This is a genomic window from Thalassospira lucentensis (assembly GCF_050516545.1).
Taxonomy (GTDB): domain Bacteria; phylum Pseudomonadota; class Alphaproteobacteria; order Rhodospirillales; family Thalassospiraceae; genus Thalassospira; species Thalassospira lucentensis_C.
The window spans coordinates 4,058,117-4,173,459 of record NZ_CP191544.1 but is presented as its reverse complement, the minus strand read 5'-3'; the positions used below and the strand labels follow the sequence as shown (position 1 = coordinate 4,173,459).

General features: G+C 53.4%; 101 protein-coding genes and 3 tRNA genes (2 of these 104 running past the window's edge). 40 read left to right on the top strand and 64 right to left on the bottom strand.

Translation table 11 applies throughout. The features are described 5' to 3' along the window. Nucleotides 1-371, bottom strand: partial view of a DMT family transporter gene (locus tag ACQ0MK_RS19165; RefSeq protein ID WP_430473968.1) — the 5' portion only. It extends 565 nt beyond the left edge of the window; 371 of the gene's 936 nt are visible here — the first part of the coding sequence; its start codon is at nt 369-371; its stop codon lies off the left edge, out of view. Nucleotides 372-495: 124 nt separating this feature from the next. Continuing rightward, the gene (locus tag ACQ0MK_RS19160; RefSeq protein WP_430473967.1) at nt 496-1,200 is read right to left on the bottom strand and encodes an SDR family oxidoreductase; all 705 of its coding nucleotides are present in this window, start codon (nt 1,198-1,200) and stop codon (nt 496-498) included. Between the two features lie 151 nt (nt 1,201-1,351). Here ACQ0MK_RS19160 and ACQ0MK_RS19155 point away from each other — a divergent pair, with 151 nt between their 5' ends. Beyond that, entirely contained in the window at nt 1,352-2,263 is a 912-nt protein-coding gene (locus tag ACQ0MK_RS19155; protein WP_430473966.1) for a LysR substrate-binding domain-containing protein, read from the top strand. Nucleotides 2,264-2,278: 15 nt separating this feature from the next. Here the strand turns inward: ACQ0MK_RS19155 and ACQ0MK_RS19150 are convergent, their stop codons facing one another. Both ACQ0MK_RS19150 and ACQ0MK_RS19145 read right to left on the bottom strand, forming a co-directional pair. After that, a complete protein-coding gene (locus tag ACQ0MK_RS19150; protein ID WP_350046662.1) occupies nt 2,279-3,139 on the bottom strand; it encodes a prephenate dehydratase in 861 nt (286 codons plus the stop codon). A 70-nt stretch (nt 3,140-3,209) separates the two neighbouring features. Continuing rightward, nucleotides 3,210-3,950 carry a 3-deoxy-manno-octulosonate cytidylyltransferase gene (locus tag ACQ0MK_RS19145; RefSeq protein ID WP_430473965.1) on the bottom strand — a complete coding sequence of 247 codons (741 nt, stop codon included), beginning with the start codon at nt 3,948-3,950 and terminating at the stop codon, nt 3,210-3,212. A gap of 401 nt (nt 3,951-4,351) precedes the next feature. Here ACQ0MK_RS19145 and ACQ0MK_RS19140 point away from each other — a divergent pair, with 401 nt between their 5' ends. From ACQ0MK_RS19140 to ACQ0MK_RS19125, 4 genes are all read left to right on the top strand, one after another. Further along, nucleotides 4,352-4,996 carry a c-type cytochrome gene (locus tag ACQ0MK_RS19140; RefSeq protein WP_430473964.1) on the top strand — a complete coding sequence of 215 codons (645 nt, stop codon included), beginning with the start codon at nt 4,352-4,354 and terminating at the stop codon, nt 4,994-4,996. A gap of 164 nt (nt 4,997-5,160) precedes the next feature. Beyond that, nucleotides 5,161-5,943 (top strand): histidinol-phosphatase, encoded by a 783-nt coding sequence (hisN, locus tag ACQ0MK_RS19135; protein WP_430473963.1) that lies wholly within the window; start codon nt 5,161-5,163, stop codon nt 5,941-5,943. A gap of 58 nt (nt 5,944-6,001) precedes the next feature. Then, a complete protein-coding gene (locus tag ACQ0MK_RS19130) occupies nt 6,002-6,787 on the top strand; it encodes an inositol monophosphatase family protein (protein WP_430473962.1) in 786 nt (261 codons plus the stop codon). A 122-nt stretch (nt 6,788-6,909) separates the two neighbouring features. Next, nucleotides 6,910-8,139, top strand: a complete 1,230-nt coding sequence (locus tag ACQ0MK_RS19125; protein ID WP_430473961.1) for a cation:proton antiporter — start codon at nt 6,910-6,912, stop codon at nt 8,137-8,139. 5 nt (nt 8,140-8,144) lie between these two features. On the opposite strand, the gene ACQ0MK_RS19120 is transcribed toward ACQ0MK_RS19125, so the two are convergent. The 5 genes from ACQ0MK_RS19120 to ACQ0MK_RS19100 form a co-directional block, all read right to left on the bottom strand. Next, the gene (locus tag ACQ0MK_RS19120; protein ID WP_430473960.1) at nt 8,145-8,810 is read right to left on the bottom strand and encodes a LysE family translocator; all 666 of its coding nucleotides are present in this window, start codon (nt 8,808-8,810) and stop codon (nt 8,145-8,147) included. After that, nucleotides 8,810-9,307, bottom strand: coding sequence for a DinB family protein (locus tag ACQ0MK_RS19115; RefSeq protein WP_430473959.1), 498 nt, complete (start codon nt 9,305-9,307; stop codon nt 8,810-8,812). The genes ACQ0MK_RS19120 and ACQ0MK_RS19115 overlap by 1 nt, the downstream gene beginning before the upstream one ends. A 30-nt stretch (nt 9,308-9,337) precedes the next feature. Then, nucleotides 9,338-10,261: a DMT family transporter gene (locus ACQ0MK_RS19110; RefSeq protein ID WP_430473958.1), complete on the bottom strand. Its 924-nt coding sequence runs from the start codon at nt 10,259-10,261 to the stop codon at nt 9,338-9,340. A 161-nt stretch (nt 10,262-10,422) separates the two neighbouring features. Then, complete coding sequence (locus ACQ0MK_RS19105; protein ID WP_430473957.1) at nt 10,423-12,372, bottom strand: potassium/proton antiporter; 1,950 nt, start codon at nt 12,370-12,372, stop codon at nt 10,423-10,425. Between the two features lie 157 nt (nt 12,373-12,529). After that, nucleotides 12,530-12,991, bottom strand: coding sequence for an Lrp/AsnC family transcriptional regulator (locus ACQ0MK_RS19100; RefSeq protein WP_430473956.1), 462 nt, complete (start codon nt 12,989-12,991; stop codon nt 12,530-12,532). A gap of 366 nt (nt 12,992-13,357) precedes the next feature. Here ACQ0MK_RS19100 and ACQ0MK_RS19095 point away from each other — a divergent pair, with 366 nt between their 5' ends. The 4 genes from ACQ0MK_RS19095 (at nt 13,358) to ACQ0MK_RS19080 (ending at nt 17,482) form a co-directional block, all read left to right on the top strand. Continuing rightward, nucleotides 13,358-14,410: a DMT family transporter gene (locus ACQ0MK_RS19095; RefSeq protein ID WP_430473955.1), complete on the top strand. Its 1,053-nt coding sequence runs from the start codon at nt 13,358-13,360 to the stop codon at nt 14,408-14,410. Then, nucleotides 14,403-15,347, top strand: coding sequence for a DMT family transporter (locus ACQ0MK_RS19090; RefSeq protein WP_430473954.1), 945 nt, complete (start codon nt 14,403-14,405; stop codon nt 15,345-15,347). The genes ACQ0MK_RS19095 and ACQ0MK_RS19090 overlap by 8 nt, the downstream gene beginning before the upstream one ends. Before the next feature lie 236 nt (nt 15,348-15,583). After that, nucleotides 15,584-16,501, top strand: coding sequence for a DMT family transporter (locus ACQ0MK_RS19085; RefSeq protein WP_430473953.1), 918 nt, complete (start codon nt 15,584-15,586; stop codon nt 16,499-16,501). 219 nt (nt 16,502-16,720) lie between these two features. Further along, nucleotides 16,721-17,482 carry an SDR family NAD(P)-dependent oxidoreductase gene (locus tag ACQ0MK_RS19080; RefSeq protein ID WP_430473952.1) on the top strand — a complete coding sequence of 254 codons (762 nt, stop codon included), beginning with the start codon at nt 16,721-16,723 and terminating at the stop codon, nt 17,480-17,482. 92 nt (nt 17,483-17,574) lie between these two features. Here ACQ0MK_RS19080 and ACQ0MK_RS19075 read toward each other — a convergent pair whose 3' ends face one another. Genes ACQ0MK_RS19075 through ACQ0MK_RS19065 form a run of 3 tightly spaced genes read right to left on the bottom strand, consistent with a single transcriptional unit; the run spans nt 17,575 to nt 19,233 of the window. Continuing rightward, nucleotides 17,575-17,865 (bottom strand): 4a-hydroxytetrahydrobiopterin dehydratase, encoded by a 291-nt coding sequence (locus ACQ0MK_RS19075; RefSeq protein ID WP_430473951.1) that lies wholly within the window; start codon nt 17,863-17,865, stop codon nt 17,575-17,577. A 57-nt stretch (nt 17,866-17,922) separates the two neighbouring features. Further along, complete coding sequence (locus ACQ0MK_RS19070; protein ID WP_430473950.1) at nt 17,923-18,570, bottom strand: uracil-DNA glycosylase family protein; 648 nt, start codon at nt 18,568-18,570, stop codon at nt 17,923-17,925. Nucleotides 18,571-18,573: 3 nt separating this feature from the next. Further along, on the bottom strand, nt 18,574-19,233 hold the full coding sequence (locus ACQ0MK_RS19065) for a glutathione S-transferase family protein (RefSeq protein ID WP_430473949.1): 660 nt from the start codon (nt 19,231-19,233) through the stop codon (nt 18,574-18,576). A 256-nt stretch (nt 19,234-19,489) separates the two neighbouring features. Between ACQ0MK_RS19065 and ACQ0MK_RS19060 the strand changes: the two genes are divergently transcribed. Then, entirely contained in the window at nt 19,490-20,890 is a 1,401-nt protein-coding gene (locus ACQ0MK_RS19060) for a leucyl aminopeptidase family protein (RefSeq protein ID WP_430473948.1), read from the top strand. Between the two features lie 104 nt (nt 20,891-20,994). Continuing rightward, a complete protein-coding gene (locus tag ACQ0MK_RS19055) occupies nt 20,995-21,342 on the top strand; it encodes a MarR family transcriptional regulator (RefSeq protein ID WP_350040869.1) in 348 nt (115 codons plus the stop codon). Between the two features lie 309 nt (nt 21,343-21,651). Here ACQ0MK_RS19055 and ACQ0MK_RS19050 read toward each other — a convergent pair whose 3' ends face one another. The 7 genes from ACQ0MK_RS19050 to ACQ0MK_RS19020 form a co-directional block, all read right to left on the bottom strand. Continuing rightward, the gene (locus ACQ0MK_RS19050; RefSeq protein ID WP_430473947.1) at nt 21,652-22,323 is read right to left on the bottom strand and encodes a LysE family translocator; all 672 of its coding nucleotides are present in this window, start codon (nt 22,321-22,323) and stop codon (nt 21,652-21,654) included. 140 nt (nt 22,324-22,463) lie between these two features. Beyond that, complete coding sequence (locus ACQ0MK_RS19045) at nt 22,464-23,150, bottom strand: hypothetical protein (protein ID WP_430476049.1); 687 nt, start codon at nt 23,148-23,150, stop codon at nt 22,464-22,466. Between the two features lie 72 nt (nt 23,151-23,222). Continuing rightward, entirely contained in the window at nt 23,223-24,857 is a 1,635-nt protein-coding gene (locus ACQ0MK_RS19040; protein WP_430473946.1) for an ABC transporter ATP-binding protein, read from the bottom strand. 9 nt (nt 24,858-24,866) lie between these two features. Continuing rightward, nucleotides 24,867-25,898, bottom strand: coding sequence for an ABC transporter permease (locus tag ACQ0MK_RS19035; protein ID WP_430473945.1), 1,032 nt, complete (start codon nt 25,896-25,898; stop codon nt 24,867-24,869). A gap of 2 nt (nt 25,899-25,900) precedes the next feature. Beyond that, complete coding sequence (locus tag ACQ0MK_RS19030; protein ID WP_430473944.1) at nt 25,901-27,016, bottom strand: microcin C ABC transporter permease YejB; 1,116 nt, start codon at nt 27,014-27,016, stop codon at nt 25,901-25,903. A 3-nt stretch (nt 27,017-27,019) separates the two neighbouring features. Continuing rightward, nucleotides 27,020-29,011: an extracellular solute-binding protein gene (locus ACQ0MK_RS19025; protein ID WP_430473943.1), complete on the bottom strand. Its 1,992-nt coding sequence runs from the start codon at nt 29,009-29,011 to the stop codon at nt 27,020-27,022. 202 nt (nt 29,012-29,213) lie between these two features. After that, nucleotides 29,214-30,134, bottom strand: a complete 921-nt coding sequence (locus tag ACQ0MK_RS19020) for a LysR substrate-binding domain-containing protein (RefSeq protein ID WP_430473942.1) — start codon at nt 30,132-30,134, stop codon at nt 29,214-29,216. Nucleotides 30,135-30,300: 166 nt separating this feature from the next. Between ACQ0MK_RS19020 and ACQ0MK_RS19015 the strand changes: the two genes are divergently transcribed. Further along, complete coding sequence (locus tag ACQ0MK_RS19015) at nt 30,301-30,510, top strand: DUF1127 domain-containing protein (protein ID WP_350040877.1); 210 nt, start codon at nt 30,301-30,303, stop codon at nt 30,508-30,510. 357 nt (nt 30,511-30,867) lie between these two features. On the opposite strand, the gene ACQ0MK_RS19010 is transcribed toward ACQ0MK_RS19015, so the two are convergent. The 3 genes from ACQ0MK_RS19010 to ACQ0MK_RS19000 all read right to left on the bottom strand — a co-directional run bounded on the left by ACQ0MK_RS19010 (nt 30,868) and on the right by ACQ0MK_RS19000 (nt 33,641). After that, complete coding sequence (locus ACQ0MK_RS19010) at nt 30,868-32,145, bottom strand: class I SAM-dependent methyltransferase (RefSeq protein ID WP_430473941.1); 1,278 nt, start codon at nt 32,143-32,145, stop codon at nt 30,868-30,870. A 77-nt stretch (nt 32,146-32,222) separates the two neighbouring features. Next, a complete protein-coding gene (locus ACQ0MK_RS19005) occupies nt 32,223-33,215 on the bottom strand; it encodes an NADPH:quinone oxidoreductase family protein (protein ID WP_430473940.1) in 993 nt (330 codons plus the stop codon). Nucleotides 33,216-33,368: 153 nt separating this feature from the next. Continuing rightward, a complete protein-coding gene (locus tag ACQ0MK_RS19000) occupies nt 33,369-33,641 on the bottom strand; it encodes a hypothetical protein (protein WP_430473939.1) in 273 nt (90 codons plus the stop codon). Nucleotides 33,642-34,024: 383 nt separating this feature from the next. On the opposite strand from ACQ0MK_RS19000, the gene ACQ0MK_RS18995 reads away from it, so the two are divergent. Continuing rightward, a tRNA-Ser gene (locus ACQ0MK_RS18995) sits at nt 34,025-34,114 on the top strand. Between the two features lie 158 nt (nt 34,115-34,272). On the opposite strand, the gene ACQ0MK_RS18990 is transcribed toward ACQ0MK_RS18995, so the two are convergent. Both ACQ0MK_RS18990 and ACQ0MK_RS18985 read right to left on the bottom strand, forming a co-directional pair. Next, entirely contained in the window at nt 34,273-34,806 is a 534-nt protein-coding gene (locus ACQ0MK_RS18990; protein WP_430473938.1) for a hypothetical protein, read from the bottom strand. 482 nt (nt 34,807-35,288) lie between these two features. Next, entirely contained in the window at nt 35,289-36,500 is a 1,212-nt protein-coding gene (locus tag ACQ0MK_RS18985; RefSeq protein WP_430473937.1) for a multidrug effflux MFS transporter, read from the bottom strand. 100 nt (nt 36,501-36,600) lie between these two features. Here ACQ0MK_RS18985 and ACQ0MK_RS18980 point away from each other — a divergent pair, with 100 nt between their 5' ends. Beyond that, a complete protein-coding gene (locus ACQ0MK_RS18980) occupies nt 36,601-37,179 on the top strand; it encodes a TetR/AcrR family transcriptional regulator (protein WP_430473936.1) in 579 nt (192 codons plus the stop codon). Between the two features lie 55 nt (nt 37,180-37,234). Here the strand turns inward: ACQ0MK_RS18980 and ACQ0MK_RS18975 are convergent, their stop codons facing one another. After that, nucleotides 37,235-37,729 (bottom strand): MarR family winged helix-turn-helix transcriptional regulator, encoded by a 495-nt coding sequence (locus ACQ0MK_RS18975; RefSeq protein WP_430473935.1) that lies wholly within the window; start codon nt 37,727-37,729, stop codon nt 37,235-37,237. 80 nt (nt 37,730-37,809) lie between these two features. Between ACQ0MK_RS18975 and ACQ0MK_RS18970 the strand changes: the two genes are divergently transcribed. Next, the gene (locus ACQ0MK_RS18970; protein ID WP_430473934.1) at nt 37,810-38,742 is read left to right on the top strand and encodes a DMT family transporter; all 933 of its coding nucleotides are present in this window, start codon (nt 37,810-37,812) and stop codon (nt 38,740-38,742) included. A gap of 12 nt (nt 38,743-38,754) precedes the next feature. After that, nucleotides 38,755-39,450, top strand: a complete 696-nt coding sequence (locus tag ACQ0MK_RS18965; RefSeq protein WP_430473933.1) for an NAD(P)-dependent oxidoreductase — start codon at nt 38,755-38,757, stop codon at nt 39,448-39,450. 85 nt (nt 39,451-39,535) lie between these two features. Here ACQ0MK_RS18965 and ACQ0MK_RS18960 read toward each other — a convergent pair whose 3' ends face one another. The 7 genes from ACQ0MK_RS18960 to ACQ0MK_RS18930 form a co-directional block, all read right to left on the bottom strand. Continuing rightward, nucleotides 39,536-40,315: a pyrroline-5-carboxylate reductase gene (locus ACQ0MK_RS18960; RefSeq protein WP_430473932.1), complete on the bottom strand. Its 780-nt coding sequence runs from the start codon at nt 40,313-40,315 to the stop codon at nt 39,536-39,538. Continuing rightward, nucleotides 40,312-40,764 carry an RNA 2',3'-cyclic phosphodiesterase gene (thpR, locus tag ACQ0MK_RS18955; RefSeq protein WP_430473931.1) on the bottom strand — a complete coding sequence of 151 codons (453 nt, stop codon included), beginning with the start codon at nt 40,762-40,764 and terminating at the stop codon, nt 40,312-40,314. The genes ACQ0MK_RS18960 and thpR overlap by 4 nt, the downstream gene beginning before the upstream one ends. Nucleotides 40,765-40,943: 179 nt before the next feature. Then, entirely contained in the window at nt 40,944-41,810 is an 867-nt protein-coding gene (locus ACQ0MK_RS18950) for a pirin family protein (protein ID WP_430473930.1), read from the bottom strand. Between the two features lie 103 nt (nt 41,811-41,913). Continuing rightward, the gene (locus ACQ0MK_RS18945; RefSeq protein WP_430473929.1) at nt 41,914-42,954 is read right to left on the bottom strand and encodes an NADP(H)-dependent aldo-keto reductase; all 1,041 of its coding nucleotides are present in this window, start codon (nt 42,952-42,954) and stop codon (nt 41,914-41,916) included. A gap of 171 nt (nt 42,955-43,125) precedes the next feature. Continuing rightward, nucleotides 43,126-44,244: an FIST signal transduction protein gene (locus ACQ0MK_RS18940; RefSeq protein WP_430473928.1), complete on the bottom strand. Its 1,119-nt coding sequence runs from the start codon at nt 44,242-44,244 to the stop codon at nt 43,126-43,128. Nucleotides 44,245-44,414: 170 nt separating this feature from the next. Continuing rightward, entirely contained in the window at nt 44,415-45,119 is a 705-nt protein-coding gene (locus tag ACQ0MK_RS18935) for a J domain-containing protein (RefSeq protein WP_430473927.1), read from the bottom strand. A 968-nt stretch (nt 45,120-46,087) separates the two neighbouring features. Continuing rightward, nucleotides 46,088-46,795 carry an arylesterase gene (locus tag ACQ0MK_RS18930; protein WP_430473926.1) on the bottom strand — a complete coding sequence of 236 codons (708 nt, stop codon included), beginning with the start codon at nt 46,793-46,795 and terminating at the stop codon, nt 46,088-46,090. A gap of 168 nt (nt 46,796-46,963) precedes the next feature. Between ACQ0MK_RS18930 and ACQ0MK_RS18925 the strand changes: the two genes are divergently transcribed. Together ACQ0MK_RS18925 and ACQ0MK_RS18920 are read left to right on the top strand one after the other, a co-directional pair. Beyond that, entirely contained in the window at nt 46,964-47,710 is a 747-nt protein-coding gene (locus tag ACQ0MK_RS18925; protein WP_430473925.1) for an ABC transporter ATP-binding protein, read from the top strand. Further along, entirely contained in the window at nt 47,707-50,265 is a 2,559-nt protein-coding gene (locus tag ACQ0MK_RS18920) for an ABC transporter permease (RefSeq protein WP_430473924.1), read from the top strand. Before ACQ0MK_RS18925 ends, ACQ0MK_RS18920 begins: the two co-directional genes overlap by 4 nt. Before the next feature lie 135 nt (nt 50,266-50,400). On the opposite strand, the gene ACQ0MK_RS18915 is transcribed toward ACQ0MK_RS18920, so the two are convergent. The 3 genes from ACQ0MK_RS18915 to ACQ0MK_RS18905 all read right to left on the bottom strand — a co-directional run bounded on the left by ACQ0MK_RS18915 (nt 50,401) and on the right by ACQ0MK_RS18905 (nt 53,708). Further along, nucleotides 50,401-52,017: an acyl-CoA synthetase gene (locus ACQ0MK_RS18915; RefSeq protein ID WP_430473923.1), complete on the bottom strand. Its 1,617-nt coding sequence runs from the start codon at nt 52,015-52,017 to the stop codon at nt 50,401-50,403. A 139-nt stretch (nt 52,018-52,156) separates the two neighbouring features. Continuing rightward, nucleotides 52,157-52,432: a hypothetical protein gene (locus ACQ0MK_RS18910; RefSeq protein WP_430473922.1), complete on the bottom strand. Its 276-nt coding sequence runs from the start codon at nt 52,430-52,432 to the stop codon at nt 52,157-52,159. 85 nt (nt 52,433-52,517) lie between these two features. Then, the gene (locus tag ACQ0MK_RS18905; protein WP_430473921.1) at nt 52,518-53,708 is read right to left on the bottom strand and encodes a hypothetical protein; all 1,191 of its coding nucleotides are present in this window, start codon (nt 53,706-53,708) and stop codon (nt 52,518-52,520) included. 261 nt (nt 53,709-53,969) lie between these two features. Here ACQ0MK_RS18905 and ACQ0MK_RS18900 point away from each other — a divergent pair, with 261 nt between their 5' ends. Next, the gene (locus tag ACQ0MK_RS18900) at nt 53,970-54,689 is read left to right on the top strand and encodes a Bax inhibitor-1/YccA family protein (protein ID WP_430473920.1); all 720 of its coding nucleotides are present in this window, start codon (nt 53,970-53,972) and stop codon (nt 54,687-54,689) included. Between the two features lie 87 nt (nt 54,690-54,776). On the opposite strand, the gene ACQ0MK_RS18895 is transcribed toward ACQ0MK_RS18900, so the two are convergent. Both ACQ0MK_RS18895 and htpX read right to left on the bottom strand, forming a co-directional pair. Further along, nucleotides 54,777-56,381 (bottom strand): hypothetical protein, encoded by a 1,605-nt coding sequence (locus ACQ0MK_RS18895; protein WP_430473919.1) that lies wholly within the window; start codon nt 56,379-56,381, stop codon nt 54,777-54,779. Nucleotides 56,382-56,589: 208 nt separating this feature from the next. Continuing rightward, nucleotides 56,590-57,543 carry a zinc metalloprotease HtpX gene (htpX, locus tag ACQ0MK_RS18890; RefSeq protein ID WP_430473918.1) on the bottom strand — a complete coding sequence of 318 codons (954 nt, stop codon included), beginning with the start codon at nt 57,541-57,543 and terminating at the stop codon, nt 56,590-56,592. Between the two features lie 295 nt (nt 57,544-57,838). Between htpX and ACQ0MK_RS18885 the strand changes: the two genes are divergently transcribed. Further along, complete coding sequence (locus ACQ0MK_RS18885; RefSeq protein WP_430473917.1) at nt 57,839-58,477, top strand: hypothetical protein; 639 nt, start codon at nt 57,839-57,841, stop codon at nt 58,475-58,477. A 77-nt stretch (nt 58,478-58,554) separates the two neighbouring features. Here the strand turns inward: ACQ0MK_RS18885 and ACQ0MK_RS18880 are convergent, their stop codons facing one another. From ACQ0MK_RS18880 to ACQ0MK_RS18865, 4 genes are all read right to left on the bottom strand, one after another. Next, nucleotides 58,555-61,734, bottom strand: a complete 3,180-nt coding sequence (locus ACQ0MK_RS18880; RefSeq protein ID WP_430473916.1) for an efflux RND transporter permease subunit — start codon at nt 61,732-61,734, stop codon at nt 58,555-58,557. A gap of 38 nt (nt 61,735-61,772) precedes the next feature. Continuing rightward, nucleotides 61,773-62,936, bottom strand: coding sequence for an efflux RND transporter periplasmic adaptor subunit (locus ACQ0MK_RS18875; RefSeq protein ID WP_430473915.1), 1,164 nt, complete (start codon nt 62,934-62,936; stop codon nt 61,773-61,775). A 139-nt stretch (nt 62,937-63,075) separates the two neighbouring features. After that, the gene (locus ACQ0MK_RS18870; RefSeq protein ID WP_430473914.1) at nt 63,076-63,714 is read right to left on the bottom strand and encodes a TetR/AcrR family transcriptional regulator; all 639 of its coding nucleotides are present in this window, start codon (nt 63,712-63,714) and stop codon (nt 63,076-63,078) included. Nucleotides 63,715-64,043: 329 nt separating this feature from the next. Continuing rightward, entirely contained in the window at nt 64,044-68,882 is a 4,839-nt protein-coding gene (locus ACQ0MK_RS18865; protein WP_430473913.1) for an NAD-glutamate dehydrogenase, read from the bottom strand. 371 nt (nt 68,883-69,253) lie between these two features. Here ACQ0MK_RS18865 and fabI point away from each other — a divergent pair, with 371 nt between their 5' ends. After that, nucleotides 69,254-70,021, top strand: a complete 768-nt coding sequence (gene fabI / locus ACQ0MK_RS18860; protein ID WP_430473912.1) for an enoyl-ACP reductase FabI — start codon at nt 69,254-69,256, stop codon at nt 70,019-70,021. Nucleotides 70,022-70,028: 7 nt separating this feature from the next. Here the strand turns inward: fabI and ACQ0MK_RS18855 are convergent, their stop codons facing one another. The 3 genes from ACQ0MK_RS18855 to ACQ0MK_RS18845 form a co-directional block, all read right to left on the bottom strand. Continuing rightward, nucleotides 70,029-70,550 (bottom strand): DUF488 family protein, encoded by a 522-nt coding sequence (locus tag ACQ0MK_RS18855; protein WP_430473911.1) that lies wholly within the window; start codon nt 70,548-70,550, stop codon nt 70,029-70,031. A gap of 248 nt (nt 70,551-70,798) precedes the next feature. Then, a tRNA-Gly gene (locus tag ACQ0MK_RS18850) sits at nt 70,799-70,873 on the bottom strand. A gap of 38 nt (nt 70,874-70,911) precedes the next feature. After that, nucleotides 70,912-70,986, bottom strand: a tRNA-Gly gene (locus ACQ0MK_RS18845). A gap of 217 nt (nt 70,987-71,203) precedes the next feature. On the opposite strand from ACQ0MK_RS18845, the gene ACQ0MK_RS18840 reads away from it, so the two are divergent. From ACQ0MK_RS18840 to ACQ0MK_RS18820, 5 genes are all read left to right on the top strand, one after another. Beyond that, complete coding sequence (locus ACQ0MK_RS18840; protein ID WP_350162330.1) at nt 71,204-71,722, top strand: prolyl-tRNA synthetase associated domain-containing protein; 519 nt, start codon at nt 71,204-71,206, stop codon at nt 71,720-71,722. Nucleotides 71,723-71,857: 135 nt separating this feature from the next. Continuing rightward, nucleotides 71,858-72,781, top strand: a complete 924-nt coding sequence (trxA, locus tag ACQ0MK_RS18835; protein ID WP_430473910.1) for a thioredoxin — start codon at nt 71,858-71,860, stop codon at nt 72,779-72,781. Next, nucleotides 72,778-73,467 carry an LON peptidase substrate-binding domain-containing protein gene (locus ACQ0MK_RS18830; protein ID WP_350043669.1) on the top strand — a complete coding sequence of 230 codons (690 nt, stop codon included), beginning with the start codon at nt 72,778-72,780 and terminating at the stop codon, nt 73,465-73,467. The genes trxA (ACQ0MK_RS18835) and ACQ0MK_RS18830 overlap by 4 nt, the downstream gene beginning before the upstream one ends. 63 nt (nt 73,468-73,530) lie before the next feature. Then, complete coding sequence (locus ACQ0MK_RS18825; protein ID WP_350043668.1) at nt 73,531-73,719, top strand: Trm112 family protein; 189 nt, start codon at nt 73,531-73,533, stop codon at nt 73,717-73,719. Nucleotides 73,720-73,734: 15 nt separating this feature from the next. After that, on the top strand, nt 73,735-74,115 hold the full coding sequence (locus tag ACQ0MK_RS18820; RefSeq protein ID WP_350043667.1) for a DUF971 domain-containing protein: 381 nt from the start codon (nt 73,735-73,737) through the stop codon (nt 74,113-74,115). A gap of 109 nt (nt 74,116-74,224) precedes the next feature. Here ACQ0MK_RS18820 and ACQ0MK_RS18815 read toward each other — a convergent pair whose 3' ends face one another. Together ACQ0MK_RS18815 and ubiH are read right to left on the bottom strand one after the other, a co-directional pair. Next, nucleotides 74,225-74,875 (bottom strand): OmpW/AlkL family protein, encoded by a 651-nt coding sequence (locus tag ACQ0MK_RS18815; protein ID WP_430473909.1) that lies wholly within the window; start codon nt 74,873-74,875, stop codon nt 74,225-74,227. A 226-nt stretch (nt 74,876-75,101) separates the two neighbouring features. Continuing rightward, nucleotides 75,102-76,325 carry a 2-octaprenyl-6-methoxyphenyl hydroxylase gene (ubiH, locus tag ACQ0MK_RS18810; protein ID WP_430473908.1) on the bottom strand — a complete coding sequence of 408 codons (1,224 nt, stop codon included), beginning with the start codon at nt 76,323-76,325 and terminating at the stop codon, nt 75,102-75,104. Between the two features lie 593 nt (nt 76,326-76,918). Here ubiH and ACQ0MK_RS18805 point away from each other — a divergent pair. The 5 genes from ACQ0MK_RS18805 to ACQ0MK_RS18785 all read left to right on the top strand — a co-directional run bounded on the left by ACQ0MK_RS18805 (nt 76,919) and on the right by ACQ0MK_RS18785 (nt 84,121). Then, complete coding sequence (locus ACQ0MK_RS18805; protein ID WP_007088725.1) at nt 76,919-77,257, top strand: P-II family nitrogen regulator; 339 nt, start codon at nt 76,919-76,921, stop codon at nt 77,255-77,257. Between the two features lie 23 nt (nt 77,258-77,280). Further along, nucleotides 77,281-78,609: an ammonium transporter gene (locus ACQ0MK_RS18800; protein WP_350044886.1), complete on the top strand. Its 1,329-nt coding sequence runs from the start codon at nt 77,281-77,283 to the stop codon at nt 78,607-78,609. A gap of 347 nt (nt 78,610-78,956) precedes the next feature. Then, nucleotides 78,957-80,195, top strand: a complete 1,239-nt coding sequence (locus ACQ0MK_RS18795) for an ammonium transporter (RefSeq protein WP_430473907.1) — start codon at nt 78,957-78,959, stop codon at nt 80,193-80,195. A 210-nt stretch (nt 80,196-80,405) separates the two neighbouring features. After that, a complete protein-coding gene (locus tag ACQ0MK_RS18790) occupies nt 80,406-81,596 on the top strand; it encodes an aminotransferase class I/II-fold pyridoxal phosphate-dependent enzyme (protein ID WP_430473906.1) in 1,191 nt (396 codons plus the stop codon). 59 nt (nt 81,597-81,655) lie between these two features. Continuing rightward, nucleotides 81,656-84,121 carry a DNA translocase FtsK gene (locus tag ACQ0MK_RS18785; protein ID WP_430473905.1) on the top strand — a complete coding sequence of 822 codons (2,466 nt, stop codon included), beginning with the start codon at nt 81,656-81,658 and terminating at the stop codon, nt 84,119-84,121. A 132-nt stretch (nt 84,122-84,253) separates the two neighbouring features. Here the strand turns inward: ACQ0MK_RS18785 and ACQ0MK_RS18780 are convergent, their stop codons facing one another. Continuing rightward, nucleotides 84,254-84,526, bottom strand: coding sequence for a hypothetical protein (locus ACQ0MK_RS18780; protein ID WP_430473904.1), 273 nt, complete (start codon nt 84,524-84,526; stop codon nt 84,254-84,256). 395 nt (nt 84,527-84,921) lie between these two features. Then, nucleotides 84,922-85,146 carry a hypothetical protein gene (locus ACQ0MK_RS18775; protein ID WP_430473903.1) on the bottom strand — a complete coding sequence of 75 codons (225 nt, stop codon included), beginning with the start codon at nt 85,144-85,146 and terminating at the stop codon, nt 84,922-84,924. Nucleotides 85,147-85,338: 192 nt separating this feature from the next. On the opposite strand from ACQ0MK_RS18775, the gene ACQ0MK_RS18770 reads away from it, so the two are divergent. Further along, nucleotides 85,339-86,280 (top strand): GNAT family N-acetyltransferase, encoded by a 942-nt coding sequence (locus ACQ0MK_RS18770; protein ID WP_430473902.1) that lies wholly within the window; start codon nt 85,339-85,341, stop codon nt 86,278-86,280. Between the two features lie 551 nt (nt 86,281-86,831). Here ACQ0MK_RS18770 and lanM read toward each other — a convergent pair. After that, nucleotides 86,832-89,996 (bottom strand): type 2 lanthipeptide synthetase LanM, encoded by a 3,165-nt coding sequence (lanM, locus tag ACQ0MK_RS18765; protein WP_430473901.1) that lies wholly within the window; start codon nt 89,994-89,996, stop codon nt 86,832-86,834. Nucleotides 89,997-90,058: 62 nt separating this feature from the next. On the opposite strand from lanM, the gene ACQ0MK_RS18760 reads away from it, so the two are divergent. Continuing rightward, entirely contained in the window at nt 90,059-91,009 is a 951-nt protein-coding gene (locus ACQ0MK_RS18760; protein ID WP_430473900.1) for a hypothetical protein, read from the top strand. A 114-nt stretch (nt 91,010-91,123) separates the two neighbouring features. Here ACQ0MK_RS18760 and ACQ0MK_RS18755 read toward each other — a convergent pair whose 3' ends face one another. Both ACQ0MK_RS18755 and ACQ0MK_RS18750 read right to left on the bottom strand, forming a co-directional pair. Next, on the bottom strand, nt 91,124-91,540 hold the full coding sequence (locus tag ACQ0MK_RS18755; RefSeq protein ID WP_430473899.1) for a hypothetical protein: 417 nt from the start codon (nt 91,538-91,540) through the stop codon (nt 91,124-91,126). 149 nt (nt 91,541-91,689) lie between these two features. Then, nucleotides 91,690-91,914, bottom strand: a complete 225-nt coding sequence (locus ACQ0MK_RS18750; protein ID WP_430473898.1) for a hypothetical protein — start codon at nt 91,912-91,914, stop codon at nt 91,690-91,692. A gap of 293 nt (nt 91,915-92,207) precedes the next feature. Between ACQ0MK_RS18750 and ACQ0MK_RS18745 the strand changes: the two genes are divergently transcribed. After that, nucleotides 92,208-93,149: a GNAT family N-acetyltransferase gene (locus ACQ0MK_RS18745; protein ID WP_430473897.1), complete on the top strand. Its 942-nt coding sequence runs from the start codon at nt 92,208-92,210 to the stop codon at nt 93,147-93,149. A 58-nt stretch (nt 93,150-93,207) separates the two neighbouring features. Here ACQ0MK_RS18745 and trxA (ACQ0MK_RS18740) read toward each other — a convergent pair whose 3' ends face one another. The 6 genes from trxA (ACQ0MK_RS18740) to tsaE all read right to left on the bottom strand — a co-directional run bounded on the left by trxA (ACQ0MK_RS18740) (nt 93,208) and on the right by tsaE (nt 102,709). Then, nucleotides 93,208-93,528 carry a thioredoxin TrxA gene (gene trxA / locus ACQ0MK_RS18740; RefSeq protein ID WP_008888557.1) on the bottom strand — a complete coding sequence of 107 codons (321 nt, stop codon included), beginning with the start codon at nt 93,526-93,528 and terminating at the stop codon, nt 93,208-93,210. Nucleotides 93,529-93,689: 161 nt separating this feature from the next. After that, on the bottom strand, nt 93,690-97,154 hold the full coding sequence (gene addA / locus ACQ0MK_RS18735; protein ID WP_430473896.1) for a double-strand break repair helicase AddA: 3,465 nt from the start codon (nt 97,152-97,154) through the stop codon (nt 93,690-93,692). Further along, entirely contained in the window at nt 97,151-100,321 is a 3,171-nt protein-coding gene (addB, locus tag ACQ0MK_RS18730) for a double-strand break repair protein AddB (RefSeq protein ID WP_430473895.1), read from the bottom strand. The genes addA and addB overlap by 4 nt, the downstream gene beginning before the upstream one ends. After that, nucleotides 100,321-101,082, bottom strand: coding sequence for a nucleotidyltransferase family protein (locus ACQ0MK_RS18725; protein WP_430473894.1), 762 nt, complete (start codon nt 101,080-101,082; stop codon nt 100,321-100,323). Before ACQ0MK_RS18725 ends, addB begins: the two co-directional genes overlap by 1 nt. Beyond that, nucleotides 101,079-102,236: an aminoglycoside phosphotransferase family protein gene (locus tag ACQ0MK_RS18720; protein WP_430473893.1), complete on the bottom strand. Its 1,158-nt coding sequence runs from the start codon at nt 102,234-102,236 to the stop codon at nt 101,079-101,081. The genes ACQ0MK_RS18725 and ACQ0MK_RS18720 overlap by 4 nt, the downstream gene beginning before the upstream one ends. Further along, nucleotides 102,233-102,709 (bottom strand): tRNA (adenosine(37)-N6)-threonylcarbamoyltransferase complex ATPase subunit type 1 TsaE, encoded by a 477-nt coding sequence (tsaE, locus tag ACQ0MK_RS18715; RefSeq protein WP_430473892.1) that lies wholly within the window; start codon nt 102,707-102,709, stop codon nt 102,233-102,235. Before tsaE ends, ACQ0MK_RS18720 begins: the two co-directional genes overlap by 4 nt. A gap of 268 nt (nt 102,710-102,977) precedes the next feature. On the opposite strand from tsaE, the gene ACQ0MK_RS18710 reads away from it, so the two are divergent. The 3 genes from ACQ0MK_RS18710 (at nt 102,978) to ACQ0MK_RS18700 (ending at nt 104,854) form a co-directional block, all read left to right on the top strand. Beyond that, on the top strand, nt 102,978-104,000 hold the full coding sequence (locus ACQ0MK_RS18710) for an NAD(P)/FAD-dependent oxidoreductase (protein ID WP_430473891.1): 1,023 nt from the start codon (nt 102,978-102,980) through the stop codon (nt 103,998-104,000). A gap of 30 nt (nt 104,001-104,030) precedes the next feature. Further along, the gene (locus tag ACQ0MK_RS18705; protein ID WP_430473890.1) at nt 104,031-104,438 is read left to right on the top strand and encodes a GFA family protein; all 408 of its coding nucleotides are present in this window, start codon (nt 104,031-104,033) and stop codon (nt 104,436-104,438) included. Nucleotides 104,439-104,581: 143 nt separating this feature from the next. Further along, nucleotides 104,582-104,854 (top strand): hypothetical protein, encoded by a 273-nt coding sequence (locus tag ACQ0MK_RS18700; RefSeq protein WP_430473889.1) that lies wholly within the window; start codon nt 104,582-104,584, stop codon nt 104,852-104,854. Between the two features lie 33 nt (nt 104,855-104,887). Here ACQ0MK_RS18700 and ACQ0MK_RS18695 read toward each other — a convergent pair whose 3' ends face one another. The 3 genes from ACQ0MK_RS18695 to ACQ0MK_RS18685 form a co-directional block, all read right to left on the bottom strand. Then, the gene (locus tag ACQ0MK_RS18695) at nt 104,888-105,349 is read right to left on the bottom strand and encodes a heme-degrading domain-containing protein (RefSeq protein ID WP_430473888.1); all 462 of its coding nucleotides are present in this window, start codon (nt 105,347-105,349) and stop codon (nt 104,888-104,890) included. A gap of 133 nt (nt 105,350-105,482) precedes the next feature. After that, nucleotides 105,483-107,288, bottom strand: a complete 1,806-nt coding sequence (gene lepA / locus ACQ0MK_RS18690) for a translation elongation factor 4 (protein ID WP_430473887.1) — start codon at nt 107,286-107,288, stop codon at nt 105,483-105,485. 262 nt (nt 107,289-107,550) lie between these two features. Further along, nucleotides 107,551-107,808, bottom strand: coding sequence for a hypothetical protein (locus ACQ0MK_RS18685; protein ID WP_430473886.1), 258 nt, complete (start codon nt 107,806-107,808; stop codon nt 107,551-107,553). 23 nt (nt 107,809-107,831) lie between these two features. On the opposite strand from ACQ0MK_RS18685, the gene ACQ0MK_RS18680 reads away from it, so the two are divergent. After that, nucleotides 107,832-109,892 carry a sensor histidine kinase gene (locus tag ACQ0MK_RS18680; RefSeq protein ID WP_430473885.1) on the top strand — a complete coding sequence of 687 codons (2,061 nt, stop codon included), beginning with the start codon at nt 107,832-107,834 and terminating at the stop codon, nt 109,890-109,892. 129 nt (nt 109,893-110,021) lie between these two features. Next, the gene (locus ACQ0MK_RS18675) at nt 110,022-110,495 is read left to right on the top strand and encodes a hypothetical protein (protein WP_430473884.1); all 474 of its coding nucleotides are present in this window, start codon (nt 110,022-110,024) and stop codon (nt 110,493-110,495) included. 121 nt (nt 110,496-110,616) lie between these two features. On the opposite strand, the gene pheT is transcribed toward ACQ0MK_RS18675, so the two are convergent. From pheT to rpmI, 4 genes are all read right to left on the bottom strand, one after another. Continuing rightward, entirely contained in the window at nt 110,617-113,025 is a 2,409-nt protein-coding gene (gene pheT / locus ACQ0MK_RS18670; protein WP_430473883.1) for a phenylalanine--tRNA ligase subunit beta, read from the bottom strand. Nucleotides 113,026-113,029: 4 nt separating this feature from the next. Next, complete coding sequence (gene pheS, locus ACQ0MK_RS18665; protein WP_430473882.1) at nt 113,030-114,100, bottom strand: phenylalanine--tRNA ligase subunit alpha; 1,071 nt, start codon at nt 114,098-114,100, stop codon at nt 113,030-113,032. Between the two features lie 128 nt (nt 114,101-114,228). Beyond that, nucleotides 114,229-114,585 carry a 50S ribosomal protein L20 gene (rplT, locus tag ACQ0MK_RS18660; RefSeq protein WP_430473881.1) on the bottom strand — a complete coding sequence of 119 codons (357 nt, stop codon included), beginning with the start codon at nt 114,583-114,585 and terminating at the stop codon, nt 114,229-114,231. A 16-nt stretch (nt 114,586-114,601) separates the two neighbouring features. Beyond that, nucleotides 114,602-114,799, bottom strand: a complete 198-nt coding sequence (rpmI, locus tag ACQ0MK_RS18655) for a 50S ribosomal protein L35 (RefSeq protein ID WP_350043637.1) — start codon at nt 114,797-114,799, stop codon at nt 114,602-114,604. A 253-nt stretch (nt 114,800-115,052) separates the two neighbouring features. Here rpmI and ACQ0MK_RS18650 point away from each other — a divergent pair, with 253 nt between their 5' ends. Next, nucleotides 115,053-115,343, top strand: partial view of an AEC family transporter gene (locus ACQ0MK_RS18650; protein WP_430473880.1) — the start only. Its footprint extends 669 nt past the window's final position; only the first 291 of its 960 coding nucleotides appear in the window; the start codon lies at nt 115,053-115,055; its stop codon lies beyond the right edge, outside the window.

Genomic DNA, 115,343 nt, shown 5'->3' with positions numbered 1-115,343 from the left:
AGCGATTTGGGTGTCGGTCGTTCTTCGCGCAGAAACAGCAGGGCAGTTACAAAGGTGAAAAGCGGAATCGCCCCACTGAGCATTCCGGCAACACTCGACAGTAAAAGAGCAGCCCCCTTGGCAAAGGCAAAATAGTAAATTGCGGTCGCCAAAAATGCCATCACCACAAAATGATGGATATAACGCATATCGCGGATGCGAATTTCGCCACGTATCACAGCAAAAATAAGCAAGGGCACAAAGCCAAAAACCACGCGCAAAAAGGCGACCTGTTGCGGCGTAATATAATCCGCCGCCCATTTCATGAAGATGAAGTTGCTTCCCCAAATGACACCGAGCAAGACAAAGGCAAAATAGGCAATCGTTTTCATTTTAAGGGCACTGCTCGTTAAACTGGCCAGATAGGAGAAGACATATAAGAGAAGACATCACATCAAAACAGACAATGCCAAATGGACGGCATTGCCTGTAACTATTCGCGATCAAACCTGCCGATCACACCGAGCGGGTAATGCCACCATCGACCCGGATATTTTGCCCGGTGATGTAGCCTGCCCCGTCAGAAGCAAGAAACGCGATGGTCGCAGCAATTTCTTCGCTTTTGCCATAGCGCCCCATCGGCACCCGATCACGTCGTTCATCGGTTTCGGGCAAACTGTCGATAAAGCCCGGCAAAACATTGTTCATGCGAATGTTTTCAGGCGCATATTTATCGGCAAACAATTTGGTAAAGGCCGCAAGCCCGGCGCGGAAAACGCCCGAAGTCGGGAAAACCGGATCAGGTTCAAACGCGGCAAAGGTCGAGATATTGATAATGACGCCCCCACCTTGCTTTTGCATGATCGGGGTGACCATCCGGGTTGGACGCACCGCATTGAGGAAATAAACATCCATGCCGGCATGCCAATCGTCATCGGTCAGTTCCAAAACCGGTTTGCGCGGCCCATGCCCGGCGGAATTCACCAACACATCGACACGGCCCCATTTTTCCATCGCAAGATCGACCAGACGCTGAAGGTCATCGTTTGACTGGTTTGAGCCCGTCACACCAATACCGCCAAGCTCTGCGGCCAGCGCTTCGCCCTTGCCCGAAGATGACAGGATGGCAATTTTATAGCCATCCGCGGCCAGTTTGCGGGCTGCATCAGCGCCCATGCCGCTGCCACCTGCTGTAATCAGTGCTACTTTTTCTATTGTCATAACGGCTCCTTACGAGATCTTACGAATCATTACGACTCTTTGCATTTGCTTTATTGTCGTATTGATGAACTTTGATACTGTAGAATTTATGCGCTTCAGGCCAGCGACACCAACCAGATTTGCAGCGATGAGAGTGTAGAAAAACTATTCGATGAAGAAAACAGACAGCCAAATTCCGCCGTTAAACAGCCTGCGCGCATTCGATGCGGCCGGTCGGCATCTTAATTTCAGGATTGCGGCCGAAGAACTTGGCGTCACACAAGGGGCGGTCGCCCAGCATGTGCGTGGTCTGGAAGCTTATTTGGGGTTGACCCTTCTGGATCGTTTGCCGCGCGGTGTGGCCCTAACAGAGAACGGCCAGCGCTTTCATGCGGAAATCAGCCGTGCCTTTGAGATTATCCGCAACGCCACCCAAACGCTGCAGCCCCAATCAACCCATCTGACCATCAGCGTCACGCCAACATTCGCTGCAAAATGGCTGATCCCGCGCCTGCCGGATTTCACGGCTGAAAACCCGCAAATTGAACTGCGGATTGTTGCGACAGAAAAGGCATCAAACTTTCATTCTGACGGGGTGGATCTGGTGGTGCGCCAAACCGGTACGTCTTTTGCCGCCGGGCTTCTAGCCGATCTGCTGTTCAAACAGGATATTGTGGCGATTTGCAGTCCGGGGCTTCTGGCCGATTTCCCCGACCGGCTAGAAATTGGCGATCTTGATCGGCTGGTTCTTATTCACGACTCGCACAATCTGTGGCCGGAATATCTGAAAACCGTGTTTGGACATGAAATCCCCGACCCGGCAAAGAATGTGCGGTTGAACCAGACAGCACTTGCGATTGATGCGGCCCTGTCGGGGCAAGGCATTGCCTTGGCCAGCCGTTTTCTTGTTGAACAGGATTTGGCCGCCGGACGGCTGGTGCAACCGTTTGACCATGTTCTGCGCGGCACACGCGACTTTTATCTGGTCAGTCCCCGGGACGGCAAAAACCCTGCGGCCTGCCATCAGGTGCGCCAATGGATGTTAAAATGGCGCATCCACAATCAATCACCTTCGAAAGAGTAACTCGTTCTGGTTGACCTATTCCGCCGGAAGATCGTTTTCCCGGCGGAAGGAATGTGCTGGATAAACCCCGAGAATGCGGACTTCGTGGGAGAAGAATTGCAATTCTTCGAGCGCGTGGCGCAGGCCAAGCTGTTCGGGGTGGGCTTCGACCTCGGCAAAGAACTGGGTCGCGGTGAAATGGCCTTCGACCATATAGCTTTCAAGCTTGGTCATATTGATGCCATTGGTGGCAAACCCGCCCAGCGCCTTATAAAGGGCGGCTGCGACGTTGCGCACACGGAAGACAAAGCTTGTCACAACCGGCGTTCCGTCATTGGCAATATTCAGCGGATCGCGGGCCAGAATGATAAAGCGCGTCGTGTTATGCGCGGCGTCTTCGACTTCGGTGCGCAAGATATCAAGACCATAAATCTCGGCGGCCAGGACCGGTGCGATGGCGGCAATTGATTTATCACCGCGATCAGCGACTTCTTTAGCACAGCCAGCCGTATCGGGACCGACAACCGTATGGACACCCAGTTCCTTGCGCAATTTGCGGCATTGGCCAAGGGCGTGAACGTGGCTGTGGATTTCTTTGATGTCTTCGATCTTGGTACCGGGCACAGCGACCAGTGCGTGGTTAATCCGCAGGAAGGTTTCACCAATGATATGCACACCCGATTCGGGCAGAATATGGTGAACATCGGCCACACGTCCGGCAAGGGTGTTGTCAATCGGGATCACGGCCAGATCAACATCGCCTTCTTCCAATGCACTAAAGGCGCCTTCAAAGGTCCGACACGGTACTGTTATGGCACCTGGAAACGCACGACGGGCTGCTTGATCTGAATAGGCACCGTGCATTCCCTGAAAAGCGATCCTTTGTTGCGCAGTCATATGTCTGTTTCCTGATAAGTCAAAAGTGTTTTAGCGACAGTCTTTTAGGATTTGGCATAGAAAACCCTAATTACGCGCCCAAGACAAGCCGGGCGCGTTCAAGGTCTTCGACGGTATCAACCCCCAGCGGCACACCATCGACCAGTGCGACCGCAATGACCATGCCGTTTTCAAGGGCACGCAACTGTTCAAGCTTTTCACGCTGTTCCAGTTCGGCGGGCGGCAAGGCAACAAAGCGATCAAGGGCAGCACGCCGATAGGTATAAAGACCGATGTGATGATATAGCGGCCCGTCGCCATGCGGGGCGGTTGCGCGGGTGAAATAAAGCGCGCGTGCCACACGGCCCGTACCAAAGGCGGCAACGACCTTGACCACATTGGGATTGTCGCGTTCTTCGGCGCGTGTGATTTCGGCAGCCAGTGTCGCGATATCGACCAACGGGTCACTAAGCGGGTCAAACACCGCACGGATGTCGGCGGCATCAATGGTGGGTAGATCACCCTGCACATTGACCACCGCATCATATTTGCCTTCGGGGTCAAAGGTTTGCAGGGCCTGATGCACCCGATCCGATCCGCTGGGCAGATCAGGATCGGTCAGAACCGCAATGCCCCCCGCCGCGGTCACGACATCGGCAATTTCCTGTTCGGCACAGGCCACCAGAACCGGGCCAATCTTGGCTTCAAGCGCACGACGCCAGACCTGAACGATCATTGGCATGCCGCAAATATCGGCCAATGGCTTGTTCGGCAGGCGGGTTGAGGCCATACGAGCGGGAATTACAACAACAGGATTGCGCGGCGTCGACATTTTAAAACTCCGGTCAGGCTCAAATTACCTGTGTTTGACCTTGCGCAAAGCGTGACCCAAACGGTCAATGGCAAAACAACAGGCATGATTTGGCGCGACATTAGCCGGTTTTTGGCGAATGGCGAAAGGCGGAATCGCTTTTAGAACCTGACAAAGGGTAGGATTTATATACCTAGACTAAAGTTCAAGAGCATCCGCTTTCGCCTTGGTGTTTAAGAAAGGTTGATGCAAATCGCTGAAACGTATAGTTTCCGACCGAACAGTTTTGCCTGCGGTTACAAGTGTGTTTCTCATTTACGAGGATTGCCAGGGGGGCCTAGGGGTAAGCTGAGTGAAAATTTAGGGTTCAGGCCCTAAAAATGAGAAACCTGAGAGTGATTAGGCTGTAACGGGGTCCCGTCATGAACACGATGGAAATCAACAAGATCGTAGCCGGAGTGATTTGCGCCGTGCTTCTGGTAGTGGTTGTCGGCAAGATCGGCAGCGCACTGGTTCATCCCGATGAACTTGAAGCACCGGTTTATCCTTTCTCCGAGGAACTGATGGCGGGTGCAAATGCGGATGCTGCGGCACCAAGCGCACCGGCAGGTCCAGAACCGATTCTTGCCATGTTGGCATCTGCCGATCTTGGCCAAGGCGAGAAAGCCTTTAAGAAATGCGCATCCTGCCACGATGTGGAAAAAGGTGGTCCGAATAAAACCGGCCCGAACCTGTATGGCATCGTCGGGGCTGATTTCGCGCATAAGGGCGATTTCTCCTATTCTGATGGCATGGCAAATCATGGCAGTGCCTGGGGCTTTGAGGAGCTGAACGAGTTCCTTTACAACCCGCGCGGCTATATCGATGGCACGAAAATGAGCTTCGGTGGCCTGAAAAAGGCATCGGAACGTGCGGCTGTCATTGCATGGCTTAACACCAAATCCGACAACCCGGTTCCATTGCCGGATCCGGCAGCAATTGAAGCAGCAGAACCTGCTGAAGATGCGGCTGCACCGGTTGAAGGCGAAGAAGCCGCACCGGCTGAAGGCGAAGCTGTCGCACAGTAAGCCAAAGTTAGCTGAGCAGATTTTTCTGATCAGACATTGATTTTTAACAGGGGACAGGTAACTGTCCCCTGTTTGCTTTTGATGGTCGTTTTTGCGGCCGAAAGTAATTGTCAAAGCGGTATGCACCGCGCCCCACCATCAGATTCTTGCAGGGATGCGCTTTCATGGAAAATCTCGACCACTTTTTGGAAATCGCCCACAAACTGGCCGATGCCGCCCGCCCGGTGGTCCGTAAATATTACCGCACCCCGGTCGCGGTTGACGTGAAAGCAGATGACAGCCCGGTCACCATTGCGGACCGGGAAGTTGAACGCACCATGCGCGAAATCCTGAATGCCGAATTGCCCGACCACGGGATTCTGGGCGAAGAATATGGCCGTGAAAATACCGATGCCGAATTTGTCTGGGTGCTTGATCCGATTGATGGCACCAAATCGTTCATTTCCGGCAAGCCAAGCTTTGCCACCCTGATTGCGCTTTGCCATAACGGAAAACCGATCATTGGCATTATCGATCAGGCGATTACCGATGAACGCTGGGTCGGCATGATGGGGCAGGCCAGCACGATGAATGGCACTGAGATCAGCGCACGTGACTGCGAAGACCTTAAAAGTGCGACCTTCTTTACCACTGCGCCGGAACTGTTTCGCGGCGATTCGGCCAAGGCCTATCAAGCGATTTCGAAAAATTGCCGGGTGCCGATGTATGGGGTGGATGCCTATGCATACGGCCTGACCGCGCTTGGCCTTGCCGACACAGTGGTTGAGATCGGACTTCAGGCCTATGATTTCTGCGCGCTTGTGCCGGTGGTCGAAGGGGCCGGAGGTGTCATGACCGACTGGTCCGGCACAGCCTTAAGCATTGAAAGTGCCGGGGATGTAATCGCCAGCGGGGATGCACGGTGCCATCAGGATGTTCTGGTCACCATCAAAGCCGCGATGGCCTGATATCGGCCACCTCTAAGACCACGCATATATACCCCTGCCCTAAACCGGAGTCGCCCCGATGCGCAACAGCCACCCGTTTCTTGCCATGGCCCACAAGCTTGCCGATGCGGCCCGCCCTGTTTTGCAAAGCTATTACCGCAAGCCGGTGGAAATTGACGTCAAGGGGGATTCAAGCCTTGTGACCGATGCCGACCGGGCGATCGAGCGCACCATGCGCGATCTGATCAATACCGAACTGCCCGGTCATGGCATTCTGGGCGAAGAATACGGACCGGAAAACCTTGATGCCGAATTTGTCTGGGTGCTTGACCCGATTGATGGCACCAAGTCGTTCATTACCGGCAAACCCAGCTTTAACACCCTGATTGCGCTGTGTCAGAACGGCAAGCCGGTTCTGGGCGTGATCGATCAGGCGATTTTGGATGAACGCTGGATCGGGGTCAGCGGGCAGGCAACAACCTTAAACGACAAACCGATTTCAGCACGTGAATGCCCGCATCTGAAAGATGCCACCATTTTCACGACGGGGCCGGATCTTTTCGTTGAGAGAAAGGCAATTGCCGGATACGAGGCGGCGTTTCAGGCCGCCCGTCAGCCGGTTTACGGCATTGATTCTTATGGCTATGGCCTGATCGCGTTGGGGTTTGGTGATGTTTTGATCGAATCGAACTTACAGCCCTATGATTTCTGTGCCGCCGTGCCGGTGATTGAAGGGGCCGGGGGTGTGATTACTGATTGGGATGGCAAGGACCTTACGATCCATAGTGGTGATCTGGTGATTGCCAGTGGCGATAAGCGGTGCCATCAGGAAGGGCTTGATGTCCTTCAACGCGCGACCGCCTGAACACACCACCTGAGGACACGAGCTGATCACGCCTGCTTGGCAAACAAGTTTGGTGTTTTGCGCAAAATCAGGCAAGATTACCAGATGAACCAATAAGTTAGGCAGCTAAGTCAGGCAGTACCATGTTCGAGTGGGTGATCATTCTGTTTCTGGGGTCCGGGCTTGTTTACGGGTTGCAGTCCCAGCGGTTGCAACGGCGCAGCATTTCATCCCCCATGATCATGGTTATGGCCGGTGGCGTGATTGCCGTGCCACTTGGCATCTGGCATGAAGCGCCGATGGCGCCACTTTCAGGGAAGCTGGAATTCGCCACCGGCTTTGCCGAAATGACCCTGGCGATCATTCTGTTTCTGGATGCTGCGGTTCTTGATTACCGCAAAGAAGGCCCCGCACGGCGCCTTGCCAATCGGCTTCTTTTGGTCGGCTTGCCGCTGACCATCGGGGTGACATGGGCCTTTATCATGGGGCTTGATGCAACAATCGGGATGTTGCCCGCGCTTATACTGGCCCTGATTGTCAGCCCGACCGATGCCGCCCTTGGCCGTCCGGTGCTTGAAAACAAACAGGTCCCTACCCCGGTACGTCAGGGCATTAATATCGAAAGCGGCCTGAATGACGGGTTGGTCCTGCCGGTCTTTACCACCGCCATCTTGCTTGAAGCCGAACTGGTCGGTGAAGGGCCCAATAACTGGGTCACCGAAGCCATTCTTGAAATTTCCGTCGGTGCCGGGGTGGGTATTGCCGCCGGGTTGGGCATTGGGTTGCTGGTCAATCATGCCGTGACGCGCAAGACCATTCTGGACCGGTTCGAACGGCTTTTGGGCATTTTCGCCGCCCTTTTGATTTTCTTCCTGTCGGAAAAGCTGGGCGGCAATGGCTTTGTCGCGGCCTTTGCCGGGGGCATGGCCCTCAACATTTCTAGTACGAAGGTCCGGGACGCGATTGAAAGTTTTGGCGAAGCCGAGGCCGAGCTTTTAACCATGCTGACCTTCTTTGCGTTTGGCTTGCTTGTCGTGCCGGCGGTTTATGGCCTTTGGACGACAGAGATGCTTGTCTTCTCGATCGCCAGCCTTGTGGTTTTGCGCCCGGTTTGCGTCTGGATCTGCATGATTGGCAGTCCTTATTCCCTTGCCGAAAAGCTTTATATCGGCTGGTTCGGGCCGCGCGGGATCGCATCGATCATTTATCTTCTGATCATGGCGACCATGATTGATCCGACCGGGCATGAAGCGATTTATGCCGCGGTTGTCATGATTGTCTGTATCAGTGTTGTGGCGCACGGATTAAGTGCTGCACCGCTGTCGCAAGCGCTTGTTGCGCATCTGGCACGGAAATCAAAAGCCGCGAAATAAGGTGCCTATTGCTGGCTTATGGCCAGACGGGCACCAAGGGCAACAAACATTGCGCCCAAGGCACGTTGCAGCCATGCGCCAAGCTTGTTGTGGCCTTTGATCCGCACGGCGGCGGCAGCGACCAGAAGGACAATGGTGCTTTCCACCACCAACCCGATCAGATTGACCATCGATCCCAAAATCAGGAATTGCACCGCCCCGTGCCCTTGTGCGGGATCAACGAATTGCGGCAGAAAGGCCATGAAAAAGATCGCGACCTTGGGATTAAGGACATCAATCATCACCCCTTGTCGCCATGCCTGAAAGGCCGTGGCGTTTCTGGGCGAAAGGGCTGTGTTATGCGGTAGATCTTTGGTGTCGGAACCTGTGTGCTTTTTGGCAAAGCTGGCGCGGATTGCGCCAATGCCCAGCCAGACCAGATAGACAACCCCGACCCATTTGACAATGGCAAAGGCCAGTGCCGAAGTTGCCAGAATTGCCGACAGGCCAAGGGCAGCCGCCACCACATGGACAAACGCGCCGGAAACCACACCAATGGTTGAAAACAGCCCGATTTTGCGGCCATGAACGGCGGTTTGCCCGACGATATAAGCCATATCAGGCCCCGGCGAGATATTGAGCAAAAAGGCCGCAATCAAAAACGGCGTGTAATGCACAAGAAGATCAAACATCACAGATGATCGCGCCCGTAATAGATCAGATCGATTTCAAGCGGTTTGGCCCCGGCTTCGAGGATCATGTTGGACAGTTGCCCGCGATGATGGGTTTGATGGTTGAACATATGCCCCAGCACCAGATCACGCGGCATGGTATAGGCCCCCGCCGTGACCGACTGATAGGTCAAATCCGATGCGATGACATCCGGGGTTAAGGTAGATGTGAAATCAATGATGGCCTGATCCTGCGTCATCCGGGCGGCGCGCAAGTCATCAAATTTCGCAAACAGAACCGTATCAAGCGGCATCGAGATCGGTGCGCCGAGCAAACGCGACATCCAAATGCTATCTGCGACCAGAAGATGGTTCAAGGTTGCGGTGATGGACGGGAAAAAGGCCGTGCGCGGCGCATCAAGATCGCGTTGGGAAAGTGTCGCACACGCATCATAGACATGCCCGTTTGCCCAACGGTTATAGCGGGCCAAGCGTTCGAAATAGGCGACGCTGTTCATCTGCGATCTCCCTTGTGACGTTATCTGGAGCTAGGGTTTGATAGTCGGCGGTATCGCGGCAACCTGTTCCAACACCTTGGCAGCAGGTTTTGGCACGCGCTTGGTCAGGATAACCACATTGCCAATCAATGTCAGGCCAACACCCCAGATGATGTTGCTGGTCCAATGGAAATCTTCAAACCATGTCGAGAGCAACAAGGCAACAACCGGAAACATCACCGAACTATAGGCCGCGCGGTCCGGGCCGATTTTACCAAGCAAGGTCAGGTAAAAGCCGAACGCCAGTACCGAGCCAAACAGCGACAGATAGACCAAGGCCATCAGGAAGGGCGGACTTGTATCAAAGGTCAGCGGAATACCGGCCAGACCGATATAGGCAAACAGCAAAACCGATCCATAAAGCATGCCATAAGCATTGGCCTGCATGACCGGAATGCCGCGCCCCTGATTGCGGGCCGATGCCATATTGCCAAGGGATGCGATGTAACTGCCTGCCAAGGACACCAGAAGCCCGATGCTGCCCCCGGTGGTCAGATCAAAGGCGGCAAGATCATTGGCAAAGACCATGGCAATGCCCGACAAACCGATCGTCGCACCGATCAAAGTCCGTGTTTCGGGCCGACGGTGGAAAAAGATCGCGCCATTAATCATGTTCATGATGACGATGGTTGAAAACACCACCGCCAACAGGCCGGATGTCAGATGGGTGCTGGCGACATAAATCAGAACATAGTTCAGCGAGAAAAGGCAGATCCCAAGGACGGCCATAAAGAAATGATCACGCAGGGAGAACCGCATCGGCAACCGCCGGGCAAAGCACCATGCCAGCAAAATGAGCGTGGCAAGGGCGAAACGGTAGGCAACAGCGACTTCGGGGGCGACCGAAAGCTGATACTGAATGGCAATCCAGGTCGATCCCCAGATTACAACAACTGCTGTATATAAACCCAACATGCCCAAGGCACTCCGTCAAAAACTGAAGCGGCAATTTAAGGCAATTCGGGAACGTTACCAAACCAGCATTTTTGATCCCGGCATTAGCTGGGCTAATCCAAAGGCGTCAATTTAATGTATGAAAACTGTCCTTGGTCGCGGCAATAAGCCAGCCCTAAGGATTATCTGGTTTTGTCCGGTGTATTATCCGTATCCGGCAGGCTTTTTTCTGATGATTCTGCTTCAATATCGGAACCCGAATCAGTGCCTGTTTCATCGGTCAGTTCTTCAACCGGTGCGGAGCGTTCGACGCGCAAAGCAGCATTTTTCTCGTCGCGTTTGCGCTTTTGCCAGTCTTTCCAGATTTCAAGCAATTCGGAACGGGACTGGAAGATCGGGATACGGCGTTTGGGTTTGGCTTTTTGTTGTTCAACCGCAAGCCCGACTTCAATCACGCCATGTTCATCATCAGTCCGACGGACAATCAGTTCGACCATGCCATAGGCCATGCGATCGCCAAGTTCGACATCGCCAGGAAGGTCACGTTCAAGGATATCGGCAACGGTCAGGTCTTCATCCCCATCCCGGACCGAAAATCCGTAAAGTCGCGCAATATCAACAACCCGCGTATCTGGCGGGAAGCTGAAATCCCCGAACAGATCAACGTCATTGGCACCTTCGGCCGGACCGGCGAACAACTGATCAAGCAGTTCGACATGGCGCGGCGGGGTGATGATATAAACCTGATCGCCACCTTGAACAGGGCCGGCACTATGCGGGCGGAGCGATTTGCCGCCGCGCAGGATCAGGCTGGGCCGTGCCCATCGTGGAATACGCTGACCGGTGGCAACGGCACTGGCTTCATGAACGCGATAGACAACAATTTCCTGATTGGCATTGCCCGGCAATTCAAGATCAATACGGTCCACCGGCCCATGCCGGGACGGCACGATAATACCCAACCATTTCGCCACCCGCCGGATGGTCCAACCCTGCAATAAAAGGGACGTAATCACGACGATAAAGGCCGTGTTAAACAATAACTGCCCTTCGGGAATGCCTTCAACCATCGGAACGATTGCAAGCAGGATCGAGACAGCCCCGCGCAAACCAACCCATGAAATAAACGCCGTATCATTGCGCGAGAAATTAAAGAACATCAGACACAGCCAAACCGCGACCGGGCGGGCGACAAACACCAACACCAGTGCCAGAATGACGCCAGGAAGCATGACCGCGCCAAATTCCGACGGGGTTGCCAGAAGGCCAAGGGTGACAAACATCGCAATCTGGGCAAGCCATGTGGTGACATGCTGGAAGCGCCGGACACCGACGCTCATTTTCATTTTACTGTTACCGGCAAACAGACCGGCGACATAGACCGCCAAAAAGCCACTACCGCCCAGAATACTGGTCGCGCCAAACAAACTGAGCGCGCAGGCCATGGTAATGATCGGCACCAAACCCGGTTCAAGCTTAACCCGATTGATCATCCAAACCAGCGCATAACCACCGGCCAGACCAAAAACCGCACCCAGACCGATTTGCAGGATAAAGCGTTGAAGCAGCTCGAACGCGATATTTTCCCCACCGCCCAGAACAATCAGTTCGACCAGCGAAATCGTCAGGAAAACAGCCATCGGGTCGTTCGACCCAGATTCGACTTCAAGCGTGCTGCGCGTACGATCACGCAGATTGATCCCGCCCACCCGTAACAGGAAAAACACCGCCGCCGCATCGGTCGAACTGACAATCGCGCCAAATAAAAGGGCAATCAGCCAGGGCACATCCAACACAAGCCATGTCACAGCCCCGATCACCCCCGTAGTGATCAGAACCCCGAAAGTGGCAAGGATAAGCGATGGTCCGGCGGCGATTTTTAACGTTCGAATCTGGGTTTCAAAGCCGCTGTCAAACAGGATCAGGGCAAGGGCGATGGAACCGATAAAGTAGGCCAGCGGCGCGTTATCAAACATGATACCGCCAACGCCATCTTCACCGGCAGCCAGCCCGACAAACAGAAACACCAACAACAAAGGCGCCCCGACACGGAAACTGACGAGGCTTGTGAAAACCGCGACAACAACCAGAACCGATGCAATCAGGATCACCAGATTCATCGATTCAATCATAGTACGGTTCTTCCTTCTGGATGGTGGCTGGGTACAGATGGTGTGAGAAACACACACCACTTCATCAATATGTCAGCAGATAATTATGAAATGATGACTATGAAATCCCTTTGAGCAAAAAAAGCGGTAATTTTTTTTAAGGCTCCCTGAAAAAGACCTAGTCCGTTTCCGATTGTGCCGGAACAAAGGACGTTTCTTTTGCTGTGGACAAGGCAATTTCCGGCAAAATTTCGACAACGCCGGGAATTTCCTTGATCGTATCGGAAACAAAGCTTTCGAGATGGGCGGTATCACGCAAGCGCAGCTTGATCAGAAAATCAAACCGGCCGGTCATGTGATGACATTCCAAAACTTCGTCCGCCTTGATCAGCGATTTGACCATTTTTTTGTTGCCCTTGGCCGGGTCGGTGCGCAGCCACACCATCGCGGTTAGTGCCCGTCCAATCGCCTTTGGGTCAACCGCGATACGATAAGACTGGATAATTCCCTGATCTCGCAGCTTTCGGACACGATCATTTACCGCAGAAACCGACAACCCAACCTTGGTTCCCAGAACCGAATAGGATAGCGATGCGTCTTCCTGCAGGATGTCGATCAATTTGCGATCTATAGCATCCATTATAATTTCCCCCTGATGGATTTCCGTCGATAGCCTTGATCTTACACGAAAAACCGCCGTCAGAGAACATTTCACCCGAAAGCGTTCTTTCAGACTGCGAAATTCATCTGACGGCTATCCCGGTTGCTGTGTGTTTTTTGGCTTTCCGACGTTGTAAGACCACAAAATCGCATGCCCCGGACCAATCCATCGCCAGGAAAGCCTTGCCGATTCGGAGCCCCTGGGGTCACCGATTGCGACAAGACAGCCGCGTCAATTTGTCATACGGTATTGAAAGATATATAGTTTCAATATCAAGATTATCCCTGCCACCTGATTGCCACTCGATTATTCTCGCGTTTTACCCCTTTAAGGGTTCTGCCCCTGATGCAGCCTTCACCCCCGACTGAACATAATGCCCTGCGCGGTACCCTTTTGATGATTGGGTCGGCCTTTTGCATGGCCGCCATGGCGGTGCTGATCCGCTACATCACCCATGACGTTCATCCGTTTGAAGTCGCCTTTTTTAGAAACCTGTTCGGTCTGATCCCAATGCTGCCATGGATATTGACCCATGGGCGCACCGGGCTAAAAACCGAGCGGTTCAAGCTTCATTTCATGCGTGCAGCCCTTGGGCTTGGCGCGATGCTGTGCCTGTTTACCGCCCTTTCCATCAGCCCGGCGGCACAGGTGATTGCGATCAACTTTACCCTGCCGATCCTGACCACCGTACTGGCCGCGCTTATTGTACGTGAAACCGTGCGGGCGCGTCGCTGGAGTGCGATTGCCATCGGCTTTGTCGGCGCGATGATCATTATACGCCCGTTTGGGCAGTCGCTTGAAACCGGGATGGTTCTTGCACTGGTGGCGACCCTGTTTATGGCGGCGGCCATGACGACGGTCAAAATGCTGTCGCGGACCGAAAGTGCCAATGCCATTGTTACATGGATGGGGCTTATCATGGCGCCGCTGTCCTTGATCCCAGCCCTTATGTATTGGCAAATGCCGACCCTGTGGCAATTTGCCGTCTTGCTTTTGCTTGGTGCCTTCGCCACCGCCGGACAGCAGCTTTTGGTGCGGGCATACCGCGCGGCTGATCAGTCCTATGTGATGATTTTTGATTTTCTGCGCCTGCCGTTTGTGGCGGCAATGGCCTTTGTGATGTTTGGCGAAGTCGTCGATATCTGGACATGGGCCGGGGCGGCATTGATCATTGGATCGGCACTTTATATCGCACGGCGCGAAGCGGTTCTGGCCAGGCAGGCCCGGATTGAGCCGCGCCTGCCGACATCCGCCCCCGCCGATGCACAGGCCATCCCGGTCACAAAGATCGACCGCCCGGTTTTAACCAAAAACCCGGATGCGCCCGACACCGGCGATAGAACCGATACAACCGACACAACTGCGGCGCACGCACCGGAAAGGAAACCCGATGCGTGAGAAGTTCAATGCCCTGCCGCCTTATTTACAGGCCTCTATTTTCGGCCTGATGGCATCGATCAGTGCGGCGATCTTTTCGGTGTTTGTGCGCTTGGCGACTGAACATATTGATCCGCTGCAGGCGGTGTTTTTCCGCAATTTATTCGGGCTTATCCTGATTGCGCCACTGGCGTTTCGAAGTGGTTTAGCCCCGCTTAAAACCACGCGTCTGCCGATGTTTTTACTGCGCGCGGTTCTGTCGATGGGGGCGATGAGTTTCTGGTTTTCATCGCTGGCCTATTTGCCACTTGCCGAAGCCACCACGCTGAACTTTACCGTCCCGTTGTTTGGAACCGTGCTGGCGGCCATTTTTCTCGGTGAAAAGGTCCGTCAATATCGGGTTGCCGCATTGCTTGTCGGGTTTGGCGGGGTGTTGATCATTATCCGTCCGGGGGCGGAAACCATGCAAATGGCAAGCCTTCTTCCGATTGCAGCAGCCGTGTGCATGGCCAGTGCCGGGCTTACCATCAAGTCGTTGTCACGCACCGAAAATCCGACAACCATCATTTTGTATATGATGGCGTTGACGACGCCGCTGACGCTGATCCCGGCCCTTTTCGTTTGGGAAACGCCCAGTGTCGATGCGTTGCTTTTGATGGCAGCGGGGGCGTTCATGGCCAATATCACCCAGCTTTGTAACACCAATGCGTTTCGAGTTTACGATTATGGCTTTGTCATCGGGTTTAACTATTTACGCCTGCCATTCGTTTTGATCATTGCCTTGGTGATGTTTGGCGAAGTGCCGGAAATCTGGCTTCTGCCCGGGGCGGGATTGATTATTGGATCCGCCCTTTTCATTGCGCGGCGTGAAGCCAAACTGAACCGTGAAGCCAACCGCATCAAGCGCGGCCCGTCATCGGCGGCAAGTGATCTTGATCCGCCACCATCGCGGAGATAGAGCGTGTCGCATTTAATCTGCGCCATTTTGTTTATTTTTGGCGTGTCGCTTTGCAAGGCACAGCGTGCAGAGCGATGCGACGCATCGATCAAACGGTGTAACGTCGCAAAACGCCGCCAAAATCAAACCCTTCGGGCCGGGACAGCCTTCCGCCCCGCAGCGTCAAGGCCCTTGAACGTAGCCCCGCTACGCCCTGCAGCCCTTTCCTTGCGCGACAGAAGGCTGCCTCCGGCAAAATGGTGCAGATTAAATACGACGCGCTCTCGTTCAATTTGATGAAGGCATGGTTTGAACGCCAACCGGCATCCATACGCGCCAGCTTTTATGCCCTGTCCGCAGCCGTTCTGGCCGCGTGCTTTACGCTCACCATCCGATATGCCACGGCGGAAATTCATCCCTATCAGGCGGTGTTTTTACGGTTTGCCTTTGGCCTGATCCTGATGGCGCCGTTTGTGGTACGGCGCGGGATCGGGACGCTTAGAACCACCCGCCTGCCGTTGCTTGGCCTGCGCGGTGTTTTATCGGCAGCCGAGATGTGTTTGTGGTTTATGGCGGTGCTGTATTTGCCGCTGGCCGAGGCAACGACGCTTAACTTCACCGTGCCGCTGTTTGGCACCATTCTGGCCGCCGTTATCTTGCGCGAAACAGTGCGTATTCACCGATGGCTTGCAGTTCTGATCGGGTTTATTGGCGTGGGTCTGATCATTCAGCCCGGAACAGCCGCCATGCAGCCCGCCAGCCTGTTGCCGAATGCCGCAGCCATGTGCATGGCCTGTGCCGGTATGATCACGAAGCAACTTGTCAGTTCTGAAAACACCACATCGCTTTTGTTTTACCTGATGATCATTACCACCCCGGTATCGTTGATCCCGGCCCTGTTTGTCTGGCAAACGCCAAGCCTAAGCGCGCTTGGTTTGATGGCGGTTGCCGCGCTTATGATGAATGTCATGCAAATCTGCAACATCAAAGCCCTGCAACTGGCCGATTACAGTTTCTTTGTCGGGTTTTCCTATTTGCGCCTGCCGATCATTGCCATTCTGGCCCTGATCGCGTTTGGCGAAGTGCCCGACATCTGGATATTGCCGGGCGGGGCGATGATTATCGGGGCTGCGATCTATGTCGCACTGCGCGAGCGGAAACTTGCAAAAGTCTGATCAGGTTCTTCAAAAAAAGGGGACCAAAAAAGGGGACTGTCCCCTTTTTAGTCCTTTTCTCCGTCCCCTTTTTAGAGTTTTTACTTTTTAGATTCCCCTGCCCGTCCCCGCAAATGTCGTGATCTGGAATGGCATCAATTGGGGTTGCTCGATAAAGATATAATTTGGTATATAAATACCAATTAATCACGTTTTCGCCGAAAAGGGAGGCTTCACGCCATGCAGATCAAGGGTTCGATTGCCATTGTTACCGGGGCCGCATCCGGGCTTGGTGCCGCGACGGCAGAAGTTTTGGCCAATGCGGGCGCGAAAATCGTGGCCTTTGATTTGAATGAAGATGGGGCGAAAGCAACGGCGGAAAAACTTGGCGGCGTCGGGTTTGGCGTTGATGTTTCAAATGCTGCCAGTGTTGAAAGCGCGGTTGCAGAGGTTGTTAAAACCATTGGCAGTCCAACAATCGCGGTGAATTGTGCCGGCATTGTCCATGGCGAGCGCATTGTCGGGCGCGAAGGCCCCGCAGACCTTGAAGCCTTTTCCCGCGTGATCAATGTCAATCTGATTGGCACCTTTAACATGATGCGGGTCGTCGCCACCGCCATGAGCAAGAATGACCCAAGTGCGAGTGGCGAACGCGGAGTGATTATTAACACCGCCTCCATCGCAGCATTCGAAGGCCAGATCGGACAAGCAGCCTATGCTGCGTCCAAGGGGGGTGTGGCATCCCTTACGCTTCCGGCTGCGCGAGAGCTTTCACGCCACGGGGTGCGGGTTGTTGCCATTGCACCGGGCCTGTTTGGCACCCCGATGTTGATGGGCCTGCCCGACGAGGTTCAGGAAAATCTTGCAGCCAATACACCATTCCCCAAACGTCTGGGTGATCCGGCGGAATATGGCCGGTTGGCGATGCATATCTGTGAAAATGAAATGATCAATGGCGAGACCATCCGGATCGATGGCGCGGTTCGGCTGGAACCGAAATAGTCCCACATTTCGACCAGCATAATAACCGCTGCCACGAATGACGCCCTGCCAATCCCACATTGGCAGGGCGTTTTTATGAGGCTCAGGACCGATTAACTGGCAACAACCGTTTCGCAATAGGTTGCAAGGTCGATATCCTTTTGCGTCACGCCACCGGCATCATGGGTGGTAAGCGTCACGCCGACCTTGTTGTAAACATTGAACCATTCGGGATGGTGATCCATTTTTTCCGCCTTCATGGCGATGCGGGTCATAAACCCGAATGCGGAATTGAAATCGCCAAACATATAGACCTGCCCGATTGATTTACCATCTTCGGCAAGTTCCCAATTGGGAAGGTTTTTAAGCGCGCTTAGGATTGCGGTTTTTTCGAGTTTGCTCATGTTTGCCTCCTGTTTTTTTAGCTTAGGGGTCATCCATATTGGACCACAAAACGCCCCCTAACCCAACAGGCGATGCACCCGTTCGCGCAGGACCGGCAAAAGGTCGGCTTCAAACCACGGATTCTTTTTCAGCCAGCCGGTGCTGCGCCAGCTTGGATGGGGCATGGGCAACAGGTTATCGGGCAGGAAATCGGCAAATTGATGGACGGTTTGGGTCATGGTTTTGGCCCGGCGCGCACCAAGATAGCGGTGTTGCGCATATTGCCCGATCAAAAGGGTCAGCCCGATATCGGGCAAATGGCCAAGCAAGGCATCATGCCATGCGTCAGCGCATTCCGGGCGGGGTGGTAAATCACCGCCACCTTCCATCCGGCCGGGATAACAAAAGCCCATCGGCATGATTGCCAGTTTGGCCGGGTCGTAAAAATCATCCACCGACAGATCAAGCCAGTCGCGCAACCGATCCCCCGATGCGTCATTCCACGGAAGGCCGGTTTCATGGACCCGCGTTCCCGGCGCCTGGCCAATGACCAGAATGCGGGCGGATTTTGCCATGCGGACAACAGGGCGCGGGCCGAGCGGCAGGCTCTTCTGACAAATCGTGCAGGACCGGACCTTGGTTAAAAGGGCATCAAGGTCCGGATCATCACCGGGCGGGTCAATTTCAGGAAGATTTCCGGCCGGGCCGGGGGTCAGACCGGGCATGGGTTATTTTACCTCGGAATCTTCGATGATCCATTCTTCAGCCGCGGCATCAGCGTACCATGCCTTCATGTCGGGAAGGCCAAGGATGGTTTCCATATAGGCATTGCCGACCGGATCAAGGGTGACGCCATAGGTTTTAAACCGGTTGACCACCGGGGCATACATCGCATCGGCAATCGAAAAATGACCAAACAGGAAGTCACCCCCCTGCCCGTATTGAGTGCGGCAGGTTTTAAAAATCTCGCCAATGCGGGCGATGTCTTTATCGACCCCCGGCCCACGGCCAAGTCCGGGCAAAGATTTGCGGCAATTCATCGGCATATGACTGCGCAAGGGTCCAAAGCCGCCATGCATTTCAAGCGAGACGGCGCGCGCAATTGCGCGCACATCGATATCAAGCGGCCACAGCAGGGTATCGGGTTGGCTATCGGCGATATATTCAAGGATTGCCAAGGCTTCCCAGATGGTTTTCTTGCCATCGAAAAAGGCCGGGACCTTGGCCGTCGGGGAGAAGACCGGAGCCTTGGCCGCGAAGACATCGCTGCGCAACGCAATGAGGTTTTCATCAAAATCAACACCGGTGACTTTCAACCCCAACCAAGCGCGGAGCGACCAGGACGAATAGTTTTTATTGCCGATATAAAGGATGGGGCGCGTTTCCATGGGGGGACCTTTGATAAGCAGTTGCGTTCATGCCCACTATAGGTTCAAGGGCGGCAACATCAAAATTGCTTTATCGTTCGGGCTTTGAAATGTTGTCTTGATCGGGGTTTTCTTTTCGGCAATTGCTCTTGGCAATGGGCCGCCGTAAGATCAGCGACAAGATCATCTGCCCGGCCATGATCGCACCAGCGCATTCTGGCCTGACAGGCAGCCGCCCACCGTTAAAATCCCCACGTCACCAGCAGGGAATGCGAAATTGTTCGACCACATTATCAAACGCGATCATGCCACCAACCCGATCACCATCACCCCGATTGCCGAAAGCGGGTTTGAAAGCTGGCTTGCCGATCAGTCTGCCCCGACCAAGGCATGGATTGCGGCAAACGGGTATGAGGCAAAGCGCGGAACGCAGCTTATCCTTCCGGGAACGGATGGTGCGCTTGGATCGGTTTTGATCGGCTATGTCGACGATGCCAAAGCACTTTGGGATTTTGCCGGTCTGCCGGCGAGCCTTCCGGAAGGGACATATGGTTTTGTCGGGGACATTGCCGATGATGCCACCCTTTATGAAAAGGTCGCCCTTGGTTTGTATCTTGGCGGATATCGTTTTGATCGCTATCGCAAGGATGATGGCAAAAAAGCCAAGCGCGCCAAGTTTGCCCTGCAGGATATTGATGCGGTCCGGCGGGCAGAGAATGTTGCCAAGGGGATCGGGCTTGCCCGTGATCTGGTCAATATTCCGGCCAATGATATGGGTCCGGCCGAACTTGAAGACGCCGCACGCAACCTTGGTACCGAATTTGGCGCGAAAGTATCTTCGATCATTGGCGATGATCTTTTGAAACAGAACTTCCCGGCGATTTACACGGTGGGTCACGGAAGCGATCGCGAACCGCGCCTGATTGATATGGTCTGGGGCAAGGACGATGCCCCGAAAATCACGCTGGTCGGCAAGGGTGTTTGTTTTGATACCGGCGGCTATGACCTTAAGCCGTCAAGCAACATGCTTTTGATGAAAAAGGATATGGGTGGCTCGGCACAGGTTCTTGGCCTTGCGCGGATGATTATGGCCGCCAACCTTCCGGTGCGGTTGCGCGTTCTGATCCCGGCTGTGGAAAACATGGTATCGGGTCGGGCCTATCGCCCAAGTGATATTCTTCAGACCCGCAAGGGGATCACGGTTGAAGTTGGCAATACCGATGCCGAAGGACGCCTTGTTCTGTCTGATGCCCTGACCGAAGCCGCATCGGAAGACCCGGAAATGATTCTGGATTTCGCCACCCTGACCGGGGCGGCACGGGTTGCGCTTGGCCTTGGATTGCCAGCCCTGTTTTCCAATGATGATGATCTTGCCAATGGCCTGATGGAAAATGGATTGGCGCTCAATGATCCGATGTGGCGTTTGCCGCTTTGGGAGGAGTATCGCCCGATGCTTGAGAGCAAGGCTGCGGACATGAACAACATTTCCGGTAGCCCGTATGGCGGTGCGATCATTGCCGCCTTGTTCCTGGATCGTTTCGCAGAAGGTGCAAAAAGCTGGGCCCATATTGATTTGATGGCCTGGAACCCGACCGACCGCCCCGGTCGTCCGACCGGCGGGGAAGCACAGGGAATCCGGGCGGCCTTCAAGCTGATCGAGGATCGTTTCGGTAAGTGAACGAAACCGTAACGTGAATATTATCCAATAAGACCTTTGACATATGCGCAGGGGTCAGGTAGACAGATTACGTATTCGTAACAAATTAATTGTTGGGCACAAGCATGTCGATCGAGATCAAACCGTCTCAGGCGCTCGACCTTTGGCGTATCGCGATTGTTGAAAGTGTGCGTCGGGATTCTCCCGATCTTTCGGCCCGGCAAATGGCCTTGTTGCTAAACGTTTACCTGACCCCCGCCCCGCATACGGTGCGCGGCCTGTCAGAGGCGCTTAACATCTCCAAACCGGCAATTACCCGTGCGCTGGATCGCCTGAGTTCACTTGGCATGGTCAAACGCAAGGTGGATGAAGACGACCGTCGTTCGGTCCTGATTCAAAGGACCGTCAAAGGGTCGGTGTTCCTGCGTGAATTTGGCGATATTATCGTTGCCGCCGGTCTGAAGACCGCGTAGTTCGAGCTGAAATGCGCCGGATACAGCCCGGGATTTTCAGCTCATCCACCCGAATGAAGCGCCCTTTTTCAGAAAAGCTGTAAAAAGGGGTGATTTAGGGCAGCAAAGCTTTCCTTTCTTAAATTTCAAAGGTCTTATATGGCAAAATATCGCTATATACAGACCAGTTGGTATGTAAACGGTCCTAATTGACCGCCCTGCCAACCCCTATATTTTTGTTTGTTTTCAAATGATTAAACGAGAACGGCCAAAGGGATATCTCCTTTGACCGTCTAAATCGGGTGCTCTGCGCGAAAAACAGGCTTTTGACTAATACCGGGTGCCCGCAACGCTTTCGGGCATCTCAATCAGCGATAAAAGCCCCGCAGCGACGATCAAAACCCCGCCAGATACCCGTGCAATCATGTTATCGCCGCCGCGCCTGACCAGCCAGGGCATGATCCGGGCAGCGCCCATCGCGTAAATCATTACGAATGTGTAATCAAGCACTACAAAGGTCGCACCAAGTATCAGCAACTGGGGCGCCAGCGGTGCAGTCGGATCGACGAATTGCGGGAACAGCGCACCAAAGAAGGCGATTGCTTTCGGGTTACCAGCGGCAACCAAAAAACCTTCGCGGAACAGTTTGCGGCGGCTGGCGATTTCATAGCCGGTCGATTTTTTCGTTTCGATTCCGGTTTTATCCTTAATCGCCTTTGATTTTCGGAAAACCGACATCAACCCGATGACCAGCAGAAACGCAACCCCGCACCATTTCACCACAGCAAAGGCTTCGGCCGAGGTTGCCAAAAGAGCGCCCAGACCGACTGCGGCAATCACCATCTGGATCATGTTTGCGGTAACATCGCCCAAGGCGGTCATCAATGTCGGGCGCGCGCCATAGCGCAGTGCGTGTGACATGCCGATCAAAACGCTGGGGCCCGGGGTGAGCACCAACAAAAAGACGAGGAAACTAAAACTCAGCCAGATTTCGAACGACATGGGGCTTCTCCGGTACTTTGATCTGACCGGGATATCACACGTCCGCAATTGCACAAGTGCGTCTTGTGCAAGGCGCTATGCATGCATCTCAGTTCACGGGAAAGGGATTTTTCAGATCAGCGGATTTAGAGCGGGCTGCTCTAAGTGTCGCCCGGCCAGCGATCATAAAATTTACGCACCTGTACCGAGCGGATGGTATCGGGTGGCAGGAAGGTTTCGGCCGTGTTTAGAAGCTTGTTCTGAAGGGCTGCGAAATAGCGGTTGGAAACCGGGGAAAATGGTGTGAAGGGCGGTTCCTTGACAAGCATCTCGCCGCTTTCTTCGGCTTTTTCGGCAGCCTCGGCCTCGGCGGCCAGTTCTTCTTCGGTTTTGGCAGGGGGCGGCGGCAATAAGGCCGGGCCATCATAGCGGAAGGACCGTTTTCCCGGTTCGCGGTTTTCAAACCGCTGCTGGGTATCACGATACATCAGCCGTTGCAGATCAACCAGAAAGGCATTGATGATTTTTGGCAAGACTTGCTCGATCGCGCCAACCGCCTGCTTGTTCTGGGCTTCGAGCCAGATGTTCAGAACGATCTGGCGAATGGTCCCCGTTTTGGGCAGAACGATTGTCAAAGACACCGAATCAGGCACAATCACGGTATCGGGAATTTCCGGGACTTTGGGTCCGTCGGCTTCGTTGGACTTTTCCGTTTCTCCGGATTTGGTATTGGCATTAGCAGAAACAGGCAGTGTCGCGACCATAAAGAATGCAAGTGCCATGGCAATGAACATCCGCATGGACACTGATCGGTTATCGGTTGATATTTTGGCGACGCGCGACAGCATACTCACCTTACTACCTTGTTATTCCAATACTTCTTATCTTGTTGTAGCAGAAGTTCCAGCCAAGTTCCCCCATTAGTTGCTGACAAAATCTGTCCCTGCAGCCTTCAGATCAAGGGCCGCAGCCAAAAGGGCCTTGGTATAGGGTTGCTGCGGGTTATCAAAGATATCCGCAGCCGCACCGCTTTCGACCAGTTTCCCGCCCTGCATCACCATCACCCGGTGCGATACCGCACGAACAACACGCAAATCGTGACTGATAAACAGATAGGCCATCTTATGACGGGCCTGTAAATCCCGGAGCAATTCAACAATCTGGGCCTGAACCGACATATCAAGTGCCGATGTTGGTTCATCCAGTACGATGAAACGTGGCTTTAGGACCAATGCGCGGGCAATTGAAATACGCTGACGCTGGCCACCGGAAAATTCATGGGGATAGCGGTCCATGGCATTTTGCGGCAAATCGACTTCGTGAAGCGCCTCGGCAATGCGGGCTTCGCGTTGTTCCACCGTTAAATCCGGTTCGTGAATTTCAAGTCCTTCGCCGACGATCTGGGCAATCGACATGCGCGGGCTGAGCGATCCAAACGGGTCCTGAAACACCACCTGCATGTCCCGGCGCAATTTGCGCAAATCCGCCCCGGCATATTTACGGATATCCTGCCCATCAAATGTGATGTCGCCGTCTGATTTCAGCAGGCGCAGGATCGCCATGGCAAGGGTTGTCTTTCCCGATCCACTTTCCCCGACAATGCCAAGGGTCTCGCCCTGTTTCAAGGATAGTGAAATACGATCAACCGCATCAATGTAGCGTTCCGGGCGACCAAGAAGACCTTTGCGGCCAATCGGGAAACGCACTTGAATGTTGCTGGTTTCCAAAAGTTCGGCCGCATCTTCAGGCAAATCCGGGACATTCCCGGCAGGCACCGCCGAAAGCAGCTTTTTGGTATATGGATGCTTTGGATTTTCAAACAACCCATGCCCGTCGCCGCGTTCAACAATTTCACCATCCTTCATGACGCAAACGCGTTTGGCCATTTTCTGCACAATCTGCAAATCATGGGTAATCAGCAAAAGCGCCATGCCAAGCTTGTTTTGCAAATCTTGCAGCAATTCAAGAATTTGCGCCTGAATGGTGACATCAAGAGCCGTGGTTGGTTCATCGGCAATCAGGAGTTCCGGTTCGTTGGCAAGCGCCATGGCGATCATCACGCGCTGACGTTGCCCACCGGATAGTTCATGCGGCAAGGCTTTAAGGCGGGAGGCCGGATCGGGAATGCCGACCAGATCAAGTAATTCCAGAATGCGTTCGCGGGCCTTACCTGCCCGCAACCCTTTGTGCAGCAACAATACTTCGCCAATCTGCTTTTCAATATTATGCAGCGGATTAAGCGATGTCATCGGTTCCTGAAAAATCATGGAAATGCGGTTGCCGCGAATTTTGCGCAATTTCCGTTCATCCGCCCCGACCATTTCCTGACCATCAAAAATGATGGAGCCGGTCGGATGGGTTGCGCGCGGATAGGGTAACAATTGCAAAAGCGAAAGAGCGGTTACCGATTTACCCGATCCGCTTTCACCGACCAGCGCCATGGTTTCCCCGCGCGCCATGGCAAAGGATACCCCCTTGACCGCGGGCACACCGGCAAAGGACACAGCAAGGTTTCTGACATTCAGAAGCGGCTGATTTTCAGTTTGTTGTGTCATGACCGTTTCCTAAAATGTCTTACGCGGATCAAACGCATCGCGCACCGCCTCGCCAATAAAGATCAGAAGGCTGAGCATGACGGCAATCGCAAAGAACGCAGTCAGGCCAAGCCAGGGTGCCTGCAGGTTGTTTTTCCCCTGAGAGAGCAATTCACCCAAGGATGGTGATCCCGGTGGCATGCCCAAGGAGAGAAAATCAAGCGAGGTCAACGCAACGATTGATCCGTTCAGAACGAATGGCAGGAAGGTGATGGTCGCCACCATCGCATTGGGCAAAACATGGCGATACATGATGCGGTAATCGGTCATGCCAAGGGCGCGGGCCGCCCGGACATATTCGAAATTACGTGCGCGCAGGAATTCGGCACGCACCAGCCCGGTCAAACTCATCCAGCTAAACAGCACCAGAATGAATAAAAGCGTCCAGAAGCCCGGTGCAAACAGGCTGGCGAGAATGATCAGAATGAAAAGCTGTGGCAACCCGCCCCAGATTTCAATCACGCGCTGGAAGCTGAGATCCACCCAGCCCCCGAAATAGCCCTGCACCGCACCGGCAGCAATCCCGATCACGGAACTCAGCGCGGTTAGAGCCAAGCCAAACAGGATCGATATGCGGAAACCATAGATCAGGCGCGCCATCACATCGCGGCCCAATTCATCCGTGCCCAGTAAATGGCCCATCGAAGGGGGCGATGGCTGGGGCGCGCGCATTTCGAAATCAATCGTTTCATAGGAGAACGGAATGATCGGCCAGATGGCAAATCCGTTTTCGTCGATCTTGCCCTGAATATAGGGGTCATAGAAATCCGTCTCGACATCGAAATCCCCGCCATAGGTGGTTTCCGGATGATCAGAGAAGATCGGCATGTACCAATTGTCGTCATATTTAACAAAAATCGGTTTGTCATTGGCGACCAGTTCGGCAAACAGGCAAATGACAAACAGAACGGTAAAGATCACAAGTGACCATGAACCGCGTTTGTTGGCCTTAAAGTTTGCAAACCGTCGTTTGTTGAGCGGGGAAAGGGTCATTATTGCCATGATCAATTCTCCCGCGCGTCAAAGTTGATCCGGGGATCAACGAAATGATAACTCAGGTCACTGATCAGATTTAAGACCAGCCCGAACAGCGTAAAGAAATAAAGGGTGGCAAACATCACCGGATAATCGCGCGTCATCACCGCGTTAAAGCCAAGCAGGCCAAGCCCGTCGAGTGAGAAAATCACTTCGATCAGAACCGATCCGGTAAACAGCAAGCCGACCAAGGCACTCGGGAAACCGGCAATCACCAGCAACATGGCATTGCGAAACACATGGCCATACAAAACGCGCTTTTCGGTCAGGCCCTTGGCCCGGGCAGTGACAACATACTGTTTGTTGATTTCATCCAGGAACGAGTTTTTCGTCAACATGGTGAGTGTTGTAAAACCACCGATGGTCAGGGCAATAATCGGCAAGGTCAGATGCCAGAAATAATCGCCGATTTTACCCAGAAGCGATAATTCATCATAGTTTGACGAGGTTAAACCGCGTAGCGGGAACAAGTCAAAATAGGTTCCCCCGGCAAAGACGACGATCAGCATCACGGCAAACAAAAAGCCGGGAATGGCATAGCCGACAATGATGGCCGCCGAGGTCCAGATATCGAAACTTGACCCGTCGCGCACCGCCTTGGCGACCCCAAGCGGGACAGAGATGATATAAATGATCAAGGTTGACCAAAGCCCGAGCGAGATCGAAACCGGCATCTTATCAAGGACAATTTCGACGACATCGCGGTCTTGAAAATAACTCTGCCCAAAATCAAAGGTCAGATAGTTTTTCATCATCATCCAGAACCGTTCATGGGCAGGTTTATCAAACCCGAACTGCTTTTCCAGTTGGCTGATGATTTCAGGGTCAAGGCCCTGTGCGCCGCGATAGGTTGAAGTCGATGAGAAGTTATTGCCCGATGCGCCACCGGAACCGCCACCGCCGCCACTGTCAGGGCCCTGATTGGTGATTCGGGCAGTTGATGAAACATCCGTTCCCTGCAATTGCGCAATGACCTGTTCAACCGGGCCCCCCGGGGCGAACTGGATGATCACGAAATTCAACACCATGATACCAAACAGGGTGACCGGGATCAGAAGCAAGCGCCGAAGAATATAATTCAGCATGGCCTAGTTCCCCCCCATCTTGAGTTTTGCCGATTTGTCCGGATCAATCCACCAACGCATGATCGACATCCCCTTAAGCGGAACAGTGTCCGGTCGGCCAAAGATATTCCACCACACCATGCGATCCCCGCCCAGATACCATTGCGGGATGACATAATCGCCCCACAACAACACACGGTCCATCGCACGGGTGGCATTAACCAGTTCGTCCCAGCTATCCGCACTCGCGACATTTTCGATCATGGCATCAACCACCGGATCCTTGATCCCGGCAAAGTTGCGGCTGCCTGGCTGATCGGCGGCTTCTGAACTCCAGAAAATGCGTTGTTCATTGCCCGGCGTCAGGGCCTGCGTCCACCAATGGGTGGTGACTTCGAAATCAAAGGCCTGAATACGGTTCACCCACTGGCCGGTATCGATCAGGCGGATATCCATTTCGACACCCAACTGTTTGAGCCGCGATTTGACCACAAGGGCGATTTTTTCCAGACCCGGCTGGCGAATGATCAGCTCAAACCGGAAAGGTTGCCCGGTTTCCTTATTGACCAGAACCTTGTCGCGTACTTCCCATCCTGCTTCGTTCAGAAGCGTCATGGATTCACGCAAGGCTTCGCGCCGCCCGTTGGGCGCGTCAAAGTTCGGCAATTTATAAGGTTGGGTAAACAGTTCCGGCGGCAATTGATCACGGTATGGTTCAAGCAACGCCAATTCATCGCCCGTCGGGATGCCAGATGAAGCCAATTCCGAATTGGCAAAGAAACTGTCGGTGCGTTTATAGGCCCCATAGAACATCGCACGGTTCAGCCATTGGAAATCCAGACCATATTGCAGCGCACGGCGCACGCGACGATCCGCAAACAGTGGATTACGCGCATTCAATACATAGGCCTGCATGCCGGTTGGCAGGTTATCGGGCATGAATTCCTTTTGAATGTCACCGCGTTCAACCGCCGGCGTATTGTAGGCAGTATTCCAGTCCCGCGATGAATGTTCCGAGCGGATCATATATTCGCCACCCAGAAACGCCTGACGTTGTACTTCGGGATCAAGATAGGTGTCATAGCGGATCATATTGAAATTGTTCTGACCGCGATTAACCGGGAAATCGGCCGCCCAGTAATCCTTGACCCGTTCATAGGAAATCCGGCGGCCTGCTTCGATGCTGGCGACTTTATAGGCGCCGCTGCCGACCGGAATTTCAAAGGTGGTTTTCGAGAAGTCTTTTCCTTCCCAGAACTTGCGCGGCATGACCGAAATGCCTGCGGCGGTCATGGGGGTTTCGCGGTTATTGCCCGGCTTGAAGGTGAATTTCACAGTGAGATCGTCAAGCGCCTCGGCCCCTTCGATCTGGGAGAAATATTGCCGGTAGACCGGGCTTCCTTTTTCGACAAGCACTTCATAGGAAAACACCACATCATCGGCAGTGATTTCTGATCCGTCCTGAAAACGTGCGCGTGGATCCAGATGGAAGATGGCAAAAGACCGGTCATTGGGAACTTCGATGCTGTGCGCGATCAATCCATACATCGCATAGGGTTCATCGGCACTGGGTACCATCAGGCTGTCATAGATCAGGCCAAGGCCTGCCGCTGCTGTTCCCTTAAGGGTGAAGGGATTAAGCGTATCAAACGCAACGATGGATGATTGCACCAATGTCCCACCCTTGGGCGCATCGGGATTTACATAGTCAAAATGATGGAAATTCGGGCCATATTTCAAATCGCCATACAGCGAAATGCCGTGCGATTTGGTCGTGATCGGGTCCAGTTCCAGCTCATCCACCGACACGGTCGGGGCCGGGGTGATGGTTGGTTTATCGGCCTCTTGCGCATGGGCCGTTGGCATCGGGGCAATCATCCCGAGACCTGCCATGATCAGCATGGCCGAGGCCAAACATCTGGTTGCCCAAAACCGTTTCACGTCTCGCTTACCAACAGGCTTTGCGATCATTGAACCCTGCCCGGACGGCAGTTTCGAAACTGCGTTCGCGATCATCTGACTAATTGTCTTTCCCCTGATATGCGTCGGCATGTCCGTTTGGTCGCGGATATGCCATATCCAACCCGGACATTGTTTGCATCATCACCATCATCGTGCGTCATTCCAGACGTAAGGTTAAGCAGCACGTTAAGCAACGCGACCATAATGGCGAGTTAAATGGTTCAATTTCAAGGCATCATCTTGTGATTTGATCTTTTTACGTAGATGCAGGCCCGGTTAGTTTACGACGTTCGGTTTCAATTTTGATTTCCCCCATCAGCCAGTTGCGAAAAGCGCGCACTTTGCGGCGTTCCAACCGGCCTTTTGGATAGCACAGCGAATAGGCATAGGGGCTGTCGACGGGCAAATCGAACGGCACGGTCAAACGGTTGCTGACGACATATTCGCCAATCATCGCCGGATCGGAAATCACCACGCCAAAACCGCTTGCCGCAGCCTCCATCGCCATATCAAGTGTGGCAAAGACCGGTCCGCGCTGCCCATCGACGCCTTTGATCCCGGTACCGTCAAGCCAGATGCGCCAGTCTTCGCGTTGGGCCGAACAATGCAAAAGCGTCACACCGGCCAAATCTTCGGGAGTTTTAAGCTTTTTCGCCAGATCCGGATGACAGACCGGCAAAAGCCGCTCGCCGGTCAGGAATTCATGGACCAGTTGTTCTTCCTGGGTGTCGGCAAAACGAATGGCAATGTCGATTTCGTTGAAATCAACCGCAGCCGAATCATCATTATATGTGCCAAGCTGCACCTGAAGATCGGGATATTCCATCTGAAACCGGCCCAGACGCGGCACGATCCAGCGCATGGAAAAGGTCAGCGGGGCCGATACGGACAATTGCGTGTCATCTGCGCGGTCTTCGACCTTGGCCACCGCATTTTCAATCGCATCAAAGGCCGGGGTCAGTGACACCAGAAGGTTGCGCCCGGCACGGGTCAGAACAAGGCTTCTGTGCCGCCGTTCAAAAAGCTTTCGCCCCAGAACGTCTTCAAGGTGCTGCACCTGTCGGCTTACCGCGCCTTGGGTCACGTTAAGCTCATGTGACGCTTTGGTAAAACTTTCAAGTCGACCGGCAACTTCAAAGGCACGAAGCGCGTTTAAGGGCAATGGACGGCGTTTCATCGGATTTACTTTGCATGATAAAAACTCATGCAATGATGACAAAAGATGGTTTGAGCGCAAGTGTTTTTAAGCGTAACTCAGGGTTTAGCAAAATTAGACACACATGCATCAAGGATGCCGGGCCGCTGACTTTTGAGAGCAGGCCTTAGATTAAAGGAATAAAATCATGGTCGCGATCACCAAAGAAGCTGGCGTATTTGTCACCCCTGCGCGCAATGACAACACCATCAATCTGATGGATTTGCCACGTGCATGGCTCAAACGCCACGGCCTGCGCCAGAAACTGGCCCAGATGGATAGCCGCATGCTGCGCGATATTGGCTGGAATGTTTACGACGCCAAACGCGAAGCGGCCAAACCATTCTGGAAAGCCTAAGTCTGAGCCGAAGCTAGCCTAAAACCGCGCTTTTGCGCATAACCGAGTATAAAGTCATGCAGAACAATGTCTCCCCGCTGCAGGGCGCAATCACCTTCCCGCTACAGGTTTTGGTTGAAGCCCTTATGGATGCCTGGAAAGGCCTCCGCCTGAAATAAGGCCTGGAAACGTTCATTCCTCCCTGAACGCATGTCCCGACATCCCCCCGTTGGCACATGCGTATATAAATGCCGGTCACGCCCCTCGTGACCGGCATTTCTTTTATCGGGTATCTTATGAATCCGCCCGAACCTGCCCAACTTCCCCAAACCCATTCCACAACAGCGCGGATCGGCAAAGCCCGCATATCGCGCCAGATTACTTTTTGTCGGGGAACCGCAGATACATCAGGTTTGCGGCATTCAAAACCGAATACATCACGGCGAATTGCGCATTGAACTCGAACTTTTCCGGCATTGGCTGAAACAGTTCGTAAATCTGGCGGATTGACCGTTTGCCATCGATCCGTGACAGGATCGCAGGTGATGCCGATGGCATGGTCCGGGTCACCGACAGGCCGGTAAAGGTGATTTTGATATTGCCGGTTTTGGCAACGGAGCGGGCCAAGGCCGCACCATCCACCCGGGTGAAGAACGGAATTGCGTCTTCGGCCGGGACCGGTGGTTTGGTCTTGTTCTTGGCCTTCACGACATAAAATGTGTGCTTGGTGATGTTGCCCGCCATCAGTTCGGCAAGGGCGGCCCGTTCGCGGAACGGCACATGGACGGCCTTTTCCAGAACATCATGGCGCGAACAATAGGTTGTCGGATCATAGCGCATCGGTTCGATAAAGCTTTGCAGGCGCAAGCCCGCCTGATGCACAAAATCAAAGACTTCATCAACGCGGTAAGCGCGGTCTTGCTGATGCAAAAGCAAATCATAAAACCCGGCATCACCGCCGTGAATATGATCGCCGACGAACGGGTTGCGTTTCAGCCAGTTGGTTCCGGGCAGCGAATTAAACAGCGCCTTGCCGAAATTCAGGCGCCTTGCGCCACCGGCTTCGGCATTAAGCCGGTCCATCATTTCCTGCATATGATAGACGCCCTGGCGGCCAAGCTCGCCATACACCATAATCCCCATGCCACCACTGGGCTTCAGGGAGTCGGCCAGTGTCCGCAGACCTTCGTTCGGGTCGGGCAGATGATGAAGCACCCCACAGCAATCAATATAGTCAAACGGGCCATAATCCTTGGCCAGATCAACAAAAGACCCGGTGACGAATGTGACGTTCTTTTCAAGATTGCGGCGCTTGATCCGGGCTTCGGCAATCGCGCGGGAGCTTTCGGACAGATCGATATAGACGATCTCGGCCTTGGCTTTGCGGTCGCGGGCCTGCTGGGCCAACATCACCAGCGCATCGCCGGTTCCGCCGCCTGCGACAAGAATTTTAATCTTACCACTTTTGGTCTTTGCCGATGGATCGCGCCCGCCAAAGACATAGTGAACGACTTCTTCCCAGTTGCCGGGGGATCCGCTTATCAGTCTTTTATCCTCATCCTCCGGGTTTCGCGCCGGATAGGGATATGTTTCATACTGATCGCGCGTCTTGTTTGACGATTGCACAGTATCAGGCTGATTTTTGTCGTCGGACATTCGCGCGGATTCCAGCAGATTTTTGGTTGGGACGTCAGCAGTCTATACCAAGCAATTCATTAATAAAATCCGCCAGTTCACGATATATGACGACAATCAATTATAAGTTTCCCCGTCGCACTCCGATCCCGGATCGCGCCGAGCGCATCCATGGCATCTGCCAAAGGGTATTTTGCCGATATCATCGGGCGAATTTTACCCTCCCGCAGCAGGCCGAGAATATCGGCCATGCCTTGCCGGGCGATCGTCGGGTTTTGTTCAAGATAGGCCCCGAAATAGAACCCGATTGCCGTGACATTCTTGACCAGCAAGATGTTGGCGGGGATTTGCGGCACGGTGCCGCTGGCAAACCCGATCAACAACATCCGGGCCCCCGGCGCAACACAGCGCAGGCTTTGATCAAAAATATCCCCACCGACCGGATCATACACCACATCCACCCCCGCAGGCTTTCCAAGCGTTGCGGTAATCTCGCGCACGCCATCGCGGATATTTTCGGATTTATAATCAATAACGTGATCGGCACCGTGATCACGGGCGATCTGACATTTTTCCGCCCCGCCCGCCGTGGCGATCACGGTTGCCCCCAAAAGCTTGGCGCATTCCACCGCTGTTAAGCCAACACCGCCCGCTGCCCCATGGATTAAAACCACATCGCCCGGCTGGACATTGGCGCGATATTTCAAGCCAAACCAGCTTGTTCCATAGGCAATCTGAAAGGCTGCCGCACTTTCAAAATCAACCGCACCCGGAAGCGGGATGACAAGTGACGCATCAGCGACAACCCGGGTGGCATATCCGCCCCAATCGGGCATCGCCATCACCCGATCACCAACCGCAATATTATCAACCCCGTCGCCCACCGACTGCACAATGCCGCTGACTTCAAAGCCCGGGGCAAAGGCCCCTTTGGGACGTTTTTGATATTTCCCCTGAAGGATCAGGGTATCGGCGAAATTGACCCCGCAGGCCGCAACATCAATCACGACCTCGCCCGGGCCTGCCACAGGATCGGGCCAGTCGGTCAGGGTGGGCGTTTCGCCAAATGACGGGCAAATCCATGATTTCATGCCGGTTTCCTGCTTGGGATCTTGATCAATAGGCGTCATCTATATGCGCGAGTGTGCCGCGTGATCATGGGCCAGACAAGCCGACATTGGGCTAAAGCATGTTGTATTTAATGCCCAATCAGATGGAACCATAGATGGGGGAAAACCGGAGGATCAGAAAATGCGCTGACGTTTGCGTTTGCGGGTCAGCAACAACAAGACAACAGAAGGCACAAACAAAACCACGACGGCTGGTGCCAACAGGATGGGCACAAACAGCGTGTCCCAGGCCCAGACCGAAATGTAGCGTTGAACGGCAGATTGCAACAGGTTCAGGCTTCCGGCATCAAGGCGATACCAAAGTTCTCCGGCGGCGGCCAGACGAAAATTACCTGCCTGAAGCGCCGTAATGGAATCATCCACCAGCACCGCAATGCTGGCAAACAACAAGATCCATCCCAACGCCCTTAAAACCCACATCATCGTCTCCGCACTACCTGTAAGGGTGGTTTATTAGCAAATCCTGAAAGCACCCTAACGGTCTGTCTCATTTGCGTAAAGTGCTGTGAAACACCGCCGCGTAATACCGTACCAGCCCTAAACTCTTACGTGAAACCTTACGGCGCAGAGATCAATAAGAAGTAAAGATCGCGCCAAAGCCCGCATTCCCAACGGTTACAGCGGGTGATATCGTGCGCCTTCCACCCGTTTTCCGACGGATTTTGCGGCAATTTCACGAAAGTGCAAAAAGAGGGTGATTGGCCCTTGTCAAGTGCGGGCCTGTCGGCTAATGTCCGCCCGCTTTCGCGATATATATATAGATCGCATGTGGAGAGGTGGCCGAGTGGTTTAAGGCGCACGCCTGGAAAGCGTGTTGGGGTGCAAGCCCCTCAGGGGTTCGAATCCCCTCCTCTCTGCCACAATCCTTGAAAACCCCAGAAATCCCCTAAAGCGCCGTCACGACTGAGCTTTATATTCCCGTTGTTCCATTGGACTGTTACAGTGGAGCTATGGAAAAGATGACTGGACATCCTCGCTTGTGGGGCTATTCAACCTACCAGCAGGCAGAGCAAAGGCATTACCTCTCAACGAGCAAACGCAAATGCTCGTCACGCTCAACCTTGAGGTTTTCCAAGCCTTGCTCCATCTCTTGGATGAGAATTCGCAGAAGCTGCCGCGTGTTCTCAACTGCAACGCTGTGTATATTTGGCGTCAATATCCCGAACTTAATCCCTTGAATAGTTTTGGCAGCTCCCGCTACAGCTCCCGCCATTATCCGAAGGCTCTCGGGCAAGCGATACTGATTAGAGACTATTTTGAGCAACTTGTAACTTGGCATAACTGCCCCAACCATCCCCAAATAGTTGTTTGCAGCAGCTGCTCCCCTCGGATCATCTGGGCGCACATTCCAGATAGCGGCCATAACCAACGACCGTACTCTGGGAATATCAATCTCATATTGGCGGATCAACGCATCAACATCGATCAGCTGGCTCTCTGCAAATGCCCTCCGTCCTTCTCTTATTTGGATACGCGAAACAGCTACGACGGACACACCGCCAGCAAGCCCAAAAAGACCAGCAGAAAGCGCCTCCCATTCGAGGGAACGCACTCCGAAGCACAACCACTGACTATAGAACGGCCCCATACACCGATAACAACCACACACACCGCGACGAAAATGGTCAAATAAACGAGCGCCCAGCTTCGCAAGTGATTTCGAATTTTACTAAACTTGACTTTTTTACCAAACATTTCTCGGACCTCGAAAACTTCGATCACTTAAAACGTTTGAAGCAACTACACATCAACGAAAAGAACTATTTCGTTCATCCGGGCGTGAACAGCTATTTGCAATGCCGAACAAGCTCTGTCAGCGTCAAGCAAAAGGGGACAGTCCCCTTTAGAAATGATCTTATACATTTCTCCCCCTTTTTAATGCGTCCGAAAAATGGTGGGCAAAATGATTATTGGTTCCCCTATCAGCACCTCCAACACCATATCGCGTAAAAGGTGCATCAAAACAGACTAATTCTTTTTCAAGGACAAGCAAAAAGGAGATAATCCCCTTTTGCTAAACATCTGATTGCGTTTTTACTGAGCTGTTGCGTCCGCAGGGGCAAGTTTGCGCATGCCAAACCAAATGGCGCTGCCAATCAAGGCACTTATCAGAATGGCAAGTGCCATTGGTGTTGCGGAATCTGTTCCGGCTATGGCAACCAAACTTGATGCTGTAAAGGCAACCCCGAACTGAAGCGCCCCAATCGCGGCTGATCCAAGTCCTGCGGCGTCCTTGCTGCCTTCCATGGCGATGCTCATCATATTTGCTGTGAGCAAGCCAACCATCCCCAATGACACCCACAACGGAATGGCCACCAGCCAGATCGAGGTTGCGTTGGAATTCACCAGAAGCACAATGGCCATCAACAGAAAAGGTGGCAACGCCCCGCTGGCAATCTGGGTCGGGGAATAGCGGTTCAAAAGCCAGGTATTGATCTGACCAAAAACGATCAATGCCGTTGCGATCAGGCCAAAGACCACGCCATAAGCCATGCTTGATAAGCCATAAACTCCCTGAAACACCCCGGATGACGCGGTGATGAAGGCAAACATCGGTGCTTGTACAAAGCTTGTGGCAAGTGCCGGAAGAATAAAGCGCCGCCGCCGGGCCAACAGGAAAAGATGACCAAAGGCCGAGCTGACGGTGCCGTTGCGGCGTTCTGATACAGGCAAGGTTTCAGGAATGATTGCCGCGACCAGAACAAAGGCTAGAACCCCGATTAAGACCAAAACGCCAAAGATCGATTCCCAGCCAAAGGCGCCTAGTAAAAGGCTGCCGAGAAACGGCGCAAGGATCGGCCCCAATGTCATCAGCATGACAAGAATGGTCAGCACCTTGGCGGCTTTGCGGCCCTCATAGAGATCCATGACAATCACACGACCAACCACCATGCCAGCACAGGCTCCGATGGCCTGAAGAAACCGCAATGCATTGAAAACGTGCACATCGCGCACCAGCAACAGCCCGATGGATGTCAGAACAAAAAGACCGGTCCCCAGCAAAAGCGGAAGTTTACGGCCATAGGCATCAATCAACGGCCCGATCAGCAATTGACCAACGCATAAACCCAAAAAGAACAAGGATAAAGACAGCTCTGTTGCGGCATGGGACGCATCAAGTGCGACAGCCAATTGCCCAATTGCTGACAGATACATATCTGTCGCAAGCGGCGGAAAAATGGACAACAAGGCCAACACACAGATAATAAGGGATGAGCCGAGGCTCCTTGAAGAGAGAGCGGTCATGAAACAGGCCTTTGACAATGGCGATATGAATGTTGTTTACTTAATAGACTACAGTCCATTAATCAAGAGCCGTGTGTCAATTGCGTTATGCGAGTTTGAAATGTCGGAAAAAAAGGCCGCAATTGGCCGCCCCAAAAACGAAGCCGCCAGTAAAGAGATCAAGGATCAGGCCATAGCCCTGGTCCGGGCACAGGGCTATGCCAATGTCAGCATTTCAGACATCATCAAGGCAGCAGGCGTTTCACGACAGACGCTTTACAATCGATGGGCTTCCAAGGCGGAACTGGTTCTTGAAGCATTCTTTGAGCTGGCTGGCGCACAAGTTTCTGCCCCTGATCTGGGCAGTGGCATCCCGCGCCGGGACTTACTTGCGCGGTTTTTGCACGAAGTGTTCGACCATCTTGATAGCGAAGGTGACTGCCTTCGAAGCCTGATTGCTGCGGCACAAATGGATGGCGATTTTCGGGATATTTTTTGGGCACGGTTTGTTTCACCGCGTGCCGATCTGGTCACCGCGCTGCTAAAAGATGCTCAAGAACGGGGCGACCTGCATGCATCGCGCGATGTCGACCTTCTGTCATCCTTTATCCATGGCGCATTCTGGTATCGGCTATTGAACGGCCAATCGATTGACGGTTCGTTTGCCGATGCCATTGCAGATGACGTTTTCAGGGTCTGAGGCTTTCCCCCTCAAGATGAAGGCGTTTTGAAACCACCCAAGCCCAAAGGGGCCTTTAATCAGCTCCATCTTGGATGGAGCTTAGCCATTTGCGCAACAAGCCATCAAGCTGGGCCTGTTCATCTGCATTTAACGCGTTGGTCAGGCGGTGTTGGTTGGCGACATGGTCGGTGACGGCAGCATCGATCAAATCGTGTCCCTTTTCGGTCAGGGCAATGACGAAGCCGCGGCCGTCTTCCGGGTTCTTTTCGCGCGAAATCAGGCCTGCCTGTTCAAGTTTATCCAGCCGGTTGGTCATTGTGCCGGATGTCACCATGGTCCATTCGATCAGGCTTGACGGGCTGAGCGCATAGGGCGGGCCGGAACGGCGCAGGGTTGCCAGGACATCAAAGCTGGCCCCATTGAGGCCATGGGCGGCAAAGACTTTGTCGAGTTCTGCCGAGAGAATGGAGCGCAATCGGCCAAAGCGGCCGAACATGCCCATGGGCGCGACATCAAGGTCGGGGCGTTCCTGATGCCATTGCGCTAAAATACGATCTACCTGGTCCATGAATGAAGGGATGCCAAAAATTTATCTTGACGTCAAGATTTCAGAATATATCTTGACGTCAAGATAAATGGAGAAGCCCCATGAACCGAACAACCGATTTAATGCTTACCGCCCTTGCCCCCGTGATCTGGGGCAGCAGCTATATCGTTGCGACAGAACTTTTGCCCCATGGCTATCCGTTGACAGTGTCGCTGCTGCGCGCCCTGCCGGCCGGATTGATCCTGTTGCTGATTGTCCGCCAGTTACCGCAAGCCGGATGGCGCGGCCGGGTTTTCATTCTTGGCGCGCTTAATTTTGCGGTTTTCTGGTCAATGATGTTTCTGGCCGCCTATCGCCTGCCGGGCGGGGTTGCGGCAACGCTCAGCGCTGTGCAGCCGCTTTTTGTTTTGTTCCTTGCGCGGTTTGCGCTCGGCAACAGCTTGAACATTCTGGGTGTGGGTGCGGCGATTTCCGGTCTGATCGGGGTCGGGATGCTTGTGCTTGATCCCGGTGCGGTCCTTGATCCGATTGGCATTATTGCCGCGCTGATTGGTGCGCTTTCGATGGCATTGGGGGTTGTTTTAACCCGCAAATGGCAACCACCTGTATCACCGCTGACCTTTACCGCCTGGCAATTAACCGCGGGCGGAGTGTTGTTGATCCCGGTTGCCCTGATCCTTGAGCCGGGCTTTCCGATGCCGACCGCCACCAATCTTGCCGGGCTTGTCTGGTTGGGTCTGATCGGGGCGGCGCTGACCTATTACCTGTGGTTTCGCGGGATTGCGCGGCTGGGTCCGACAACAGTGACGGGCTTTGGTTTTCTCAGCCCGACCAGTGCGGTTTTGCTGGGCTGGGTGTTTTTGGATCAACACTTATCCGCCCTTCAAATCACCGGGGTTGGCGTTGTGTTGCTCAGCATCTGGGTCGGACAACGGGCATCGCGGCCAAAAGCCCCAACACACGACACCTACACCGATACCGACATCAACACCGAAACCCCCGCCCCGCTTCATAACGCCATCAAACCGAATTGAAAGGATCGTTCCATGATCAAGAATACGCCCCCAAAACAGCCCCTTAAGATCGTTGTCTTTGGCGCGACCGGCGATGTTGGCCGCGAAACCGTGATCGAAGCGGTCGCGCGCGGCCATCAGGTCACTGCAATTGCGCGCAATGCCGACCGGCTGGCCGATTTACCCGATGCGGTGACGTGCGAAAGTGTCGATGTGCTTGTTGATCTGAAACAGGTCGGTCATGTGATGGCCGCCCACGACGTCGCGATCAGCGCCCTTCGCCCGGCAAGCGGATCGGAAGAATTGCTTGTCGATATGAGCAAGAACCTTATGGATGCCGCACGGGCAACCAATACCCGGCTTTATATTACCGGCGGGGCGGCGACCTTAAAGCTTGCCGATGGCAGCGGGCATAGTGTTTTAACCGCGCCAGATTTCCTGCCCGATGCGGTCCGCCCGATTGCCGAGGCCTGTGCCAAGCTTGATGCGTTGTTGGGTCATTATGATGATGTGCAATGGAGCTGCCTCCGCCCACCGGCCATGCTGTTTGCCGGGGAAAAGACGCGCCAATATGTGCGCGGGACCAACACGCTGATCCTCGACCATGATGGCATGGCGCGGATTTCCTATGCCGATTTCGGCGTTGCGATGGTCGATCTGGTGGAAGATGTTGACATTGACCAACGGCGTTTAACGGTTGGCTATCAGACAAAGGCGGCGGCAGTCTAAACCGATCATATCTGCATATCTATAAAGCACAGCGAAACGGGCGGCACATATTGGGCCGCCCGTTTTGGATTGTCGTTTATGGAATTTACGAAGATGACGCGGCCTTAACCCGGGCAAAGACTTCATCAAGAGCGGTGTGGATGGCAGCGCACCCTTGTTCGCGTTCGAACGTTTTAGCGACCTGTTCGTTTAGACCGCCAGCTGTTGAATGGCCGTCGACCAAGGCGGCAAAGCTTTGATCAGGTGATTTATTGGTGTTTTCGGCAAGGCCACTAAACAAAGCGGCAAGATAGCGTCGTGCACCAGCATAATCCGACCCATGTGCGACCATCCATTGGGCGGAACTTTCCAGCAATGTGAAATAGGTCGCCATCAGCGCACTTCCGGTCGCATAGCCATCAAAGGCATCGATGGTGTTGGCCGCCACCGCCCCGCCGAGCTTTTCAAACAATGCCATGACATCGGGTGACCCCGGGTAAACTGCGGTCACACAGCTATGATGTTCGACAGCAGGCAACGGAATGGCACGATCAAACCGCGCATCGGTTTTAAGCCATGCCTTCATATCCTCAATCGGGATGGTCGCAATCAGACTGACGAGCTTTTTGTCGCTGAGGACTGAGAGGTTTAATAAAACGTCCTTGGCAATTTGCGGACGAACGGCAAGAAAGATCATATCGGCCTGATCAATGATCGCCTGATTGTCTTCTTCGATCCGGACTTTATCAAAATCCGCGGCCAGCTTTGTCGAAAACCGTTCGCCCCGGCGCGATACAATGATTTCGTCGGCCGCATAATCGGATGTCAGCAACCCGCGGATTACCGCATCGCTGATCGCACCGGTGCCAATAAAGCCAAGTTTCATTCAAAATCCCCTGTCACAAGTTCGTTTGCCAAATCAGATGTTTGGCGTTGGTTATCTTTACCATCATATGCCGCAATCACACGAAATTCCGGTCCATCGGTTGTCGCATGACTTTGATAGAGACAGAACCGGTCAATGGTGAAAACCCGTGATGACAGACTGACATGATCGGCAACCGCCTGTTCAATGGTCGCACGCGCGGCGTTTCGGTTCCGGCCCAGCGTGATATGCGGGGTGAATTTGCGCATATCCATATCCGGGCATTCTTCAAGGGCCAGAAGGGCGTTTTCAACCCGTGATGCCAATTGGCGCATGACGGGTTGGTCTTTGACCCCGGCCCAGAAAATGCGGATTTTGCGACTTGAGGCAAAAACGTTCAGGCCCTGAACCTGAAGATCAAAGGGTTCAAACGCAATTGCCGCCAAGGCCTGATCGATTTCGGCAGCCAATCCCGGATCGACATTGCCGATGAATTAAGGGTGATGTGCATATTGTTCGGGGTTTGTGCATCAAGCCCCTTGATCCCGCGCGCAAGCGGGTAAAGTTCGGCTGCGACATCGCCGGGGATTTCCACGCCGACAAACAAACGCATTGTAGAGATATCCAATTCAATTCTGGTGGTGGCGTATTATGAAGTTGAGCGGCCCGGCAATGGCAAGACATCATCTTCGCCGTCAATCTGCGGGAAATTGCCAGATGCCCAATCGGCTTTGGCTTTTTCAATGCGGTCTTTGGAACTGGCGACAAAGTTCCACCACAAATGCCGATGGCCCAGCGGCATGCCACCCAACAACATCACCCGACAATCGGTTTTGGCAACGATATCGGGGATTTCTTCGGGGGCGACATAGACAAAGCTTTGCGGATCGTAGGTTTCACCATCAATCGCCAAGCTGCCCGAGACAACGTAAACAGCCCCTTCCTGATTTTCACCGGGAAGCAAAAGCTGTGCGCCCGCATCCATGTGAACATCAAGGTAATAAAGCTTGGACTTGACCGGCACCGGGGCGGTTTTGCCAAATGCCTCGCCGGCGATCAGGCGCATATGAAGCCCGGCATCGTCAATCACCGGAAGGTCTTTTTGCGCGACATGATAAAAGGCCGGTTCGGATTCTTCTTCGTCTTCAGGAAGCGCGACCCAAAGCTGCAAGCCATCCAATTCATGAACCGAATTATGGACAGCGGGGGTTTCACGTTCGGAATGGGTAATGCCGTGCCCGGCATTCATCCAGTTGAGATCACCCGGCGTGATTTCCAGATTGCTGCCCAGACTGTCACGATGAAGAACCGCACCGGTGAACAAATAGGTCACAGTGGCAAGACCAATATGGGGATGCGGGGCAACATCTATGCCCTCGCCCGGTTGGAATGTGGCGGGGCCCATATGATCGAAAAATACGAACGGCCCGACCGACCGCACATCGCGATGGGGCAGAACGCGGCGCACGGAAAAGGCACCAAGATCGGCTTCCTTACCAAAAATCTGTTTTACCATGCGCCGCCTCCTTTAGGATCCCGACCTATCGGGGGAAATAGTCCGCGTTCGACTGCCCCGACAGGTCGATCTTTGTTTCAACGATATGCAATCCTATGCCCGATTATGGGCAAGGATATGGCCAAGTTTGATGGATGTTTTCGATTTCCGAAAGCACATCATCAGACAAGGTGATGTTGGCCGAACCGACATTCAGTTTAAGCTGTTCCATGCTGGTCGCGCCAATGATGTTTGACGTCAGGAACGGGCGCGAATTGACATAGGCCAGCGCCATCTGGGATGGATCAAGACCGTTATCCTTTGCCAGCTTGACATAGGCTTCGGTCGACTTGATGCCATTTTCGGTCAGGTAACGGGCGAAATATTGCGGCCATTTGGCAACGCGGGTGCCATCCGGACGGGCACCGCCAAGATATTTGCCCGACAGTGCGCCACCACCCAGCGGGGAATAGGCCAAAAGACCGGCATCTTCACGGATGGAACATTCCGCCATGCCGACTTCATACTGACGGGTCAGCAGGCTATAGGGGTTTTGGACCGACACCACACGCGGCCAGCCTTTTTTCTCGGCCAGCTCAAGGAACTTCATCAGTCCCCACGGGTTTTCGTTCGACAGACCGATATGGCGGACCTTGCCAGCCTTGACCAGTTCATCAAGTGCTTCGAGGCTTTCTTCGATCGGGGTGGTTTCTTCGTCGGCATCATGGACATAGCCAAGCTTGCCAAAGAAGTTGGAATTACGGTCCGGCCAATGGAGCTGATACAGATCGACATAGTCGGTTTTCAGACGTTTAAGCGACCCATCGATGGCTTCATGAATCTGGCCACGGGTCAGACGCGGGCCACCGCGGACATAATCAAAACGATCTGCCGGACCAACGATTTTGGTCGCAATCACAAGATCATCGCGACGCCCGCGTTTTTCCAGCCAGTTGCCAATGATGGTTTCGGTCGCCGTAAAGGTTTCCTGCATCGCCGGAACCGGATACATTTCGGCGGTATCAATGAAATTGACTTCATTGGCGGTGGCGTAATCAAGCTGTTCGAAAGCTTCTTCTTGAGTGTTCTGCTGGCCCCAAGTCATCGTGCCCAGACAAATAACACTGACATCGATGTCAGTTCGTCCCAATCGACGGTATTCCATCTATCAATCCCCTTTTGCATCCCGCTGCTCTTATGATCCGGGCGGAATGCGACTTTTCACAATGGGGTGAATATATCCCGTGATAAGCAGGATGAAACCGTTCATGGCAAAAAATCTTGGGATGTCACGGATTTGCAAGATCGTTCGTCACGATGTTAGCGCTAACATATCCTAGATAAACAGGGTCAGAACCCCGGTATAACCATAGAAACGATCATTGCAAATCTCGCCATTGCCATAAAATCCGGTCAGAGGCAGATCGCCCAATTCATCGCGAATAATCATCATTTCGCGGCTTTCAGTGCCAAATAGATGCGGACCACGGGCGACACAGCTGCAATATAGCGCACCGCGCGGTTTGCCCGGCAGGCGTTTTTGAAGTTCGGTCAGCATCCGGCGCAAATCCTGTTCGGCCGCCGCACCATCGCGGCGGACAAACCGAATGGCATCGCCCGCCTGCACATCACCGCTGATTGCGATCATGTGGTTATGGGGATCAATCCCCATCAGATTGCGCACAACAAAATCGCCGGTATCTGATCCGGGCACCATCAAGGCGGCGTGATAGCGGCCTGACGCCATGGAATGTTCGCTGCCGTCGGCTTCGAGTTCCTGTTTTAGAACTTCAAGAGCCGGACGATCATCAAGGGTCGAGATAACGCCTTCGCGGCCATCGGTCACGCGGTGGACCGGACCGATAGGTGTGCAGGCCTGACTGATGCCGACCTGTACCGATGTTTTTGCATCAAACAAAACACCGGAAAGCCCGCCATCAACCACCCGATCGGCCAGTTGCGGTGCCCCCCGTTCCCCGGTTGCAATCCCACCAACCAGATAGGTCGATCCCATTCGGGCCAGTTCGGAAAGGGTTCCCAGACTATCGGGGGCACCCGGATCGCCATGGACCAGACCAAAGATCGGCTGCAGACGGTCTATTGCCTTTTGCAGGTCGGGTTCATCCAGATCGCGATCGGTTTTGATCGGCTCGAAAATATGGAATGTATCGCTGGCAAAGGGGGCGATCAGAACCGATGCGGCGGGAACGCCAAAATAGGCACGGCCTGATCCGCAGACACCAATGCCAACTGTGCCGGTCCAGTGTTCGATGGAAAGCCTAGATCTCAGGAAGGTCAGGATGCTGCTGATATCGTCGGACAGGGCTTCGGTGACATACAAAAAAGCCAAGGCCTGTTGTGGCAATGGCTCTTTTTCCAAAAGGTCCGCCAGTTCGGAGGCAACAGAAGCCCAGTTTTCTCCGCTGGCATGTGCCGCCCGAAATTCCGCCGTCATGCTTTCTCCCGATCCTCACTGGTTACGTGATCCGGGTCTTTTGCCCGATACATCCCACTTAACTTAGTACCTTCTTAGTGCCTTAATATCTAAGCATTGCCCCCGTGCTTCCACAAGGGCCAAGCCGCAAGAGTTCTTTCTCACCCCAAGGCCTTCGCCAAAAGACACCATCAGGAAACGTGTTTGCGCAGAAGATCCATCGCCGCATTCAACTGGGTCATGCGTTGATGCGATCCGTAATTGCTGTCGGGATGGTGAATGGCGGCAAGGACGCGGTATTTGGAGCGCACGGCGCGCATATCCGGCCTTGCATTGGGGGCAAACCCCATCACATGCAGGGCTTCGTTAAATGTCGTGACCCCGCGATCAAGCGGATCAAAAGCAAGGTTATTGACGATCTGACGCAGACGGTCGAGTTCTTCGCGCGATTGCAAAAGTTCGACTGGCGGTTCTGCCTGACGCTTTTTAAGCGCGCGGGCTTCTTCAAGAACGACTTTCTCAGCCGCCAGTACATCGGATTTTTCAACCCGCATATTGACATCCCCGGCATCAAAATCGATGGCCATTTTAAGGGCCTTGCGCACTGTCACGACCGAGAAACCCGGCGGCAGGCGCAATTGCAGGCGCGGTTTCCTGCGCCACGGGCGACCTTCAGCCGGACCGGATTTCAAAACGATGGTTTCGCGATCCCCCTTGGGCGGATCGCCCGGATCGACATAATCGTCAATCGCCTTTTCGGGCACGATCAACATCACAGATCGCGCCAGATCCGCCGCATTCACCCCGCGGCGTTCGGCCAGTGACAAAACAGCGTCGCGAAAGATCGATGCACAGGGAATGGTGTAAGACTGCTTGACCGTTGCAGATGTCGACACGGCGCGCACCCCGATAACTTATTGATTTAATTTCGAAATGCCCATCTTATCAGGCACGTTCCCGGCTTTGATCTTGGTCTGATCTGGAAAGTTTATCGATGGAATGGGTCGCCTGCAACTGCATTTGCAGTCAAAAATTGAATCGCTTCCGATTCATCCACAGGGTAAATGGCGACTCGCGACAATCCTTTGGAGTCCGTCAAATCGACCCAAACCCCTGATATCAAGCCATTATCGCAGAATCACGGCGGAATCCATAGGGCGACTCGGTGAATAAGTCGTCAACAAACTTACCCACAGGCACAGTGCGCGAAATTTCAGACAATGATGGTTACAACGTTGAATCATATAGGGGTTTCATATGAATCAATGGTTTCAAAAATACCCGCCGAAAAGAACCGTACCGATCTTTCGCAGCCTTTGCGGCAGGTTGTCACGATCCAGAAAATCAAAAAAATAACATATGCAGTTGGAGGCTTGAGAATTCGAAACATAACCGAAAGTAAATGAGGTGTTAATTTTACAGCAATGACGGTGTTTTCAGGGCCAAAACCGGGATTCTGGCCCTATTTTGATGTCCTTCGCGCTTTACTGAAATAACCATAAGCAATTGATATTGATATATTTAATGAGAATCCCCTAACGGACTGCACTGGATATTGCGACTGCTCACATTTTCGTTTCGGATTGTTGATGTTTTCTATCTACATATGCAGTTTTTAACGGGCCGAAAACCAAAAAATTTGTCAAACTGATCTATAAATCGAACCTCTGCTACCCGACCAACACCGCACAAACCCTTGAGAACACGCCTGTTTTTGTGGCGGCACATTATAGGGCTGCGAAATCAGCGCAAAACGGATCCGCCCATCGCGCATGGTCCCAACCAAAGATCAAATCATCTGGACCGCCCGGCCAGAAAGCTTAATTCTGGTCCGAGCAGCTTTGATCGACACGACTGAGTAGCATCAGGATGAGTTTTGCAGAAGCTCTATGACATTTGGCAGGATGCGTTCGACGATGACGCCGACACCTTCGGCATTCGGGTGCATGCCGTCATCTTGATTAAGATCCGCTGCGGCAGCCACACCATCAAGGAAAAATGGATATAATTCAATTTGATAGCGCCCGGATAGATCGGCATAGATGCTGTTGAACTCATCACCATATGTCGTGCCCATATTGGGCGGTGCGACCATGCCTGCAAGCAAAACGGCAACATCCATCGACCGCAGTTTTTCAATGATCTGGGCCAGATTATCGCGGGTCTGGGATGGCTCTACCCCGCGCAGGGCATCATTTGCGCCCAATTCAAGTAACACCGCATCGGGTTTATCAACAAGCGCCCAGTCAAGACGGGCCAGTCCGGCCGCCGTGGTATCACCTGAAACCGAACTGTTCACCACCCGCACGTTATGCCCAGCGTCCTTTAAGGCGGCTTCAAGCCGGGGCGCAAAGCCTTCTTCATGGGCAAGGCCATAGCCGGCCATTAAACTATCGCCAAATAAAACAAGGGTTTGCGGATCATCTTCGGCGGCATCGGCCGGCACACCAAGCGAGACGATGCTTCCGGCAAACAGGGCAAAAAGCCCCAATCGGACCAGCCGGTTAAGATAAACCAAGCCATTTGAAGTGAACTTGATTACAGTACGACCTTGCCCGGACGCCAATTTCATTACAAATCTCACCCTATAAGCTGCCATCTTGTTGAAGTGGTTACCTTGCGGTTACCCTGATGCAGCGCATTCAAACCAAAGAAGTTTGAACCAGAAACGTTCAGATCCGTAAGCTTATGTAACCTGCTTTGTTGATCTTGCAACACACCAAGCCCGATAGGACCCCAGATGAGTGTGACTGAAACCACCGCAATCCCGGAACAAATTGATGCTTCTTCGGGCGAAAAACCAAAAAAAACCATCGATGTCCAAGATCTGAAACTGCGGCTGCAAGGTCCGGCGGGGATTGTTGAAATCCTTAAAGGTGTCGATCTGAGCGTCAAGGCGGGCGAGCGGGTCAGTCTGGTTGGGCCGTCCGGGTCGGGTAAAACATCGCTTTTGATGGTTATTGCCGGACTGGAACAGGCTCAGGAAGGTGTCGTCAATGTCTGCGGCAAGGACCTGCGCAGCCTTGATGAAGATGGCTTGGCCTTATATCGCCGCCACCATGTCGGCATTGTGTTTCAGGATTTCCATCTGATCCCGACCATGAGTGCGTTGGAGAACGTTGCGCTTCCGATGGAGTTTGCCGGACGCAAAGATGCGTTTGAAAAGGCACAGGAAGAACTTGAACTTGTCGGTCTGGGCCACCGCATTGGTCATTATCCCGGTCAGCTATCGGGTGGCGAGCAACAGCGCGTCGCATTAGCACGTGCCCTGGCAACCGACCCGGAACTTCTTTTGGCTGATGAGCCGACCGGCAACCTTGATGGCGCGACCGGTGAAACGATTATTGAATTGCTGTTTGATCTGACCAAACGTCGGGGTTCCACACTGCTTTTGATTACCCATGATGCGGGTCTTGCGAAACGGTGTGACCGGACCGTGATGCTGCGTGACGGCGAGATCGTTACGCATCAGGAATCGCAGTCATGAGCACGGCCTTATCCCCATCCAAAGATGCCGACCGCCTATGGTCGATTGCATGGCGGGTCTGTCGGCGCGAGTTGCGCGGCGGTCTGTCGGGCTTTCGCATTTTCCTTGCCTGCCTTGCCCTTGGGGTTGGATCAATCGCCGCAGTCGGAAACGTTTCGGAATCCGTTCTTTCTGCGCTGGAGCGTGATGGCCGCAAGCTTTTGGGCGGTGATGTTGAACTGCGCCTGACCCATCAGGATGCCACGCTGGGTCAGCTTGAATGGCTTGGCGAAAATACCGAACGGGTTGGCGAACTTGCCACCATGCGCACCACGGTCTATGGCCCTGAGCAGCGCCGACTGGTCGAGCTGAAGGCGGTTGATGCCGCCTATCCGCTGTTTGGCGAGATGGAACTTTCTGACGACATTCCGTTCGAAGGCAGCCTTGATCAAAAGGATGGCGTTTGGGGGGCTGTGACCGAGGCGGGTTTACTGGAACGCCTGAACATTTCGATTGGCGATACGGTCAAGCTTGGTGATCTTGACGTTGAAATCCGCGGTGTGATTTCCAAGGAACCCGACAAGGCGGTTGGCTTTTTCAATTTTGGCCCGCGCCTGATGGTGTCGAAATCCGCCCTGATGGAAACCGGGTTGGTTCAGCCCGGCAGCCTGATCCGGTATTATTACGCTTTGGATTTGAATGATTCTGAAACGCCGACCGCCTTTCGCGAACGGTTGGAAAACCGGTTCGAAGATGCCGGTTGGCGCGTTCGCGATACCGCCAATGCCAATCCCGGATTACGCCGTTTCATTGAACGGCTGACCTTGTTCCTTACTCTTGTTGGTCTGTCCGCACTTCTGGTCGGGGGGATCGGGGTTGCCAATGCGGTGCGCGGCCATATCGAAAGCAAAACATCCGTTATCGCCACATTGAAATCCATCGGGGCATCCCATGGATTGGTGTTGCGGATTTACTTCCTGCAAATACTGGTTCTGGCCCTGATCGGGATTACGATTGGTCTTCTGATCGGTGCGGTCACACCGGCACTTATCGCCCCGGTTCTGGCCGGGCGTCTGCCGATTGATGTGACGCTTGGCCCGGCATTGCCATCGCTTCTCATTGCGACCAGCTTTGGGGTTTTGACCACTTTGGTCTTTGCCCTGCCATCATTATTGCGGGCGCGTGAAATCCCGGCAGCCCGATTGTTCCGGGCTAGTGCGGGCCTGTTTACCGGAAGTCCGGTGCGCAAACGGGATCTGCCTTATATCGGTGTGCCGCTTGTGATGTTGCTGGCCCTGACGGTGCTCAGTGCGACGGATAAGGCCATTGCCCTTGGCTTCATTGGCGGATCGATGGCGGCTGTGGTGATTTTCACCTATGCCGGGCAAGGAATTGTATCTTTATCGAAACGTTTTATTGCTGGACGCGATGCGTTTTCCAGACTGGCGCTTGCCAATCTGCATCGCCCCGGTGCAAACACCATTCCGGTGGCCTTGTCACTTGGACTGGGTTTGACCCTGTTGGTGACGATTTCCGGGATCGAGGGCAACCTTGATAACGAGATCAATGAGAACCTGCCGGAATCTGCCCCGGCCTTCTTCTTCCTTGATATTCGCCCAGATCAGATGGACCCGTTCAAGGATCAGCTTCTGGCACAGGATAATGTTTCGGATATCGAACAAACTCCGATGTTGCGCGGACGTGTGACCGCGATTGACGGGGTAAAGTCCGAAGATGTCGGGCCGGGCGATGATCGCTGGTTCCTGCGCGGGGATCGCGGATTGACCTTTGCTGCCACCCCGCCACCGGAAACCAAGCTGGTACGTGGTGATTGGTGGCCCGCAGACTATAACGATGCCTCCAAGCCACTGGTGTCGATCAGTGCCGATATTGGCAATGCCTTTAGTCTTGAGCCCGGCGATACTTTGACCGTCAATATCCTTGGTCGGGATATTACGGCCGAGATTGCCAATTGGCGCGAAATTGAATGGCAAAGCCTGCGCATGAATTTCGCCATGGTGTTTTCACCGGGCCTGATCGACAAGGCCCCCTATAGCCTGATTGCCACCGCCCATATGCCGCGCGAAATGGAAGAACCGGTTGATCGCATGATTGGTCTCGATTTCCCCAATGTGTCGGCCATCCGGGTGCGTGAGGCATTAGAAGCCGCCAATGCGATCCTTGCCGGGATTGGCACCGCGCTTAATGCGACAAGCATGATTGCGATTGTTGCTGGTGTGCTGGTTCTTGGCGGGGCGGTTGCCGCGGGTCGGCGCAAGCGCATTTATGACGCCGTGGTGCTTAAGACCCTTGGTGCGACGCGGGCCAACATCCTTTATGCCTATGCGCTGGAATACGGCATCCTTGGCCTTGCAACCGGGGTGATTGCCGCGTTTGTCGGTTCCCTTGCCGCATGGTCGGTTCTTGTTCTGGTGATGGAAGCCAACTGGGTCTTATTGCCAGCCACCATTCTGGGGCCGATTGGTATTGGCCTGTTTGCAACATTATCAGCAGGGTTTATCGGCACATGGCAGGCACTGCGCAGCCCAGCAGCACCATTGCTGCGCAACGAGTAATGTAACCATCCCATATCGCTTGCGGGCAAAAGCAATCTTGCCCGCATTCAAATAAAACAAGGCCGGTCGAAAAAACGACCGGCCTTGTTTGCGTTCTATTCGTTTCGAATAAACACTGAAATCGATGAAGCGGCCTTACGCCAGATCGCGCAACTCGCGCCGGACGACTTTGCCGGTTGTCGTCATGGGCAGTTGATCCAAAAAGGCAATCTCGCGCGGGTATTCGTGGGCCGCCAACCGGGTTTTGACGAATTGCTTGATGTCGCTTTCAAGTTCGTCACTTTGGGCAAAGCCATCAGCCAGCACGATAAAGGCCTTAACGATCTGGCCGCGCTGATCATCGGGTTTGCCGATAACCCCCGCCATACGCACGGCTGGATGGGCAATCAAGCAGTCTTCGATCTCGCCCGGTCCAATCCGGTACCCTGCCGAACTGATGACGTCATCATCGCGCCCGACAAAGCGGATATAGCCATCGGCATCGACACACCCCATATCGCCGGTCAAAAGCCATTCGCCGACGAATTTGTCGCGGGTGGCTTCGGGGTTGCGCCAATATTCCAAAAACATCACCGGATCCGGGGCGCGTACCGCAATCCGACCCATCTCACCGGGTTCAAGCACTTTGCCGCTAAGATCAATCACCGCAACATCATGTCCGGGGGCTGGTCGGCCCATCACACCGGGTTTTGGTTTCATGATGGATTGGCAGGAACTGACCACCATATTGCATTCGGTTTGGCCGTAAAACTCATTGATCGTGACATCAAACACCCGACGCCCCCAATCAAGAAGTTCCGCGCCAAGCGTTTCCCCACCACTTGCAATAGAGCGAAGATTACATTTGAATTTTTGCGCCACATCGTCACCGGCAGCACGCATCATCTTCAACGCGGTTGGCGGCAGGAAGGTATTGCGCACGCCATATTCCGCAATCAGGCCAAAGGCCGCTTCGGGGGTGAACTTTTCAAACCGGTGCGCCACGACCGGTTTCCCGTGATGCCACGCCGGAAGCAAAACATCCAAAAGCCCACCAATCCACGCCCAGTCGGCCGGTGTCCACATGACGTCCCCATCTTGCGGGAAGAAGTCATGGGACATTTCCACACCGGGCAAATGCCCCAACAACACCCGATGGGCATGAAGTGCGCCCTTGGGCTGTCCTGTGGTGCCTGATGTGTAAATGATCAGCGCGGGTTCATCGGCACGGGTTCTTACCGGCTCGAACGCATCGCTTTCTTCGGCAGACAGGGCTTTGAAGTCAAAACAGTTATCGGGGGCGCCATCAATGACATAGACATATTCAAGGGCCGGTAACAGATCGCGAATTTCGGCAATCTTGGCAGCCCCTTCTTTGTCGGTCACAAGAGCCTTGGCCGCACAGTTGCCCAACCGATATTCCAGCGCATCGACACCAAACAGGGCAAAAAGCGGCACAGCCGTCGCACCCATTTTATAGGTCGCAACATGGGCAATCGCGGTTTCCGGGCTTTGCGGCAGCAAAATCCCGACCCGGTCCCCACGGCGAATGCCATGACGCCGCATGACATTGGCAAAGCGGTTTGAAAGACGTTTGATTTGAGCAAAGGTATAGTCGCGGCGCGAGCCATCACGTCTGCGATGCATCAAGGCCAATCGATCCGGGTCATCAGCCCATTTATCGCATACATCAACGCCGATATTGTAGTATGTCGGTATGTTCCAGACAAAGTCTGAACATACCGTCGCGTAATCTTCACGACAGACCAGCATATTTCCTCCCTGAATTTACCGCTGTTATTTGTTTTTGGCTGCGGCAAATGTTGCGGGGCATGCTAGTGCGAAATTTCCAGAAATGGAAGGTCTGTGTGCACCCTATACATTCAGATAATCAGCTTTGATCCCAAAGATTTCACGACGCCGGATCGAGCAAAAATGTCAAATTCGACGGCTGCCCGGCATCGGTTGACGCCCGTGAATGACAGCCAAGGCAGGTGGCATCCGATTGATGCTGCATAAAGCTTTCAAGCGCACTGTTGGTCAAAAACCTTGGAACTTCCCCCACCCCGAACGGGGCGCCACCGGGATTGCCGATCCATTGCGTGCCCAAAAGCATGTAATTTTGCCAAACCGTCCCGTCCAGCTTGTTTTGCCAGACGAAATTGGTTTCGGCCGTTCCTGAAAACAATCGCCAACACCGAACAATATCGGGCGGAACAAGTACGCCACCGGAAACCGGGCGGGCAAAGGGCTGGGTATCTGCCCATCGGATGTCACCGGCGATTGATTGATTGGCAGCCCCCCCCCTTGGCCGTGCCCCCGCCATAAAACGCATAGGCTTGATCGGTTTCATCTGGTGCAAGGCACCCGTCGGCAAAAGGATCATCAGTAATGATGCTGTTTGGGCGGCGGGCATTGGCTGCCAAAGGCACATTATCGACATGCTCGAAGCTTGACCAAATCCAGCGATCCCCATTCCCACTAGCTACCCGCTGCACCAGATGCAGGCCAACCAGACCAACCGTAACATCAAGGCATTTTGGCTGCCCATCCAGCGTTTGATCGATGCCAAGAGAAATGCGGGCCGGACGGGTGTAATAGGCGCGACCTGGCCCGACATCTTGCGCACCATCATCGGGCAGAATTCGCCAGGCAAATTTCAACAATTGCGCGCCCATCACACCGGGCGCGGATGGCGGGATTGCGGGTGCCGCCGGTTCGGTCCCGGCATCATCGCCGTTCGCCATAAAGACAGGTTGCGCAAGATCGGCAACCCAATCCATATGCCCGATGGGGAAATCAATCGCTGCGCCTGATTTGGCAAATGCCGCACGACCGTCTTGGGTCTCCAGACCATTGGAAAGGATATAATCGCGCGCAACCGGGTTGATCCGGGTTTCAAACAGGACAAAGTTCCCCGCCTGATCGACCAGCACATCGCCACTTGATTGCACATAGCTTGCCAGCAAAAGATGCCCTTTGGGCAATCCGTCACGGCATGCGGCATTGGGATAGGTCACGGCAGATAGCACATCACGCCGGGTTGGAAATGTTTCCCAAAGTGCGGCGTTATCAGAGGCATTGGGCGATGCCATCAAGGCGGTAAATGCCTGCCATGAAAAACGATCAAAGGGACGTTGCGCATGATAGGCCAGAAATCGATAGACAAAACTGGCGTCAAATTCCGGCACATCAACCGGCAGGACAGCGCAAGGCTGATCACCACCCCCATTGGCACAGAACTCAGACCCGTCATATTGTTCGGTAAAAACCGCGATATCGCCCTTTTCAGGAGTCGCAATCAATTTGGCATTTTGCGCGGCAGCACCCAGCGGGATGGATATGGCGAGCAGTCCGGAAATTAGAAACCAAACCAAACCGGTGCGTCGCTTGCATGAATACCGACGCAATCGATCAATCCTTTGAGAGATATGGTTTGGTGTGATCAAGACGGTCTCTGACATGCCATATCGGGCCTTTATTATGTTCTGCCACAACGTCACGATCCCCCGCCAAACGCCATGATAGCGCTGATTACGCGGTGTGTCGCGCATCCTCACGTTCTTTTGTTATAGGGCGCACAACGTGAACAGGATCACATTTGACCGGCACCCGACATTGTCGTTTCGGTCAAACCGTTGCTTTTCACGGAAAACCTGCCATATTTTGAGCATCGTAGAATTGTATATTGATTCTGCACACAAATGGATCAAAGAGGGATTTCAATGGCTTTTGAAACGCGTCAACGTGGCTATGACGTCTCGGTTGGCCGGTCGGCGGCCGAGGTCGATGCAGGCCTTCGCTCCTATATGCTGAGTGTCTACAACTACATGGCATCCGCACTTGCCTTGACCGGTATCGTGGCCATGGTTGTTTCGACCAGCCCTACCCTGATGCAGGCTATTTTCGGCACCGGACTCCAGTGGGTTGTGATGCTTGCCCCGATCGGGCTTGTTTTCTACCTGAGCGCACGCATCCACAAGATGAGCTTTGGTGCCGCACAGGCGACATTCTGGATTTATGCCGGACTGATGGGCCTGTCCCTGTCGTCAATCTTCCTGGTTTATACCGGTGAGTCGATTGCACGCACATTCTTCATCACCGCGGGTACTTTTGGTGCGATGAGCCTGTTTGGCTACACCACCAAGAAAGATCTGTCGGGTTGGGGCAGCTTCCTGTTTATGGGCCTGATCGGCATTATCATTGCCAGCGTGGTCAATATCTTCCTTGGAAGCGGTATGTTGCAGTTCATCATCTCGGCAGCAGGTGTTCTTATCTTCACCGGCCTGACCGCGTATGACACCCAGCGCATCAAGGAAGAGTATCACGAGCATGACGACACAGCGACTTCAGGCAAAAAAGCCCTGTTCGGTGCGCTGCGTCTTTATCTCGACTTCGTGAACCTGTTCATCATGCTGCTGCACTTCTTCGGCAACCGCGAATAGAAGTATTCCGGCAGTCGCAGTCAAAACCCCCGCAGCCATCGGCTGCGGGGGTTTCTTTTTGTCCGCCTTGATCGGTAGATGGCCAAATCAGGAAGCAGGTGCCTTTACCGCATCATCGCCGCCGGTGGCATCCATGACCGCCTTGAGATGGCCAAGCTGGGATAATGTATTTTCCGAACGGGCATACCCACCAGAGGCCGCTCGTGCGGCCCCCTTTGCCCCTGCATCGCCAAAGGCCTCGTAAGCCTGTGAGAATCCCCGCCGGGCACTTGTCAGCAAATCCATGTCTTTCTGTGAGGCACCGTTGGTCAGCTGCACGGTCGCAAGTGCAAACATGATCCGGCCCCAAATATAGGGGTGATCCCGCCGAGCACAGACCTTTAACGCAGCCTGAAACACCGGAACAACTTGCGTGTCGGGGATACTTACATCCTTGATGGCGGCCGAGGTTACAATCGACTCTGCCAGACCATAGGCCGTTAACGAATAAAGCGGTGCATGGGTCCGATTGTTGATCATGCCAAGGGCCCGACGATATTGTGCACCTGCATTATCAACCATCTTGGCATCTTCGGCATCTTTGCCGCTGGCAACCATTGCTTCGCCCAGCTTGCAAATCGCAAGCGCACAGGCAACTGGAGATCCAACAGATTGTTCAAAACGCCGTTCAAGCAATTGCCAGATTCCTGTCGCAACCGCACCGGTCCCGGATTTGAGGCTGCCAATCAAAGACCAGTTCGCAAGCCCGCCATACAGGGCGAGAACGGCCGTGGAGCGCGCATTAATCTTTGAAAAATCACTGATCCGGGCGATTAAATCTTCCGCCCGCACTTCTGCTTCATTGGTGGCCTCTTCCTTATGCTGCTTGGCCTCTCCCAACAAGCCCGCTGATGCCTTGCGTTGCATTGCCACTTCTTTTGTTGGCGCGTCGCCTGCATCGGTCAAGATACGTCGGATTTGAGGCTCAAGCACCTTAAGCGCACTTGCGCAATAGGACCTGTCCCCTGTTTCGGTCAACATGAACACACCAAACGCATAAGCGATGGCAACGCCGCTTCCGACCGTGGCAAGTTTGTCGCCTTGATTGATCCGGTCCTGAAAGTTTTCCAGACACGAAGACAAGCGCGAAATATGTAATAGGCGCTGTTCGCCACCACGCGATTGAAGCAGCAAGGCCGCTGCGAGTAAAATCCGAAGGGCTTCTGCGACATCGGGATGATCTGGCTGTTTGAAAACATAGGTCATCGGCAGCATCAGATCATACAGGGACGATACCAGTGGTTCACTGACCAGATGCACATCCAGATCGCCAGTCGCCGGGTCCTGTTGGCCCCAGAATATCGCATCAGCATCAGCCCGCTTGCCGGTATTAAGCACAACCAGCTGAGCTTCACGCATGGCTTGAAACGGATCGACGGCATCGGGATTTGGACTGAAATATTGCTCGATCCGGATCGCGCGGCTTTCAGGGATTTTCGTCAGGTTGGCGGCGATCAGGTTGGCAAATTGGTCTGAGGCCTGCGGCCCACCTGCGACAGCAGGTTTTGCGGCACTAAATCTGGCAATGGCATACACGTATGATGTGTCTTCTGCCGCAATCTCCTCGGCAGTGTCTTCGTCGTTCTCAACTGTCTCGTTGCCCGTGATCAAAGATTTGATCACCAAGCCAACCATCGACCAGAACCCAGCCATTTTTGCCCTTATGCGTACCTTTGAGTATTCCATACAACTCAAAGGAATATTGAAACTCTGCAAACACCATTGTCATCCGCGCAACAGAGATGGTCAATGGCATGACCTTCGGTTTCAATTAATACCGGAGTATAGTGTATACAATCCTCAAATGGGGAGTATTACCAGCCGATTAAGCAAGTTTCAGGCGCAAACCAGCCAATTATTTCTAGTTCCACGGCCGGCGGCGGCGGCGTGGCATGGAAGTCGTTTTGGGTTTTCCCGCCCAAGGGCCCGAATGTGTCATAGATGCAGCTTCTGATTGCGACGATGACGGCACCATGGATTTAAGCCGGGCAATGCGATTTGCCATGTCTGGATGGGTCGAAAACAGGCTATCCACACCCTTACCCGATAGCGGGTTGGCAATATACATATGGGCGGTTGCCGGGTTGCGTTCGGCCTCCATGTTCGGGATGGCATGAACGCCCTTATCAAGCTTATTCAGCGCACTGGCCAACCACAACGGATGGCCACAGATTTCCGCCCCGATGCGGTCTGCGTCATATTCGCGCGACCGTGAAATGGCCATTTGCACGATCATGGCCCCCATCGGCGCCAAAATCGCAATCAGGATCATGCCTATCCCGCCCAAAGGATTGTTGTTTTCGCTGCGATTGCCGCCAAACATACCGGCAAACATCGCAAAGTTTGCCAATGCGGAAATGGCCCCGGCAATGGTGGCGGTAATCGTCATGGTCAGGGTATCGCGGTTTTTCACATGGGCCAGTTCGTGGGCCATGACACCGGCAATCTCATTGCGATCCAGAAGTTTCATCAGGCCTGTGGTTGCCGCCACCGCAGCATTTTCCGGGTTGCGTCCGGTGGCAAATGCGTTGGGTTGGGGGTTTTCAATCACATAGACCTTGGGCATCGGAAGACCGGCATTGCGCGCAAGATCGCGCACCATGGCGACAAGTTCCGGGGCGGTCTGATCATCCACCTGCCGCGCACTGCGCATGCGCAGCAACATCGCATCGGAATTCCAATAGGCAAACACGTTCATGGCGCCCGCAAACAGCAAGGCAATGATCATGCCCTGCTGACCGCCAATCATCATGCCAACGGCACCAAACAGCGCGGTCAACCCGGCGAGTAACAAACCTGTACGGATGTAATTCATGCTCGAATACCCTTTTGGCGAACAATCTGTGCGAAAGATAAGGCGTGGTTTCGCGTTGGCAAGCACCCGGCAATTATGAACCGATGATTCCGCAATAGTATAGGCCATTGCCCCCGTTGGTGTGGGCAATTTGTTCTCACTAACCATCTGACCTAGAGGGACAATTGCGACCTTGTTTGCCCACGTGACCGATGTCACAGAAAAAACACCGCAGATGTCAAAGGAGTCCCCGCCACACGCATGAGTGGCACTGATGTTGCTTGTTTTCCGACATGTCACAGCAGGAGACACCGCAATGGTCAATATTCAGGGACAATTTTCATTGGTTGGGGCGCAGATGCTGCTCTTCAATCGGCCGATTGACATACAAACCGGCGAGTACACCACCAAATATAGTGCCGAGGAATGGAAAGAACACATGCTTGCCCGTCAGGCAGAGTTCAAGGAAGTCCGAAAGACTGCGGAAAACAACCTTTCAAACTGGCTTGATGACAACAGCGATGCACAGGTCACCCGTGCCTATTATCTGGATGGGGAACTCACCGCCGTTTTTGGCACCAACAACGCCAATGTTTCGAACGGCATGAATTACGGTTTTGAGTACGGCGTTGCCAAAAGTGACGGAGAACAGCGCGGACTAAGCGGCGATGACCTGACCGAGTATGTAGAAAACCGAATCGAGTTCGAGCTCAAACGCAAATATGGCAACCGTCTGGAAGTCAGGGAAGGTCCTGCTGGGACAATGGGCACGGTTGGCGACTACCGTGAAGAGCTGTTTGGCGGAGAACGCTGGCCATCAGTCGAAAACATTCCACAACATCCCGAAATTGACTGGAATGCGCCGTCGCCGAAAGAGGCCGGCACATGGAAAGGCCCGATAGAGCTTAATACGACGGCGTTTCTGACCATGCGCGAGCAAGCCAGAAACGCCTGATAGGAAAAGAAAGAAACAGCCGGACCTGCGGGGTCGGGGGAGGGGTTAAGGCCCGGCTGTTTCTGCAACGATGACGTTTACTCCGCAGGCTGATGTGTCTCAGCCTCATCAAGTGAACGCACTTCGTTGCGCCGGCCAATCATGCGCACAAGCACATAAAAGACCGGGGTCAAGATCAGGCCAAATATCGTCACGCCCAGCATGCCGGAGAACACGGCAATACCGATCGCGTGGCGCATCTCGGCCCCTGCACCACTGGACAGAACCAGCGGCACAACGCCCATGATGAAGGCCAGTGAAGTCATCAGGATCGGGCGCAAGCGAAGTCGGCTTGCCTCGATTGCGGCCTGGACTGTTGTCCGGCCCTGATGTTCAAGTTCGCGGGCGAACTCGACAATCAGGATCGCGTTTTTCGATGCCAGTCCGGCCAAAACAAACAGACTGATCTGGGTGAAGATATTGTTGTCTCCGCCAAACAGATAGACACCAAAAACAGACGACAGGATGCTCATCGGCACGATCAGGATCACGGCCAGCGGCATGGTCAGGCTTTCGTATTGGGCGGCCAGAACCAGGAACACCAGAAGGATACAGATCGGGAAGACAAAGATCGCCGTATTGCCCGCCAGAATCTGCTGATAGGTCAGCTCCGTCCATTCGTAGGACATGCCCGGCGGCAGCGTTTCTTCGAGTATCTTCGTGATCGCGGCTTGTGCCTCGCCGCTCGAATAGCCCGGTGCGGCATTGCCGTTCAGATCACCCGACCGGAAGCCGTTATAGCGCATCGCCGTATCCGGCCCGAAAGTTTCGGAAACCGACAGGACACTACCAAGTGGCACCATATCGCCATCGGCATTGCGTGTTTGCAGACGCAGGATGTCTTCCGGGCTGGATCGGTATGGCTTATCGGCCTGTGCGATCACCTGATAGGTCCGACCAAAGGCGTTGAAGTCATTGACATACATCGACCCAAGATAGACCTGCATGGTCCGGAAGATTTCATCAACCGGAATGCCAAGCTGCTGGACCTTGGTCCGGTCAAGGGAAGCCTGAAGTTGCGGAACATTGATGTTGTAGCTGGAAAACACGCCGGTTAATTCCGGGGCTGCCCATGCCTTGGCCAGAACCTGTTTCATGGCATCATCAAGCGCACGATACCCTTGATCCGAGCGGTCCTGAATTTGCAGCTTGAACCCGCCAACAGTGCCAAGCCCCTGCACCGGCGGTGCCGGGAAGATGGCAACAAAGGCCTCGTCAATGGCGCCAAACTTCTGTTGAAGTTTACCGGCAATCGCCAAGCCCGAAAGATCATCGCTTTTGCGTTCGGCAAAGTCGGTCAGGGTGACAAACACGATGCCCGCACTTGAACTGTTCACAAAACCGTTGATCGACAAGCCCGGAAAGGCCACAGCACTTTCAACACCGGGTTCTTGCAAGGCAATGTCCGACATTTCACGAATGACGTCTTCGGTCCGGTCCAGCGTTGCGCCCTGTGGCAGTTGGGCAAAACTGACCAGATATTGTTTGTCCTGAATCGGGACGAACCCGCTCGGCAATATCTGGAAGCCCTGATAGGTCAAGACCAGCAAACCGGCATAAAGCACCATCATAATCGATTTCACACCCAGCAGGCGTTTGACACCCCCGGCATAAAGATCGGTACTGCGGTTAAAGAACCGGTTGAACCCACGGAAGAACCAGCCAAAGACAAAGTCCATCCCCCGTGTCAGCCAGTCTTTTGGTGCATCATGGCTGCGCAACAGCAAGGCCGACAAGGCCGGGCTAAGTGTCAGGGAATTGATCGTTGAAATGATCGTTGCAATCGCAATGGTCAGGGCAAATTGCTGATAAAACTGGCCTGTCAGGCCACTGATAAAGGCAATTGGCACAAACACACCGGTAATCACAAGCGATGTCGCAATGATCGGTCCGGTCACCTCGCGCATGGCCGCAACGGTTGCATCGCGTGGCGATAGACCGCGTTCGATGTTTCGTTCGACGTTTTCAACAACGACAATCGCATCATCAACCACAATCCCGATGGCAAGGATCAAGCCAAACAATGACAGCACATTGATCGAAAAGCCCATCAACAGCATCAGCGCGAATGTGCCAATGATCGATACCGGAACCGCCAGCAACGGAATGATCGATGCCCGCCATGTTTGCAGGAAGACTGTCACCACGACGACGACAAGGGCGACGGCCTCAAGCAATGTCACGATCACGGATTTGATCGAACCACGCACAAAGACGGTCGGGTCATAAACGATGCTGTAATCTAGATCTTCGGGGAAGTTTTGCTTCAGCTCTTCCATCTCTGCGCGAACGTTGCTTGAAATATCAAGCGCGTTTGAACCGGGCGATGCAAAGATCGGAATGGCGACAGCAGGTTTATTATCAAGCAAGGAGCGCAGCGCATATTGCTGTGCCTCCATCTCGATCCGGGCAACATCGCCCAGACGCGTAATCGTACCGTCTTCACCGCGTTTGATGATGATGCTTTCAAACTCTTCCGGGCTTTCCAGACGGCCACTGATATTGATCGGCAACTGGAACTGAACACCGCTGTCATAGGGTGCACCGCCAATGATGCCTGCGGCAACCTGCACGTTCTGACTTTGGATGGCAGAAACCACCTCACCGGCTGTCAGGTTACGTTCGGCAACCTTGTCGGGGTTAAGCCAGACACGCATGGCGTAATCGCCAGAGCCAAACAGCCCCACCTGCCCGACACCGTTAATACGGGCCAGACGGTCGCGGACATTGAGCGTCGCGTAATTCCGTAAGTAAAGCATGTCATAGCGTTCATCGGGTGAACGCAAATGCACCACCATGGTCAGATCAGGCGACTGTTTTGACACGGTCACGCCAAGCTGACGCACGACATCTGGCAGGCGCGGTTCGGCCTGCGACACGCGGTTCTGGACTTTTTGCTGGGCCAGATCCGGATCGGTGCCGATTTCGAACGTCACGGTCAGCGACAGATTGCCATCCGTGGTTGCCAGTGAATTGATATAAAGCATCCCCTCAACGCCGTTGATTTGCTCTTCCAGCGGGGATGCGACGGTTTCGGAAATTTCGGCCGGGTTGGCACCGGGAAACTTGGCGGAGACCACGACCGTAGGCGGCACAACTTCCGGATATTCGGAAATCGGCAAACGCCACATGGCAATGAGGCCCGCCATAAGAATCAGGACGGACAGGACGCCGGCAAAGATCGGGCGATCCACAAAAAATCTGGACAGGTTCTGCATGACGGTCAGCCTTGCTTATGCGCGCAGTACAGCACCCCTCAGGATGCAGAGACTTGCAGAATTTCGGGGGAAACAGCCATGCCGGGTCGGACCTTCATGATGCCGTTGACAATGACAAGGTCACCAATCTCAAGACCGGATGTGACAATCCGCATGCCGTTGATTTCCGACCCCAGAGTCACCTGACGATAGGCAACAGTGTTATCGGGCAAAACGACATAGACGAATTTGCGGTCCTGATCGGTGCTGATGGCTTCGGGAGAAATCAGAATGACCTCTTCCTTGGCAAGGGTACCGACCTCGAGACTGGCAAAACTGCCGGGCAGAAGGGTGCCGTCAAGATTGTCAAACAGCGCACGGGTGCGGATGGTGCCGGTGCGCGGATCAATGCGGTTGTCAAAGCTGTGCACATGCCCGGAAACGTGACGACCACTCGACAGCGTCATATTGACCGGAATGCTTTGCGCGGCATCGTCGATCTTGCCGCTTTCGCCAAGACTGGCAAAAAAGGTCTGCTCGTCCAGATCAAAGTCGGCATAGATTTTCCCGGTCGAGACAATCGTGGTCAGAACCGGTGCGTTGGAACCGGCATTCACCTGATTGCCAACCGTCAGCTCGACACGGCTGACACGGCCGTCAATCGGGGCTTTGACATAGGCGTGATCAAGTTCGATTTCGGCCAGTTCAAGCTGTGCCTGTGCACGGCTGACCTGACTTTGGGCGACCTGATGGGTGCTGAGCCGTTCGTCATAGACCCGTTTTGACACGGTGCCGTTTGAAACAAGCTTTTCGGCCCGTTCCTTTTCCTTGGATGCCAATGACAGGTTTTGCCGGGCAGCTGAAAGTTCAGCGCGGGCTTCATCAACCGCCGCCTGATAGCTGCGCGGGTCAATCACCGCAAGGATGTCCCCCTTGGAGACCAGCTGACCGTCCTCGAAACGGATTTCGACGATCGCACCACTGACTTGCGGGCGCAACTGGACTTCTTCAACCGCACTTAGACGGCCGGAAAAGTTGCTCCAGAGGTGGACGGAATTTCTTTTTACACCCGATACGGTGACCGGGGTTGCCATGGGCGCGGATTGAACCGCGACCTCATCAGCGGATGATCCGGAGATATGCAAACCATATCCCCCGGCGGCAACTGCCAGCGCCAACACGGCCGCGGACAGCACTATTTTGCGTTTTGATCGTGACTGCATCTTACCATCTTCCAAAAGCGTGAACCGCGCAGATCGCGGACTATTTGATGGGAAGATGCATACCGATCGGTTTGTTTGCAAGGGGAAGAAGTCAAAAAAATGGCGTTATTTTAAATTAATTTAGTTTGACGTGAAAATGTCAGGCAGCGTCATCAGCAGCTACTTCCCTGAATTTACACTGTAAATTCAGGATTCGGCAGATCCCTTCGCGAAGATCAGACCGAACAGTATCAAGATCATTAAAAACTTGGCCATAGGTCAGCAAACCATGGACATACTGGAAAATCATCCGCGCAAGCATTGTGACGTCACCATCGGCGCCCAGCATGCCCTCGCCTTTCAGGCCACGCACCATCGATGCAAGATATTTGATCTGTTCTTCCGCCAGTTCGCGTGAACAATTCTGGATTTCAACATCTTCCGGGCCAACCTGACCACCGGCGGTGAAGATCGGGCAGACACAGACTTCGTTTTCGCCGGGAACCGCATATTTTTCCTGCTTGTTACAGACAAGCGCGATATAGCGGTTAAGTTGATCAATCGGCGGAACATCGGGGGAAAAGATGGCGCGAAGTTCATCCTTGCCCTTTTCCCAGTGATGGCGGGCAGAGGCGGCAAACAGCGCAGCCTTACTGTCAAAATGATGATAGAACGCGCCCTTGGTGACACCGGCATGTTTGCACACATCACTGACACCAACATCGTGATAACTGCGAGTCGCCAATAGCTCGATGGCGGTTTCCAGCAGCTTGATCCGGGTTTCTACGGCGTTCCTCATGGCTTTCACCTAATTTTTTTGTCTTTACACAGATAAATATACGTACCGGTTGGTATTTTTCAAGGAAATCACCCGATATATCTTCAGATCATCATATAATGATGGCAGGAGAATGACAGGAATGTTTTACAATTCAAAGATTTACGGTGCATCTACTGTGAAATGCATAACAGATACCACCGCGGTATTTTGACGCCGATTCCGGCAGCTTTGGAAAAATGCACTGTCCAGAAGCACCAAAAGCACCAAACGCACCAAACGCACCAAACGCAAAGAGGGCGCATATCGCGCCCTCTTTGGTCGGTTGTTACAACGTGATCGTTTCGGGCTTATGCGCCGGTCAGGGCCCTGATCTGACGGTTGGCCACCGTGATCATGGAAAGATCGATCTGACCTGCTGCACGCAGTTCATTGATCAGCTCGTCACAGCGGGCACATCCGCGTTGATGGGTTTCAACCCACGCATCGACAAGATCCGACCCGGACGACCCTTTTTTCCCGGCAGCAAGAACCGCACGGGTCAGTTCGCGCTGATGCCCGAACAAATCGTCGATCACGGCAGCACGGGCCAGTTTCTGCCAATAGGTATCGGCTTCTATCGACTCGGCTGCAGCCCGCATCAGACCAAGCTGGAAGCGTGCACCAACGGCAAAATAGGTCGATGCCACTTCGATGACGTCACGCCCGGTTGCCTCGGCAATACGGACCACATCACAGATCGCAACCATTTGCGCCATTGATGCCACGCGGCGTGCCAGTTCTTCTGGAACCCCTTGTGCCACCAAAGATTGCGCACGCTGTTCCAACGCCGTTCTGAAACCGGCATCTTCGGGCACGATGTCTTCAAAGGACGAGATGACCTTTGAGACCGCAGGCCGGAACATTTCGATTTTGGCCCCAACGTTAAGTTCTTCGCAATTGCGCAGGAACCATTGGGTCACGTCATTGACCATGCGGTTAATGTCGCGGAACATGCTGGTCTGTAATTTAGCCAGAACCACGTTATCAAGAGCCTCGATCCCGGCCCAAAGATCGCGCAAGCCAAATACAGCCCGCGTGATCAGATAGCCGCGCGAGACATCCACAGCCGAAAGCCCGGTTGCCTCCATCATGTCATGAACGAATGTCCCACCGACCCGGTTGACCAGACTGTTGGTCGCAACCGTTGCAATGATTTCACGTTTCAATCGATGGTTTGATATCGCATCGGCGTATTTTTTCCGAACCGGCGTCGGGAAATAGCGCACCAGTTCTTCGACCAGGATCGGATCATCTGGCAGATCGGATTCCAGCACCTCGTCATACAGCCAAAGTTTAGCATAGGGCATCAGAACCGAGACTTCCGGTCGGGTCAGGCCTTCATGGGCATTTGCACGGCGTGCCAGTTCTTCGTCATCGGGCAGATATTCGATCTCGCGGTTCAGACGGCCTTCGCGTTCCAACATGCGCAGCAACCGAACCTGCGCATCGAGCAGATCGGCACTGACCGCATCGGCATTCGAAATCGCCTGACTTTGCAGATAATTATCCCGTAGAACCAGATCGCCAACTTCATCGGTCATTTCGACCAGAAGCTTGTTGCGCTGTTTTTCGGTCATGTCACCGGCAGCAACCACTTCGCCAACAAGGATCTTGATATTGACCTCGTGGTCAGAGCAGTTCACACCAGCAGCATTATCGATGGCATCGGTGTTCAGGCGACCGCCAGCATGGGCATATTCGATACGTCCACGCTGGGTTGCGCCAAGATTGGCACCCTCGCCAATCACTTTCGTCCGGACTTCCCGGCCATTGATACGGATTGCATCATTGGCACGGTCACCGGCATCGGCGTTGGTTTCGCCGTGTGACTTGATATAGGTCCCGATCCCGCCAAACCACATCAGTTCGACTTCCGATTTCAGGATGGCTTTCATCATGTCGGCTGGCGTTACCTTGCCACTATCAAGTCCCAGCAATTTGCGAACTTCAGGGGACGGATCAAGGGTTTTGGCCTTGCGGTCATAGATATCACCGCCTTTGGACAGCAGCTTTTTATCGTAATCCCCCCAGCCTGAACGCGGCAAATCAAACAGCCGTTTGCGCTCCGCAAAGCTTTTCGCCACATCCGGATCAGGATCGACGAAAATATGCATATGGTTGAAGGCTGCTAACAGTTTGATCTGTTCGGATAACAGCATGCCATTGCCAAACACGTCGCCTGACATATCGCCCACACCAGCCACGGTGAAGGGAACCTTCTGGATGTCTTTGCCCATTTCGCGGAAGTGACGTTTGACCGATTCCCACGCACCACGGGCGGTAATGCCCATTTTCTTGTGGTCATACCCCTGTGATCCGCCAGATGCGAACGCATCATCAAGCCAGAAGCCATAATCACGGGCCACACCATTGGCAATGTCCGAGAAGGTTGCAGTACCTTTATCCGCCGCAACAACCAGATACGGGTCGTCATCATCAAGGCGACGCACCCGAACCGGCGGCACGATTTCACCGGCAACGATGTTGTCGGTAATATCAAGCATGCCGCTCATCAGGGTTTTGTAACAAGCAATGCCTTCTTCAAGGAAGGCTTCGCGTGACGGATCGACGGGCGGGCGTTTGACAACAAAGCCACCCTTGGACCCGACCGGAACAATCACCGCATTTTTGACCATCTGGGCTTTGACCAGACCGAGAATTTCGGTACGGAAATCTTCCTGACGATCAGACCAGCGAATACCGCCACGCGCCACCGGACCACCGCGCAGATGCACGGCCTCTACCCGTGGGGAATAGACAAAGATTTCGCGCCATGGACGCGGTAATGGCAAATCTTCGATCATGCCGGAATTGAATTTTACCGACAGATACGGCTTGGGATTTCCATCCGCACCATACTGGAAGAAGTTGGTGCGCAACGTTGACTGAACCAGATTAAGGAAGACCCGCAAGATGCGGTCTTCATCCGGGTTCATCACATCTTCAAGGCGGGAAATGATGTCGGCCTGGATTACCTCGACCTCGGCTGCCACCCCCGGATCACGATCCGGATCAAAGCGGGCAACGAACAACGATACGATCGCCGATGCCAGGCCCGGGTTGTTGGCAAGGGTTTTGGCCATATAGCTTTGCGAGAAAGCCGATCCTACCTGACGGGTATAGCGGGCATAGGCCCGCAAAATGACCACTTCACGCCAATGCAGATTGCCCAGCAGGACAAGACGGTTGAATTCGTCATTTTCAACTTCGCCATGCCAGATCCGGACAAACAGTTCCTGAAACTTGTCGCGCACATCATGAAGGTTGAACGCCCCGTCAACCTCGACCCCAAAGTCATGGATGCGGACATTGGTTTCAACTTCGCGCGGCTCGACCGTGAACGGGTTTTCGGTAATGACCTTAAGCCCCATGTTTTCAAGCATGGGCAGGACGTCTGACAACGGAACCGGCGCGCCGGGATTATAAATCTTGAAACGCAGTTCGTTTTCAGCCGCCTCGATCGGGCGATACAAATTCACCCGAAGGTCTTTGGCCTTGATCACATCTTCGATGCGTTCAACATCAAGGGCGGCACTTTCAACCGTAAACCGTTCGCGATAGTCGCTTGAGAAACTTTCACCATAGCGACGATACAGCGCCAATCCACGTTCTTCACCCATTTCACGGACAAGAACCTGACGCAGGGTATCGGCCCAGTCGCGTGCTGTTTCAACAAGCTGACGTTCAATGTCGGCAACATTATATTCCGGCAGTTCCCCCGGATTGGTTTTGACCAACAGATGCAACCGCGCAAGCGGGCTATCGCCAATCAGGGTGTAATGCGCGGTTACCTTGCCATCAAAGGCATCTTCAATCACTTTTTGGAACTTGAAGCGTAGCTTGGTCGAAAAACGGTCGCGTGGGCAAAACAGCTGACAGGATACAAACCGTTCAAACGCATCACGGCGGACAAACAACGCAATGCGTTGACGTTCCTGCAAGTGCAGAATGCCCAAGCAGGTATGATACAGGTCATCAAGTTCAACCTGAAACAGCTCGTCACGCGGAAAGGTTTCAAGAATATTGACCAGCGCCTTGCCATCGTGGCTGGCAGGCGGAAAACCGGCACGTTTCACCGTTTCAGCCAGTTTCATCCGCAAAAGCGGGATCAAACGCGGGCTCAGGTTATAGGCAACCGATGTAAACAGACCAACAAACAGGTGCTGACCAATGACTTTGCCCTTGGCATCGAACTGTTTGACGACAATGGTATCCAGATGAACCGGACGGTGAACCGTCGATTGCTTATTGGCCTTGGTCACCATCAAAAGGTTTGGTTTGGTGACAAAATCACGTACCTCGTCGGACAGGTTCCCGATCTGACGCAATTCGTCAAAAACGTGCGTCCCTTCGCGCGACAGAATGCCAAGCTGGTTTTTCACCTCGACATCGACCGGACCCTTCTTGCCCGAAGCCTTGAACATGTATTCCCGATACCCCAGGAAGGTGAAATGGTCGTTATGCAGCCAGCCAAGGAAATCCTGCACTTCCCTGCGGTGCTCTTCGTCAAGGCCTGCGGCCTTGGCACTGCCGACCTCATCAAGAACCGCGCTGACCTTTTTGAGCATCGGCTGCCAATCCCGCACGGCCAGACCAACATCGGTCAGGGCGTTTTCAAGACGGTCATGGATCTTTTTAAGAACGGCTTTGTCGGTTTGCTCGTCAATTTCGACATGCATGACCGATTCACGGGGATCTTGTGAATCTTCAACCGCAGAAACGGATTGAAGTTCCCCTTTTTCATCACGGGCAATCCGCATAATCGGGTGGATCACAAGATGGACGGTCAAATCAAGTTCATGCAACGCCGAGGTCACCGAGTCGACCAGAAACGGCATGTCGGTATTGTTGATTTCGATCACGGTGTGATCTGATTTCCAGCCGTGTTCTTCAAGGTCAGGATTATAGACCCGGATCTTGCTCGCATCGGCCGAGGGGCGCTTTTGCGCAAATTTGTAGAGAGTCAAAGCCGCGCCATAAAGCGAGTCGACGGATCGACCTGCCATGTCGTCAGGCGGAACATCCTTATAAAAAAGGCGAACGAACGCTTCTGCATCCTTCGCCGTCTTGCCTTTTATGCGTTGCTGGATTTGTTCGACAACTTTGTCGACGACTTCCCGTTTCGGGTCGTCTTTTCGGGCTTTCATGTCCAATTTCCCTTTTTCCCGGATCTGTTTACCAGACCCGAAATACCGACCTTTGCAGCCGGTATTACACACCACGGATGTCACATTTATTTGGGTAGGAAATCAGCGGCTTTCCGACATTGGATCATACGGAATTCCTAAGATTTCCACCAAAGCTACACATAGCGGATCAACTGCCTAAAAACTATGCTTCTGCACAAAAAAAATTCATTTATCCAACAAGCTAGCCTCAAAAGGACAGAACGACCACCAACAGGCATTGTCACAGAATTTTGCACTTTATTGCGATGCAAAATATCCTACACTCAGGAATACCGCGCAGATCAAACGACTCTTTCGCAACTGCACATTCCCCGAAATGGAGACATCACATGCTAAACGGCAAAAAGGGGCTGATTGTTAGAATTGCCAATGAAATGTCCATCGCCTGGGGATGTGCACGTGTTTTCAAGCGCGAGGGCGCTGATCTTGCGATTACGTATCTTAATGACAAGGCCGAGCCCCATGTGCGCCCCCTGGCCGATGAAATCGATGCATCGATCATTCTGCCCCTTGATGTCCGTAACGAACAACAATGTGACATGTTGTTTGCCCAGATCGAAAAACAATGGGGAAAGCTGGATTTCCTGCTTCATTCCATTGCCTTTGCCCCGACCGAAGACCTGCATGGTCGGGTCGTTGATTGTTCGCGTGACGGATTTTTGGCCGCCATGGACATTTCATGCCATTCCTTCACCCGCCTTGCCAAACGGGCCGAACCATTGATGAATGATGGCGGCGCACTTTTAACCGTAACCTATATGGGATCGGAACGGGTGATCGATCATTACGGTGTGATGGGGCCGGTCAAAGCTGCGCTTGAAAGCACCACCCGCTATATGGCTGCCGAACTTGGGCCAAAGAATATCCGCTGTCACGCCATCTCGCCGGGACCGCTTTTGACCCGGGCGGCATCCGGCATTGCCGAATTTCAACATCTGATGGATGAAACAGCCCAGCGTGCGCCATCGCAAAGATTGGTTACGATTGATGAAATCGGGGAACTTGCCGCCTTTCTGGCAAGCGACCGCTCGCGGTCACTGACGGGCGATGTCGTCCATATTGACGGTGGTACAATATTATGGGCTAAGGCCGCCTGAGTGGCTTCTAACGCCGCTTAATCGCGTCTTCTGCCTTGGGTGCGACCCGCTTGACCTGTTTTGCCAATGCAAGTTTCAAATCCGCATCCGGTTCCGGTGCCACAGCGGCAAACAGATCAGGCACATCCCCGCCATTGATCGCGATCATGCGGTCTTCGGTTTCAGACTGGTTTTCTACCCGCCCCGCAACAAGGTGACGCAGATCAAAGCCCGCTTCTTTTAAGGCCGGTGCGATCAAAAGGGTCCGGTGACAATCAAGCGGGTCTTTTTCAGCGCACATCAAACAAATGCGGTATTTACCAGCCCCCGATACAAGCCGTTCAATCCCGGCTTTGAAATCAGGCCGCTTTGCCATCAGGTCATAATCAAGCTGCCCATCTGGATATAGATCAGGCACCTGTGGCTTCCCGCCCATAACATCGCCCATAAAAACATAGGCAATGCCGTTTTCACGCAAAAATGGCGCAAAACTGTCCGAGTCAAAAGCCGTCCAATAGCTTGATCGTTTGAAAGTGCGGATATCAGCCACCGCCGTAATGCCGTGCGACCTGAAAATGGCGAGCAGACTGTCGCGATCATGTCCAGCATACCCGACTGTGTAGATTAACTTCGTCGGATTTTCGGATTGAAGCGGGGGTTGAGGTGGGTTTTGGCTGTGCATGCCTCAAAGACACGATAAATCGCATCCGCATGCAAGATCGAAAGCACCGCCAACCGCGATTTATGCCCCAAAAAGCAAAAGGCTGCCCCGAAGGACAGCCTTTGAAACTTTCATCATGGAGCGGGCGAAGAGATTCGAACTCTCGACCCTAACCTTGGCAAGGTTATGCTCTACCCCTGAGCTACGCCCGCATCATCATGAAAGCTGATGCTTAAGGAAAGTGACCTGATGGAGCGGGCGAAGAGATTCGAACTCTCGACCCTAACCTTGGCAAGGTTATGCTCTACCCCTGAGCTACGCCCGCATTCATCAGCATTTCCTGCCCCTGTGGAGCGGCGCGGATAATAGCCCAACAAAGAGCGATTGCAACCCTTTTTTCCATGAAAACGTAACATGACAAATTTTGGCGGTTTTCCTTGACTTTCGTGGGTTCAATTGCCGAAATCGGGCCGGACTTGCGCAAATTTGCGTCTGGTTTTGAACTTGGTTATCTTCTGGTCCACAGCCACAAGGGAAAGAGCATGAGCGATCCATCAACCATACTGTTCGATCATCTGACAAAATTGGCGATCGAAACAACGACGCATGAACACGCGCCGCTTTTTACGGTCGAGGATTCGCAAAAGCTTCGGGGGGACCTTCCGGGGCTTCATGCCAAGAACCTTTTTGTCAAAGACAAGAAAGGAGAGTTGTGGCTTGTCGTTGCCGAGGAAGAAGCTGAAATCCGCATGAACCATTTGCACAAACGGCTGGGCTGCGCCCGCCTGTCCTTTGGCAAGCCGGAATTGCTGATTGAAACGCTGGGCGTTAAACCGGGGGCGGTCACACCGTTCGCGCTGATCAACGATCAGGAGCGCAAAGTGAACCTGGCCCTGGATGCCAAACTGGCCAATGGCGAGGTTTTAAATTTTCACCCCTTGCGAAATGACAGAACCACGACAATTTCGTCAGCAGACCTGTTGAAATTCACCACCTCTCTGGGCTACGAAGCATTGATCGTTGATTTTGAAGCCGAGCCTGATCTTCCTGACCCTAGCTGAACGGTAAACATTTAAGGTAAGCCCTTACCAAACCTTAGATTTAAGTATAAGAAAACACGAATATCACACCTCTCCCTCTTGTCGTCAGGGCACAGCGGCATCATCTAGAATTTTAGATTTAGCGAGTGAACAACAATGTCAATTATTCTTGACGCGAACGCACCTGAGACCACCAGTCAAAATCAGGACTCTGACCTGATCAAGGACAGCAGTGTTGAAACGTTTGTCCAGGACGTCATCGAGCCATCGATGGAAATGCCGATTGTCGTCGATTTTTGGGCACCATGGTGCGGGCCCTGCAAGAACCTGACGCCTGTGATCGAAAAGGTCACCCGCGAAGCCGGTGGACGGGTCAAACTTGTCAAAGTCAATATTGATGAAAATCAGGAACTGGCGATGCAATTGCGCATCCAGTCAGTTCCGACGGTTTATGCCTTTAAGGGCGGCCGCCCGGTTGACGGTTTTCAGGGCGGACAGCCCGAAAGCGAAGTCCGCGCCTTTTACGAACGCCTGATTGGTGAGCCGATTGAAAGCCCGATCGAGGCATTGCTTGAAAAGGCTGCCACCGCATTGACCGAAGACGACTATGAAACCGCCCATGGTCTTTATGTCGGTGTGCTTGAACGTGAAAAAGACAATGAGATTGCCATTGGCGGTATGATCCGTTGCATGGTCGGAATGGGCGAAGTTGAAGAAACCCGCCATTTCGTTGACAACATGGCCGAACTTGACCGTCTGAAAACCCCGATTGCCGCAGCTATCAGCGCGCTTGAACTGGCCGAAACCGGCTATAGCCCCGAAGATTTGGCCGCAGCACGGGCAAAGGTCGCTGCCGACCCAACCGACATGCAGGCGCAATACGATCTTGGCATGGCATGTTTTGCCACCAACAAACGCGATGACGCCGTCAATGCCATGATCACGATCATTCGCACCGACCGCGAATGGAACGAAGATGCAGGTCGCACCCAGCTTCTGAAGTTTTTTGAAGCATGGGGCCCCATGGACCCTGCCAGCGTCGCCGGACGCCGCGCACTATCAACGGTATTGTTTTCATGAGCATATGCGGCCCATTCGATCCTGCCTTTACGGATCTTCCCGACATCATGCCGGTATTCCCGCTTAACGGCGCACTTTTGTTGCCGCGCGGACACTTGCCGCTCAACATTTTCGAACCGCGTTATATGAATATGGTGACCGATGCACTGGGTCAGGATCGTATCATTGGCATGATCCAGCCCCGTCCCGATCAGCATAACAGCTATTTCATGGACCCGGATCACCCGCCGATTTTTTCGACCGGATGTGCGGGCCGGATTACTGCCTTTAGCGAAACCGACGATGGCCGGTTCCTGATCACGCTTACAGGTGTTTGCCGGTTTAATGTCGTCGAAGAACTGCCCGGTAACGAGGGCGGATACCGGACCGTGAATGGTGATTTTGCACCATGGAAAGATGACTTGTCCCTGCCCGCCGATGACATGCCGATCAACCGGGATCGGCTGCGCATGGCGCTTGAGGCCTATTTCGCACAGCATTCGTTGCGTTCGTGCTGGGATACCCTAGCCGATAGCGATGATGAGATGCTTATCACGACCATTTCGATGGGCTGTCGGTTAAGTCCGCTTGAAAAACAGGCTTTGCTGGAATGCACAACCCTGTATGATCGCGGCGATATGCTGACCACCCTGCTTGAAATGGCGATCCATTCCAATCCTCAGCAGGCGCACAGCAACGCCAACTGATGATGACCAACTAAAGATGAACTGGGCGTTTCCAGACGCACATCCAACCCGAAGGCCGAATTGATGACCGCGACCAACAGCCCGGTAGACCCGAAACTTCTTGAAATCCTTGTCTGCCCGGTGACCAAGCAGGCGCTTGAATATGATCGCGCCAACAACGAATTGATCAGCCCGAAGGCCGGTCTGGCCTATCCGATCCGTGATGGCATTCCGATCATGCTGCCTGATGAAGCCCGCCCGATCGAAGATTAAGGCAAGGCACATCGCATGTCACAGGACGGCTTCACACCGGAATTCACCCCCGTTGAAATCAACTATTTGCGCGATGACCGCATTCTTGAGGTCGTGTGGGATGACGGCGTTTCAACGCGTCTGAGTGCTGAATTGCTGCGGGTTGAAAGCCCGTCCGCCGAAGTTCAGGGCCATCACCCAAGCGAAAAGAAAATCATCGCCGGACGCCGCCATGTCGGGATCATGGATATTGTCCCGGTTGGCAATTATGCCGTGCGGATCAGTTTTGATGATTTGCATGATAGCGGGCTTTATAGCTGGCAATACCTGCGTGAATTGCACAGCACGAAAGACACGTTGTGGGCCGATTATCTTGCCGCCCTTGACGCGCGTGGCCTGTCACGCGATCCGGCCTAACGGCATTTCAGTTAAATCACGTTCTGTGTCTCAGACTAAAACGGCCCCACCAAAGGCAGGGCCGCTTTAAAATCGGTTGCCGACAGCGTAAAACGCCGCTTAGCCGACCTTAGAACCGATAGCCGACACCAACACCGAACAGCCACGGGTCAAGGTCTGCTTTTGCATTTACCGCGCCGTTATTTACCGAAACATCGGTGCTGAGATAGATCTTTTTGACATCCACATTCAATGACCATGGACCGGAAATGGCATAATCAAAGCCAGCCTGAAAAGCATAGCCAAAGCCATCGTCATACTTGACCGAGTTGAACTGGCCCGGCTTTGAATCATAGAAAAACGTATAATTGATACCAGCGCCGATATAAGGGCTAAAGCGCTGATCCGCCATAAAGTGATATTGTGCGGTCAATGTTGGCGGCAACAAGCGAACACTGCCAAGATCCTTGCCGTCGTTCCAGGTGACATCATGCTTGGATGTGCCTGCAATCAGCTCAAGCGCAATGTTGTCGGTGATGAAGTAAGAAAAATCCACCTCGGGAATAACGTCGTTATCAACGCGGCCTTCACCGGCCAGTGTATTGCTGTCGATATCTTCATCGGGCACGACGCCCAATACGCGGCCACGGATAAGAATATCACCCGCCTGCTTGGTCTTGAACTCTGCGTCCTGTGCCTGTGCTGCGCCACCCACAAGCATGGTTGCACCCAAAATTGCCACCACGGCAGCTGCCGACATCCGTTTATGGGAAAATGTCATGTCCTAATCCCCTGTCATTAAATTGAACTCGCGGGGAAACTGCGCCTAAGCCTTTGCTGACTTGTTGACACATATCAACAAAGGTCGACGAAAAACGACATGATTTTGAACGGTTTTAACTGACCGGCGATCATAAACCATATACGCGCTCTGTATTTCCTGAAATTCGCCGTCTGCGCACATTTTAATCACAACGACTGACAGAGCAGCCTTTAGCCCAAACCGGTCAGAGAGATTTTCCCTGCATCAATTTGGGCAAGGTTCCGGCATAGCCCATGGCGTGGGACATAAATGTCTTTTTCAGGGGTGGGATTTTCTGAACCACGGCCAGCCCGATATCGCGCGCCCAACGGATCGGGGCGATATCATTGGAAAACAGCCGATTGGTCAAATCGGTGACCGCCAGCATCACGGTATTGTCGAACCGGCGCCATTGTTCATATTCGGCCAAAACATCCGTGCTTCCGATATCGCGGCCAAGACGCCGCGCATTGACCAGAATTTCGGCCAGAACCGCGACATCCCGAATGCCCATGTTAAGCCCCTGACCTGCAATCGGATGCATCCCGTGCGCCGCATCGCCAATCAGGGCAATCCGGTCATCTGTGTAGTGATAGGCATGCTGTAGCCCCAACGGATAGCAAAAGCGCGGACCAACAACTTCGAGATCGCCAAGATAGCCATCAAAGCGACGGTGCAATTCATCGACAAAGGTTTCTTCATCAAGATTGACGAGATAATTGCCAAGCTCTGTGCTTTCGGTCCAGACGATCGAGCAACGATTATCCGTCATCGGCAAAATGGCAAACGGCCCGGCAGGCAGGAAATGTTCAACCGCCAAGCCATTATGGGGTTGCTTGTGCTTGACCGTGCAGACCACCGCACTTTGTTTATAGGCCCACTGATAGGTTTTGATCCCTGCCCAGTCCCGCAACATCGAATTGCGGCCTTCGGCCCCAATGGCAAGCGGGGCGCGGATGGATTGGCCATCGGCAAGCCTTATGGTCACACCACCCTGATCACGGGCGATTTCATCAACCCGTGCCGGGGCAATCATTTCAACCAGATCGTTTTGGGCAATGGCGCGATAAAGCGCACCACGGGTGACAAGGTTTTCAACGATATAGCCCAGTGGTTCGTCACCAAGATCGTGATGGTCATAGTGCAGGAAAAGCGGGCTTTTGCCGTCTGCAATCCGGATATCCAGGATCGGCTCGGCCGCATCGGCCATGTTTTTCCACGCACCAATAACGTCCAGCACGGATTTCGAGGCCGCGGCAATCGCACAGGTCCGACCGTCATAATTGGCACTCAGGATGGTTTTGGGATCGGCATAGTCAATCACCACCGACTTCATACCACCATGGGCAAGGGCAAGCGCCATGGCCGCACCGTTCAACCCGCCGCCCAGAATAACGACATCGGTATGAAGTGCCTGTTGATCCTGCATTTCGCAAATTCCTGTTTGGTCATGGCCTTGGTAACGGCCCTGGTCAATGTTCCCGGTCTTATGCCAGTTAATCACGTTTACACGTTGATCTGACGCAAGAAGCCCGCACAATTGATACTGCCCATCTTTACCCCGCTCCGTACGGGACGACAACCCGCACCGATCATTCGATAAGGCAAATCTTCAACATTGTCAGACGGACATGCGTCATCACGCGCTTAAAGGTCGGTCCACGGGCCTGAAATGGCCCGAACCCGCCACGAACCAACCTGAATGTTCCCCGAAGTTCGCCCCAAACGCCGTTAAGGGCCCCATCCACACCCTTGAAGCACAACACCTTTTCCGATTTGTATTTATTTGATTAAAAAATACGCACATTTTTTAAACAAAGGTAAATTCTGTGCATATTTTAATCCGGCGCCTTGCGCAAGTTATCGCCTCCCAACCAAAGCGATTATTCATTTTTTCCTTATTAATCAGATAATTAACAGTTTTATTTTGAGTCTGGCACGATTCTTGGTTTGTGGGGTGGGACTGCGAAATCGTGATTACCACGTTGGTACTCAACGGATATGCCGGGAGGTCGCAATATTATGAAACTTGTTACTGCTGTCATCAAACCGTTCAAACTGGACGAAGTCCGCGAGGCGCTTAGCGCACTGGGCGTTCAGGGCTTGACGGTCACTGAAGTTAAAGGTTTTGGCCGTCAGAAAGGTCAGACCGAAATTTATCGTGGTGCTGAATACATGGTCAGCTTCCTGCCGAAAGTGAAGCTGGAAGTCGCCATCACGGATAATCTGGTCGATCAGGTTGTCGAAGCCATCACCAAAACTGCTCAAACCGGGAAAATCGGGGACGGTAAGATTTTCGTTCTTGATGTAAGCCAGGCGGTCCGTATCCGTACTGGTGAAACCGGCGACGACGCCCTGTAAGTCCAGAGACAAGGGGAGACATTATGAACATCTCTATTAAGAAAACCGGCCTTGCCGCTCTTGCAGGCACCGCCCTTCTTGCAATCGCTTCTCCAGCCTTTGCTCAGGACGCTGGCGTTTCGGCTGAGACCCAATACATCCTGAACAGCTTTAGCTTCCTGTTCAGTGGCGCACTGGTCATGTGGATGGCAGCTGGCTTTGCCATGCTGGAATCCGGCCTTGTACGTACGAAAAACGTTTCTACCATCCTGCTGAAGAACATCTCGCTCTTCGCTGTTGCTGGCATCATGTATTACCTCATCGGTTATAACCTGATGTATATGGATGTAACCGGCTGGATCGGTTCGCTGAGCCTCTGGAGTGCTGATGATGCAGCTGCTCTTGCTGGTGATTTCTCGGGCGGTTATTCCGCAACGTCTGACTGGTTCTTCCAGATGGTCTTCGTTGCCACCGCAGCTTCGATCGTTTCGGGTACTGTAGCCGAGCGTATCAAACTGTGGCCGTTCATGATCTTCGTCGTCGTGCTTACCGGTGTTCTGTATCCGATTACAGGTGCATGGACATGGGGTGGCGGCTGGTTGTCCGAAATGGGCTTTGCTGATTTCGCTGGTTCGACCATCGTTCACTCGGTCGGCGGCTGGGCTGCTCTGACCGGTGCGATCATTCTTGGCGCACGTAAAGGCAAATATGGCGAAGACGGTTCGGTTCATCCGATGCCGGGTTCGAACCTTCCGCTTGCGACCCTTGGTACTTTCGTACTTTGGCTCGGCTGGTTCGGCTTCAACGGTGGTTCCCAGCTTGCTATGGGTACCGGCGCTGATGTCATCGCGATTGCCAACATCTATGGCAACACCTCGATGGCTGCTGCTGGTGGTGTTGTTGCCGCTGCGATCCTGACCCAGATCCTTTACAAAAAGGTCGACCTCACCATGGCACTTAACGGTGCACTGGCTGGTCTGGTTTCGATCACTGCTGGTCCGGATACCCCGACCATCGGTTCTGCCATCATCATCGGCGCAATCGGCGGTGTTCTGGTTGTTGTTGCAGTTCCGCTGCTCGACAAACTGAAAATCGACGACGTCGTTGGCGCAGTTTCGGTTCACCTTGTTGCTGGTATCTGGGGCACGCTTGCTGTTCCGTTCACCAATGACGGTGCGTCCTTCGGTGTTCAGCTGACCGGTATCGTTGCAATGGGTGCTTTCACCATTGTTGCATCAAGCATCGTCTGGCTGGTTCTGAAGTTCACTGTTGGCATCCGCCTCAGCGAAGAAGACGAGCATATCGGTTCCGATGCTGCTGAACTTGGTCTGGAAGCTTACCCGGAATTCGGTAAGGGTTCCCAGCGCTTCTAAGCGATTTGATTTCCTGACGGATACCGGGTTCGCCCGGTATCCTGCCTGTCAGACCAACTGGCCCGCCCGGGAGTTATCCTGCGGCGGGCTTTTTGTTTTGATCCCTGATGCTGCCTTTTTGGGCAGCGTTTTGGTCATTGTGAAGGCAAAGCCGGTTTTAAGCCCCTTGCCCGATCCATCAACATCATACCGACATTCCCCAACTAGCGCCTTGATGTTGCAGGTCCAAATCAGATTTATCCATGCCTTGGCACGGAAATTGATCTTGGCACCTCCGAACCAGAGTCCGGCAACCCCTACAAGACCGGACCGAGAGGAAACGCTATTTAAAAACGGGGGGATGCCTTATGCAGGCTTTCCAGACTGCCTCGGACGTATTTTTCGTCCTGATGGGTGCTATTATGGTGCTCGCGATGCATGCCGGCTTTGCTTTTCTTGAAGTCGGCACGGTCCGTAAAAAGAACCAGGTCAATGCACTGGTTAAAATCATTGTCGATTTTGCCGTTTCGACCATCGCCTATTTCTTTATCGGCTACAGCGTTGCCTATGGCGTTGATTTCTTTGCCAGTGCCGCCACGTTAAGCGGTCATGCCGGATCTGACGGTGTACCTGCCTTTGCATCAAGCGGCTATGATCTGGTCAAATTCTTCTTCCTGCTGACCTTTGCGGCCGCGATCCCCGCGATCATATCGGGTGGCATTGCCGAACGTGCGCGTTTCTACCCTCAGCTTCTTGCCACCGCCATTCTGGTCGGTGTGTGTTATCCGCTTTTTGAAGGCATGGTCTGGAACAACAATTTCGGTTTTCAGGACATGATCGAAGCCACTTTCGGCGCACCTTTCCATGATTTCGCAGGCTCCATCGTTGTTCATGCGGTTGGAGGCTGGATCGCGCTTGGTGCAGTCATCACCCTTGGTGTCCGACGCGGGCGATACACCAAGACCGGCGGTCTGGTCGGTATTCCACCGTCAAACATTCCGTTCCTGGCCCTTGGGTCTTGGGTGCTGTGTGTCGGCTGGTTTGGCTTTAACGTCATGTCTGCACAATCGGTCAGCGGCATTACCGGTCTGGTCGCGGTTAACTCGTTGATGGCCATGGTTGGCGGTATCCTGACAGCCTTGTTGTCAGGTCGAAACGATCCCGGATTCGTGCATAATGGTGCACTTGCCGGTCTGGTTGCGGTCTGCGCCGGATCAGATGTCATGCATCCGATCGGGGCATTAATCACCGGCGGCCTTGCCGGGGCATTATTTGTCTGGGGCTTTAACCAGTGTCAGGCAAAATGGAAGATTGATGACGTTCTTGGCGTCTGGCCGTTGCATGGCATGTGCGGTCTTTTGGGCGGCATTGCGTGCGGCATCTTTGGCCTTGAGGCCTTGGGCGGCATGGGGGGTGTTTCCTTTGCAGCCCAGCTCGTTGGGTCATTGATCGGTGTGGTCTTTGCCACGGTCGTCGGGTTTGTCGTCTATGGCGTGATCAAGAAAACCGTTGGCTTCCGGCTGTCGGAAGAAGACGAGTTTGAGGGTGCGGATATCTCAATCCACAATATCAGCGCCTATCCAGAAGATGATCTTCGCGCCAGCTAAGACTTTGTAAAATTGCATCACCCATCTATCAAAAGCCCGGAAAGCCCGTCTTTCCGGGCTTTTTAGGTTAAAACACCCTGTCTCTTAAATCTTTCTTTGCACTTTTCGCATAGGGGTAGATTGAGGGGAAATTGCCCACATTTAACCAACATGCATCCGCATCATGGCAAAGCCTGATGTGACATAGACCAAGCTGGAATGACGACGACCATGTTTAACGAACGCCTGGATCATTTGCCTGCCTATCCATTTCCGCGATTGGCGGCCTTGCTTGACGGTATTGAACCCGGTCAATCGCCGTTGGTCATGTCGATTGGTGAGCCGCAGCACGAACCGCCTGCGATGATCACGGAAGCCATGGTTAAATACGCATCGCTTTGGCATAAATACCCACCGGGGGCTGGCACCCCGGAATTGCGCGATGCCATCAAAAACTGGCTTGATCGGCGCTATCGCCTGCCAACAAGCATGATCCACCGTGATGATCATATTCTGCCCGTGGCCGGCACACGCGAAGCGCTTTATCTGATTGCCACCACCGTCATTCCGCAAGACCAACCTGGCCCCAAACCCAAGGTGCTTTTGCCCAACCCGTTTTATCAGGTCTATTGTGGCGCGGCTGTTTTGAATGACGCGGAAATGGTCCCGCTTGCCGCCCAGGCCGAGAACGGATTTTTGCCAGATCTTGATCAGATCGATACCGAAACATTAGATGCTTGTCGGTTGTTTTTCCTGTGTTCTCCTGCCAATCCACAAGGATCGATTGCATCGCGCGACTATCTTGAACGGGTGATTGGGCTGGCGCGCAAGCATGACTTTGTCCTGGCGATGGATGAATGCTACGCCGATATCTATGATGCCACTGCACCGACCGGCGCGCTTGAAATCTGTGCCGCGCAAGGTGGGAACATGGATAACGTCCTTGTCTTCCACAGCCTGTCAAAACGATCGAGCGCACCGGGGCTTCGGTCCGGCTTTGTTGCCGGGGATGCCAACATCATCAAACGGTTTAACGCGCTGCGCAGTTATTGCTCGGCAACCATTCCAATGCCGGTGATGGCCGCATCGACCGCCCTTTGGAATGACGATGCCCATGCCAGCGAAAACCGTGATTTGTATCGGGCCAAAATCGACATTGCCGAAGAAGTCTTTGGCAACCGATTTGGCTTTTACCGGCCGCCGGGTGGATTTTTCCTGTGGCTTGACGTTGGCGACGACGAAGCTGCAACCAAGAAAATCTGGCAGCAGGTCGGGGTTAAAGTCATTCCGGGCAGTTATCTTTCGATCACGGATGCCAACGGCGACAATCCGGGCAAGCAATTTATCCGCATTGCCCTTGTACATGACCTTGAAACCACACGAGACGGGCTGAGCCGTATTGCGCAGGCGCTGGAAAGCTAACTTTCCGCGTTTGATCGCAATCGAGCGCCCAACAGGACTTAACCAGAACGGATACCCAGATGAGCAGTCAGTCGAACACTCTTGGAACCGCCTTTATGCCCGGCAGTCTTGTGACACTGCTGAAGCGAAGCGGTTTGCGGATTTGCGGCCTTGGTCTGGTTTTCATGGCCATTGCCCTGTTCATCATGCTGATCGGGTTCCATCCCGGCGATCCGTCCTTTAACCATGCAACCGACCACGAAGCGATTTTCAACCCGCTGGGTGTTTTTGGTGCGTATGGCGCAGATTTGATGTTGCGCACACTGGGTTTGGCATCTGCCCTTTTGACCGTGCTTATGCTGGGTTGGGGATTGCGCCTGATTGCGGTTAAACCGTTTAACTGGATGTGGGTGCGGTTTCTTGTCTTGCCGCTGGCGTTGCTTTTGGTGGCGATTTCGGCCGCCGCCATTCAGCCGGGTATGCATTGGCCGCTGACTGTTGGGCTTGGCGGGTTTGCTGGCGATTTACTGCTGAACAAGCTTCAAGCGGGGTTTGCCATGATCGGCCTTCCCGGTGCACGCGCCTTGATCGCGCTGTCATCGATGGTGCTTGGTCTGGTTTTAACGATCTTTTGCATGGCCTATTCACTTGCCGACTGGGAACGTCTGGGCAATGTGCTTTCTTATGCTGCTGGAAAAGTCATTTCAGGTGCGCGGGCCATCATCCCGACGGGCAGCAATGATGAACCGGTCGCAAAGCGCGCACCCGGTTCGCGACAGGAACCATCCCTTGATAAAGGGAAACCCAAGCTTGCCCCGACCATCTCGACCCGCCGTTCTGAACCCAAGACCGATGTGAATGATGATGACGGTTTTGACGATGACGATGATTATGATGGCGTGGATAACGAACCACCCGTGCATATCGTTGCCGCCCCTGCCGCCAAATTGCAGCCCAGTGAAAAGGCATCGGCACAGCGTCAGGCATCCTTTGATTTGGGATCAGAAGAATACCGTTATCCGCCGCTTGATCTTTTGAGCGAACCCGATCCGAGCGATGCCAATCAGATTGATCAGGAAGCACTGGCGCAAAATGCCCGCCTACTGGAAACCGTTCTGCAGGACTTTGGCGTTAAGGGCGAAATTGTTCAGGTCCGCCCCGGCCCGGTTGTGACCCTGTATGAACTTGAACCAGCCGCCGGGGTGAAATCATCGCGGGTGATTGGTCTTGCCGATGACATTGCACGTTCCATGAGTGCGATTGCCGCGCGTGTTGCCGTGGTGCCGGGACGCAACGTTATCGGTATTGAGCTTCCAAATTCACGCCGTGAAACCGTGCATCTGCATGAAATTCTGGCCTCCAGCGATTTCGAAAAGAATACCGGCAAGCTTAATATGAGCTTGGGCAAAGACATTGGCGGCACACCCGTGATTGCCGATCTTTCGAAAATGCCGCATTTGCTGATTGCGGGTACGACCGGGTCGGGTAAATCGGTTGGTGTGAACGCAATGATCCTGTCATTGCTGTATCGCATGAAGCCCGAAGAATGCCGCTTTATCATGATTGATCCGAAAATGCTGGAACTGTCGATCTATGACGGCATTCCGCATCTTTTGACGCCGGTTGTGACAGACCCGCATAAGGCCGTGGTTGCCCTGAAATGGGCGGTGCGTGAGATGGAAGACCGCTATCGCGCCATGAGCCAGGTCGGGGTGCGTAACATTGCCGGTTACAACAAACGCATCAAGGAAGCTGCGGCCAAGGGTGAACAGCTTACCCGTCGCGTTCAGACCGGGTTTGATCCTGAAACCGGCAAGCCGATCTTTGAAGATCAGGAACTGCCGATGGAACCACTGCCGTTTATCGTCGTCATTGTCGATGAAATGGCTGATCTTATGCTGGTGGCTGGTAAGGATGTTGAAGCATCGATCCAGCGACTGGCCCAGATGGCCCGTGCGGCGGGCTTGCACCTGATCATGGCGACCCAGCGTCCATCGGTTGACGTCATTACCGGGACGATCAAGGCCAACTTCCCGACCCGTATTTCCTATTCCGTGACCTCCAAGATCGATTCTCGCACCATCCTTGGTGAAATGGGCGCCGAGCAGCTTCTGGGGCAAGGGGATATGCTTTATATGGGCCAAGGCGGCCGATTGCAGCGTGTCCACGGCCCGTTTGTTTCGGATGAAGAAGTCGAAAGCATCGTCAAGCATCTGCGCGATCAAGGCGACCCATCATATCTTGAAACCGTTACCGAAGAACCCGAAGAAGACCCGGTTGCCGCCTATATGGCCGGGGGCAATGCCGGTGCCGGTGGTGGCGGAAATGGATCGGATGATGATTTGTATAATCAGGCGGTTGGCATTGTCCTGCGCGAGAAAAAAGCATCCACCAGCTTTATCCAGCGCAAACTTTCCATTGGCTATAATCGTGCGGCACGCATCATCGAACAGATGGAAGAAAACGGCGTCGTATCGGCCGCCAACCATGTTGGCAAACGCGAAGTGCTGATGGAAAACATGGATGGTTCGCCCTACGAATATTAAAGCCCGTTGCATTTATATGGACGGGCCATTGTCTCGGCCCGCCCATCTTCAAAATGTCGACTGGCGAAATCCAGTCCTACAAACGGAAGTCCGCAGCAGCGGCGCAAGGCTGTTGTCTATCAAACCCGGTTTCTAAACGGTACATTTGAACTGGTGCGATCCTTGCGCAGCACTGATTTCGGGATCAGCACCCAGAAATAGGTCGCAAGTAGGCGGAGAGACGGACATAGCAGCATTTCGGATTTCCGGATCAATCCATCCACAGGAGGCGCCTTGAGTGCTGGCTGCAGCTCTCAGCTCCTGGTCAATGTCATCGGCCGCATTTACATCCTGCGCCAACAACACCCCGCCACTGCTTATCCAATTGGCCATCAAATCGCCGGTGGCATTTCCCATCGTGTACATGGTTCTCATCCCTGAATTGCATAATAAAATACTTGCTTACCAATAGGAGTGCAACCGGGAGGACAAGTCAATTGGGGAATGCATGATAAAATAAACGTCACATCCAACGAGGCGGGGCAAACGGGCCTGTCTCTTTGGATCACCTCAGACCGTTCAGGACATGTGCTGTTTATTGAAAATCCCCTCGCCGTTGCCTTCGCGCCGGACAAGACCCCATCAATACGCATAACTTCCGCACATTGTTTCCCCACAAGAAAGAGGCGAGCTGAACTCAGCCCGCCTCTTTCTGATCACTAAACACGCCAAAGTCGCCGCTTGATCCCACATACTTCCAACTGACCGAAACCTTATCTCAGAAGCGGAAATTCAGAAGGCTACGCAGTCATAGTTGTATCTTACAAATGAATACGGCATTCCATGCTATGGGTATGAGCAGCAGCCGAAAGGCCTTTGTCATCACGATCAATGCTATAGCAAGTCTGCGGTGAGCGCGTCAGCATCGCCGCCTGTAATTCTGCACCCTGATCATCCATTGCAATGTCAGTTTTTGCCAAATCAGCGCCACCAGAAACCAGCCAGGCTGCCATCTGGTTATTCGTTGTGCTTTCCATTCGTTCCATGCTCAGTACCCCAAATTATTATTGAAGATATTCACGTTATGATTGAACGACACCTGAAACCCGAAGTCAACAAATCCTGATCAATTGTCAACCGCGTCAAACCGTTTCCAAACAATTGTTTAGAAATTGATCTTGTTGCCAAAATGTCCTTTGATGACACAGTGTTTTGCCGACAGACGAAAGGAAAGATTTGTGACCTTAACCCTTCTTCCGGTGACAAAAGAGACCGTCGCGGAGTATCTGGAGTTTCGGATTTCTGTCGTCGATGCCACCACCGCCAGCTACCTTTCCAGAACCGATCAGGTTTCCATGATCCTTGCCAGTACGGCACATCACTTCCTGCTCGAAGATGATGTCGCGGTCGCAACCGCCGCGATCAAACGTAGAAGCGATGATGATTGTATGTCGGTCTACGTGCTGGTGGATCCGAAAAAGCGCAACGAAAAGCATCTGACCAGCCTTATCGGGCGATTGCTTAAAACTGAAAACCAGCCATCTGTTGAACACAATACCCGTTACCACCTTTATCCCTCAAGCGGGCTTTCCTTCATAGAGGCGGACATGCACGCGATGGGATTTTCACAGGTTTCGGAGAACATCAAATATGTCCGCGATCCGGGTCCGCCACGCGCAGGTGAATTCCCCCATGCCACCAAGGGAGAACAGCTTGGTTATCGCGCGATGGTGCTTGATGATGATCTGATTGCGAAATATCCCGACATTTTTTCGCGCATGGCCAACGTCTATGACCGGGCCTTTGCCGGACGCCCCAATGTACAAAAAATAACTGCCGCGGAACGGGAAAAATACTACCGGCAACCCGATAGTGGTTTTGTTATCTGCATGCTGGGTGACGATCTTGTCGCCAGCACTCATTTTTTAAAACTTGATCAAGAAGTTCTGACAACCGAATTGGAATGCCTACGGAAACACTGGGGAACCGGGGCTGTCGATCTGGTTTGCAAACATCAGGTCAAGGAAATTGCCAAACGTTGGAACCTCCCTGTCATTGCCTATGCCGATAAAACCAATGCGGCATCCCGTCGCGCGATGGAACGCTGTGGTCTTTATCCGGCTCAGGAACATTTCAGTTGGCACCGCACGTTCTTGGCAGGTTCGCGGGTAGATTTTTAAACGTACCATCCCCCGTCAAAAACAAAGGCAGGCCATACAAGCCTGCCTTTGTTTTTATGCACCCAACAGAAAGAACCGTTTTCTACATCAAAATACCGGACAACCAAAGGCTGCGCTCGTCGCTGCAGCAGCACTCAATGCAGGATCACTGGATTCCGCCTTAATACACATAGGGGCATTTGAATTCATCGTCAGGGCTGCCGCACTCAGCGCAGAATCACTAGATTCCGCTTCAATACACTGAGGGGCATTTGGATTCCACGTGAAGCCAGCCGCACTCATTTCAACCCAACTCGGGCACGGAGGACCCGCCGTGTGCGCCCCAGACGCCAGATGCTGATCGGGACGCCCAACGGGTGCGCTCATCGGACCTGTCAATGCACCACCACTGGCCTGCCATGCACTTAATTTGTTTGAGACTTCTTGAACTGTGTTTTCCATGCGCGTGAATCCATGATTTCTGTTTATTCAGAATAATAGCGCATTGATTGAATATCAGGACACGACTCCTGTCAACTTGTGCCTTCATAAAACCCTGAAATTCAGCCAAATCATGCCAGTGTCAGTACAGGTCTGATTTCCCTTGGGGCGCCAATTTCAAGAAGCGCCTGTCCAATGCCCGGCAAACCTTGCATCAAGCTGGTCTGAAAGACGCGGTCGCGCGCCATCATCCCAATAGCATCGCCGTGATCAAGCCGATTGATCCACGCAGATAAACGATGGTTGAGGTGATATTCCAGATCATCCGGGCCACACCCAACTTCCAATGCATATCGCAACATTGAAAACCGCCCGGCATGGCCACAGCATAGATTATCACGCCCGCCGTCCTGTTTTGCCAGTACCGCTGCAATTGCCGTTTCAATTTCGTCGCGAATGGTCGGGTCATCAAGCACATTAAGGGCCGCCATCCGAGCAAAACCGATACCCGCAGCCCCGTGACACCACTGGACCGGATCACGAACGGGTTTCTCGCCGCGCAAGTCGGGCCAGCCATTTTCGACCGGGTCAAACAGGCTGCGTTCAAACACAAGACCACGTTTGGCCAAATTCAGAAATACTTCATCACCGCAGGCCTGATAAAGCTTCAAAAGGGCCAAAACCGATCCGGCTGCGCCATGGGACATGCCTGCCAATGCGCGATCGCCAACGCCAATCCATGTCGCCGGATCTTGGGGAAGATGCAGTCCGCACATAATTGCCCGATCCAGCACGGCCTGATCGCGGGTGGCGCGGTAAAGTGCCAACAATCCCAGTATCGCGCCGGACACCCCGCTTATGACATCGAGTGCCTTATCCGCATGAACAGCGACATCATCAATGCGTTCGGACATGCGGACAGCTTCATCACGCAATTCAGGTGCGTCAAGAAGATCGGCACAGCGCACCAACACATAAATAAGACCACCAATCCCCTCAAAGCCGCCAACTGAACCCAGTTGAACTGTACTTGCGCGCGGGGCGGCAAGTGCTGCCAAAGCCATCTTTTTCCACCCTCCATCCGGATCAACGGCATGACATCCGGCAAAGAAAAGGGCCACGCCGGCCGTGCCTTCATAGAACTGCTCGCCCATTGCAGCAATCTGAAGGGCTTCGCCATCCGGTGTGGCATCTGCAGTCATCCAGCAGGCAGCGCCATCAGACAGGATCGCCTGATCGGCAACATATCGCGCGATGGACAGTGCCGATTGGCGGGCGGCGGCAGCGACATCGCCGCAAAGGGGCGTATCCGTCCATGGCTTGCGCGGCGGCAGGCCGGTAAACCGCGTTGAAAGAACAAGCTGACGAATGATCGCACAATCATATTCCAGATTGGCTTTTAGGTGATCGAGACGATCACTGATCTTGGGCAACACGGCAGATGCCGTGAAATCAGTGGAAACAAGCATCCCATCGGCCCACACACCATCCTGATCCGTCTTGCCGGTAAAAAGCGGCACATCCATCCGGGTCAATGCTGTGCGTTCATGGGCAAGAATGCCCCACCCCGGATAGTCATCAATATCCCAGCGCGCACGACGTGCGAGTCTTTCAAAATGCAGGCTCCAGACAAAACCATCCTGCTGATTTTGCGGCATGCGGATGGCGTATTCGAGTTCCTGATAATAGGCGGTCGGGCGCAAAACATGGCGGATGCGTACATCCTTAAATCCGCCAAGGGGCCCGTCTTTTCCAAGGAACGAATCGCTGTTATCAGACAGGAAATTAATGGTGTCGCAAAACCCGTCAATAAGGTCTGTAACGTAATCCGCCGCATCGGCTGGTTGCCCATCAATGGTAATGCCCAAGCCCGAAAGCGGCTTTTCCACTGTGACGGTTTCAAAGACCATATTGCCCTGATTAACGTTCACAAGCCGGACATCGCGAACCGGTTTGGGCACCGATGTGGCCAGACCACCGTCATCAACCCAATGCCCGGCAATGTTTTTACGTTGCGCCAGCAGACCCACAGCAATCACGCCTTTGTCAAAATTGTGGGTCGCAAGTTCCTTTGCGTGCAGGGCTTTTGTGCCGCCCGGCAGATGACGCAATTCCGGCTGAAACAGTGTTTCCAGATCAATGACCACAGGGCGTCCATCTGCAATCAGGAAGTTTTCATGATGCATGTCACTGCCCTTGAGACAGTAAAGCAGCGCAAGCAACTGACCAGAAGCGCGATAGAAAACTGGTGCCTGATCCGACGATAGGGCAGAATCATGATCGACATAGGCCATCCAGCCATAATCTGGCAGGCTCCAGGTTTGCGCAGCACCAAGCCGGATGTCCGAGCCGCTCTTGACCAACCAGTCCGACAGGCCCTTCCAGGCCTGTTCTGCACCGATCGGGCGGGGCTTATAAACAATCTTCGCACCTGTATCGAATTCAAGGATCAGGACCGAACGCCCGTGATCATGGGAATCTGAAATCCCACCCGTTATTTTGCGGACAACAGATGTATCCTGAAGTTCCGGGAAATGATCACGAAACGCGACCATATCGCGCTGTAAACGGTCAATGAACTCACCTGTTGTCACAATCCACTGATCGACAATGGTTGCCAGCAGGCGGATCATGACGGGACGGTTTGACACCAGATTGGCAAACGGCCCGCTGCGGAGTGCCGATGTGAAGGCGTCATAGACTTCTGGCCCGGTGGTATCTTCGGGCTTGATACCAACGGCTTGGCGAAACGACTCAAAGCTTTCATAAAGTGTATGTGTGTAGACCTTGGCCAAACGCAGGATCAAAATACGATCAAGGTCAACTCTTGCATCCGCGCTCAGAACCGCCGCATCAAAACCCGAAACCCGCACCCGTGCTGCAATGACAACCGGCCAAATCAAATCCGCAAACGGTACGTCATTGCGAATACTGGCGGGACAGTCCCCGTTGGTCTCATCGCAACCCGACACAATCGCATCAAACACCCAACGGGCGGTATCAAGCCATTCCGGGGCGTCTTCGCCGGGGCGAAGGACAACATCCCCAAGATACGGGGCGACGTCATTTGCCTTCAGGCCGTCTCTGGCAAGACGGCGGGTAAACAGATCCTTGTCACCATTGGAGGCAAATTCGCACCATTTCTGCAGAAATCCCTGATGAGCATCGTCAAGTTCAGCTTGGGTTGCAGAGCGTGCCTCATCGTCGTTACGATCAGGGATGTATTTTCCCGACAGGCGCTCATCAATGGTCCCGGCCTTTGCCGCAATTGATGCCCAAAATGGATCGACGTTCATCTGTTCCCCTTGACCTTTTGGCGTATTAAAGCACTGATATTAAACCTAAACCAAGAGAAGTTTTGAGCAACATGCAACTTGTCGCCGTCACGCAGAAAAATATCGCGCCTTATGTTGCATTCCGTATGGAAGTCGCCGACGAAGAAGGACGGCGCTACTACCAGACCATTGATCTTGCCGCCGCCATTTTAACGCAAGGCAGTGACTATGCGCTTGAAGACGAACACGGCAAACTGCAGGCGGCTGTCACAATCCGACGCAAAGAAGCCCGTGACGGTAATCTTCTGGTCATGATTTCGGTCGAAGGCAAAGACAAAAAACCCGAAACAAACGCACGCTTGCTGCGCGAAGTTCTTGCAACGGAAACCGGGAATGTCGTAACGCTCGACACCCGTTACAACGTTTATAACCCGCCTGAAATGACACTACCGAACGCAAAAATGGCAGAGATGGGATTTACCGAGATACCGGGAACCTATCGCTACAAGCGTGAACCGGGACCACCGCGTTCCGGTGAGTTCCCACATGCGGACCGGGCGGTTGAACGGGGATATAAAACGCTTGTGATTGACGATGCCTATGTCGCCTCTGATCCGGACATTTTTGAAAAGCTAGCCGATATCTTTAACCGCGCCTTTTCGAACCGCGATAACGTTACCCCAAGCACCCCGGAACGCATGCGCAAGAGTTACGAAACTGACGCCAATGATATCATTATCGCCAAGCTTGGTGATGACGTCACAGGCAGCATCACACTGAGTTATCTAGGGGATTCGGTTCTTTCACCGCAATATAACTGCATGCGCCGCCACTGGGGAACCGGGTCGGTTGATCTGATGTGTCGTCATCTGGCCCAATTGGTTGCAGATCGCTGGAACGTTCCGATTATTGGTTATGCCGAAGCACGAAATGCCGCGTCATGGAAGGCACTTGAACGGTTCGGGCTAACGCGCGTTGAAGAACTTATGATCTGGGAACGTCATGTCCCGACCGGCGAGACATTTACGCTGTAATCAAGACCGCACACACAAATGAAAAGACGGGCCACCATATGACCCGTCTTACAGCAAGCAATCATCAAACTGCCTCAGATGAGAATCACACCTAGCAACGTGGTACAACTGATATCATCCAACGCAGCCATAAGGAGAATAGGGACCAGTCCTTCCTGCCGCACTCATTTCCGGGTCAATGCACGTTGGATAGCCGGCAGAGCTTCCTGCACCACTCACTTCCGAGTCAATGCACATTGGGAAATTGCCAGTACCACCAGCCGCTTGCACTTCGCTCTCACAATTATCCACGAGGCTGATCGACGCTGCAGCAGCAATTGCACCACCGCTGGCGGCCCAAGACGCCATCATTTCCTGATTAACAGTCGACATGTTCAACATCCCTGATTTGAATACACATAAAATCCTGAAGTTGAATAAGATTATCAACTTCAACATCAAAAAGCGATAGATCCCTCTGGGCATAAAAAAGGCGGGATGAATATCAACCCGCCTTTTCAAATTCCAGAATCCCAAAAGCCCGACTTCCATGACAGAAACTTCACCGTCCTACAATCTACATGAAGTCCGCTCATGCACCTGAGGTGCTATTCCTAGCCCTGACACTCACACCTTAACAGTAAGGTTTATATGTATTTGAGGAGCTAGCAGCACTTAAGCGTGGGATGGGATGGCACAACCTATCCCGGGCAATAAACCTGAACCGAGCCCGCAGCGGCACTTAAACCTTTGTTATCGCCGTGGGATGGCGACGTCTGTCCCGGGCAAAGAAACTGAAGCGACCCAGCAGCAGCACTTAAGCCTTTGTTATCGCCGTGGGACGACACAGTCCTCCCGGAAATTGCGCCACCACTTTGCATCCAGTTTGTCAGGAGCTCGTTCGACACATGTTCGACTCTTTCCATACTCGTAATCCTTATTCAAACTTATTGATATTGCAGCAAGAAATCAGAGTATTTATTAAATCCGATAGCTCATCGACTGTCAATTGACGCGATGATAAACAGCTATTGCGCGTTAAATACAATGCGCAGGAAATCTTGTTGGCCACAAACATCAAAACCAACCAACCCGTCTTATTGTATCAGGAGCAGATCACAGGGTGTAATGTCATACGCTCTTCTTGACCTTCACAGAAATTAACGTATTGATATATATGGTTTATTTTAATTTTTATGCCGCAGAAGTTTTCTGACATATGCAGTTACTTTCCATCACACAAGACAATATCGAAGCCTATACCGCTTTTCGTAGGGAAATCGCCAACGAGGAAGCCCGGCGTTATTACGATAGGATGGACCTTGCGACGGCTATTCTCACCCGGGGCGACGATTTGGTTCTGCAAGATGAGAATGGTAAGATGCTGGCATCTGTGATGCTCTCTCGAAATCAGAACCAAGACGGCAGTTGCTACGTCAGGATTTCAATCGACGGTCGCAGCAAGAATCCGAACACACTTGCTAGCTGGTTCCGCTACGTTCTGCGCCATGAAACCGAGACTGTAGTCAAGGTGGATACATGTTTTCACGCTTACAATCCGCCCGAATGCGCGCTGCCGTCAGTAGAAATGGCAGATATGGGTTTTGCCGAAGTTCCCGGAAGCTATCGCTATGAACGCAAACCCGGCCCACCCCAAACTGGTGAATTTCCGTACGCCAGTCGTGCGATCGAACTGGGATATAAGGCGGTTATACTTGATGACGCTACAATCGCGTCCAATCCTGACATCTTTGAGAAACTTACCGAAATTTATAACCACGCCTTTTCCATCCGGGGCAGGGTTGCACCGGCAACCCCAGACGGTGTGCGTAAGAGTTACGAAGCCGACAGCAACACGATGATCATCGCAAAACTCGATGACGAAATCGTCGCCAGCACAACTTTGACCAATTTGGGCGTTTCCGTTCTGGGCCCACAAATCAGTTGTTTACGAAAACATTGGGGAACAGGGGTTTCCGACCTGATCTGCCGTCTTTTCACGCAAATTGTGGCTGATCAATGGAACCTTCCAATCGTCGCATATGCAGAAGCCGGGAATTCAGCATCCTGGAGGGCGCTTGAACGATTTGGGTTGGTTCGGAACAAAGAATATATGATTTGGGAAAAGTTGGTTCCGGCGGGCCAAAGTTTTACGCTTTGAGCAAAGAAAAAGCGGGCTGAAATTCAGCCCGCCTTTTAGTGTTTTATGACCGGAAAGATCAGATCGACTGGTTGATCCAGTCAACAAGTGCGCTTTTCGGAAGTGCGCCGACTTTCATCGCCGCAACTTCACCGCCCTTGAAGATCATCAGGGTCGGAATGCCACGAACACCGTATTTCGCCGGGGTGTTCGGGTTTTCGTCAATATTCACTTTGGCGATCTTGAGCTTGCCGCCCAGTTCACCTGCGATTTCGTCGAGATATGGCGCAATCTGCTTACACGGACCGCACCATTCAGCCCAGAAATCGACCAAAACAGGGTCGTTTGACCCCAGAACGTCGGTGTCAAACGAACCGTCGGAAACTTTAATCGTGGTCATGCTTTCAGATCCTAGTTGTTACGAGGCCGGGGTTTTCCCCGCGAACCTCGATCCGCTTCATGAGGCCAAGGTAGGCAGCACGAACCCAAACGTCAAGCGCATTGGGCGATCAGCGGTCCTGTCACCGTTACCAAGCTATAGCCAGCGCAGAGTCGCAACCATTAGCCAAATGTCAGAATATGGTCGGGAAGTTCGACCATCCACGGCCCGTTTGTCCAAAGGATAAAGCACCGGACATTCTTTTCCGGATACATCTGGGCAAGGGCGGCGCGATAAATCGACATCTGGCGGCGATAGGCTTTTGGTGTTGCGTCAACATCGCGCGGCGGCGGGCGGTTGGTTTTGTAATCGACAATCATGACCTCGTCACCCCGCACCACCAGACGGTCAATCTGCGCAGAAACAACATCCCCACCAACAATACCAACCAATGGCACCTCGGCCCGCGATCCGGGGGCAAATACTGGCGCAAATACCGGGTTATTGAAAATTCCGATGGTTTCATCGGCAATTTCAGCTTGTTGATCCGGTTCAAGCGCATGAACAGGCTGGGCCAAGAACCGTTCTGCCGCGGCACGGCGGGCGGCATCGGGCAAGTCTGGCAGCAGTTCCAAAAGCTTGTGGATCAAAATACCACGCTTAAAGCTTTGCCCCTGATCGCCGCCCAGTGGCGATTGGAAAACCTCGTCCTCTTCGATCATTTTGCTCGGCGCGAGTGGTTTGGGCGGGAAGGATTCTTGTGGGGCAACCGCACGGATCAGGGTCCGCTTGGCTGTTAGATGCCCGGCATCACGTGCTTCTGCCCGGTCAGGTTTTGGCACCTCGGATTGATCGGTTTGCCAAATCCAGCCTTCCCCGTCCCAACCAGATCCGGAATAGGTGCCCAGATCAATCTGGGCGGGCTTGGCATAGCCTTCCATGGCCTGCTGACACAGATTGTACCAGCAATGATCAGGCGCCTTGCGGCGTCCCTGCCAGCCACAAATATAAAGCCGGTCTTCTGCGCGGGTCAGGGCGACATACAACAGGCGATTATATTCTTGATCCCGCTTGATCGCGATGCCATCGCGCAAGCGCGACACCACATCGGTTTCAAGGGCGACACGCGGCAACCAGAACATCAAATTACGGTCTTCCTGCCAAAACAAATTGGGGGCCTGTGTCGGCACCTGCATGGTATCGGGCAAGAACACGATCGGCGCCTGAAGCCCCTTGGCCCCATGCACGGTCATGATGCGGACTTCATCGCGCCCACTTTGTTCAAGATCACGCTTGATCTCGGCATCACCTGCCATCAACCAATGCAAGAATCCCTGCAAGGTCGGGGCGTGGTCTGCCTCATAGCCCATGGCAAGGTTGAGAAACTCGTCAATCGGGTCATTGGCCTCGACCCCCAAACGCCCAACAAGACGCGCACGCACCCCACGGGCATCTTCGCCACGACCGCCCAGCAATTCGCCATACAATTCAAACGGACGTTCGTAATCAACCCGCCCAAGCCATTTGAACAAGAACCCATAGGCACGGGCAAAGATCGATCCATCATCGACCGTCACGGCCTTTTCACGCAGCGCATGCCAAAGGGTTCTTGGCCGGTTATGGGCAATTTCAAACAACTGATCGTCATCAAAGCCAATCAGCGGGCTTTTAAGAACTTCGGCCAGTGTCAGATCATCTTCGGGCATCAGCAAGAACCGACCGAATGCCACCAAATCCATCACCGCCAACTGATCGGTGATCTGCATACGGTCAACACCGGCAACCGGCACATTGCGTTCTTTAAGCGCCTTTACGACCTCATCTACAAAGGCAGTCCGACGGCGAACAAGGATCATGAAATCCCCCGCCCGCACCGGGCGCCCGCGCGATGTCAGAATTTCGCCTTCATCAATGGCATGGCGGATGCGCCCGGCAATCACGCGGGCCAAGCGGATTTCAGGGTCTTCAAGCCGCACAATCCGGGTTGGTGGTGTCCATGGGTCTTCGGGCGCGCGTTCTTGTGGCTCAACCGCGGGCCACAATTCAATTCGCCCAGCTTGCCCGACGCGAAATGGACTATGAAGAACTTCTGCCCCGTCATCGCCGACACCTTGCTTTGCCACAGGTCCGGCAAAGACGCGATCCACGGTGCCAAGAACAGCATCGGTAGACCGAAACGAGATGTTCATCGGCACTTCGCGCCACTGGGCTTCAATATCCTTGGCACGTTCGCGGAAATAACGGCGCATCTCGGCGAATTTTTCGGGATCGGCGCGCTGGAAGCTGTAAATTGATTGCTTCGAATCCCCAACGGCAAAGATGGTGCGCGGCTTATCGGCCTGACGTGCGGCATCTTGGAAAAACTCATCGGCAAGGATGCTAACGACTTTCCATTGTTCGGGGTTGGTATCCTGTGCCTCGTCAATCAGGATGTGATCAAGGCCTTCGTCGAGTTTGAACAAAACCCAGCCTGCCATGTTGCTTTGCAATTCAAGCAATTTCAAACTGGTCAGGATCAAATCATCATAATCAAGCCGGGCATGCATCGCCTTTTTGGTGGCATAACGATCAAGCATCGCATTGCCAATCGTGATCAAGGCACTGGTCGCTCCCGCCATTGCGGCTGCCTTGCGTTGGCGATCAATTTCGATCAGTCGGGCGGCTTCCTCCTCTAAGGCATCCGCCCCCATCGGATGGTTTTCCGCCGCCCCCTTTGTGATCAGCTTGGCGCGTGGTTCGCCCGCAATCGTAAAGAACACACTGCGGTAATCGTTAAAGACAGCAAGCCGTTCTTCGAGTTTGGTTTTTTCCAAAAACTGGGCCAAGGCAGGAACGCGCGCCTGATCGGTTTTGGTGCCCGCTTCAAGGGCGGCAAGACCGCGCATCAATCCATCGCGGTCAAAGGCATCATCTGATAGCGCCTTGGCAAGAATGGTTTCCTCACTCACCCCGACCGGGACACCAAGGGCGGCATAAACCGCATCGCGCATCCGGTTGGCCCCACCAAGATTGGCCAGCATACGTTTAAGGCGGCCGCGTTCACGGGCAAGTTCGCTCATGACCTCGCCAAAGGCCCCTTCGCGGACCTGTCCTGTGACAATTGACAATGCCTTTGCCAAATCGTCATCCCGACCCGTCCGGGCGAAGGCCAGAACTTCTTCTTGCACATCGGCCATGGTTTCAGCCGCTGTTCTGTCATCCATGATTTCAAAATGCGGGGCAAGGCCTGCTTCAAGCGGGAAGCGGCGCAATAATGACTGACAAAATGCGTGGATGGTCTGAATTTTCATCCCGCCGGGCGCATCCAAAACACGGGCAAACAGTTGCCGTGCGCGCATGGTTTCATCCGAACTGGGCGCTGTGCCCGCAAGATTGGTCAGATCGTCATGAAGTTCGCGATCTTCCATCGTCGCCCAACGACCAAGCCGTTCATTGACACGGTTGGCCATTTCGGCTGCTGCGGCCTTGGTAAAGGTCAGACACAAAATCCGGTGGGGTTCGGTTCCTGAAAGCATCAAACGCAAAACACGGTCAGACAGAACCTTGGTCTTGCCTGCCCCAGCCGATGCCGACACCCAGACCGATGCATTCGGGTCTGAGGCATTGCGCTGAAGGATATTGGGATCAGTACCGCGCAATTCGGTCATGAGCTTTCCCCTTCGCCAAGGTCAGATACCGCCTTGATGTTAGCGCTAACATCATCCTCCTCGACATCTTCGCTGCCCATCCATTCGCGCAAACGTGACAGATGGACATAATCGGAATATTTCGGGGCGTGATCGGGGTGCGGAACACTTAAATACGGTGTGGCCGGATCGGCAAAGGCCGCAGCCAATGCGTTCACACCATCCACCGCCTCATGGGCCAATTCGGCAGGCGTTTTTTTCATGCGTTTTGTATTGATCTCGACAATTTCACCGGCCGGATCACCACCGGAAAGCTTCCAGAACGCCATGGATGCCGGTGGCCCGGCGGGGACATCGCCAAACCCGCCTTTTTCGGCAATTGCGGCTTCAAGTGGCAATTGCGGGGCAAAGCCATTTGCCACATCCCCCTGACTGGGCGGGGCGCCGGTTTTATAATCAATGATCGCAATTCCACCATCGCGGAGCGCATCAATGCGGTCGGCACGGGCATAAACCTGAAAACCACTACTGGTATCAAGGGTTCCGGCCTGTTCGGTATAGGATTTTCGCAACGAATCGCGCCGGGTTGCTTCGGTCTGGATGAACCATTTGGCGATCCGTTCAAACCGCGGCCACCAAAACGCCCAAAGCCCCGGTCGTGCCGCCATTGGTTTAAAAACCTCGCGGCCAATGATCAGCAATTCCTGTTCGCCATCTGGCGGCAAATGGTCGGGATAACGCGCGATAAACTGATCAAGTGCATCATGGATCAGATTGCCGTAATCGGCCGCACCCGGGTCTTCATCAACGCCATCAAGTTTGCGCAAACCCAGAATATGGCGGGCGTAAATCGCATAAGGATCACGCATCCATGTTTCGATTTGGGTCACCGACAATCGTTGCGGGCGGGCAGATACGGGGGGCTTGGGGGCAGGACGGCCAATTTTACGGCGCATATCTTCGGCGGGATCATCCAATGTTTCGGCCAAAGCCCGCCAATCGGCGGCCTCTGGCGTTTCCATCGCAACCCCTGATTTGCGCAGAATGTTTTCAATCCGTAACAACCAGCGTGACGGCACGGTTGGCGTGCCTTCAATACGCAAAGCACGGGTCATCACCACATTGGGCGCACAAAATAGCTGCTGAAAATCGTGGGCCGACTGACCCACCCGATGTTCCGGGGCTGGCAGACCAAAATTGCGCCGCATCGGGCGGCTCATCCATGGATCGGCACCGGCTTCGGGCGGCCAGACACCTTCGTTCAAGCCCCCCAAAATCGTCAAATCGGCTTGTTGCATCTGGGCTTCGACCGTACCCCAGATGAACAAACGCGGGTGTTTGCCATAACGCGGGCGCACTGCGCGGTCTGCCATCAATGCATCCAAAAACGCGCCATAGCGATTGCCCGGCATGGCAACAAATTCACCCAGCGCATTCAGCAATTCATGCACAAAATCGGCCAACGCTTCGCCTGCTTCGCCGCGCCACAGGCGGTCTGCCCCAGATTGGGTGTCGCTTGCTGCCAATGCCTCGGCCGCGGTGATGTGACTGCGAAGTGCGCCGACCGGCGAAAGCGTTTTTTCGGCATTCAGGTCGGTAAGCGGCGCCAAACAGGCCTCAAATCGGGCGACAAGATCGGTCATGCGGGCATGATCGTCGCGTATGCGTTCAATCCGCGCATGCGCATGTTCCGAACTGCTGTCTTTTAACCGTTCGATAAATTCATCCCGCCAGCCATCAAGGGCGGTTTGCAACCCATCTAACCCCGGCCCCGGACGCGCACCGCGCAAAACATGTTGTTCAAGCAAACGGGTCAGCACACGGAAGGTTTCCGGCGGTAATCCCGCCGCCGATAGCGGATGTTTTAACAATTCAAGCAACGGAACGGGTGCAAATTGTTCTTGCACCGCGCGCACGACCAAACGCAGATAAATTGCTGGTGCCGTGTCATGAAGCGGGATACCCGCCGAATCATCAATTTCAACTTCCCAGCGGCGCAGTTCAGTTGCAACACGGCGTGCCAAACCACGATCTGGTGTCACCAGCGCACAGGTCATGCCTGGATTTTCAAGGGATTCACGCATCATCACGGCAATGGTGGTGGCTTCTTCACGCGCGCCAGAACAATCAATGCGCAACACCCCGTCCAAAACATCGGGGACAAAGCCCGTGATATGGCGCCAATGATGGGTGGTTTTGGCCGGGCGCAGGGCTTCGCGGGCCAAACGACGGCGTTCTATCGTGGCGTCGCTGTCCTGTTCTAAGGCAGGCCACAGCAGAACGCTATCGGCATGGCGGCCAATATGGGCCAATGTCCTGCCCAGCAAATGCTGTGGATGGGTGGCATCGTCTTGGATCGCAGACCAGTCTTCGTGATTTAACCCGGTCATCAGTCCGGGTAGAACCACGCGGCCTTTTGGCATGGCAAGGACGGCCTTCATCAAATCGCGCAAGGCCGGAAATGGCCCGGTGGACCCAACAATCAAAACAGGGGTTTGCGGCGTATTTTCCTGCCACAGATCAATCTGTGCTTTGATCAGGGCGTTACGGCGGAGTGCCCGGTCACTGACATCCTGCGTTGCCAGAATACCCGGCCAATGCACGGTCAGGATTTGCAAAAACTCTAACGTCAGTTGCCAATGTTCGGCGAATTCTTCGGGGACCAGACCTTTGAGATCATCAAAGACGCAATTTTCCGTTTGTACCTGATCAAGAAACCGGGCGAGTTCGCCTGCCAGACGGGCAGCTTGGTCCGCACTTGGCTTTTCGCCGCGATGATCGGGCCGGTTCATGATCAGGCGGGTGAGCAACAATTTTCGCTGCAAATCGGGGATGGCCGGTGGCAGATCAAGGGCGGCCTGTTGCCCGCCTGCGCCATAGATTGCCAATTCATCTTCATCCGCCTCCCCCAAGGGGCGAATGGTTGGCAGCAAGGTCACCGCCCCACCCGATTGGCGCAAGAAGGCATCCCGCATCACCTTGGCGGATCGGCGGTTAGGCACCATTAAAACGTAATCGGGCAGTTCAACCGGCTGATCGGCGGTTTCAGCGATCAGTTGCTTGGCGATCAGATCGGCAAAGGCTTCGCCCGGTGGAATGAAAAACAGGTTTTCCGGGTTTGCTGGAATGCCTGCAAACGGATCATCATTAGGATCGACTGCGTCCATGTAATCAAACAGGTCCGCCATCAACTTCCCCCGGATACGGCTTGTTTCGCCCGTTCAATCGCCAAGGCATCTGCGATCACGGGTTCAGATTCGATCAGTGCTTCTGGCGTGCCAATATGGAAATGCCCGCCATCATGAACCAAACCATAGCACCGCCCCGCCGCCAGCGCCTTGTCATAAACAACATTCAACGAAAAGGCGCCATCTGGTGTGTTTTCAAACAGTCGCGGCGACAAGATTTGAACCCCGGTAAAGAAATATGGCGCCGATGGCACATCTCCGCGCCGTTTCAATCGCCCATCCACCTGCCAGAAAAAATCACCCGCCCCGTCATAACCATACCCATCCGACACCGGATAAATCGCAAGCAACGCATCCATATGATCGGGATCAAAGCCGTTTATCAGACGATCAAACAGCGGATCAGTTCCTTCGGTCCAGAACACATCGGCATTGGCAATCAGAATGGCTTCTTGGTCAAGCATCGAAAGGGCGTTTTTAACCCCACCGCCGGTTTCCAGAATGTCTTGTTCCGGTGAAGTCAGCACTTTGGGAGCAGTGCGTTCTGCAACATGATCGACAATCATCTGCCCCAGATAGTGGCTATTGACCACTGCCTGATCAAACCCGGCCAAGGCCATTTTATCAAGCACATGATCCAGCATTGGTTTTCCGGCAACCGGCACCAACGGTTTTGGCATTTTATCGGTAATCGGACGCATGCGTTTGCCAAAACCAGCCGCCAAAACCATCGCCTGTGCGGTGTTTGCCGTGCGGGTCATTGATCTGCCTCTTTGCCCATGTTGGGTGTCATAGTGTTGACGGTGGTATTGGTAGCATTGGTGGGTTTTTGCATGTTCGGCGCGTGACGGACATCTGGCGGGATGTGGGTATCTACCCAGTTTTGCAAGTCGGGCAAGTTGGTCGCTGCCCCGCGCAAGATCAGATCCCAGCAGCGCGGAATAAAATCGAAATACCGCTGTTTTCCAGCCTTAACCGCAAGCCAGCCAAACCGACCAAGAATACGGAAATTGCGCACCATGGAGGTCGCGATATAGGATGTTTCGAAATCAGAATGATTGATATTTGGAAAGGCGGCGAGATAAAACTGTTTCATCCGGTCTTCAAGATCAGTGCCAATATCATGACGCACATCACGCAACAATGACGCCAGATCATAAGGCCGGGTGGCAATGGCAGCGTCTTGGAAATCAATGATCCCGCAATCATCGCCCCCATCGCCATTTTCAACCAGCATCAAATTATCGACATGATAATCACGGTGAATGATTACATCCCCTGCCTGCCAACACAGCGGCAACACATCATCAAGCAATTGATCAAACGCAGCGATCGCCGCCGTTCGCTTGACGTCATCGGCAATGATCAAGGGCAGATAGTCGCTCTTGAAACTGGCCAACATCCGACGCAGGTTTTCTGGTGCATAGCGGACAAGCCCGCATTCTGCCATGCCACCAGCATCGCAAAACCGATGCAAGGTAACCAGTTGTTCGACCGCACGTAAATATAATGCGTCTTGTCCCACACCATTCAAAACACCCCCTGCCTGCAAGGCGCGGGTAAAGGTCAGATCGCCAAAGTCCTCGATCAACACAAGACCGCGTTTTTCATCCGATGCCTGAATTACCGGTACGCGCCATCCTGCCCGTTCAAACAAAGAAGTTGTACGAAGGACCGGTGCCACAGATGCCGTGCGTTCGGGATCATCATAAATGCCATGCGGATCGACATGAATGGCCTCAGGCGGGAAATCCATCAGAAGGGCTGTGTCATGGCGGCGTTCAAGCCGGAAATACTTCCGGGCAGATGCATCATCCACCAACGGGGAAACTTGCGCATTTTGCCAGCCGCATGACGCCAGAAAATCCTGACGTTCAAAATTGCGGTGTTGCTGATCGGGGTTTGGGTTGGTCATTTGCCATCCTCAGACAGCGCATCAACCCGTTTTGACCAGTCATCACCATGCGGATCAAGCTTAAACACCCGCCCATCAACAGTTGGTCCGGGTTCGATATGAATATCAAGCCGGTTTTCCGGGGTCAGGTATTCCAGCCGATCAGGCCATTCAATCAGGCTAACAGCATCGACAAAGGCATCTTCGATATCCAGTTCGTGGACTTCTTCGGGGTCTGAAAGCCGATAAAGATCAAAGTGCCATACTGGCAGCGGATCAAGTTCGTAAATCTGGACCAGTGTGAATGTCGGACTTGGAACTTCTTCATGCGGGTTCTTGGCCATTGCGCGAATAAATGCGCGGCAAAAGGCACTTTTGCCCATGCCAAGAGTGCCATGCATCAAGATAACATCACCCGGCTTGGCCATGGCCGCAAGGTCACTTGCAAGGGCCTCGGTCCCGTTTTGATCACTGACAGTAATTGTCTTGCTCATAATGTCCGTTTATCGGTTGGCGACCAGGGTCTGAGACCCTAGATGTCTTTGATGACCTCTTTTGTAGGGTGTGAGACCCTTTGTTCGCAATGATTTTACGTCACCGTGATTTTGAACACAGCAAAACGGACCAAACACAGCTTATTTGCCCGGTTTACATTGCGATAAATGGCCCTAAATGCTATTTCGCCCATGTTAGTTTTCCCGCACATCGACGGGCCCACGGTTAGACCAAGCCCAAATTCAATGTTATTTGGATGGAATAAATATGTCAGACGCATCAAACAGCACAGATATTGCCATTATTGGCGCAGGCCCGGTCGGGCTTTTTGCGGTTTTCGAAGCCGGTATGCTGGGGCTTAAATCCCACGTGGTTGATGCGCTTGGCATGGTCGGCGGCCAGTGCAGCGCGCTTTATCCGGAAAAGCCGATTTTTGACATCCCGGCCCACCCGCAGATCGCAGGCCAGGACCTGATTGATCAGCTGGCCAAGCAGGCTGAACCGTTTGAGCCGACCTATCACCTTGGTCAGCAAGTGACCAAGCTTGAAAAGCGCGATGATGGTCGCTTTACCCTGATCACCAATACCGGCACCGTGATTGATGCCGGTGCAGTTGTCATTGCCGCTGGTTGTGGGGCGTTTGGCCCGAACAAACCCCCGATGGACGGCCTTGAAGATTACGAAGGTTCCGGCGGGGTTCAGTATTACGTCAAACGCCGGGCTGATTTCGCAGGCAAGAAAGTCGTGATTGCCGGTGGCGGTGATTCGGCGGTGGATTGGGCATTGTCGCTGCATGATGTTGCGGAAAAGGTCATGGTTGTGCACCGTCGCCCTAAATTCCGCGCAGCACCCGATAGCAGTGCGAAACTTCAGGCCTTGGCCGAAGCCGGCAAGATCGAAATGGTCATCCCCTATCAGCTTAAGGGTCTTAAGGGCGAAAACGGCATACTAAGCCACGTTGTCGTTGCGACCCTCAAGGGCGAAGAGCTTGAACTTGAAGCCGATCATCTTCTGCCGTTCTTTGGGCTTGCCATGGAATTGGGCCCGATTGCCGATTGGGGCCTTAATCTTGATAAAAACCATATCGGGGTTACGCAGGCGACCATGCAAACATCAGTTCCGGGCATCTTTGCGATTGGCGATATCGCAAACTACGAACATAAATTGAAACTGATCCTGTCGGGCTTTGCCGAAGGGGCGAGCGCCATTCACGCGGCACGTTCCTATCTGTTCCCCGATAAGGAATTCCATTTCGAATATTCGACCACCACGGGTGTTCCGAACGAATAATCACATTCCAGAAATTTGGGGAAGCGCACCATGACCGCAAATCAAATGCTACATTCCGGTGGATGTCTTTGTGGCGCGGTGCGCTTTTCTGCTTCTGGCGACCCGATTGGCGGCAATCATTGCCATTGTGCCATGTGTCGCAAGGATAGTGGTTCGGGTGTTTCGACCTTTGTTACCTTCCCGTCCGATGCGGTTACATGGAACGGCACGCCGAGCGATTATGAAAGCAGCCCGAACCGGTTTCGCGGATTTTGCCCGAAATGCGGGTCCAGCTTGACATGGCGCGATCGTGGCTCGGCCGAGAGCATTGATTTGCGTCTTGGCAGCTTTGACGACCCGACACCGTTCAAAGCCACCAAACATCTTTGGATGAGCACGGCCCTTCCCGGCTTTGTCGAACTTGATCCTGATATCGACCATTTCGATCAGCGCAGCTAAAGACCCCCTGCGTTAAATCTGACGTATTTCAAAGCCATGTGGAACAACAAGCCTTACTTCTGGCTCTTGGTTCGCATTCATGTCAGGCTGTAAAATTCGACTGCAGATAGAATTCTGCATGTAACGCAACCAAGGGGACTTTTATGAGCGACGAAAATCCAGAAACACAAAAGAACCCAAGCAAGATTACCAACATGCACAAACTGATCCTTTTCGGGTCTGGCACCTTGCTCCTTGGAACTTTGCTTTTGCTGGTGACGTTTCAGGCCGCACTTGAAATGATGATGCATGGCCAGTCTGCGGGCAGCTTTGTGGTTGTCATTGGCACCGCTGTTGCCATCGGCCTTCTTGTTGCCGGTTCGACCATTATCTCGAAATGGGTCTCGCACAAAGTTCAGATGATTTTGCAGGAATAACCAAGGGCAATGCAGTGCGATCCGATGGTTGGATCAGATCGCACCAACCTTCAGAAGGTCGATCAACACATCGGCAATCATTCCGTGATCTTCATGTGATGCAAGGCCAGATACCGTAATCGCGCCGATTACACCTACACCGACAACCCGGATCGGGAAACTGCCACCGTGATCGGCATAGTCGGCAAAATCAATCCCGTGATCGGCAAGCGTCTTGCCGTTGGCCTTCAATCCCAGACCAAACCGCATTGAACTTTCATGTTCACGTAAAGTCAGATTGCTTTTGCGCCGCGCCCACGCATCATTCGCCGGTTTGGCACCGGGCAGGGCTGCATGAAACAAGGTTCTGTCGGACGTTCGGATATTGATGACCACCGGGGCAGACTGGGCCGTTGCAACAGCCACCAATTTCGATCCGACTGCCCACGCGGTGGTTTCATCAAAGCGATCAAAAACCAGCGTCTGTTCTTGTTTGGCAAGCAGTTCTAGGTCCATTGCGTGGCTCCTGTGTCGAATGATTTGGCTGCCTCATCCATAGCGCAGCGTCGGGCATTCTGAAAGTATGAAAGAAAAAGGCTGTATCCTGAACGGGATACAGCCTTTGTTTCGGAAGCGTAATTTCAATTGGTTACTTATCGTCGCTCATTTTCAGGGCGTTGATAAAGGCCGATTGTGGAATTTCGACCTTACCGAATTGACGCATCTTTTTCTTACCGGCCTTCTGTTTGTCCAGAAGTTTGCGTTTACGCGACACGTCGCCGCCATAACATTTGGCGGTAACGTCTTTGCGCATGGCAGAGACGGTTTCACGGGCAATCACCTTGCCACCGATGGCGGCCTGAATGGCAACCTTGAACATCTGGCGCGGAATCAGGTCTTTGAGACGTTTGCAAATCTCGCGGCCACGATGTTCGGCAGCGGAACGGTGAACCATCAATGCCAATGCATCGACCGGCTCTTCGTTCACAAGGATGGATACTTTGACCAGATCACTTTCGTCATAGCCACCCAGTTCGTAATCGAAGCTGGCATAGCCGCGCGAAATGGATTTCAGACGGTCATAGAAATCAAACACCACTTCGTTCAGTGGCAATTTGTAAACCGCCATTGCCCGGTTCCCGACATAGGTCAGGTCCTGCTGAACGCCACGACGTTCGGTGCAAAGGGTCAGGATGCCGCCAAGATATTCATCCGGCACCATGATGGATGCTTTGATCCATGGTTCTTCGATTTTAGTAATCTTGGTGACATCAGGGAAATCTGCCGGGTTATGCAGCAGAATTTCTTCGCCCTTGCTCATCGTGATCTTATAGGACACCGAAGGTGCGGTCGTGATCAGGTCAAGTTCGAACTCGCGTTCGAGACGTTCCTGAATGATCTCAAGATGCAGCAACCCAAGGAAACCACAGCGGAAACCAAGACCAAGTGCGGTCGAGTTTTCCGGTTCGAACTGAAACGATGCATCGTTGAGATGAAGCTTTTCAAGCGCATCCCGCAGGGTTTCATATTCGCTGGTATCAACCGGGAAGATGCCACAGAACACCACCGGAATAGACGGCTTAAAGCCGGCCAGCGGTTTGGCGCATTGGCGTTTTTCTTCGGTAATCGTGTCACCGACTTCACATTCAGCCACGGTTTTCATACCGCAATTGATAAAGCCGACTTCACCCGGACCAAGTTGATCAAGTGCAAGCGGCTTTGGTGTGAAGACCCCGACGCGATCAATGGTGTGGGTGACCTTGGCATTCATGAAGCGGACCTTCTGGCCCTTTTTAAGCGTGCCTTCTTTGACACGCACCAAAATCATCACGCCAAGATACGAATCATACCAGCTATCAACCAGAAGAACTTCAAGCGGTGCGGTTGCATCGCCGGTCGGTGCTGGAAGACGGGTCACCAGTGCTTCAAGCACATCAGGAACACCAAGACCGGTCTTGGCCGAAATCATCACGGCGTCACTGGCATCAATGCCAATAACTTCTTCGATCTGTTCTTTGACACGATCAGGTTCCGCAGCAGGAAGATCGACTTTATTGAGAACCGGCACGATTTCGTGGTTGTTTTCAATCGCCTGATAAACGTTGGCAAGGGTCTGTGCTTCGACACCCTGTGCAGCATCAACCACCAGAAGCGATCCTTCGCACGCCGCAAGGGAACGTGAAACTTCATAGGCGAAGTCAACGTGGCCGGGCGTATCCATCAGGTTGAGCGTGTATTCGATTCCATCCTTGGCCGTGTATTTCAAACGCACGGCCTGTGATTTAATGGTGATGCCACGTTCACGTTCGATATCCATCGAATCAAGAACCTGTTCGGCCATTTCACGTTCGGTCAGACCGCCGGTCAACTGGATCAGGCGATCCGCCAGGGTCGATTTTCCGTGGTCGATATGCGCGATGATCGAAAAATTACGAATATGTTTAAGGTCAGTCATTTTGGCTGCTTCTGGCACTAAAATTGGCTGGCATTTCGCCGCGTGGCACATTTGTTTCGAAACGATGTGATTGCCATTATCTGGCCGATATTCAACCTGCAAGCCGCACGGTTTCTTTCTGCGCTCCGTCCCGGTCAGCGTACCTTAAGTTGGTCGCGACGCTGGGTTGGATCACATCCGTTTATCGGACTGGCATAACCAGGAAAACCCGTCTTGCATGATCATCATATCGCTGGGAAAATCGGATATCCAATTGCCCGGATCAATCACCAGCCGGTTTATAGGGGTTTTTGCCCGCAATTAGAAGCGTTGTGTTGCGTTCAATCACCAACGAATTCACATGCCAGACACGCAACCCCACAGACCAAATCCCCCACACAGGCACAAGACAGGCAACATCACCTGCCAAATAGGCGGCGTTAAAGGCTTTTTCTGAACTAGCGCGCGTGAATTCATCCGTTTGTCTCCTTTTCAACCGGATCAAAAGAACATAAGTTTTATGTGAGAAAATGATAAACAATCCTGACGGGGCTCCTTTAGAACATGTTCACGACGTCAATCGAGCCATCCCTGTCCCGGCGCAGCCTTGTAAAATTGCGCAAGCGGCTCGCAGCATTGACCCTGACAGGCGTGTTTGTTCTGCTGTTTTCTTTCTTCTTTATCCAAAAGACCCTGTATGACAGTGCGGTCGAACATGCCAGCGCCCAGCTTGAAGCAACAGCCTATCGTTTGGGATCGATGTTGCTGCAGCATCGCGATGTTAATCTGCAAACAATTGTCGAAGACAATTCCGGCATTACGATTGGCGTGTTGAACAATCAGCTTCAACAGATTGACGGTTTTATCCCGCCACATTTGATCGAGGACCTTGCCGAATATATCGGGAAGCAGAAAGCCAGTCGCGATTCGCTTCTGTGTGTTCATGGGCAGCAGGTCATGGTGATGGCCTATAGCAAATTACCGCAAATTGACCGGATTGTGGTTGCCTTTACCCCGCGCAGCACATTGATGGAAAACTGGCGTGATGCCATCATTTTGCATGCGTTGCTGTTTGTTATGGCCATGGCCATTTTATGTGGCTTGTCCGTATGGTTATGGCAGCGCCTTAAACGCCAACACATGCGGGCCGCCCACCTTGCAGAGCATTTCAGCGATACTGAAAACACCCTGTCAGAATGCGGCTGTGCCGTGATCAGTTGGCCGATAAGCACCGAAGACGGGAAACTCAGCACGCAAATGAACTGGCCGGAAATTTTGGGCCCGACAGATGAAACGGTCGGTCCATATATGACGGCATTTCTTGATCGCCTGTCGCCGGCCTCCCGCGAGAAGCTGCGTGGACCTTTGATCGACAATATCTGGCCCGATGCCCGTGTTGGCGCAATGGTCGATATCCGCACTGACACCAACCTGATGCAACGATTTTATCTGATGGCGCATCGTTTCGACGATAATGAGCGTGGCTTCATTTCGGTTTTGCTCCTTGAAACCGCCGCCCAGCAGGAACTTTGCCATCCGTTTGAAACCTATCTGCATCACACCCCTGAACCATCGGTTGCGATTGACGAAGACGGCATTTTGCGTGGCTTCAGCCCTGCCCTTGAAGAATTGGTTGGCCTGCAGCTTAACAAACATATCGGACAAGCTTTCTTTAAGCTGTTTGAGCCCGAAGACCAACAAGCCGCGATGGCTGCATTTCATCGGAAACACGGAAAGCAGCAAGCTGACGATGGCAAATCCATTCTGCGTCTGCGCGACCGCAACGGCGATTTACGATGGTTGTCATGGCACGGGATTGGTCCGTTTGATGGCATGGTCTTTGGCAGTGCGCGCGATGTGACAGAATTTGTTGAGAACGCCAACAAGCTGCGCGACACAATGGATCAACTGAAACGCAGCAATGAAGACCTTGAACAGTTTGCCTATGTTGCCTCCCACGATTTGCAACAACCGCTGCGCATGGTGGCAAGCTATACCCAGCTTCTTAAGCGACGCTATGGCGGAACCCTTGACCAGGAAGCCGACGAGTATATTGATTATGCGGTTGATGGCGCAAAACGGATGCACAAGCTGATCAGTCATCTGCTTGAATATGCCAAAACCGGAACCAACGAGGATTTTGTCGAAATCGACTGCAATCAGGTCTTGAACGAAGCGCAGGCGGACCTGAAAGCCGACATTGCACAGGAACAGGCAACCATCATTCATGGGGGCTTACCGACCATCAAGGGGGATCGTATCGCCCTGTCGCGCCTGTTTTTGAACCTGCTGTCCAATGCGATCAAATATCGTCGTCCCGGCGTGGCCCCACATATTGAAATCACCGTAGAACCCGATCCGGTCAATAGCGAATTCTGGCGATTTGCCATTCGCGATAACGGCATTGGCATTCACCCGGAACATGCCCAACGTATCTTCCGCTTGTTCCAGCGCCTGCATAAGGATGAGTTTTCCGGCACCGGGCTTGGGTTATCCCTGTGCCGTAAAATCGTTGAACAGCATGGCGGGCGCATCTGGCTTGACACCACCCGCCCGATCAGCGATCCCGGCGCAACCATCATCTTTACCCTTCGCGCCAATCGCGCAGAATACCCCCCGAGCTAACGCATTTCACGCAGTTGCGCTGAAATTCTGTCCCGTTTACCGACCAGAAATGGCAAGCATATTGCTTGTGAGACGAGGTTAAATGGACGGCCGGGTAAAAGCTGCCCTGTCTTGGCGATGGAGTATTGCATGTTCAAAATCACTAACCTATCGCGGCCCTCAGTCAAAAGCATGGTCGCAATGCTGGGTCTTGTGACCCTGAGTGCGTGTGGTTCTGACATGCGGACCATGAATGACAGCCACATGCAAAATCTTGCCCATTACTTCGCTACCCATGAACCGGGTGAACCCTTACCGCGCGGGTGGCGGAAGCTGAATGGTGCGGAAATCAATTACCGTTTCGTACACGAAACATATGCCATCTACTCAATCGACGAGGATGAGCAGCTTCTTGTCCTGCATCTCTATGACAATGGCGAAGGCCGTCTTGAGGCTGATGATGATCGCGAACGCTGTGTTTGGAACAGCATGATGGATCAGCTAACCATCGAATGCGACGACACGGATATGGAATGGCACATCTTTACCAATGGTCCCGATTTGATCGCACTTGATCTGGATGAAGATGAATATGCCATCCTGCGCAAACGCCCCGGTCGGTAAATTAATCCCTATTGCACTAAATGCCTAGGCTCAGGGCTTATCCCAACACTTCAATCAAATAAAAACGGGCCGCACCAGGCGACCCGTTTTTGATATTTTGTTGGCTAGGTGCGTTTCGCGCTTACGCGCGCAGACTACCGCCTGTTGCTTTTTCAACCGCATCGACGACCTTTTTGCAGACCGCTTCAATTTCTTCTTCGGTCAAGGTTGCCTTGGTCGGCTGTAGCGTGATCGAAAACGCCAGTGACTTCTTGCCATCTTCAATGCCTTTGCCCGCGTAAAGATCGAAGATCACCACGTCGCTGATCAAATTACGATCAGCACTGCGTGCGGCTTTAATGATCGCTTCGGCTTTGACGTCCGCATCCATCAGGAAGGCAAAGTCGCGTTCAACCGACTGGAAGCTTGATGCATTCAGAGCCGGACGCGAGGTGCCTTTTTTCTTTGGCATCGGAACGTTTTCAACAAACAGCTCAAACGCCACAACCCGACCTTTTACGTCCAGCGCCTTAAGAACTTTCGGGTGTAATTCACCGAAATAGCCAAGCACGTTTTTCGGACCCAACTGCAAAGCAGCCGAACGGCCCGGATGATACCAGCTTGGCGCGCCATCGGTGTTGACCTGAACGTTGGCGGCGTTGGTGCCAAGGGATTCAAGCAAGGCTTCTGCATCGGCCTTAACATCAAACACATCAACATCACGGCGCGACCCCGTCCAGCTACGCTGTGTGGTTGCACCAGAACGAAGGCCCGCTGCCACCAAACGCTGATCGCCCGGTTGATCGCCAAAGAATTCCGGACCAACTTCAAACAGCGCCAAATCAGCAAAACCGCGTGCCTGATTACGACCTGCAGCCGCAATCATGTTGATCAACGCATTGGGCCGCATAACATCAAGATCAGAACTGATCGGGTTGGCCAAAAACAGACCTTCTTTAAGCTCGCCAAACAGCTTTGCCCAACGAGAATCGGTAAAGGCCCATGTCACGGTTTCATACAGACCGCGCGATGCCAGAACACGGCGGGTCAGACCAATGCGCTTTTGCATCGGTGACAAAGCCGGAACCGGAAGACTGGTTTCACGTTCCAGCGCAACGGTCGGAATTTTGTCATAGCCGACAATACGCAGGACTTCTTCGACCAGATCGGCTTCGCCAATGACATCCGGGCGCCATGTTGGTGCCACTGCGGTAATGACCGGTGCAGAACCGCTCACCTCAAAGCCAAGCGATGTCAGGATTTCAATCGCACGATCCGCTTCAACGGCAACACCGCCAAGTTCACGAATGCGATCAATGCGCAGCTCAAAGCTGTTGCGCGGGTTTGGAACTTCGCCCGTTTTGACAACGTTCGAAACTTCACCCCCACAGATTTCCGTAATCAGATGGGTGGCAACTTCCATGCCCCACGCAATCGATTGCGGGTCAACACCACGTTCAAAACGATAGCGTGCATCAGAATTAATCTGCAGTTTACGCCCGGTCTTGGCCACGCTGATCGGATCAAACAGCGCACACTCGACAAACACGTTGACTGTGTCTTCAAGGCAGCCGGTTTCTTCGCCACCGATGATGCCACCAATGCCAAGTGCCTTTGCCGTATCGGCAATGACAACCATGGTGTCAGACAGCGTGTATTCCTTGTTATCAAGGGCCGCAATCTTTTCACCATTGGTCGCGTAACGCACATTGATGTCACCCGACAATTTGTCGGCATCAAACACATGTAATGGACGACCGAGATCGTGGGTGACCAAATTGGTGATATCGACAAGGGCCGAAATCGGACGCAGGCCGATGGCTTCCAGACGGGCTTTAAGCCAATCGGGGCTTTGCGCATTTTTCACACCGCGGATATAGCGGCCATAGAATGCCGGAACCGCGTTGTTTGCCGCGATATCGCTGTTGATCGTGACACCAACCGGGCTGTCAAACGTACCGGCAACGGCTTCCTGACGTGGATCGACTTTAAGCGACCCAAGACCGGCAGCCGCCAAATCACGGGCAATCCCGCGCACACCTGTGCAATCGGGGCGGTTCGGGGTCAGACCGATTTCAATGATCGGATCATCAGCCCCCAGAACAGTTGCAACCGGCGCACCGATTTCAGCGTCTTCTGGCAGCTCGATGATGCCGTCATGGTCTTCGCCCAAGCAGAGCTCCCGGGTGGAGCACATCATGCCCTGACTTTCGATGCCACGGATTTTGCCCGGTTTGAGCTTGGAGCCATCAATCGGAATGATCGCGCCTGGCTGTGCGAGTGCGACTTTAAGGCCGGTGCGGGCGTTTGGCGCACCACAGACAACCTGAATGATCTTGTCACCGGTATTAACCCGGCACAATTTCAGACGATCGGCATCAGGATGCTGACCTGCTTCTTCGATATGGGCGACACGAATGTCGGCCAATGCGGCGGCGCGGTCGGTAAGACCTTCGATTTCCAGACCGATATCGGTCAGTTTTTCGGCAACCACATCGATTGAAGCATCAGTATCAAGATGCTGTTTTAACCAGTTAAATGTGAACTTCATGATCTCAGCCCCTTACCATGTTCGGTACATCCAGCGGCACGAAACCATAATGTTTCAGCCAGCGCAGATCGGTATCGAAGAAGGTGCGAAGATCAGGAATGCCGTATTTCAACATGGCGATACGTTCGATCCCCATGCCAAAGGCAAAGCCCTGATATTCTTCCGGGTCAAGACCACAAGCGCTGAGCACGCGCGGGTGAACCATGCCACAGCCGAGAATTTCCAGCCAATCGTCGCCTTCGCCAATTTTCAATTCCCCACCTTTGCGCGAACACCCGATATCCATTTCGGCACTCGGTTCGGTAAACGGGAAGAAGCTTGGACGGTAGCGCACAGGCACATCATCAAGTTCGAAATAGGTTTTCACGAACTCAAGCAGGCAGCCTTTAAGGTGACCCATATGGGTTTTCTTGTCGATCACCAGGCCTTCGACCTGATGGAACATCGGCGTATGGGTCATGTCGCTATCTGAACGATAGGTCCGCCCCGGCGCAATGATTCGGATTGGCGGGGTTTTGTTCTGCATGGTTCTGATCTGCACAGGCGATGTATGGGTGCGCAGCACAAGACGCGACCCGTCTTCGCCTTCGGGCAGATAGAAGGTATCTTGCATTTCACGCGCGGGATGTTCCGGCGGAATGTTAAGTGCTGTAAAGTTATGGAAATCGTCTTCGACGTCGGGGCCTTCCGCCAGTGCAAAGCCCATCTCGCCAAAAATCGAGACAATTTCGTCAATCGTCTGGCTGATCGGGTGAATGCGGCCTGCGGTTTCATCCGGGCGCGATGACAAGGTCACGTCGATCCGCTCGCCAGAAAGACGTGCCTCAAGGGCTGCATCTTCAAGACCATTCTTGCGGGTTTCGATTGCGCCTGCAACCTGGTCTTTGACCGCGTTTAACGTCTGACCAAATTCACGACGCTGATCGGGGTCCATCTTGCCAAGGTTTTTCATAAGGCCGGTAATGCGGCCTTTCTTGCCAAGGGCGCTGATGCGGACATCTTCAAGTGCGGTCAGATCAACCGCATTTTCGACTTCCGCCAGAACCTCTTCGCGCAATGCTTCGATGTTTTCCATAACTTCCGACGCTTTGGCTTGGGTTTAAAAAAACAAAAAGAACGTAAAAACAAGAAAGGGGACGGCCAATATGGCCGCCCCCGATCAAATCAGGCAAGTGCCTATATAAACCTTTTTACAAAGGTTTATTAGCCGAGTGCAGCCTGCGCCTGAGTTACCAGAGCTTTGAAAGCTTCTGGTTCACGCACTGCGATGTCAGCAAGCACCTTGCGGTCCAGTTCAACGCCAGCCTTCTTAAGGCCGTTCATGAACTGCGAATAGCTCAGACCGTTGTCACGTGCACCAGCGTTGATACGCTGAATCCAGAGCGAGCGGAACTGGCGTTTCTTAACGCGACGATCGCGGTATGCATACTGCAGACCTTTTTCCACAGCCTGAACGGCGGTGCGGAATGTATTTTTGCGGCGACCGCGGTAACCCTTGGCAGCCTTAATAACCTTGCGGTGACGGGCGTGTGAAGACACGCCCCCTTTTACACGAGCCATTTAACTCTCCTTCACCTTAACCGTACGGCAGGAATTTTTTGACGATGCGGGCGTCTGCGTCACAGAGGATCTCTGTGCCACGTGCCTGGCGCTTCATCTTGGTCGATTTCGCAGTCAGAAGGTGGCGCTTGTTTGCCACGTTGTGACGCACTTTCCCGCTTGCGGTCAGGCGAAAGCGTTTTTTCGCACTCGCTTTAGTCTTCATCTTGGGCATTTTTCTATCCTTGCATAAGCAATGAAAACGAAATCCCCCACGGCGGCTGGGCATGCCCTGAAAGTTCATAACAAACTCTCCAGCCTCACCACCTGTTTTGGGGACGGGTGGTTATAGACTCCGGAATTGCCTTTTTCAAGGACCAATTCACCCCTTTCCCCTTGCTTTTTGCGGGCCTGACCCGCCATTGTGCCTTTGCTTCGCCCGAGCTTACCTCATCTGCCAACCTTATTTCAGCTATCTGACTGAAGATATGACACAAATCACCTCTATCATTCTGCCCTTCTTCGCACTGATAGGCCTTGGCTGGATTGGTGGCAAATTCAAAATCGTTTCGCCCGACGGCATGCGCGGTATCAATGGATTTGTCTTTTACTTTGCCTTACCGGCCCTTTTGTTCCGGGCATTGGCAACCCGAACCCCGGCTGAGATTTGGCAACCTGATATCATGTTGGCCTATGGCGGGGCGACATTGCTCGTCTATGGCGGATCACGTTTGATCGCGGCCAAGATGTTCGGTCTTGATCCAGCCAGTCAGACACTG

Coding starts and splice junctions, on each gene's coding strand:
- trxA (WP_008888557.1), bottom strand. CDS start 93,528: ATGACCACGATTAAAGTTTCCGACGGTTCGTTTGACACCGACGTTCTG.
- ACQ0MK_RS18755 (WP_430473899.1), bottom strand. CDS start 91,540: ATGGAAGTCGGGCTTTTGGGATTCTGGAATTTGAAAAGGCGGGTTGAT.
- ACQ0MK_RS19005 (WP_430473940.1), bottom strand. CDS start 33,215: ATGAAATCATGGATTTGCCCGTCATTTGGCGAAACGCCCACCCTGACC.
- ACQ0MK_RS18905 (WP_430473921.1), bottom strand. CDS start 53,708: ATGTCAGAGACCGTCTTGATCACACCAAACCATATCTCTCAAAGGATT.
- ACQ0MK_RS18825 (WP_350043668.1), top strand. CDS start 73,531: ATGACCGCGACCAACAGCCCGGTAGACCCGAAACTTCTTGAAATCCTT.
- ACQ0MK_RS18945 (WP_430473929.1), bottom strand. CDS start 42,954: ATGGAATACCGTCGATTGGGACGAACTGACATCGATGTCAGTGTTATT.
- ACQ0MK_RS19080 (WP_430473952.1), top strand. CDS start 16,721: ATGCAGATCAAGGGTTCGATTGCCATTGTTACCGGGGCCGCATCCGGG.
- ACQ0MK_RS19125 (WP_430473961.1), top strand. CDS start 6,910: ATGTTCGAGTGGGTGATCATTCTGTTTCTGGGGTCCGGGCTTGTTTAC.
- addA (WP_430473896.1), bottom strand. CDS start 97,154: ATGACCGAATTGCGCGGTACTGATCCCAATATCCTTCAGCGCAATGCC.
- tsaE (WP_430473892.1), bottom strand. CDS start 102,709: ATGAGCAAGACAATTACTGTCAGTGATCAAAACGGGACCGAGGCCCTT.
- ACQ0MK_RS18970 (WP_430473934.1), top strand. CDS start 37,810: ATGAACCGAACAACCGATTTAATGCTTACCGCCCTTGCCCCCGTGATC.
- ACQ0MK_RS19105 (WP_430473957.1), bottom strand. CDS start 12,372: ATGATTGAATCGATGAATCTGGTGATCCTGATTGCATCGGTTCTGGTT.
- ACQ0MK_RS18710 (WP_430473891.1), top strand. CDS start 102,978: ATGTCAGACGCATCAAACAGCACAGATATTGCCATTATTGGCGCAGGC.
- ACQ0MK_RS19110 (WP_430473958.1), bottom strand. CDS start 10,261: ATGTTGGGTTTATATACAGCAGTTGTTGTAATCTGGGGATCGACCTGG.
- ACQ0MK_RS18975 (WP_430473935.1), bottom strand. CDS start 37,729: ATGGACCAGGTAGATCGTATTTTAGCGCAATGGCATCAGGAACGCCCC.
- ACQ0MK_RS18950 (WP_430473930.1), bottom strand. CDS start 41,810: ATGGTAAAACAGATTTTTGGTAAGGAAGCCGATCTTGGTGCCTTTTCC.
- ACQ0MK_RS18790 (WP_430473906.1), top strand. CDS start 80,406: ATGTTTAACGAACGCCTGGATCATTTGCCTGCCTATCCATTTCCGCGA.
- ACQ0MK_RS18885 (WP_430473917.1), top strand. CDS start 57,839: ATGGTCAATATTCAGGGACAATTTTCATTGGTTGGGGCGCAGATGCTG.
- ACQ0MK_RS18705 (WP_430473890.1), top strand. CDS start 104,031: ATGACCGCAAATCAAATGCTACATTCCGGTGGATGTCTTTGTGGCGCG.
- ACQ0MK_RS18745 (WP_430473897.1), top strand. CDS start 92,208: ATGCAGTTACTTTCCATCACACAAGACAATATCGAAGCCTATACCGCT.
- ACQ0MK_RS19145 (WP_430473965.1), bottom strand. CDS start 3,950: ATGTCGACGCCGCGCAATCCTGTTGTTGTAATTCCCGCTCGTATGGCC.
- ACQ0MK_RS19130 (WP_430473962.1), top strand. CDS start 6,002: ATGCGCAACAGCCACCCGTTTCTTGCCATGGCCCACAAGCTTGCCGAT.
- ACQ0MK_RS19115 (WP_430473959.1), bottom strand. CDS start 9,307: ATGAACAGCGTCGCCTATTTCGAACGCTTGGCCCGCTATAACCGTTGG.
- ACQ0MK_RS19090 (WP_430473954.1), top strand. CDS start 14,403: ATGCGTGAGAAGTTCAATGCCCTGCCGCCTTATTTACAGGCCTCTATT.
- ACQ0MK_RS18805 (WP_007088725.1), top strand. CDS start 76,919: ATGAAACTTGTTACTGCTGTCATCAAACCGTTCAAACTGGACGAAGTC.
- ACQ0MK_RS18925 (WP_430473925.1), top strand. CDS start 46,964: ATGAGTGTGACTGAAACCACCGCAATCCCGGAACAAATTGATGCTTCT.
- ACQ0MK_RS19075 (WP_430473951.1), bottom strand. CDS start 17,865: ATGAGCAAACTCGAAAAAACCGCAATCCTAAGCGCGCTTAAAAACCTT.
- ACQ0MK_RS18920 (WP_430473924.1), top strand. CDS start 47,707: ATGAGCACGGCCTTATCCCCATCCAAAGATGCCGACCGCCTATGGTCG.
- ACQ0MK_RS18960 (WP_430473932.1), bottom strand. CDS start 40,315: ATGAAACTTGGCTTTATTGGCACCGGTGCGATCAGCGATGCGGTAATC.
- ACQ0MK_RS19085 (WP_430473953.1), top strand. CDS start 15,584: ATGGTGCAGATTAAATACGACGCGCTCTCGTTCAATTTGATGAAGGCA.
- ACQ0MK_RS19020 (WP_430473942.1), bottom strand. CDS start 30,134: ATGAAACGCCGTCCATTGCCCTTAAACGCGCTTCGTGCCTTTGAAGTT.
- ACQ0MK_RS18900 (WP_430473920.1), top strand. CDS start 53,970: ATGGCTTTTGAAACGCGTCAACGTGGCTATGACGTCTCGGTTGGCCGG.
- ACQ0MK_RS19160 (WP_430473967.1), bottom strand. CDS start 1,200: ATGACAATAGAAAAAGTAGCACTGATTACAGCAGGTGGCAGCGGCATG.
- ACQ0MK_RS18795 (WP_430473907.1), top strand. CDS start 78,957: ATGCAGGCTTTCCAGACTGCCTCGGACGTATTTTTCGTCCTGATGGGT.
- ACQ0MK_RS19065 (WP_430473949.1), bottom strand. CDS start 19,233: ATGGAAACGCGCCCCATCCTTTATATCGGCAATAAAAACTATTCGTCC.
- ACQ0MK_RS19035 (WP_430473945.1), bottom strand. CDS start 25,898: ATGGCAATAATGACCCTTTCCCCGCTCAACAAACGACGGTTTGCAAAC.
- ACQ0MK_RS18815 (WP_430473909.1), bottom strand. CDS start 74,875: ATGACATTTTCCCATAAACGGATGTCGGCAGCTGCCGTGGTGGCAATT.
- lanM (WP_430473901.1), bottom strand. CDS start 89,996: ATGAACGTCGATCCATTTTGGGCATCAATTGCGGCAAAGGCCGGGACC.
- hisN (WP_430473963.1), top strand. CDS start 5,161: ATGGAAAATCTCGACCACTTTTTGGAAATCGCCCACAAACTGGCCGAT.
- ACQ0MK_RS18675 (WP_430473884.1), top strand. CDS start 110,022: ATGTTCAAAATCACTAACCTATCGCGGCCCTCAGTCAAAAGCATGGTC.
- ACQ0MK_RS19040 (WP_430473946.1), bottom strand. CDS start 24,857: ATGACACAACAAACTGAAAATCAGCCGCTTCTGAATGTCAGAAACCTT.
- ACQ0MK_RS19140 (WP_430473964.1), top strand. CDS start 4,352: ATGAACACGATGGAAATCAACAAGATCGTAGCCGGAGTGATTTGCGCC.
- ACQ0MK_RS18915 (WP_430473923.1), bottom strand. CDS start 52,017: ATGCTGGTCTGTCGTGAAGATTACGCGACGGTATGTTCAGACTTTGTC.
- ACQ0MK_RS18880 (WP_430473916.1), bottom strand. CDS start 61,734: ATGCAGAACCTGTCCAGATTTTTTGTGGATCGCCCGATCTTTGCCGGC.
- ACQ0MK_RS18895 (WP_430473919.1), bottom strand. CDS start 56,381: ATGGCTGGGTTCTGGTCGATGGTTGGCTTGGTGATCAAATCTTTGATC.
- trxA (WP_430473910.1), top strand. CDS start 71,858: ATGTCAATTATTCTTGACGCGAACGCACCTGAGACCACCAGTCAAAAT.
- ACQ0MK_RS19150 (WP_350046662.1), bottom strand. CDS start 3,139: ATGACTGCGCAACAAAGGATCGCTTTTCAGGGAATGCACGGTGCCTAT.
- ACQ0MK_RS19050 (WP_430473947.1), bottom strand. CDS start 22,323: ATGTCGTTCGAAATCTGGCTGAGTTTTAGTTTCCTCGTCTTTTTGTTG.
- ACQ0MK_RS18720 (WP_430473893.1), bottom strand. CDS start 102,236: ATGACCAACCCAAACCCCGATCAGCAACACCGCAATTTTGAACGTCAG.
- ACQ0MK_RS18780 (WP_430473904.1), bottom strand. CDS start 84,526: ATGTACACGATGGGAAATGCCACCGGCGATTTGATGGCCAATTGGATA.
- ACQ0MK_RS19100 (WP_430473956.1), bottom strand. CDS start 12,991: ATGGATGCTATAGATCGCAAATTGATCGACATCCTGCAGGAAGACGCA.
- ACQ0MK_RS19015 (WP_350040877.1), top strand. CDS start 30,301: ATGGTCGCGATCACCAAAGAAGCTGGCGTATTTGTCACCCCTGCGCGC.
- ACQ0MK_RS18875 (WP_430473915.1), bottom strand. CDS start 62,936: ATGCAGTCACGATCAAAACGCAAAATAGTGCTGTCCGCGGCCGTGTTG.
- ACQ0MK_RS18985 (WP_430473937.1), bottom strand. CDS start 36,500: ATGACCGCTCTCTCTTCAAGGAGCCTCGGCTCATCCCTTATTATCTGT.
- ACQ0MK_RS18930 (WP_430473926.1), bottom strand. CDS start 46,795: ATGAAATTGGCGTCCGGGCAAGGTCGTACTGTAATCAAGTTCACTTCA.
- ACQ0MK_RS18680 (WP_430473885.1), top strand. CDS start 107,832: ATGTTCACGACGTCAATCGAGCCATCCCTGTCCCGGCGCAGCCTTGTA.
- pheS (WP_430473882.1), bottom strand. CDS start 114,100: ATGGAAAACATCGAAGCATTGCGCGAAGAGGTTCTGGCGGAAGTCGAA.
- ubiH (WP_430473908.1), bottom strand. CDS start 76,325: ATGCAGGATCAACAGGCACTTCATACCGATGTCGTTATTCTGGGCGGC.
- ACQ0MK_RS19055 (WP_350040869.1), top strand. CDS start 20,995: ATGTCGATCGAGATCAAACCGTCTCAGGCGCTCGACCTTTGGCGTATC.
- ACQ0MK_RS18820 (WP_350043667.1), top strand. CDS start 73,735: ATGTCACAGGACGGCTTCACACCGGAATTCACCCCCGTTGAAATCAAC.
- ACQ0MK_RS18865 (WP_430473913.1), bottom strand. CDS start 68,882: ATGAAAGCCCGAAAAGACGACCCGAAACGGGAAGTCGTCGACAAAGTT.
- ACQ0MK_RS19070 (WP_430473950.1), bottom strand. CDS start 18,570: ATGCCCGGTCTGACCCCCGGCCCGGCCGGAAATCTTCCTGAAATTGAC.
- ACQ0MK_RS19010 (WP_430473941.1), bottom strand. CDS start 32,145: ATGTCCGACGACAAAAATCAGCCTGATACTGTGCAATCGTCAAACAAG.
- rpmI (WP_350043637.1), bottom strand. CDS start 114,799: ATGCCCAAGATGAAGACTAAAGCGAGTGCGAAAAAACGCTTTCGCCTG.
- pheT (WP_430473883.1), bottom strand. CDS start 113,025: ATGAAGTTCACATTTAACTGGTTAAAACAGCATCTTGATACTGATGCT.
- ACQ0MK_RS18725 (WP_430473894.1), bottom strand. CDS start 101,082: ATGACCCGCACGGCAAACACCGCACAGGCGATGGTTTTGGCGGCTGGT.
- ACQ0MK_RS19155 (WP_430473966.1), top strand. CDS start 1,352: ATGAAGAAAACAGACAGCCAAATTCCGCCGTTAAACAGCCTGCGCGCA.
- ACQ0MK_RS19120 (WP_430473960.1), bottom strand. CDS start 8,810: ATGTTTGATCTTCTTGTGCATTACACGCCGTTTTTGATTGCGGCCTTT.
- ACQ0MK_RS18840 (WP_350162330.1), top strand. CDS start 71,204: ATGAGCGATCCATCAACCATACTGTTCGATCATCTGACAAAATTGGCG.
- ACQ0MK_RS19030 (WP_430473944.1), bottom strand. CDS start 27,016: ATGCTGAATTATATTCTTCGGCGCTTGCTTCTGATCCCGGTCACCCTG.
- htpX (WP_430473918.1), bottom strand. CDS start 57,543: ATGAATTACATCCGTACAGGTTTGTTACTCGCCGGGTTGACCGCGCTG.
- ACQ0MK_RS18775 (WP_430473903.1), bottom strand. CDS start 85,146: ATGGAACGAATGGAAAGCACAACGAATAACCAGATGGCAGCCTGGCTG.
- addB (WP_430473895.1), bottom strand. CDS start 100,321: ATGGCGGACCTGTTTGATTACATGGACGCAGTCGATCCTAATGATGAT.
- lepA (WP_430473887.1), bottom strand. CDS start 107,288: ATGACTGACCTTAAACATATTCGTAATTTTTCGATCATCGCGCATATC.
- ACQ0MK_RS18700 (WP_430473889.1), top strand. CDS start 104,582: ATGAGCGACGAAAATCCAGAAACACAAAAGAACCCAAGCAAGATTACC.
- ACQ0MK_RS18750 (WP_430473898.1), bottom strand. CDS start 91,914: ATGGAAAGAGTCGAACATGTGTCGAACGAGCTCCTGACAAACTGGATG.
- ACQ0MK_RS18980 (WP_430473936.1), top strand. CDS start 36,601: ATGTCGGAAAAAAAGGCCGCAATTGGCCGCCCCAAAAACGAAGCCGCC.
- ACQ0MK_RS18785 (WP_430473905.1), top strand. CDS start 81,656: ATGAGCAGTCAGTCGAACACTCTTGGAACCGCCTTTATGCCCGGCAGT.
- fabI (WP_430473912.1), top strand. CDS start 69,254: ATGCTAAACGGCAAAAAGGGGCTGATTGTTAGAATTGCCAATGAAATG.
- ACQ0MK_RS18695 (WP_430473888.1), bottom strand. CDS start 105,349: ATGGACCTAGAACTGCTTGCCAAACAAGAACAGACGCTGGTTTTTGAT.
- ACQ0MK_RS19025 (WP_430473943.1), bottom strand. CDS start 29,011: ATGATCGCGAACGCAGTTTCGAAACTGCCGTCCGGGCAGGGTTCAATG.
- ACQ0MK_RS18830 (WP_350043669.1), top strand. CDS start 72,778: ATGAGCATATGCGGCCCATTCGATCCTGCCTTTACGGATCTTCCCGAC.
- ACQ0MK_RS19095 (WP_430473955.1), top strand. CDS start 13,358: ATGCAGCCTTCACCCCCGACTGAACATAATGCCCTGCGCGGTACCCTT.
- ACQ0MK_RS18800 (WP_350044886.1), top strand. CDS start 77,281: ATGAACATCTCTATTAAGAAAACCGGCCTTGCCGCTCTTGCAGGCACC.
- ACQ0MK_RS18940 (WP_430473928.1), bottom strand. CDS start 44,244: ATGACGGCGGAATTTCGGGCGGCACATGCCAGCGGAGAAAACTGGGCT.
- ACQ0MK_RS18965 (WP_430473933.1), top strand. CDS start 38,755: ATGATCAAGAATACGCCCCCAAAACAGCCCCTTAAGATCGTTGTCTTT.
- rplT (WP_430473881.1), bottom strand. CDS start 114,585: ATGGCTCGTGTAAAAGGGGGCGTGTCTTCACACGCCCGTCACCGCAAG.
- ACQ0MK_RS18870 (WP_430473914.1), bottom strand. CDS start 63,714: ATGAGGAACGCCGTAGAAACCCGGATCAAGCTGCTGGAAACCGCCATC.
- ACQ0MK_RS19045 (WP_430476049.1), bottom strand. CDS start 23,150: ATGCTGTCGCGCGTCGCCAAAATATCAACCGATAACCGATCAGTGTCC.